Below are 111,994 nucleotides of genomic sequence, written 5' to 3' on the forward strand. Positions count from 1 at the left end.
TCGGACGGTTTCGCCGGCTTGTCGATCGCCTTGGGCTGCCTGAAATCCTCGGGCAGCAGCACATCGGCGGCCTCACTCGTTGCCGGAGCGACATTCACCGCCGGCGCCGTGGTCGCGGCTTCCTTGGCGGCGATGTCGGTGACCTCCTGCGCGAAGGACTGCGCCTCGGCAATCATGGTCTTGGCCGTCGCCCGCGCCCTGACGGACGACGAACTCGCGTCGTCGAATTGCTCGACGCGTGCCTCGAAATCCTCGATCAGCGGCTGCATGAGGCGCTGTGATGCCTCGGCGGCGCCCGAAAGCGCGCCCAGCCAGACGCCGAACGCATGATTGGCAAACCCAATGCCAAGCGCCGACATCGCCGCCGCGCCCGCGACAGGGTGCACGAAAAGGTTGATGGCGCTGGCCATCTCCTTCGGCATCATCCTGGTCAGGTCCTGGTTCATCTTCTCGATCTGGTCCAAATTGGGCATCAATGGGTAGGGTGTCGAATACGGCGCCATAGAGTTCTCCCGGTCGTTTCTTCGTTCGGCCCGCCCCGTTATTCCAGCATTCAAAAATCTACTATTCCGCCGCCACCATCACCGGTTCGGCCCGATGCGCGTTGCGCGAAAACTCGTCGATGCGCCGCTCCACCTCGCCGCGGAAGTGCCGCATCAGGCCCTGGATCGGCCATGCCGCCGCGTCGCCCAGCGCGCAGATCGTGTGGCCCTCTACCTGCTTGGTGACGTCGAGCAGCATGTCGATCTCGCGCTTCTGCGCCTCGCCGCGCACCAGCCGCTCCATCACCCGCCACATCCAGCCGGTGCCTTCGCGGCACGGCGTGCACTGGCCGCAGCTCTCATGCTTGTAGAAGTAGGACAGCCGCGCGATCGCCTTCACGATATCGGTCGACTTGTCCATGACGATGACGGCGGCCGTGCCCAGGCCGGATTTGAGGTCGCGCAGCGCGTCGAAATCCATCGGCGTGTCGATGATCTGCTCGGCCGGCACCAGCGGCACCGAGGCGCCGCCGGGAATGACTGCCAGCAGATTGTCCCAGCCGCCGCGAATGCCGCCGCAATGCGTCTCGATCAGCTCGCGGAACGGGATCGACATCGCCTCCTCGACGGTGCAGGGGTTGTTGACGTGGCCGGAGACGCAGAAAAGCTTGGTGCCGACATTGTTGGGCCGGCCGAAGGACGAGAACCAGGCAGCCCCACGGCGCAAGATGGTCGGCGCCACCGCGATCGATTCGACATTGTTGACCGTGGTCGGGCAGCCATAGAGGCCGACATTGGCCGGGAATGGCGGCTTCAGCCTGGGCTGGCCCTTCTTGCCTTCCAGGCTTTCCAGCAGCGCCGTCTCTTCGCCGCAGATATAGGCGCCGGCGCCGTGATGCATGTAGACGTCGAAATCATAGCCGGACGTGTTGCCCTTGCCGATCAGCTTGGCCTCATAGGCCTCGTCGATGGCGCGCTGCAGCGCCTCGCGCTCCCTGATGAACTCGCCGCGCACATAGATGTAGGCGGCGATCGCGCCCATGGCGAAGCCGGCGAGCAGCGCTCCTTCGACCAGCGTGTGCGGATCGTTGCGCAGGATGTCGCGGTCCTTGCAGGTGCCGGGCTCGGATTCATCGGCGTTGATGACGAGGTAGCTTGGCCTGCCATCGCTCTGCTTGGGCATGAACGACCATTTGAGGCCCGTCGGGAAGCCGGCGCCGCCGCGACCGCGCAGGCCGGACGCCTTCATCTCGTTGACGATCCATTCGCGGCCCTTGGCGACGATGCCGGGCGTGTTGTCCCAGGCGCCGCGCGCCATCGCGCCGGCCAGCGACTTGTCGAAGAGGCCGTAGATGTTGGTGAAGATGCGGTCTTTATCCTGAAGCATTTTTCGTCCCTCAGACCGGCTTCTTGCCGAAGACGCGGATGTATTCGGCAACGCCGCCCTTGGCGAGCGCCGTGGCCTGCTTGACCCAGTCGTCGCGCTCGATACGGCCCTGGAAGGAGAGATAGCCGTCCACCCACTCGCGCTCGGCCTTCTTCCAGGAAGCGACCTGCGCGAACGTGAAGATGCCCAGCGTATGCAGGACGCCCTCTATCTTCGGGCCGACGCCGGAGATCAGCTTGAGATCGTCCACCGCGGTCGGCCTGTCGATCCCGGCCGGGCGGTTCTTGTCTTCCAGCGACGGTTTCGCCGGCTTGGCGGCCGGCGCCTTGGCTTCCGGCGCCTTGAAGGCAGCGGCCGGTTCGGCCTTGGATCTGGGCCCATTGCGCTGCTTGGAGACCTTCTCGACTTCCGGCGCTGCCTTATTGGCATTGGCGGCCGAATGCAGCGGCGCCGAAACGCTCGCCGCCTTTTCCGCCGCCGGTGCCACCTTGGTCTTTGAGGGTGTCTTCAGCGCCGGGCTGGTCTCGAGCGCGTCGGTCTTCGGCTTGCTGGCTTTGGACGGCGCGACCGGAGCGGCAGCGGGCGCCGGAACGGGCGCGGCGATGATCGCGTCGGGTGCCGCCTTGGCGGCCTTGGCTGCTTCCCTGGCCTCGCGGTCGCGGGTCGACTTGAGGATCGCCTTTTCGCTTTTCAGCGTCGTCAGGCCGGAGGCCGGCTCCGAGCCGGTGCGGCCGTTCTGCGGCCCCGGCACCACCGAAGCGCCCTTGCCCGCATCATAGAGATCGATGATTTCGGCCAGCCGTTCCGGCGTCAGGTCCTCGAACGTATCCTTGAAGATCATCACCATCGGCGCGTTGACGCAGGCGCCTAGGCACTCGACCTCTTCCCACGACAAGGTGCCCTTGTCATTGGTGTGGAACTGGTCGTGATGGATTTTCGAGCGGCAGACATCCATCAGCGCTTCCGAGCCGCGCAGCATGCAGGGCGTGGTGCCGCAGACCTGGATGTGCGCGCGGATGCCAACGGGATTGAGCTGGTACTGCGTGTAGAAGGTCGCGACCTCGAGCCCGCGAATCCTGGGCATGCCGAGCATGTCTGAAATCGTCTCGATCGCCGCCTTGGTGACCCAGCCTTCCTGCTCCTGCGCCAGCATCAGCAGCGGAATGATCGCCGACTGCTCGCGGCCCTTCGGGTACTTCTTGATCCATTGCTTCGCCGCTGCCGCGTTCGCCCGGTTGAAGGCGAAGGATGCTGGCTGGACGCTGGCTTCTGCGAGACGGCGGACTGACATTTAGCGATCGACCTCACCAAACACGATGTCGAGGGAGCCAAGAACGGCGGTGACGTCGGCCAGCATGTGGCCGCGGCAGAGGAAATCCATGGCCTGAAGATGCGCGAAACCGGGCGCGCGCAGCTTGCAACGGTACGGTTTGTTGGTGCCGTCGGAAACGAGATAGACGCCGAACTCGCCCTTCGGCGCCTCGACGGCCGCATAGACCTCGCCGGCCGGCACGCGATAGCCCTCGGTGTAGAGCTTGAAGTGGTGGATCAGCGCTTCCATCGAGCGCTTCATCGCCTGACGCTTGGGCGGCACGACCTTGCCGTCGAGGTTCGACACTGGGCCGGTGCTTTCCTTGCCGAGCAAGAGATCGACGCATTGCCGCATGATCCTGGCCGACTGGCGCATTTCTTCCATGCGCACGAGGTAACGGTCGTAGCAGTCGCCGTTCTTGCCGATCGGAATGTCGAAATCCATTTCCGAATAGCATTCGTAGGGCTGCGACTTGCGCAGGTCCCAGGCCGCGCCGGAACCACGCACCATGACGCCCGAAAAACCCCAGGCCCAGGCATCGGCCAGCGAAACAGTACCGATATCGACATTGCGCTGCTTGAAGATGCGGTTGCCGGTCAGCAGTTTGTCGAGGTCATCGATCGATTTCAGGAACGGGTCGATCCACTTGCCGATGTCCTCGACCAGCTGGCGTGGCAGGTCCTGGTGGACACCGCCGGGGCGGAAATAGGCGGCATGCATGCGCGAACCGCTGGCGCGCTCATAGAACACCATCAGCTTCTCGCGCTCGACGAAGCCCCATAGCGGCGGGGTCAGCGCGCCGACGTCCATCGCCTGGGTCGTCACATTGAGGATGTGCGACATGATGCGGCCGATCTCGCAGTAGAGCACGCGGATCAGTTGGCCGCGCTTCGGCACCTCGATGCCGAGCAGGCGCTCGGCGGCCAGCGCGAAGGCGTGCTCCTGGTTCATCGGCGCGCAATAGTCGAGCCGGTCGAGATAAGGGATGGCCTGCAGATAGGTTTTTGCCTCGATCAGCTTTTCCGTGCCGCGGTGCAGCAGCCCGATATGCGGATCGACGCGATCGACGACCTCGCCATCGAGCTCCAGCACAAGGCGCAAAACGCCATGCGCCGCAGGGTGTTGCGGGCCGAAGTTGATGTTGAAATTGCGGACGGAGGTTTCAGCCATTCTGGCGCCTCAATTCGTCTTGGCTTTTTCATCGCCCGGCAGGACGTAATCCGTCCCTTCCCATGGCGAGAGAAAATCAAAATTGCGGAATTCCTGCTTGAGCTCGACCGGCTCGTAGATGACGCGCTTGGCTTCGTCGTCGTAACGCACTTCGACAAAACCGGTCAGCGGGAAATCCTTGCGCAGCGGGTGGCCTTCGAAACCGTAGTCGGTCAAAAGGCGACGCAGGTCGGGATGGCCCGAGAACAGCACGCCATAGAGGTCGTAGGTCTCGCGCTCGAACCAGTCGGCACCGGGATAAACGCCGGTGATCGAGGGCACCATCGTCTCCTCGTCGGCCTGCACCTTGACGCGGATGCGCACATTCTGTTTCGGCGACAACAAGTGATAGACGACGTCGAAGCGCTTGGCCCGCGACGGATAGTCGGCGCCGCAGACATCGATGATCGAGATGAACTGGCAGCGCGCATCGTCGCGCAGGAAGGTCACGACTTCGATGAGGTCGCGCGGCTCGACATGGATGGTCAGCTCGCCATAGGCGAGCACCGCGTCATTGACGCGACCAATCAGCCTTTCGCCGAGATAGGTCGACAGTTCGCTAAGGGATGCGGCCATGGATTTACCGTTCGATCGTGCCGGTGCGGCGGATTTTCTTCTGCAGGAGAAGAATGCCGTAGAGCAAAGCTTCGGCGCTCGGCGGGCAGCCGGGCACATAGATGTCGACCGGCACGACGCGGTCGCAGCCGCGCACCACCGAATAGGAATAGTGGTAGTAGCCGCCGCCATTGGCGCAGGAGCCCATCGAGATGACGTAGCGCGGCTCGGGCATCTGGTCGTAGACCTTGCGCAGCGCCGGCGCCATCTTGTTGGTCAGCGTGCCGGCGACGATCATGATGTCGGACTGGCGCGGCGACGCGCGCGGCGCGACACCGAAGCGCTCCGAGTCATAGCGCGGCATCGAGGTGTGGATCATCTCGACGGCGCAGCATGCCAGACCGAAGGTCATGAACATCAGCGAGCCGCTGCGCGCCCAGGTGATCAGCGCCTCGGTCGAGGTGACCAGGAACCCCTTGTCGGCGAGCTCATTGTTGATTTCGAGGAAGAAGGGATCGTCCTCCCCCACCGGCCGACCGGTGTTGGGATCGATGATGCCCTTCGGCTTCGGCGCGACGAGGGTGCCTGAACTGTCGTTCAATCCCATTCCAGCGCTCCTTTTTTCCATTCATAGGCAAAGCCGATGGTCAGCACTGCCAAAAACACCATCATCGACCAGAAACCGAGCATGCCGATCTTCGAGAAGGACACGGCCCAGGGAAACAGGAAGGCCACCTCCAGATCGAAGATGATGAACAGGATCGACACCAGGTAGAAGCGGATGTCGAATTTCATGCGGGCATCGTCGAACGAGTTGAAACCGCACTCGTAGGCGGAAAGCTTTTCGGGATCGGGATTGCGGTAGGCCACCAGGAACGGTGCGGCCAGCAGCGCCAGGCCGACGACCAGCGCCACGCCGATGAACAGGACGATGGGCAGGTACGAACTGAGAAGTGCGTTCATGCAGCGGCTTTCCGTTGGCGCCAATCCACTTTGATTACAGCACCGGACCTTAATGCGGAAGCGTGACAGATTAACCGCTGAACCGTTTTAAGGGGCCTATGCTGCAACGCGGCGAGGGTTAGCGCAGCACTTCCAGCGAAGCAAGTCAAACCTTGTTCAAAACGCCGACCTGGACGGCATATCCGGAGAAACTGGTCCGATCCGCTCCTGTTTGATTTCCTTCGCCTTCTACTCCACTTTTCTCTCCTGACAGGGTTGCCGCAAAAACCCTGCTAGCATGGGCTGGAATCACCCGCCGGACCTCGGTCGAAACGCCCTTAGAGTGACAGCTGCATGAAGGAAAAGATCTCGCTTGCCGCCGCCCGGCGTATTGCGCTCGCCGCACAGGGATTTCTCGATCCCCGCCCAAATGGCACACCCGATCGCCGCCACTTTGCCCGTGTGCTCTCCCGCACCGGCCTGCTGCAGATCGATTCCGTCAGCGCGGTGGTGCGCGCGCATTACATGCCGCACTATTCGCGGCTCGGCCCCTATCCGCTCGCGCTGCTCGACAATGCCGCGGTGACGCGCAAGCGCACGGTCTTCGAATACTGGGCGCATGAGGCCTCGTTCCTGCCGGTCGAGACCTACCCGCTGATGCGCTGGCGCATGCAACGCGCCGAGCAGGGCGACGAGATGTATCTGGGCCTGGCCAAATGGGGCCGCGAGCATGCCGCGTACATAGAAGAGATCTACCGCGAGGTCGTCGCGCGCGGCCCGATCGCGGCTTCGGCGCTGGAAGGCCAGAAAGGTTCGGGCGGCTGGTGGGGCTGGAGCCATGCCAAGCACGCCTTCGAATGGCTGTTCTGGGCCGGCCGCATCACCACGGCGCACCGCCGCGGCTTCGAGCGCTTCTATGATCTGCCCGAGCGCGTGCTGCCGCAGGCGATCCTCGATCTGCCGGTGCCGGCCGCCGAGGACGCGCACCGCGAATTGCTGCGCATTTCCGCCCGCGCCCACGGGGTGGCGACATCAGGCGATTTGCGCGACTATTTTCGGCTGTCGCCGGCCGACATGAAAGGCCGGCTGGAGGAACTGGTCGAGTTGGGTGAACTGCTGCCGGTGCGCGTCGAAGGCTGGGACAAGCCGGCCTACCTTCATAAGGACGCCCGCCTGCCCCGGAAGATCGAGGCCCGCGCCCTGCTGGCGCCGTTCGACCCGGTCGTCTTCGAGCGCTCGCGCTCGGAGCGGCTGTTCGATTTCCACTACCGCATCGAGATCTATACGCCCGCCGAGAAGCGCCAATACGGCTACTACGTCCTGCCTTTCCTGCTCGGCGACAGGATCGTCGCGCGTGTCGACCTCAAGGCCGACCGGCCAGCCAGCGTCCTGCGCGTCCACGCCGCCTACGCCGAGCCCAAGGCACCGCCCGAGACCGCCGCGCAGCTCTCCGAGGAACTGAAGCAGATGCAAGGCTGGCTCGGCCTTGAACGCATGGAAGTGACGCCTGCCGGCGATTTGGGCCTGGCGCTTGCCGACATCGCCATGTCGTAGCCGTGCGTTGACACCGCTGCCTGCAAAAGCCTAAATCCGCTCCAGACGGTCCCTTGCCCGCAACGGCAGGGGCTAAGAGGGAATGCGGTGAGAGGTGAAAAATCTCAAATCCGCGGCTGTCCCCGCAACTGTAAGCGACGAGCCAAGGCCGAAAGCCACTGGGATGTTCCCGGGAAGGCGGCACCCAAGGCGATAACCCGCGAGCCAGGAGACCTGCCGTCTGCGACAAAAGAATCCGATCGCCCGGCGGGTTTCCGGGCAAGGAGCCCGGTTTTTTGGACCAGAACGGCAGTTTTTCGGCTGGCACAGAGGACAATTCGTCCGCCGACGGCGAAGCCTTGGCCGGCGTCACGGTGATCGTCTGCGCCTCGTGCCGCGACGAGACTGGCTCCGACGCCCATCCCCGCGCCGGCGAACTCTTGGCTGACGACACACGCCGCGCCGCATCTGATGGAAACATCCGCATCCACACGGTCGAATGTCTCGGCAATTGCAAGCGCCGGCTGAGCGCCGCGATCCTGCGAAACGGCTGCTGGAGCTACGTCTTCGGCGACCTGACCGTGACCAGCGGCGCCGACCTCGTCGCCGGCGCCAAACTCTTCGCCACCTCGACGGACGGCCTCATTCCATGGCGCGACCGGCCTGCTTCCCTCAAGTGCGGCCTCGTTGCCCGCATTCCTCCCCTCGACCTGTTGAAGGACTGATCATGAGCGCTTCCGTCACCCGCGTCCCCTGTACCGTCGTCACCGGCTTCCTCGGCGCCGGCAAGACGACGCTGGTCCGCCATCTCCTGGAGAACGCCGGCGGCAAGCGCATTGCGATCATCGTCAACGAGTTCGGCGACATCGGCATCGACGGCGAGATTTTGAAGGGCTGCGGCATCGACACCTGCCCGGAGGAAAACATCGTCGAACTGGCCAATGGCTGCATCTGCTGCACCGTGGCCGACGATTTCGTGCCCGCGCTCGACCAGATCCTGTCGCTGACGCCGAAGGTCGATCACATCCTGATCGAGACTTCGGGCCTCGCCCTGCCCAAGCCGCTGGTCCAGGCGTTCCAGTGGCCGACGGTGAAGAGCCGCGTGACCGTCGACGGCGTGATCGCTGTGGTCGATGGTCCCGCACTGGCCGAAGGCCGTGTCGCCAACGACATGGACGCCTTGCAGGCGCAGCGTGCGCAAGATGACAGCCTCGATCATGACGACCCGGTCGAGGAACTGTTCGAGGACCAGATCGCCTGCGCCGACCTGATCATCCTGTCGAAAAGCGATCTGATGAACGCCGCCGGCTCGGCCCGCGCCAACGCCATCATCGGCGAACACTCCGCCCGTGCCGTGAAGATCGTGCCGACCTCGCATGGCGAGGTCGATCCCTCCGTGCTGCTCGGACTTGGTCTCGCCGTCGAGGACGACATCGAGAACCGCAAGTCGCATCATGACGGCGCCTTCGACCACGAGCATGACGACTTCGACACCTTCATCGTCGACATTCCCTCGATCGCCAATCCGGACGAACTGGCACAGCGCGTGGCCGCCGCCGCCGAACAGGAAAACGTGCTGCGCGTGAAAGGCTTCGTCGAGGTCGGCGGCAAGCCGATGCGGCTCTTGCTGCAGGCCGTCGGCCCGCGCGTCAATCATTACTACGACCGCGCCTGGACCGCCGAGGACGACCGCCGTTCGCGCCTGGTCGTCATCGGCCTCAAGGGGCTGAACCGCCCGGCAATCGAGCGTATACTCGCCGGCTGATTTCAGACACGGGCCGCGATGCATATCCTCACCACGACCTCCGCCTCGCTCGACGATCTCGCCGAGCCGGTCGATCTGCGGCAGACGCCGGCGGATATCGTGGCCCTGTCCTTCACCGACAGCGATCTCGCGGGACTGGCGGCCGCCTGGAAGGCGGATGCCGCCCGCCTGCCCTCGATGCGGCTGGCGGCCCTGCGCGACCTGCGCCACCCGATGTCCGTCGACCTCTGGATCGACAGCGTCGCCCGCCACGCCAAGATCATCCTGGTGCGTATCCTCGGCGGCTACGACTGGTGGCGCTATGGCTGCGACCAGCTGGCCTCGATCGCCCGCGAGCGCGGCATCAAGCTGGCGCTGCTGCCGGGCGAAAGCCATGACGAGGATATCAGGCTGATCGAAGCCTCGACGCTGCAGCGCCGGGAATTGGACGCGCTGCTCGGCTATTTCCGCGAGGGCGGCCCGGCCAATATGGGCGCGCTGGTGCAAAGGCTGGCCAGACTGGCTGGACAGAATGCGGCCGTTGTTGAGCCGGTGGCGGTGCCGAAGGCCGGCTACTACGAGCCAGGCCGCGGCGTCGTCCCCCTCCCCCTCGAGGGCGAGGGAAAGGTCGTGCCCATTCTCTTCTACCGCTCGATGCTTCTCGCCGCCGACGTCGCTCCGATCGACGCGCTTTTTGAAGCGCTGAGCGCGCGCGGCATGACGCCTGTCCCCATCTTCGTCTCCAGCCTCAAGGACCCGACATCCCTGGCCTTCGCGGAAACCGCGCTCGCCACGCTCAGACCCGCCGCCATCATCACCGCGACCGCCTTCGCCTCCGGCGCCGAGCCCGGCGTCGAAACCCTGTTCGACCGCGCCGGCGTGCCGGTCTTCCAGGTCATCGTCGCCACCACCCGCCGCGACATCTGGGAGAACAACCAGCGCGGCCTGGCGCCCGCCGACCTCGCAATGCATGTCGTCCTGCCAGAGTTGGACGGCCGCATCCTCGCCGGCGCGATTTCCTTCAAGGGCGAAAGCGATGTCGATCCCGCGCTTGGCCACCGCGCCTTCGCCAACCGGCCGGAACCGGATCGTGTCGCGCAGGTGGCTGACCGCGTGGCAGCCTTCATCAAGTTGCAGGACACGCCCCGCGCCGAACGCAAGCTGGCCATTCTGATCCCGGATTACCCAAGCGCTCCCGGCCGTACCGGCTATGCTGTCGGCCTCGACGTGCCGTCGAGCGTGTTGGCGATGCTGCATGACCTGAAGGAACAGGGCTATGCGGTTGAAGGGATCCCGCAATCGCCGCGCGAACTGCTGGATTTGCTGGAGCGGGGCGATGATGGGTTGGAGGTGGATGAGTATCTCGACCTGTCGCGAGACCTGCCTGTCGAGGCAATGACTGCTGTTGAGGCGGCGTGGGGGAAAGCGGAAGACAAGACAGGTTTGCGCGAGGCGCCCCCCTCTGTCCTGCCGGACATCAGGACAGAGGCCCCCCCCCCCCCCGCCAACCTTCACAAACGACCTCAGCAAGCTTCCCCTTCCGCGCCGCCGCCTTCGGCAACATTACGGTCGCCCTCGCCCCAGACCGCGGCCGCTCCGCCGATCGCCGCGCCGACTACCACGATCCAACGCTGCCGCCGCGCCACGCCCTGATCGCCTTCGGCCTGTGGCTGCGCGAATCGCTGGGTGTGCATGCCCTGATTCATGTCGGCGCTCATGGCACGCTGGAATGGCTGCCGGGCAAGACCGTTGCGCTGTCGCAAAGCTGCTTCCCCGAGATCGTCACCGGCGCCCTGCCCGTGATCTATCCCTTCATCGTCTCCAATCCCGGCGAGGCAGCACAAGCCAAGCGACGCATTGCCGCCGTGACCCTCGGCCATCTGCCGCCGCCGCTGACCGGCGCCGCGCTGGACGAGGATCAGCACAGGCTCGAACGCCTGGTCGACGAATACGCCCAAGCCGACGGCCTCGACCGCCGCCGCCGCGACCGCCTGGCCAAGCTGATCGTCGACACGGCGCAAAAGACCGGCCTCGCCGCAGAAGCCGGTGTCGCCGGGACCGACGCACCCGACGAGGCGCTGCGCCGCATCGATGCCTGGCTCTGCGACCTCAAGGACTTCGCCATCAAGGACGGGTTGCATATCTACGGCCGCGCGCCCGACGATGAGGCCGACGCCAAGCGCCGCCAAAGTGCCGAGGCTGAAAGGTCAGCGCTGGTTGCCGCGCTGGACGGCCGCCACGTCAAGGCCGGCCCGGCCGGCGCGCCGACGCGTGGCCGCTCCGACGTGCTGCCCACCGGCCGCAATCTGTTCACGTCGGATCCCCGCACCATGCCGACGCCGACCGCCTATGATCTGGGCAAGGCGGCGGCCGAAGAAGTGGTGCGCGGCTACCTGCAATCGCATGGCGACTGGCCGCGTTCGCTGGTCATCGATCTCTGGGGCTCGGCCTCGCTGCGCACCGGCGGCGAGGAGATCGCACAAGGCCTGGCGCTGATGGGTTGCCGGCCGCAATGGGATGCCGCCACCGGCCGCATCACCGGCATCGAAGTGCTGCCGCCGGCCACGCTCGGCCGCCCGCGCGTCGACGTCACCTGGCGCATATCGGGCCTGTTCCGTGACATGTTCCCGACCCAGATCGCGCTGATCGACGCCGCTGCCAACGCGGTCGCCGCCCGCGACGAGGATGATTCGGAAAACCCGCTCGCGGCCCGGACCCGAGCGGACGGCAGGATTAGCCCGCGCATTTTCGGCACCTCGCCCGGCACCTATGGCGCTGGCGTCGAGGATCTCCTGTCCAGCGGCGACTGGGCAGCGCGCGAAGAGATCGGCCGCGCCTATCTCGACGCCACCTCGCATGCCTATGGCGGCGCCGGCGGCGAAGGCATCTCGGCGCCGGGCGCGTTTGAAACCCGCATCGCCGAAGCCGATCTTCTGGTCCACACCGGCGACGACCCCGGCCGCGACATTCTCGAAGGCTCCGCCGACGTCGCCTTCATCGGCGGTTTTTCGGCCGCGCTTGCCGCCCTTGGCCGGAATGCCGATGTCATCGTGCTCGACACGACGGACGCGCAAAAGCCGAAGCCGCGGTCGGTCGGTGAGGCCGTATCTCGCGTGGTGCGCGCCCGCGCCGTCAATGCGCGCTTCATATCAGGCCAGATGCGGCACGGCCCGCGCGGCGCCTCCGAATTCGCCGAGACGGTCGACCGGCTGGTCGGCTTCGCCGAAACCACGCATGCCATTTCAGGCGCGCTGATCGAGGCCGTGCACGATGCCTATGTCGGCGACGCGGAAGTCCGCGCCTTTATCCTTCGGGAAAACCCGGCGGCCGCGAAAGTCATTGCCGAGCGTTTTCTCTCGGCGCGCCGGCGCGGCCTCTGGCATCCCTTGCGCAATTCCATCGACGACGATCTCGCCGCGCTGATTGCCGAGGCCGAAGCGCTGGGAGTGGCGGCATGAACGCCTTCTCACGTCGCGGCGCCTGTCCGGCCCTGTCGGCGCCGATGCAGACCGGCGATGGGCTGCTGGTGCGGCTCAACCCGGTTGCCGGAGGCCCATCTTCTGAAGGATTGTCGCCGAAGCTGTTGATCGGTCTGGCCGAATCCGCCCTGCGGCATGGCAACGGTGTCATGGAAGTGACAGCGCGTGGCAGCTTGCAGATACGTGGCTTGACGGAGGACAGCGCAACGCTGCTGGCAGCGGAAGTCGATGCGCTGGGCATTGCGGTGCGGACCGGCGTGCCGGTCGAGACGGGGCCGCTGGCGGGGATCGACCCGCAGGAGATCGCCGATCCGCAACCGCTGGCTGGGCGGGTCAGGGCGGCGATCGAGGATGCTGGGCTGACGCCAAGGCTGGGACCGAAAGTGTCTGTCGTGGTGGACGGCGGCGGGCAGCTGACGCTGGATGCGGTGACGGCCGATGCGCGGCTGAAGGCGGTGCGGAATGGTGCCGAGGTTCGGTGGCAGGTGTCTGTTGCGGGTGATGGACAGAATGCGAAGCTGCTCGCCACCGTAAGCGACGACGCCGCGCGCGACATTGCCGTTGCAGTGCTGAGGATGGTCGCAGAGAAAGGCCGCGAGGCTCACGCAAGAGACTTGTCGGAAAGGCAGTTGGTGTCTCTTGCGGATTGGCTATGCTTGCCAGGTTTGCGCGAGGCGCCCTCCTCTGTCCTGCCGGACATCTCCCCCTCGCGCAAACCTATCGGCCGTTTCCCATTAGCCGGCGACACTTTCACCCTCGGCATTGCACTCCCCTACGGCAGCATGCCTGCCGACAAAATCATCGTTCTCACCCAAAGCGCCGTCACCCTCGGCACCACCGAAATCCGCCTCGCCCCAGGCCGCGCGATGCTCTTCCTCGGCCAACCCTCGGACACCGATCCGTCTCTCCAAGCCACTGCCGCCAGCCTCGGCTTCGTCACCTCCCCCGCCGACCCGCGCACGCGCATCGCCGCCTGCCCCGGCACGCCGGCCTGCGCCTCCGGCCGCATCGCCACCCGTGACATCGCCGAGACGATCGCCGCCGAAAACGCCGACATCCTCGACTTCACCATGCACGTTTCCGGCTGCGCCAAGGGCTGCGCGCATCCCGGCCCGGCGGCGCTCACAATCGTCGGCGGCGAAAATGGAGCCGGACTTGTCGTGAACGCGACGGCAAAGGCTCTTCCTGCCGGCTACAGGCCGGGCTATGACGCCGCGCGCGGCATCGGTCGCGTCGCGGCGGTGATCCGCAGCGCACGATTTCAGGGCGAGACCGCCGCTGCTTGCCTGACAAGGCTCGGGCCGGCGGCCATCGCCGAGATTTACCGACAGGCCCAAACTAAAAAAACGGAAATGAGCATGGCCGCCTACGACTACATCCACGACGGCACGGCGATCTACGAGCGCTCCTTCGCCATCATCCGCGACGAGGCGGACCTTTCGCGCTTCTCCGAAGCTGAGGCCGATGTCGCCATCCGCATGATCCATGCCTGCGGCCAGGTCGAAGCATCGAGCCATTTCGTTTTCTCGCCTGACTTCGTCACCGCCGCGCGCAGCGCTCTTGCCGCCGCCGCGCCGATCTTCTGCGATGCGGAAATGGTTTCGCACGGTGTCACCCGCGCCCGGTTGCCGGCCGGCAACGAGGTGATCTGCACACTGCGCGACCCGCGCACGCACGACATTGCCAAAGCCATCGGCAACACCCGCTCCGCCGCCGCGATCGACCTGTGGGGCGAACGCATGGCCGGCTCCGTCGTCGCCATCGGCAATGCGCCGACCGCACTCTTCTATCTCCTGGAGAAACTACGCGACGGCGCACCGAAGCCGGCGGCCATCATCGGCATGCCCGTGGGCTTCGTCGGCGCCGCCGAATCGAAGGATGCGCTGGCCGAGAATTCCTACGGCGTGCCCTATGCCATCGTGCGCGGCAGGCTCGGCGGCAGCGCCATGACCGCCGCCGCGCTCAATTCCCTGGCGAGGCCCGGCCTGTGAACGCGCTTCCCAAAGGCAAGCTCGTTGGCGTCGGCACCGGTCCCGGCGACCCCGAACTGTTGACTCTGAAGGCCGCGCGGGCCCTGGCCGAAGCCGATGTCGTCGCCTATTTCGCCAAGCGCGGCAACAACAGCAATGCGCGGGCCATCGTCGAGGCGCGCTTCCGCCCGGATATGCTGGAACTGCCGCTGCTCTATCCCGTCACCACCGAGATCGACAAGGATCACGACGACTATCGCTCGCAGATTACCGGTTTCTACGAGGAGTCGGCGCAAAAGGTCGCCGAACATCTCGAAGCAGGCCGAATGGTTGCCGTCCTGTCCGAAGGCGACCCGCTGTTCTACGGCTCCTACATGCATCTGCATGTGCGTCTCGCCCATCGTTTCCCGACCGAGGTCATTCCCGGCGTCACCGCTATGTCCGGCTGCTGGTCGCAGACCGGTGTTCCGATCGTCCAGGGCGATGACGTGCTGACCGTGCTGCCCGGCACGATGAGCGAATTCGAGTTGACCCGTCGGCTGGCCGACACCGATGCCGCCGTCATCATGAAGGTCGGCCGCAATCTGCCCAAGATCAGGCGTGCGCTGGAAGCCACCGGCAAGCTGACCCGCGCCGTCTATGTCGAGCGCGGCACCATGGCCGGCAGCGTCTCGATGAAGCTCGCCGACAAACAGGACGACAAGGCGCCCTATTTCGCCATCATATTGGTCGCCGGCTGGTCCGGCCGGCCCGGGGCGTTGGGAGCGCAGGCATGAGCGGCCGTCTCACCGTCATCGGTCTCGGGCCCGGCAATGCCGACCAGGTCACCCCTGAAGCCAGCCGCGCCGTGGCCGAAGCGAAGTTCTTCTATGGCTACAAGCCCTATCTCGACCGGCTCGAACTGCGCCCGGACCAGGCTCGTGTCGCGTCCGACAACCGCGAGGAACTCGCCCGCTCCAAGGATGCCTTGATCAAGGCCGCCGAGGGCCACGACGTTGCCGTGGTTTCCGGTGGCGATCCCGGCGTCTTTGCCATGGCCGCGGCCGTCTGCGAGGCGATCGAGGCCGGCCCGGCCGAATGGCGCGCGGTCGATGTGGCCGTCGTGCCTGGCATCACCGCAATGCTCGCTGTCGCCGCCCGTATCGGCGCCCCGCTCGGTCATGATTTCTGCGCCATTTCGCTGTCCGACAATCTGAAGCCGTGGGACCTGATCGAGCTGCGCCTGCTGGCGGCGGCCGGCGCCGGCTTCGTCATCGCGCTCTACAACCCGATCAGCAAGGCGCGCCCCTGGCAGCTTGGCCGCGCCTTCGAGTGCCTGACCGCGATCCTGCCCGGAACCACGCCAGTCATTTTCGGCCGCGCCGCCGGCCGTCCGGACGAGCGCATCGAGGTTTATCTGCTGGCCGATGTCGACGCGCAAAAGGCCGACATGGCGACCTGCATCATCATCGGCTCGCCGGAAACCCGTATCATCAAGCGCGGCGACAAACCGGCGCTGGTCTACACGCCACGCTCGGCAGCGGGCTCGACGAAATGATCCACCATCGCGGCGAGCTCATCGACGGTTTGAGCCGAAGGCACCTCCGGCAGATCAGGCCTGCGGACCATGATCACCTCGATGCCAAGCGATCGCGCGGCGGCAATCTTGCCGTACGTGGCAGCGCCGCCGCTGTTCTTGGAGACGACCACGTCGATGCGATGCTTTTCGAGCAGCGTGCGTTCTTCCGCCTCGCCAAACGGCCCGCGCGCCAGCAGATAGGTCGCATCCGGCACGGCCAGCTGCGGCTCGACCGGATCGACGCTGCGAATGAGGTAGTGATGCCGGGGGGCTGCTTCGAAGGCAGCAACCTCTTGCCGGCCAAGCGCCAGGAAGACGCGCCGCGGCGCCGGGCCAAGCGCTCGCACGGCATCGCCTGTTGTATCGACCAGCGTCCAGCGGTCGCCTTCGACTGGCTCCCAGCCGGGGCGGAGCAAAGCAAGGATCGGCACACTGGTCAGCCGCGCGGCTTGCGCGGCATTGGCGGAGATTCGCGCCGCGTAAGGATGTGTGGCGTCGATCAGCAGATCGGTGCTGGTCTCCCGGAGATAGGCGGCCAGCCCCTCGGCGCCGCCAAAGCCTCCACTTCGCACGGGCACGCCTTGCGCGATCGGGGTTTCCGTGCGGCCGGCCAGCGACAGCGTGACCGAGGCGCGTACCGCCAGTTTGCCGGCCAGTTGCCGGGCTTCCGTGGTGCCGCCGAGGATCAGAATGCGGTGGGTCATCATGCCTGCTGAAAGTTCGCGCGGCGCCAGGCCGAAATGGCTGACGGTGATCGGCATCGGCGAGGACGGTTTAGCGGGTCTCGGCGACGAGGCCAAGCAGAGGATTGCCAAGGCCGAGATCATCTTCGGCGGCAAGCGGCATCTGGCGCTGGTCGAGTCCTTCGCCAAGGGCGAGCCACGGCCCTGGCCGGTGCCATTCGATGCCGGGATGGCCGATGTGCTGGCGCTTGCCGGCAGAAACGTCTGTGTGCTCGCTTCCGGCGATCCTTTTTTCCACGGCGTGGGCGCCACCCTCGCCCGCAAGGTCAAGCCGCGGGAGATGCATGTCATCCCCGCGCCGTCGGCGGTTTCGCTGGCCGCCGCCCGGCTTGGCTGGGCGCTGCAGGATATCGAGATCGTCTCGCTGCATGGCCGGCCATTCGACCTGATCCGGCCGTTGCTGCAGCCCAATGCGCGCATCCTGGCGCTGACATCTGATGCCGAAGCGCCTGATGCAATTGCCCGCCTGCTCACCGAACTCGATTTCGGCGCCTCGCGGTTGACGGTTCTTGAGGCGCTGGGCGGGCCAAAGGAGAACCAGCGCGCCGCCCGCGCGGATGCCTTCGACGTCGAAAACATCAATCCACTCAACGTGCTGGCGATCGAAATTGATTCGAACCCGCAAGCCCGCGTCTTGCCGCTCACGGTTGGTCTTGCCGACCACCTGTTCGACCATGACGGCCAGATCACCAAACGCGAAATCCGCGCCATCACCCTGTCGTCGCTGGCGCCGAGGCGCGGCGAATTGCTGTGGGACATCGGCGCCGGCTCGGGCTCCATCGGCATCGAATGGATGCTGGCGCACCCCTTGATGCGCACGATCGCCATCGAAGCCGATCCGACCCGCGCCGCCCGCATCCACCGCAACGCCACCGCCTGTGGCGTTCCCGGCCTTGTCGTGGTGGAAGGCAGCGCGCCCAAGGCGCTGGCCAGACTGGACACGCCGGACGCGATCTTCATCGGCGGCGGCGGCAGCGATACCGGCGTGTTGAACGCTGCCATCAAGGCGCTGCGTTCCGGCGGCCGGCTCGTCGCCAACGCTGTGACGCTGGAGATGGAAGCCTTGCTTCTCGCGCAGCACACAAAGCTCGGCGGCTATCTTACCCGGATAAACATCTCTCGCGCATCTCCGGTCGGCTCGATGCAGGCCTGGCGGCCGGCAATGCCGGTCACCCAATGGAGCTGGGTGAAGCCATGATGGTCGCAGGCATCGGCAGCCGCAAAGGCGTGAGCGCTGAAGACGTGCTTGCCGCGATTGAAACCGCTCTCGAAGCGCATGGGCTGGCCGTGACGGCGCTTTCCGCACTGGCAACTGCCGCACCGAAGAAGGATGAAGCGGCGATTGCGGCCGCCGGCCGCGCGTTGAACCTTCCGCTCATCATCGTCGATGACGCGGCCCTTCGTGGCGCCGCAGGGGACACGCTGAGCCACTCCGACCTGTCGCAAGCAGTCGCCGGCACGCCCTCGGTTTCCGAGGCATCCGCCCTTGCCGTGGCCGGCACCGGCGCAAAGCTGCTTGGCCCCCGCATCGTGCTCGGCCCGGTCACCTGCGCCATCGCCATCAGCGGAGACGCGCCATGACCGTTCATTTCATCGGCGCCGGTCCGGGTGCCGCCGACCTCATCACGCTGCGCGGCGCAAGGTTCCTGGCAAGCTGCCCGGTCTGCCTGCATGCCGGCTCGATCGTCGCGCCTGAATTGCTGCAGCATTGCGCGCCGGGAACGAAACTGATCGACACCGCGCCGATGTCGCTCGACGAGATCGAAGCGGCCTATGTCGAGGCACACAAATCGGGCCATGATGTCGCCCGCCTGCATTCCGGCGACCTGTCGGTGTGGAGCGCCGTTGCCGAACAGATCCGCCGGCTGGAAAAGCACGGAATCCCCTACACGCTGACGCCGGGCGTGCCCTCCTTCGCGGCCGCGGCCGCAGCACTTCGCCGCGAGCTGACCATTCCCGAAGTCGCGCAAAGCCTGGTGCTGACCCGCGTTTCCGGACGTGCTTCAAAAATGCCGCCGGGCGAAACGCTGGCCGGCTTCGGCCGCACCGGCGCGACGCTCGCCATTCATCTGGCCATCCACGCCATCGACCGCGTCGTCGCCGAATTGACGCCGCATTATGGCGGCGATTGTCCGGTGGCGATCGTCTTCCGCGCCTCCTGGCCGGACGAGCGGGTGCTGACCGGTACGCTGGAAACGATCGAGGCACGGCTTGCCGCCGATCCGATGGAGCGCACCGCGATCATCTTCGTCGGCCGCTCGCTGGCAGCGGAAGGTTTTGGCGAAAGTTCATTGTACGACGCCCATTACCAGCGGCGTTTTCGCGGACGGGACGGATTGTGAGCGGCAACACCAAAAACAACGGCGGCAACGCCACGCTCGAACGGGCCTTTTCGCGGCTGAATTTCAAGCCGCACCCGCTGGAGCCGGGCCATGTCTGGCTGGCCGGGGCCGGCCCCGGCGACCCCGGCTGCCTGACGCTGGAAGTGCTGGCGGCTTTGGCCGAAGCGGATGCGCTGGTCTACGACGCTCTGGTTTCACCTGACGTCGTCGCCGTTGCCGCAAGCGCCGAGCTGTTCTTTGCCGGCAAGCGCGGCGGCCAGCCCTCGATGAAGCAGGATGACATCACCGCTCTGCTGGTCCGGCTGGCGCGCGCAGGCCGCCGCGTTATCAGGCTCAAGGGCGGCGATCCCTATATTTTCGGCCGTGGCGGCGAAGAAGCCTTGGCACTCGCACGCGAAAACATCCCCTTCCGCGTGCTGCCGGGCCTGACATCCGGCCTCAGCGCGCTCGCCGCAACCGGCATCCCGGCCACCATGCGCGGCATCAACAAGGCTGTGATCCTGGCGACCGGCCACGCCGCCGGCACTGACGACGATATCGACTGGGCGGCGATCGCCCGCACCGGCCAGCCTGTCGTGGTCTATATGGGCATGGCCAATTTGCCTTTGATCGCGGCAGCTCTGCTCGATGGCGGGCTGGCGCCGTCGACGCCGGCGGCGGTGATCGTCGCCGCCACCACGCCGCAGGAGCGGACCGTCGTCGCCACGCTCGCCACAATCGCCGAGGAAGCAGCCGCCGCCGGGCTGACCTCGCCGGCGCTGATCGTCGTCGGCGGCATAGTCGCCATGCGCGCCGCATTGACGGGGCAGGCATGACCGCCCGCGCCATCATCATCGGCGCGCCGCGCTCCGGCTCGGGCAAGACTAGCGTCACCATCGGTATCTTGCGCGCGCTCGCCCGGCGCGGCCTGAAGGTGCGCGGCGCCAAATCCGGCCCCGACTATATCGACCCCGGCTTCCACACCGCCGCCACCGGCCTTTCCGGCGTCAATCTCGACAGCTGGGCGATGCCGCCGTCGCTGCTCAATGCGCTGGCCGCGCAACAGGCCGACGACACCGATTTCGTCATCCTCGAAAGCGCCATGGGCCTGTTCGACGGCATTCCGGCCGCGCCGGGGCGAACCGGCTCTGCCGCCGACCTTGCCCGGCTCTATGGCCTGCCGGTGCTGCTGGTCCTCGACGTGTCGGGCCAGTCGACCACGGCGGCCGCTGTCGCCAAGGGGTTCGCCACCTACGATCCGCATGTGCGCATGGCCGGCGTCGTGCTCAACCGGCTGGGCAGCGAACGCCATCGCAAGCTGTCCGGCGACGCCATCGAGGCGATCGGCCTGCCCGTTGTCGGCGCCATTTTACGCGACCCTACGCTGAACCTGCCCGAGCGCCATCTCGGCCTCGTCCAGGCCGGCGAGTATGATGATCTGATGGCGCATCTCGACCGGCTGGCCGACATGGCGGAGAAATCGCTCGACCTCGATGCCGTGATGAGGCTGGCGACGCCCCTCGCCCCGGCGGCCGGCGATTTTGGCGATGCGCTGCGGCCCCCCGGTCAACGTATCGCGCTTGCCGAGGATGCCGCCTTCACTTTCCTCTACCCGCATGTCGCAGCCTATTGGCGCAAGGCCGGCGCGGAGATCGTTCGGTTCTCGCCGCTTGCCGATGAGGCGCCCGACGATAGCTGCGATGTCTGCTGGCTGCCCGGCGGCTATCCCGAGCTTCACGCCGGCAAGCTTGCCGCCGCTGCGAATTTCCACACCGGAATGGCGCATTTCGCCGCGACCAGGCCCGTCCATGGCGAATGCGGCGGCTTCATGGTGCTTGGCGAAGCGCTGGAGGATGCTGCCCGCGAAACGCATCGCATGCTCGGCCTGCTCGGACACGCCACCAGCTTCGCCAAGCGAAAGATGAATCTCGGCTATCGCGAGGCGCGGCTGCGCGCCGATTGCCCGCTGGGGGTTCAAGGCGCGCTGATCCGGGGCCATGAATTCCACTATGCGCAGATGACGGCCACCGGCAATGACGAGCCTCTGGCCGACCTTGCCGACGGCCAGGGCAATCCGATCGGCGCTTCCGGCTACCGGCGTGGTCGTGTCAGCGGTACCTTCTTCCATGCGATAGCGAGGGCCAGCGCGTGAAGCTCCCGAATTTGACCCTTTCGCCCAGGCAAATCCTCGACGACATCGCGCTTTGCCTGGTCTTCTTCACCCGCCTGCCTTTGCCCGACCTCGACTTTCGCGGCCGCGGCCTTGCCGCCGCGATCTGGGCCGCACCGGTCACCGGCCTCGTCGTCGGCCTGATCGGCGCCATCGTCTTTGCCACAGCGGAACGATTCGGCCTTGCCATGGGGCCGGCGGCAGCACTTGCCCTCGTGGCAACCGTGATCACCACCGGATGTCTGCACGAGGATGGACTGTCCGACGTCGCCGACGGCTTTGGCGGCGGCAAGTCGCGCGGCCGCAAACTCGACATCATGCGCGACAGCCGCATCGGCGCCTATGGCGCCATGGCGCTGGCCCTGTCGCTGCTGATTCGCTGGAACGTGCTTTCGGAACTGGTGGATCCCACCCAGGCGCTCTTTGCCCTTGTTGCCGCGCACGCGGCATCGCGGGGCGTACTGGGCGCCTTCATGCATCTGTTGCCGCCGGCGCGCACCGACGGCCTCTCGGCCGGCGCCGGCACCGTCTCGCTTGAAACCGCGATCGCCGGCGCCGTGCTTGGCGCGATCCCGCTCCTCTTGCTCGGGGCCGGCGGCGCCATCGCCGCGCTGATCCTGCTCGGCCTGTTCTTTGCCGCCTTCCACGCCCTTTGCCTCAACCAGATCGGTGGCCAGACCGGCGACACGATCGGAGCCTTGCAGCAGGTCAGTGAAATCGCGGTGCTTCTCGTCGCCTCCGTTGCGCTTTCCTGATTCCCTTCGACTTGATTCCCTTCCGGAGACCTTGCCCCCATGCCTTTCAAATCCCTCGATGAATTGCGCGCCGCCTGCCTCGACCTGCCTGCCGGCAGCGATACAGCCGCCAAAGCCGTTGCCAGCCGCCAGGACACGCTGACGAAGCCGCAAGGCAGCCTCGGCCGGCTGGAAACCATCGCCGCCTGGCTGGCGCGCTGGCAGGGCCGTGACATGCCCAAGCTCGACCGGGTGAAAATCTTCGTCTTCGCCGGCAATCACGGCGTCACCGCTCAAGGCGTGTCGGCCTATCCCTCCGAGGTCACCGTGCAGATGGTGGCGAACTTCGCCGGCGGCGGTGCCGCCATCAACCAGCTTGCCCGCATCGCCGGCGCCGAGCTCGATGTCATCCCGCTCGACCTCGACCATCCCACCGGCGACTTCACCCAAGTGCCGGCAATGGACGAGAAGGCCTTTCTCGCCGCCGTCTCAGCGGGCTATGACGCCGTAACGAAAGACCTCGACCTGGTCTGCTTTGGTGAAATGGGCATCGGCAACACCACGCCGGCGGCCGCCATTTCGGCGGCGCTATTCGGCGGTGGGGCGGAAAAATGGACCGGGCGCGGCACCGGCGTCGACGACGCCGGCCTGAAGCGCAAAGTGGTCGCCATCGAAGCCGGCCTCAAGCGGCACGCCGCAGCCCTCGCCGATCCGCTGGGCATCGCCGCGGCACTCGGCGGGCGCGAACTCGCCGCCATCCTCGGCGCCACGCTGGCCGCCCGTCATTTGGGCATACCCGTGCTGCTCGATGGCTTCGTCTGTACGGCTGCCGCCGCCCCGCTGGCCAGGCTGCATCCGACTGGCCTCTCCCACACCATCGCGGCCCATGTTTCGGCCGAATCGGGCCATCGCAGCCTGCTCGAAGCACTCGGCCTGCCGCCGCTGCTCGATCTTGGCATGCGGCTCGGCGAAGGCTCCGGTGCCTGCCTGGCCGTCAACATCGTCCGCTCGGCGCTGGAGTGCCATGCGAGGATGGCAAGCTTTGCCGAGGCGGGGGTGTCGGAGAAGTAATCGCCGGCTCCGGTGCGGACAACGCCCAAGCACAGACGCCGGTGTGATCGGCATCTTCCTGCGGTTCGGATTCTGGAATAGATTTGGAGGATGAAAAAGCTTCATCCCGTTGCAGCTGCGGTGTCTATCGCCGTAGCGGTCGCTGCTGTGCTTCGTCACAGCGATATTCAAGTTATGGCCCGATCGACACTGCCATTTTCGTTGTTTTCCTGGTCTTCTTCTGGTGGCTCATCAGCGATTTCTCGGGCAGCAAAGGCGAAATTGATGCCAACGAAGCTGCAAGCGTGGAAGAGACCATCGGTTTTCGATTCGGCAGGTCTCTGAGCCGCATTTTTCGACGCGGTTAGATCGCCACGAGAACCAAGCACCGCCGCCGGTTAAAGGACCGCAGTCACGCGCATGGCCCGAGACGCGCCAAACGCATCTCGCTTTCAGGGTCTTTCCACCAAGTCTTCAAGGAATTTGGTGGGTGCGCACAGGATTGAACTGTGGACCCGCTGATTAAGAGTCAGCTGCTCTACCAACTGAGCTACGCACCCACTCGGCCGGCAAAAACCGGCGTTGGCGGGCATATAGCCGCCACCATCGGTCATGTCTAGCCCTGCCGGAATCATTTCCCGACAAATCGACAAACCCTTCCTGCGATCAGACGAACAGCCTGCCTTCCGCCACCTTGACCGCATGGCCGCCAATGCGCGCCGAGGCCAGTTTTCCGCCCTGCACGGTCAGTTCCAGGCGGATGCGCGACGGCCGGCCCATCTCCAGCCCCTGCTCGATCCACAGCTGCGAAATGCCATCCGTCGGAGCATCGAAATGCATGATGGCGCCGGCAAAGGCCGCCGCTGCCGAACCGGTCGCCGGATCTTCATAGGAAGGCGTGCCCGGCACGATCATGCGCACATGGAAGGCGCTTTCATGGTTCACCGTCTCGCGGCAATAGACATAGGGGCTGGCGAACGCCCATTCGCTCTTGCGCGGCGCCAGTTCCGACCAGGCCTGGTTGTCCAGCCGGATGCGGCCCGCCGCTTCGAGATTGGCGACCGGAATGGTCACATAGGGCACGCCCGCCGACCAGAAGGCAACGCGGTGATTCTCGAAGCCGATCTCATGCGGCGCCAGGCCGAGGGCGGCGCCGATCGCCTGCGGATCGGCCTCGAGCTTCAACGGCTCCGGCAATTTCGCCAGGTCGAATTCGGCGAAAGCGGCGCCGTCATGCCTGCTGATGGCGCAGCGTACCGGGCCGATGTTTTCCTCCAGCACGAAGATGCCGGCCCCGCTTTCGCCATCCAGGTCGGCCAGCGCGATTGCCGAACCAACTGTCGGGTGGCCGGCGAACGGCATTTCATAGTCCGGCGTGAAGATGCGGATGCGGTTTTTATGCTTGGGATTGTCCGGCGGCAGCACGAAGACTGTCTCGGACAGATTGAATTCGCGCGCGATGGCCTGCATCGCTACCGTGTCCAGACCTTTGCAATCCAACACCACGGCCAGCGGGTTGCCGGCCAGTCGCACGGTCGCAAACACATCGTAAAGCAAGTAGTTCCGGGTTTGCATTCCTGCCTCAATCCCAACATGGGCGAAATTTAATTTGATATTTGAACCGGTAACCCTGATCTGTGCACAGATAGGGACATTGCGCATCATAGGGGTCCGACGTGGACCAGATTGTCAATCTGCCAAAGACGGAATCGGATTCCGCCATCGCGACGGCGCTCGGGCTCGACAAGAAGGGGCGGAGCAAGACGCGCCGGCGTGGCTGGCTCTATGTGTTGCTGGCCCTGACCGTGCTCGCCGCCGGTCTTGGCCTCTATCAGTGGTATGCGGGCACGCCCGCCAGGATCGACTACACCACGGTGCCGGCCGCCAAGGCCGACCTTACCGTCCAGGTCTCGGCAACGGGCACGCTGCAGCCGCTCACCCAGGTCGATATTTCCAGCCAGCTCTCCGGCATCATCCGCTCGGTCTCTGTGAATGAGAACCAGCAGGTGAAGAAGGGCGACGTGCTGGCGGCCCTCGACACCACCAAGCTGCAGGTGCAGATCGAGCGCGCCGAGGCTTCCGCCAAGGGCGCGGCCGCCAATGTCGAGGACGCCACGGTGACGCTCGCCGAGAACGAGAGCGCGCTGGTGCGCGCGGCCGCCTTGACCAGGCGCGGCATGGCGACCGACCAGTCGCTGGAGGCGGCGACGGCGACGCGCGACCGCTCGAAGGCCGCGCTTGATAGCGCTCAGGCCAATCTCGCCATCGCCAATGCCGATCTGAAATCGCAGCAGACCGACCTTGCCAACAGCACCATCTATGCGCCGATCGACGGCATCGTGCTGACGCGCTCGGTCGACCCCGGCCAGACGGTCGCCTCCTCGCTGCAGGCGCCGGTGCTGTTCATCATCGCCGCCGATCTGCGGAACATGGAGCTGGTGGCGGCGGTCGACGAGGCCGATATCGGCGCCGTCAAGACTGGCCAGCATGCGCGCTTCACCGTCGACGCCTTCCCCGAGCGGCCGTTCGACGCCGAGATCCGCGACATCTCCTATGCCTCGGTCACGACGGACGGCGTCGTCACCTACAATGCGCGGCTCGAGGTCGACAACAACGAGTTGTTGCTGCGCCCCGGCATGACCGCCACGGTTTCGGTCGTCACAAGACAGGCCAAAGATGTGCTGACCGTGCCCGCCAGCGCCTTCCGCTATCGCCCGACGCAGCAAGCAGCACGCGCATGGAGCTTCAGCGACCTGTTCACCGGCCGCATGGGCCGTCCGGGCGGCAATCGCCAGCGCCAGGCCGCAACGGCCCCCACCGACGGTTCGCGCACGCTCTATGTGCTGGAGAACGGACGGCCGCGTGCGGTCAACGTCAAGATCGGCTCGACCGATGGCGAACTGACCGAGATCACGTCCGGCCTGGAGGAAGGCGCGCAGGTCATCACCGCCTCGCAGTTGCGGAGCTGAGGCCGTGGCCGCGGGCGCGCCTCTCATCACCTTCGACAAGGTCTGGAAGAGCTACGGCCAGGGCGAGGCCCGGGTGCACGCGCTGGCCGGCGTCGACCTTGCCATCCGGCGCGGCGAATTCGTCGCCATCATGGGCCCGTCCGGGTCGGGCAAATCGACGGCGATGAACATCATCGGCTGCCTCGACACGCCGACGGCCGGAACCTACTCCTTCTTGGGCGTCGACGCCGGCCGGCTCGACCGCAACCGCCGCGCCATGCTGCGTAACCTCTATGTCGGCTTCGTCTTCCAGGGCTACAATCTCCTGGCGCGCACCACGGCGGCGGAAAATGTCGAACTGCCGCTGATCTATCGCGGCGTGGCCAGCCGCGAGCGTCGCGACCTTGCCATGCAGGCGCTCGCCCAGGTCGGCCTGGTCGGCCGCGAGCATCACACGCCGGCCGAGCTCTCCGGCGGCCAGCAGCAGCGCGTGGCCATCGCGCGCGCCATCGTCACGCGGCCGATGCTGCTCGTCGCCGACGAGCCGACCGGCAATCTCGACACCGCCCGCACGCATGAGATCATGGAACTGCTGACAAAGCTCAACAAGGAGCTCGGCCTGACCGTCACCATGGTCACCCACGAGGCCGATGTCGCCGACTATGCCGAGCGCACCATCCGCTTCCTCGACGGCCATGTCGCCTCCGACGACGTGAACTTGGAAACGACTTAGCCATGACCCCGAAAAGTGGAATCCGGTTTTCGGCCAGGATCATGGCCAAACAGGAAGATAGAGCCCCATCCCGGCTCTTTCGGGGTGGGTCAGGCTCTATATCATGATCTGGGAAACCGTCCGCCTCTCGCTACGCTCGATCCGCCGCAACGTGCTGCGCTCCTTCCTGACGCTGCTCGGCATCGTCATCGGCGTCGCCGCCGTCATCGCCATGCTGACCATCGGCTCGGGCACGACGCAGAAGGTCAAGGCCGACATCTCCAAGCTCGGCAGCAATCTTCTGGTCGTCCGCGCCGGACGCCCGGCAGGCCCTGGCGGCCCGGGCGGGCTCGACCAAGTGGTGCGGCCGCTCGCCGAGAAGGACCTCGCGACGCTGGTCGCGCATTTGACCGGCGCGCGCGCCATTTCGCCGGCCTCGCAAAAGCAGGTTCGCGTCATCTTCGGCACCGAGAGCCTGACCTCGGGCGTCACCGGCACCGACAGCGCCTATCTCGATGCGCGCGACTGGAAACTGGTATCGGGCCGTCCGTTCAGCGATTCCGAAACCCGCTCGGGCACCGGCGTCTGCCTGATCGGCGAGACGGTGCGCCAGCAATTCTTCGGCGCAGGCGATCCCGAAGGCGAGATCATCCGCGTCAACCGCACCTCTTGCAAGATCATCGGCCTGCTCGAACCCAAGGGCTACACCGGCTTCGGCCAGGACCAGGACAATGTCGTCCTGATGCCGCTGCACGCCTATCAGCGCCGCATCGCCGGCAATCTTGACATCGACAACATCTACATCGCCGCCGACGACCGCACGCCGACCAGCGAGTTGCAGCCGCGCGTCGAGGACATTTTGCGCGATATCAGGCGCATCACGCCGGATCGCGAAAGCGATTTCGCCATCCGCGACATGACGCAGATCGCCGACGCCATGGCCAGCGCCACCACCACCATGACCGGCATGCTGGGCGCGGTCGCCGGCGTCAGCCTTCTGGTCGGCGGCATCGGCATCATGAACATCATGCTGGTCTCGGTCACCGAGCGCACGCGCGAGATCGGCATCAGGCTCGCCATCGGCGCGCACGAAAAGCACATCCTGATTCAATTCCTGGTCGAGGCGACGGTGCTGTCGCTGCTCGGCGGCATCATCGGCATCCTGATCGGCCTGGCGCTCGCCGGCCTGGCCTCAGCGACGCTGACCATCCCCTTCGCGCCGAGCCCGGCGGTCATCCTGCTCGCCGTCGGCTTCTCGGCGCTGATCGGCATGGTGTTCGGCTTCTTCCCGGCCCTGCGCGGTGCGCGCCTCGATCCGATCGACGCGCTGAGGCACGAGTAAAAGGCCGGGCCGGCTCCGCCACGACTGCGGCCATCCCCAACCTTGGACGCTCGCCTGCATCGACAGCCCTGTCGCCCGCTGGTCGACGATGCTAAGGCAAGACATCTCCGGGTGAGGGAACGACGCATGAGCAAGAAGACACGACTGATCGTGACGATGGTGATCATCGAGGCCGCCCTGGCAGGCATCTGGTGGTATCTCGCCCGCTTCGGCATGGCCAATCCCGATCGCGTCACCTCGGATTTCCAGGCAGTCGTCGGCCAGACCATGGGAATGGCCATGGGTGGGTTGCTGGGCATCGGCTTTATCTTGTTCCTCGTCGCGGCCCGCAACGACCGCAAGGCGGCGCAGGAGAAGACGCGCCCTTAATCCACGCCGGAAAAGTGCCACTCGATCAGCGGCTTCATATACGATGTCAGCCCGTCCGGCAGGTCGCCGGCATGGCGTATGACCACCGGCCCTTGGATCTCCGGATCGGTTTCGCTGGCGACGAAGGCTGAGATTCGCCGCGCGATCTCATCAGCCGGCGCCGGCGCGTGATAACGGCGGAAGATCACCGTGCCGCTGTTCGTCGACAAGGCGTGATAGCGCTCGCCGCGCTCAGCAGCCGACAGGTCGAGGCCGGTCTCCTCGCGCACCTCGCGGATCATGTTGAAGTCGACATCGACCAGCCCATCGCGGAAATCGACCGGCTCGAACGAACCGGCGGCGAAATAGACGCGGCCGGCATTGACCGTGTGACGTCCCATGCGGATCGCCACCAGCGCATTGTCGCCGGCCACCAGCATGGCATGGGCATAGGCATGCTCGGCTCCGGAATTCTCGCGCTGCTTCCGCCAGAGCATGAAGGTGGAGTAGTTGACCGCATGGCAGCGGCCGATCAGGCTGTTGTCACGCCAGGCAAGCTGCGACAGCAGCACCACCGTGCCGTCGAACAGCGCCGGATTGGCTGCTATCTCGCGCTGCCAGTTCTCGGCGATCGCCGCGGCATTATCCCTGGCGAAGGGATGCGGGCCGGGATCGAGCCGGACGTCGACGGCATCGACGGGCAGGATGACATTGCGCGGAAGATCGAAACTCATGCGTCTAAGCCCCAATGTCGCCTATCGAGCCCGATTATGCTTATCCAACCATGTCCAGCGTGATCGCCACCGGGCAATGGTCCGATGCTTTCGGCCGGTCCCAGCCGGCGCGCGGAAAGCGCTCGACTTCCTGGCCAGCCGGAAAGATCGTGCGCCAGGGCTGGCCATTGCGGATGATGTCGGGAACAGCGGTGGTGTTCTTCGCCGCCAGCCCCCTGGACAGCAGGATATAGTCGAGCTGGCAGAGATGCCGCTCCTCGGGTCCGCGCGTGTGATAGAAGGTCCAGCGGTTCATTTCCGGCCGACGCTCGATGACGTTCTCGCAGAAGCCGCCGGCGGTCAGCACGTCGATGCAGGACCGCGCCTCGTCGATCACCTCGAAATGGTAGCCGTCGACATCATCGCCGGCGATCTTCACGCGCTGGCGGTAATCGTTCATGTCGCCACAGATCGCCCAGCGCTTGTCGGCGGCATGGTCCTTGCCGAAACGCTCCTCGATGATCCGCCGCACCGCTTGCGCCTCGGCGATGCGCACCGGCATCGTCGCCTCGCGCCCGTCGAGCCCGTTGCGCGGCGAGCCCATCGACTTGAAATGCACGAGATAGAGCGTCAGCGGCACGCCGCCGACGGTGATGTCGACTTCCAGGCAGTCGCGCCGGAAGATGCGTTCATTGGCCTGGCTGCCGAGGGCCGCCAGTTCAGGCGTGTGCAGCCCGAACTGCTCGTAGGTGACGTAGGCATGGCTGGTCATGCGCACGAATTCGATCGGCTGTCCCTGCGCGGTCTCGTTGCGCATCATCACGGCGACATCGATGCCGCGCGAGTCATTGCCCGAGGTTGTGTATTTCTGCCGATAGCCCTGCCCCACCATCTTGAACAGATAGCCGTATTCGAAGGCCTTCAGCGCCTCGATATTGTCGACCTCCTGCATGCAGATGATGTCGGCCCGGGTGGCGGCGATCGCCAGCGCCGTCAGCTGGCGCGTGTCGTCGGACTGCGCGATGGCGCGGGCCTGCTCCAGCATCTTGTATTCGGCTTCGCTCTGTATATCGAACAGCGCCAGCGTCCGATCCTCGTTGAGCTGGTTGCGATAGCCGGAAAAGTCGAACCTGTTCATCAGGTTCTCGACATTGAAGGTGGCAAGGCGCAGCGACATGCCCTGACCTTTGCCTGCAAGAGCGCCGGAACACAAGATCGCAGGACCACAAGCCAAGATCGTTTGGACCTGACGGCATTCGCGCCATGGTTGACGGAACCTTTCCGTTCATCCGCCGTTCAGACGCAAAGATCCACAGTGGGCCCATTCCAGGGTAGGCGTGGGGCCTTTAGCTCTTGGAGAGTGTTATGAACTCGCTCTTTTCATCCACGGTAAAATCGGGGCTTGTCGCCCTGGGCGTCATATCAGGCATCACGGCGCCATCAGCTGCCGGACCGATCATGCAACCGGATCTGTCGCTTCCCACAAGCACGGCGGCGCCAACGGTCACGCCGGTTCGCGACGAGTGGGCGGGCGGCAATGACCGCCAATTCAACAACGACAATTGGAGATGGCGCCGGTCAGGTAACTGGAACGGTGGTCGGCACTGGAACGGTGGAGGCAACTGGAACGGCGATCGGCACTGGAACGGTGGAGGCAACTGGGACGGCGGCGACAATTGGCGCTGGCGCCATGGTCGCCGGCACTATCACGGCGGCTACAATGACGATGGCGCAGCCGCGATCCTTGGCCTTGGCCTCGGGCTTGGCCTCGGCAGCATGTACAACAATTACAACAACTACGACTACTATGCGCCGGCACCGCGCCGCTACTACCGCGCCGGGCGGCTTTCCAACGCCCATGTCCGGTGGTGCAATAACCGCTACCGGTCGTACCGCGCCTGGGACAACACGTTCCAGCCCTATGGCGGCCCGCGCCAGCAATGCTGGTCGCCCTATAGCTGAGCTGTAGGTCAGACCGAACAAGGTAAAATGAAAACGGCGCCGCGCGGCGCCGTTTTTTGTTTTGATCGGGAAGAACGGATTTCGCTCAGCTCTTGGCCTTGTCGACCAGCTTGTTCTTCGAAATCCCCCGCGTGCCCGCAGGGCGCAGCCCGAGGACGCGCAAAGGCAATAATGGGGATTTCGATCAGTTCTTGGCCTTGTCGACCAGCTTGTTCTTCGAAATCCACGGCATCATCGCGCGCAGCTTGGCGCCGACTTCCTCGATCTGGTGGCTGTCGTTCATGCGGCGGATGCCCTTGAAGCGAGACAGGCCGGCGCGGTATTCCTGCATCCATTCCGAGGTGAATTTGCCGGTCTGGATGTCCTTCAGCACGCGCTTCATCTCGGCCTTGGTCTCGGCGGTGATGATGCGTGGGCCGGAGACATACTCGCCCCATTCGGCGGTGTTCGAGATCGAGTAGTTCATGTTGGCGATGCCGCCTTCATAGATCAGGTCGACGATCAGCTTGACCTCGTGCAGGCACTCGAAATAGGCCATTTCGGGCGCGTAGCCGGCTTCCACCAGCGTCTCGAAGCCGGCGCGGATCAGTTCGACCAGGCCGCCGCACAGCACGACCTGCTCGCCGAACAGATCGGTCTCGCATTCCTCGCGGAAATTGGTCTCGATGATGCCCGAACGGCCGCCGCCGACGCCGCAGGCGTAGGACAGTGCCAGGTCGAGCGCATTGCCCGAGGCATCCTGGTTGACGGCGACCAGGCACGGCACGCCGCCGCCCTTCTGGTATTCGCCGCGCACCGTATGGCCCGGGCCCTTCGGCGCGATCATGACGACGTCGACGGTCGACTTCGGCTCGATCAGGCCGAAATGCACGTTGAGGCCGTGCGCGAAGGCGATCGCCGCGCCGTCGCGGATGTTCGGCGCGATCTCGTTCTTGTAGATGTCGGCCTGCAGCTCGTCGGGCGTCGCCATCATCATCAAGTCGGCCCATTTGGCGGCGTCCGCCACGCTCATCACCTTGAGCCCGTCGGCCTCGACCTTCTTGGCGGTCGCCGAGCCGGCCTTGAGGCCGATGGCGATTTCCTTGGCGCCGGAATCCTTGAGGTTGAGCGCATGCGCCCTGCCCTGGCTGCCATAGCCGATGATGGCGACCTTCTTGCCCTTGATCAGGTTGAGATCGGCATCACGATCGTAATAGACGCGCATTTTTACTTCCTTCCCGTTTCTTGAGATCAGAGGCCCTGCGGCCCGGTTTTTGCTCCGAAAAGAGCGAGAAACTGCTGCGTCGCCCGCACGGCATCGCCGCCGATCGTCGCCTCAGTCAATTCCAGCCGGTCGCCGAGCAGCAGACGGATCTGCACGTCGCGGGCGACCAGCCCGAAAAAGCTGCGGAATGCCGTCTCGGCATCCGCGAAATCGAGAAGCCCGGCCTGGCGCCCTGCCTCGAGCACCGGCTTCAGGCGCCTGGCCAGCGCGAAGCGGCCATTCTCCAGCACGACGGCGCCAAGGTTGTCCTTGCCAGAACCGGCATGGCCGACCGCCACCCGGTTGAGCGCGATCGAGGTGTCGCTGGAAATCACCTTCAGCCAGTCGGAAGCAAAACGCTCGAGGCTCGCCGTCAGCGAGGCAAGGTCGAGCCCCTTGCCGTCGACGGGCGCCACGCGCACCTTGGAGGCCTGCCACTGCACGGTCGCCGTCAACAGCCCGTCGCGGTCGCCGAACCATTTGTAGAGCGTTTCCTTGGAACAGCTGGCCCGCCGCGCCACCGCGGTCATGGTCAGCTGATCGCCCTCCTCGACCAACAGCCGCAACGCCGCGTCCAGAACGGCCTTCTGCCGCTCCGTCAGCGTCTCGCTGGTGTCGATCTCAGGCACGATGTGCAACACGCTCTTCCCTCGCGGACAGCCAAGCCAATCATCCTGGCAAGCCGTACCGTACGTTACGGTTCGGCATATTGCGCAATCCGGCCCGGCGCGCAAGGGGGCGGCGCGGAAAAAGATCGACGGCCGCGAGCGCCAACGCTTTCATTGAGGCATCGCGGCACAGCGGCCAAGATCAGTCGAGGACAGGCGGATCACGCAGCCGGCCAAGCAGCGTCGACATCATCTTCAGCTCATCCGCTGAAAGTTTGCCGCCAACCAGTTCGGCGATTGATCGTCCATAGACGGCCCACATCAGCCGGCGCGTCTCACGCCCCTTGGCCGTGATGCGGATCGTCTGCCCGCGACCATCGTCGGCCACCGGCAGCTTCTCGACCAACCCGTCCGCCTCTAGCCGGGCCAGCAGCCGCGAGATGTTGTACTGCGCAAACAAGGTGCGCTCGATCAGTTGAAACGGCCGCAGACCGCCCTCTCCCGCTTCGGCAAGCTCGTGCAGCACGTCGTACCAGGCAAGCGGCGGCAGGCCGCCCTCCTTCAGCGCGTCTTCGACGCTTTCCACAAGCTGGCGCGAAACCCGCATCAGGCGAGCCCAGGCCTTGATGGCTTCCGGCGAAGGCGTGGTTTTCTCGGTCATGGCCCACCCTAGACGATAGATGCAAATGCATCAAGCTTGACGGTAGATGCAATTGCATCTATATGCATGCAACTGCATCAACATCGGACCCAAATCCATGAACGCCCTCATTCTCGTCAGCCACCCTCTCTGCCCGTATGTCCAGCGTGCGGCGATCTCGCTGACCGAGAAAGGCGTGCCGTTCGAGCGCGTCGACATCGACCTCGCCGACAAGCCGGACTGGTTCATGGCCATCTCGCCGCTAGGCAAGGTGCCGCTGTTGCGCGTCCAGCGAAATGGCGACGAAACGACAATCTTCGAATCCGCCGTCATCCTCGAATTCCTCGAGGAGACGCAGGCCAAGCCCCTCCACCCGGCCGACCCCTACGCCCGTGCCCGGCACCGTGCCTGGATCGAATACGGTTCGGCCGTGCTGAACACCATCGGCCGGCTCTATTCGGCACCGACCGAGGCCGGTTTCCGTGCCGAGTCCCGCGCGCTGTCGGGGATGTTTGACCGCCTTGAGGCCGAACTGGCGGACGATGCCTTGCGGAGCGCGCCATGGTTCGCCGGCCACCGCTTTTCGCTGGTCGATGCGGTGTACGGCCCTGTCTTCAGATATCTCGACGCGTTCGACCGCATCGGCGATTTCGGCATCCTGGACGCCAAGCCGCACGTCCAGTCCTGGCGGAAGGCGCTGAATGATCGTCCGTCGATCAAGCACGCCGTCGCGCCGGACTATCCGCAGCGTCTGCATGCTTTCCTGCAAGCAAAGGGATCCTTCCTGTCGAGCCTCATCCGCCAAGGCGATCAAGCCGGACCTTTTGCTTTGGCACGATCGGCTTGAACGCACGGATCGCGAGCAAGCATGTGCTTCGAGTGGCCTCAGTTCTCGAACATGACAAAGGCGGCCCAGACCCGCGGATCCTGGGCGCCTGATATCTTGCCGTCGCGGGCATCGCGTCGGGTCTGGCGCAGCGCTTCCGGATAGGTTTGTCCCGCGGCAAGATGGCCGTAGAACCCTACCATGAAAGCAGCGGTTCCGGCGTCGTCCACGGGCCACAGCGTCAACAGCGAGCGTTTCGCGCCGGCAATGTCGATTGCCGTCGGCAGGCCGCGCAAACCGCCGACGAATGTCTCCTGGCCGCGAGCCGTCTCACAGGCGGACAGGACAAGCAGGTCGAGGCCCGACAAATCCCAGTTCATCAATTCCATGCCATAGAGCCGACCGTCATCGTCATCACGTTTCATCGACTGCCGGTCTCCCGACTGCGACAGCACGACCTGGCTCTGCCAAAGCGCGTTGACGGCGCCCACGCCGCCCTCTTTCTCATCACGGTAGGCGCCATGGGTGGCCAGATGCGCAATCGTCGCCTGCTCCATATCCTTGCGCAGCATCCGCTCGCTGGCCGCTGTGCCGGTGAGCATTTCGACCGAATAGTGATCGGCGCCCAGGATCGAGGCGATCGCGTCGACCTCCTTGCGGGTGCCCGGCAGCGGCTCCGCCCCTTTTTCCGAACCGCGCGCATAGTCCAACCCGCCGGCCAGCAAGGCTCTGCCCGTCTTGGGAAAACTCTGATCGACGCCGGCATTCAACAGCGATTCCGGCCGCGTCAGCACGCGCACCACGAAACGATCATCGAGCGACGCCCCCCTGCCGTCCTGCAGCAAGGGGAATGGCACCGAAAACAGTTTTCCGTCCGGCACCACGAAAAGCGTATCGGCGCCACCAAGCGACGGCTCCAACGGCGCGATCAGACCGGAATAAAGCCCGGTGAATGTGGCGTTCAGATCGATCAAGGTCACGGCGCCCCGTTCCTGCGCGGAGCGCGTCGACCTCAGCTTCGCGATGCGTGTTTCGCGGGCGGCCGGGATGAGCCGGCGGGGATCGCCGAGATCATAGAGAGACGGCTGCCGATCCTTGCGGGTGACGATCGCATAGAGGCGCTCGTCTTCCAGCGGATCGGCACTCTCCCGATCCGCCCGCCACTTGCGGGTGATGAAGTAGTCGATCAGCGCCTCGTTTGGCTTCAGCAGGGCGCCGGCCGACGGCAGCGGCTTGTCCACCACGCCCTGGCTGAAACTGTATTTGGCCATGACTCTGGCCGTGGCCTTTTGGTATGCCGCTTCAACCTGCTCCGGCTGCACTGCCCCAGGATCGTCGGAACTGTCACCGCTGGAGGCCGCCTCCTGATAGGCCAGGGACATCCGGATCCCGGCCTGGATCAAATACCGCGTCTCCGTATCGTTCGGATCGATCAAGCGGGACAGTCTGCGCAACAGATCGCGTTTCTCGTTTTCAAGCGTCGGCCAGCGGCGCACGGCTTCGGCAAACGCCGGCACCGCCGATGCATTGTCTTTTGCGAGGCGCGCATAGTCGTACAGCATGTCGTCGGCGAGGGCGCGGCTGGCCTCGGCCACGATTGGATTGCCGGCCGTGCTCACCTGGAACCAATTCCAACGCAGCATGTCTTCGTCGAGAGCCGCGAAATCGGCAGCCGCCTTCTCCGGGTTCGTCTTCGCCTTGAGATTTGCGATGGCCTGCCGCGCGGCAAAGGTCAGCGGGTGCACCACCCCGTACGTCGCTTCGGCGATGCTTTGGGCTCGCTCAAGCTGGCCCATGCCGTTTTCCCTGTCGCCCACTGCGACGAAATGCGCGGCGAGCAGGTTGGCGATCTTGATTGCCAGTATTTCGGGATAGTTCGGGTCGGTGGTCAGTTGTTGCAGCCTTGCCAGCGTCGGCTGATCGAGCGGCTGCGCGCTAGAGAGCGCCCTGGTATAGAGCAGCCAGGCATCGGCCTGTTCGACCAGATTGCCTTCCTGCTTGAGAACGACGGCAATGTCTCGATCCTGCTGGAAGTAGCGCAAGGCCTCGTCGTATTTGCCAAGGTCCAGATAGTCCTGTGCCGTGTTATTGGCGCTGACCAAAACGTTGAAGTGATCCGAGCCGTAGTAGCCGATCCGCTTCTCCAGCACGGCCAGATCGTATTGCAAGGCGCGTGTCGGAGCCCCCATCTGGCGCAGCATGTCGGCCAGATTGTTCTGCAGCTTCCAGATGAAACGATCATCGGTACCGGCTACCTGCGCCGCCAACTTCAGATTACGCTGTTCGATATTGATCGCCGACGCGATTTGACCGAATGCGGCGACCCCAGTCGCCAACACATCGTTGGCAAACAGGAGTTCCTGGGATTCCTTGCCGTGGTATTGGGCGTATAGATTGGTGGCTGTCGCGCACATGGAAACGAAGCCCTGATAGTCCTTCTCGGCCTGCTTCAGCATTGCGTAATTGAGATAAAAGTCGCCGCGCTTCTCGACATCCTGCTGCATCGCCCGGGTTTTCAGGCCTTCGGCAAAAATCGCTTCGGCGTAGTCGAGGATCTGGTTGTTGAGGAAAGTCGCGCCGGCGTTCGAGTAGCTCTCCACGGTGAAGTCGTAGAGGTCGCTTCTGGCGGCATCGAGCAGCGTTGCGCGCAATTGCGCATAACCTTCATCGAAGCGTCCTGCGTCCATCATCAGCTTGTAGGCCGCGTCAATGCGGGCTTTCAGCGCCACTTCGGTGTCAGCCGCCCCCTGCTGGCTGGCTTGGCCCGGCGCCTGGGCTTGCGCCTGCGATGAGGGAAACGCTACCGCCAGCATCACTAGGATAGATGCAACAACGCGCATCAGATGTTGCGATTCTCGCGTTCTGAACATGGCGTGCATGCGAACCGGCATGGGCGAAAAACTCTATGAAGAGGTCGTATCATGACCTGAATTTTGACCGAAGTCCCATCGCGCTTCCGTCAATCCTGCCCGCCTGAACGGGTCGATCACCGTGCCGGCGACCATCGAGGCAAGAAACTGCGGCGCCGGCGGAATTTTCGCGACGGTCGCCACCAGCCTGTCGCGGATGAAGGGCAGTGCCACCGAATCCGATTGGTAGAACGGCGTGAATGCCAGCGACAGCGCCTGGAAGACACGCACGTGCCAGCGCCGCGCCTTGGCATAGGCTTCGAGCGCTGCCTCGATGCTCTGCGTGCGCGCCAGCGCATGGCTGAGCGCCGCGGCATCGAGCAGCGCCATATTGGCCCCTTGCCCAAGCTGCGGGCTGGTCGAGTGCGCGGCGTCGCCGATAACGGCAAGCCTCCGCGCGACCGGCATCTTCATCGTGTGGTGGCCGTAGCGGGCCAGCGACAGCTGGTCGAAACTGTCGATCTGACTGGTGAACGCTTCGCTTTGCGGCCACAGCCGCACCACCCTTTCCTTCCAGGCGTCGATGCCGACAGCGCGCACCGCGTCGGCATCATCAGGCTTCAGGCTCCAGAAGAAGGCCGCCATCGTCTCGGCGCCCGGCTCCGGCCGGCCGATCGGCAGCACGCCGATCATCACGCTGGCCTTGTCGTAGCGCTGCGACAGCGCGTGCTCGTCAAAACCTTCGCCACGCCAGCCGAGCGATGCCCAGAACGCACCATAAGTCAGAGGGCGCGGCGCGCCCGCAGCGCCAACGCATTGCCGCAGTTTCGAGCGCGAACCGCTGGCGTCGACGACCAGATCGAAGGGCCCTGCCTTTGGCCCATTGCCTCGGACCAGCGTCGCCCGTTCGCCGGCTTCCACTGTCTCGATCTCGACGCCGGTCTCGATGGCGATGGCCTCGCGCCGAGTGGCGCGGAAGAGCACGCCGAACAGCGCCGCACGGTGCACGGCCAGGCCGAAACGGCGGCCGCGCTGGGCGTCGTAGCGAACGTCCAGCACGGTGCGACCGGTCGAGGCATCGGCGCCCTGCAGCCGGTCGATGCGGGCGCCGAGCGCCAGTATGTCGTCGAGCAGGCCGAGATCGGCCAGAACGGTCAAGCCGGTCGGCTGCAGGATCAACCCGGAGCCGACGGGCTTCGGCTCCTCGAAGCGCTCGAAGATGGTGACCCTGTGCCCTGCCCGCTTGAGATACAGCGCCACGGCCAGCCCTGCCGGACCGGCGCCTGCAATTGCAATGTCGTAGGAAATGCCGATGCCCCCAAGCCGAACTGGCCGGGACAATCCTTCAGCCGCCTGATGAAATCAAGTCGCGCCGCCGAACGCCGTCGCGCTGCTCAAGCCTGCGCTGCGTCGAAACCGGCGCGCGCCTCACGCACCGCATCGTGGTTGAGTTCGGCCCATTGGATCAGGTGATGCACGGCGCCGAACATCGAGCGTCCGAGGTCGGTGAGGCTGTATTCGACGCTGGGCGGCTTGGTCGGGAACACTTCGCGATGCACATAGCCGTCGCGCTGCAGGTCGTGGAGCGTCTGGGTCAGCATGCGCTGCGAGATGTCGGGCACCAGCCGCCGCAATTCGCCGAAGCGATACGGCTGTTCGGCGAGCGCCGCCATCAGCAACGAGCTCCATTTGCCATTGAGCCCCTGGATGACCTCGCGGACCGGACAATCGGCAAGGTTTCCGCCACCGGTCATGGCTTTGTAGACGTCGAGTTTGGACCTCAGATTGACGATCCGGCTGTCCATGGCTGGTTCCTTGCGTGTGCCTACCTCCCGAAAAACTGCCTTCTTTACGGCACCGGGTCAATTCCTATTTTAGTGCTGGTCTCTTTTTGAGACCATTAAGAGCACCCGCCATGCTGGCGCAAAATCAGGATCTCCCATGACCGAAACCCTTCTCGTCACCGGCGCTTCCGGCCAGCTCGGCCGCAGCGTCATCCGCTATCTCCTGGACACGCACAAAGTTCCGCCGGGAAAGATCATCGCCACCACCCGCAACCCGGAAAGCGTCGCCGATCTGGCGGCGCGTGGCGTCGTTGTCCAGGCCGCCGACTTCAACGATGCGACCTCGCTGGAAAACGCATTCAAGGGCGCCGACAGGGTGCTGATCATTTCGACCAGCGATCTCGATCTCAAAACCGGCAGGCGTCTGAAGCAGCATGAGGCGGCGGTGGCGGCTGCGAAGAAAGCAGGCGTTTCGCATCTGCTCTACACCTCGATGCCCAATCCGGAGCCGGTTTCGCCAGTGCTGTTTGCCGGCGACCACTACGGCACCGAGCAGGCGATCAAGGCCAGCGGTATCGCCTATACGATCTTCCGCAACGGCTGGTACCAGGAGAACCTGTTCATGGCACTGCCGAACGCCATTGCCTCGGGGCAGTGGTATACGTCCGCCGGCGACGGCCGCATCGCCCATGGTGCACGCGACGACATGGCCGCGGCCATCGCCGCTAGCCTCTCCTCCGGTTCGGCCGACAGCAAGACCTACACGCTAACCGGGCCGCAGGCCTATACGACAGCCGAAATCGCCGCCCTGGTGAGCGAAGTCACCGGCAAGCCGCTGAACGTCATTCAGCTGCCCGACGAGGCCCTGACCGAAGGCGTGAAGGCGGCCGGCGTCCCCGAGGAGTTCGCTCGCGTCATCGTGTCTTTCGACGCCAACACGCGGTCCGGCCGCATCGCCATGGCAACGGACGCGGTCGAAACGCTTTCCGGCAGGAAGCCGCGAACGCTGAAACAGTTCCTCGAAGCCAACAAGGCCGCACTGGCTGGTTGAAAGGTGCGCGGCGGGAGGTCTCCCTTCCGCCGCGCTACGTCTTGAGCAGGCCGAGCCGGATCAGACTCTCGCCGGTGGCGGCCAGCGCGTCTTCACGCGAGCGCGGCGCCCAGCCGAGCACATGTACCGCCTTGGCGTTGGTGGTATTCTTGACCTTGCCCAGTTTCGTCACCAGCTGCGCGGCTTCAGGGTTGAACAGTCCCACGATCCGCACCAGCCAATCGGGAAGTTCCCGGGTCTTGACGCGCGCCGCCGCCTCGCCGAGCCGCGTCTTCAAGGTCTGCGCGATTTCCCGCACAGTCATGAAATCACCCGATACCGCCAGGAAGCGCTTGCCTTCGGCGGTTGGATCGGCCATGGCGCGCACGTGCAGGTCAGCCACGTCGCGTGCGTCGACCACGCCGAAGGACAGGCGCGGCAGCCCCGGCATTGCACCGTTCATCATGCGCTGGACGAATTCGGTGGAGGTCGAATGGTCGGAGCCGAGCACAGGCCCGAAGATGCCGACCGGATTGACGACCGCCAATTCCAGCCCGCCGCCTTCGGCGGCAATGAAATCCCAGGCTGCGCGCTCGGCAAGCGTCTTCGACTTCACATAGGCGCTGACCTTGGCCGTCGGATCGGTCCAGCTTTCCTCGGTAAAGGGCCGGCCGTCGGGCGGCATCTTGCCGTTGCCGATGGTCGCGAAGGACGAGGTCAGCACGACCGTTTGACACCAGCGTCCCGCGCCGCCCGCAGCGCCCCCTCGCGAGCCGGGATGATCAGGTCATCCTCGTGCTTCGGCACGCCGGGTGGAAATGGCGAGGCGACATGCAGCGCATAATCACAGCCTGCGACCGCTTGCGGCCAGCCGGCGTCGATCATGAGGTCGGCGACGGCAAAGGACAGCCGACCGCCCGGTTCGGCACCGCCAGCCTTGAGCATGGCCAGAACATCGGTTTCACGCCTGGCGGAGCGCACTGTCGTGCGCACGCGGTAGCCCGCATCCAGCAGGGCAAGGACACAGTGGGCGCCGAGGAAGCCCGATCCGCCGGTGACAAGCACCACTTCACCGCTCATGCCCGCCTCCGCACCTTTTCAGGTAAAGGCGATCGAGCTCGTCAGATCGCCACCTGTGTGCCGATCTCTACCACGCGCCCGGTCGGGATCTGGAAATATTCGGTCGCGTCCGCCGCCGTGCGCGCCAGGCCGATGAAGAGGCGGTCCTGCCACACCGGCATGCCGGAATTGGGCGAGGCCTTGAGCGAGCGCCGCGACAGGAAGAACGACGTCGTCATGATGTCGAACTTCCAGCCCTGCTTGCGGCAGATTGCCAGCGCGCGCGGAATGTTGGGCTGTTCCATATAGCCGAAGGTCAGCGTCACCCGCATGAACAGCTCGTTGACCGTCTCCATCTTGACCCGGTCGCTGTCGGACACCACCGGCTGCGGCGCCGTCACCACCGAAAGGATGACGTTCTGCTCATGCAGCACCTTGTAGTGCTTGAGGCTGTGCATCAGCGCTGTCGGCGCGCTGAGCGGATCGCTGGTCAGGAACACCGCGGTGCCGGACACCAGCTGCGGCTTCTTCTTCAAGAGATTGCCGGCGAGGAAATCGAGCGGAATCTCGTTGCGGCGGGTCTTGTCGAACAGATAGCGGCTGCCGCGCACCCAGGTCCACATGGCCATGATGATCGCGAAAGCTACCGCCAGCGAGGCCCAGCCGCCCTCGAACACCTTGACGATGTTGGAGGCAAAGAAGCCGATGTCGATCAGGCCGAACAGCGCCGTCAGCGCAATTGCCGGCCAGAGATTCCACTTCCAGATGCGCGTCATGATGACGAAGAGCAGCGTGGTCGTCACCAGCATGTTGCCGGTGACCGATATGCCATAGGCCGAGGCCAGCCTGCTGGACTCGCCGAAGCCGACCACCAGCAGCATCACCGCCAGCGCCAGCAGAAGGTTAACGCGCGGCATGTAGATCTGGCCGGACTGTTTTTCCGAGGTGTGCAGGATTTCCAGGCGCGGCAGCATGTTGAGCTGCACCGCCTGCCTGGTCAGTGAGAAAGCGCCTGAAATCACCGCCTGGCTGGCGATCACCGTCGCCGCTGTTGCCAGCACGACCATCGGGATCAGGGTCCAGCCCTCGTTCATTTCGAAGAACGGATGGCCGACGACGCCGCCATTCGCCAGCACGAAAGCGCCCTGTCCGGCATAGTTGAGCAGCAGGCAAGGGAACACGATCGCCAGCCAGGCCAGCACGATCGGCTTGCGGCCGAAATGGCCGAGATCGGCGTAGAGCGCCTCGGCGCCGGTGACGGCGAGGAAGACCGCGCCGATCGTCACGAAGGAAACGTCGGGCGAATTGATCAGGAAGGCAACGATATAGTGCGGGCTGATCGCCCACAGGATTTCCGGGTCGGCGATGATGTGGTTAAGGCCGGAAAGGCCAATGGCCAGGAACCAGACCGCGGTGATCGGACCGAAGACCAGCCCCACGCCGCCGGTGCCGAAGCGCTGCACCGCGAACAGCATTGCGAGAATGACCAGCGTCAGCGGCACGACATAAGGCTGGAAAGCGGGCGTGACGACATTCATGCCCTCGACTGCCGACAACACCGAAATCGCTGGCGTGATGACGGCGTCGCCGAAAAACAGCGAGGCGCCGACGATGCCGATGCCGAGAATCAGTGCCGAGCGCTTCGGGAAACTGCCGCGCGCCAGCGCCATCAGCGACAGCACCCCACCCTCGCCGCGGTTGTCGGCGCGCAGCACGAACATGATGTATTTCACTGTCACCGTAATCGTCAGCGACCAGATGATCAGCGACAGCACGCCGAGAATATCGCCACGGTTGGCAACGTTGCCGCCGGACGAGGCATGCAGAGCTTCGCGTAACGCATAGATCGGGCTGGTGCCGATATCGCCATAGACAACGCCAAGCGCACCCAGCATCAGCACCTTCGTGCTGTGCTGCTCGATTTCGGGATGGCTCGATTGGTCGACGGGTTCTGCCTCACTACCAGCATTGGCAAGGGCCATATACGACACTCCGGTAAACGCGCGGTGCTCTACTCTTGCTGCGATGCAATATCAAGTACCGTCGCGTTATGGCTGCCATGCTTACCGCGCGAGGCTGCCGTCATTTCCACCCGCAAGCCCTGAGGAACCGGCCCACCGTGCCGGCCATGCCATACTCCAACGCGTCGGCTGTCAACCCATGTCCGATCGATACTTCGGCCAATGCCGGAATGCGCTTGGCCAGGGCCGGCAGATTGCCCACCGTCAGATCGTGCCCGGCATTGACCTGCAGACCGGCGGCGAGTGCAGCGTCGGCCGTTTTTCCCAATCGTTCCAGTTCCTTGGCGGCTTTTGCGGAATCGGAATGGTAACTGCCATAAGGGCCGGTATAGAGCTCGATCCGGTCGGCGCCGGTATCGCGCGCGGCTGTCATGCCGGCGGAATCGGCGTCGGAAAACAGCGAAACCCGGAAGCCGCCCTTCTTCAGGCGCCTGACGATAGGCGTCAGCAACGCCGCATCGGCGACGAAGTTCCAGCCATGGTCGGAGGTCGCCTGCGCCGGATCATCGGGAACCAGCGTCACCTGTTCGGGCTGATGCTTTTCCACAAGCGTCAGGAAATCCTCGCTCGGGTAGCCCTCGATGTTGAATTCCGCCTGCGGAAACTCATCGTCGATCAGCGCCCGGATCTCGGGCAGGTCGGAATGCCGCGTATGACGCTCGTCGGGACGCGGATGCACGGTCAGCCCATGCGCCCCGGCGGCAAGCGCAAGCCGGCCGATGCCGGTGACACTGGGCCATGGCAGGTCGCGCCGGTTGCGCAGCATGGCGATGGCGTTGAGGTTGACGGAAAGCTTTGCGGGCATGTCTGGTGTCCGTGAAATCAGGCGGTTAGCACGCGCCACACCTATCCATTCAGCCGCAGCGCGCTTGAGACTGGGCATCTATAGCGCCTTTGACGGGAACAGATAGGGGTTTCCGGTGTTCCAGAAGACGGACGCCGTTTTTGCGCAAGGAGGCCCATTCGTGAATTTCCTGCAATCCGTGCCGACGATCCGTCGCATCGACACCGATCGCGACGACCTGTTCGCCATCGACGTGGTCGGTCATGTCTCGGCGGCCGATGCGGAAAACCTGTTCGGTCTGCTGGAGGCGGCCTACGCGCTGCATCAGCGAATCGACGTGGCCGTGCGCATCGTCGATCACGACGGCGTCGACTGGACCGACATATCCGACGAGACCCTGAAGCAGGGCACCATCCATGCGCTGGAGCATATAGGTCGCTGCGCGGCGATCGGCACGCCGGACTGGACACCGGACGCGCGACACGCTTTGCCCGCATCGTCGCCCATCGAATTCAGGCATTTCAAGGCCGAGGACGAAGAAGAGGCCTGGGAATGGCTTGGGGTCCGGCGGGTCGGCGTACGAGAGAAGCCGGCGTCGTAACTCTATCGGACAATGGTCAATCGTTCGGCCGCGCGGGTGATCGCGGTATAGAGCCAGCGCTGGCGCGTTTCCTTGAAGGCCCAGCTTTCGTCGAACAGCACGATTTCGTTCCACTGCGAGCCCTGCGCCTTGTGCACGGTCAGCGCATAGCCATAGTCGAAATCATCAAAACGCTTCTTCTGCTGCCAGGGGATATCGGCGTCGGGATCCTCGAACGCCGCCTTGAGCAGCTTGATCTTGGCGACGCCGCGGTCCGGATCGTCCTCTTCCGGCGAAACCAGGAGGTTGATGCCGGGCTTCACTGTCTCGCGCGACGAGGTCATAACTTTCCACAGCGAGCCGTTGAGCAGGCCCTTGGCCGGGTCGTTGCGCAGGCAGACCAGCTTGTCGCCGGCCTGGGGATAGTCGGCGTTGAAGCCCTTGAGTTCGCGCAGGCGCTGATTGTAGCGGCGGCGCGTGCGATTGGTGCCGACCAGCACCTGGTCCGCCTTCAGCACCAGTTCCTGGGTGACGTCTTCCTTGCCGATCACCTGCGCCGTGCCATAGTCGCCGCGCATGAATTCGCGGCCTTCGCGCACGTCGAGCGCCAGCCGCAGGATCGGATTGTCGCGCGCCTGCCGGTGGATTTCGGTGAGCAGGACGTCGGGCTCGTGATCGGTGAAGAAGCCGCCGCCCGAGATCGGCGGCAACTGGCCGGGATCGCCCAGCACCAGGATCGGTGTGCCGAAACTCATCAGGTCGCGGCCGAGTTGCTCATCGACCATCGAACATTCGTCGATGACGACCAGTTTCGCACGCGAGATCGGGCTCTGCCGGTTGAGCGAAAAGGTCGGCGACATCGATGTCTTGCCGGTCACCTCGTCTTCCACCGATTCCTCGCCCTTGGGCCTGTAGATCAGCGAATGGATGGTGCGGGCGTTGACCGCCCCCTTGGAGCGCAGCACCTGGGCGGCCTTGCCGGTGAAGGCGGCGAACTGCACCTGACCGTCGACATGTTCGGCGAAATAGCGTGCCAGCGTCGTCTTGCCGGTGCCGGCATAGCCGAACAGCCTGAACAACTGCGGCTTGCCGGCCTGCAGCCAGCGGGCGACCGCTTGCAGCGCCTCATCCTGTTGGGGAGAAAATTCCATCTGATCGTGTGACCGGATTCGCAAGGGAAAGACAAGATAGGCGCCACCATCGATACAAACGGCGGCTAACTCCCACACGCAGACTATCAGGCGCAACCAAGAACGTAAAGGGAACAAACGTCGTTCCGCCCGTGATCATTGCGCGGCGTGCGGATCGTTCTCCAGCAGGATCGGCTTGCCGTGCGGCGTGGCATGAGCCGCGCGCCCCCAGGCCTGCGCCATCGCATCGACATCGGATTTGGCGGCCAGCCCCTTTGAGGCAAGCAGGCTTTCCAGCGCCGCGAGCCAATGTTCGTAATAGTCATGGCCGTCGCTTGCAGCGCCCGGCTTCTTGACCTCGGCGGACAGGGCCTCCGCCCATTCGCTCCACGAAAACAAGCCCTTGTCGTGCAGTGCCACCGTCATCGCAAAGGCTTCAGCCTGCCATGGTTCTGAAAATACCGGTTCGTCGAACGGCAAGGTGCCTTCATGCCGGCTCAAGATAGCTCTCCCAGGCATCGATCGAAACGGTCAGCGTCGGATCGGCGCCCTCGCCCCAGATCTCCTTACCTTCGAAAACCACCGTATAGACCCATTGCGGGTTTTCGCCTTGCCCATGCGCGTTGCTGTCGGGAAAGACGAAGCCCTCGCGCACCGCCTCGATCTTGCCTTGCCTGCCACGCGCATAGCGCGGCAGCCTTGTGTGGCCGGTCGGGTTGAAATTCTTCGCCCGCACGGCGTCGCCGGCCTTGAACCGCGCCGGCTCCGCCATCGGCCGGTTGCAGGGACCGCCCTTGGCCAGCACGGCAGGCACATTTTCCGCCTTCAGCACCCGTTTCGGGGTCGCCGCCGCATCGATCGCTTCGCCTGCCTCGAGATCGCGCTCGCTGACGAAACCATGGCGCTTGAGCAGCGTTTCCAGCGCCTTGATCCAGATCTGGTAATAGCTGGAGGAATAATAGTCGGCCGGATGCAGCGATTCCCGCGCATGCCGGCTCTCGTCGATGGTCCAGGCGCCCATGGCGCCGGCGCACAGCGTGACGCCGAGCGCCCGCCTCTCCCATTCGGCGTGGAAATAGGGCTCGTCCTTTTCGGGCGCGACCGGCCCGAACCCCATTTGTCCGCCGAGATCCTGCGGCCCGTTCATGCCGGCGCCCCCTCCGGTGCTTTGGCCAGCGCGGTGCCGATCATCGCATCGCGGCTCACCAGTGCGGCCAGCCGTTCCTCGCTCCAGCCTTCGGTACCCTTGGGGCGCATCGGCACGACGAGATAACGCAGTTCCGCCGTCGAATCCCAGACGCGTATCCTGGTGGTGGCCGACAGCGCCAGCCCGAATTCCTCGAGCACGCCGCGCGGATCGATCACCGCGCGCGACCGATAGGGCGGCGCCTTGTACCAGACCGGCGGCAAGCCAAGAACCGACCATGGATAGCAGGAGCACAGCGTGCAGACGACGAGGTTGTGCGTCTCCTCGGTGTTGAACACCGCCTGCATGTGCTCGCCCTGGCGGCCGGTATAGCTCAACGATTCGATCGCCGCCGTCGCATCGCGCTTGAGCCAATCCGCATAGGCAGGATCGCTCCAGGCCTTTGCCACCACCCTGGCGCCGTTGCGCGGGCCGATCTTGGTCTCGTAGGTATCGACGATGACGTCGATCGCCGCCGGATCGATCAGCCCCTTGCGGGTCAGGATGGTCTCCAGCGCCCGCACGCGGGCGGCAAAAGGATCGAGCTCGTTGTCGTGGTCATGATCATGGGACATGGCCGCAAATTACGGTCGCGAGCCGCCGGTCGCAAGCATGACGACTTGGGCCAGCGGAAATCAGCGCCTGCTGGCCGGCTATTCGGCCGCCGTCTTCTGCGGCTCGGCCGGGATGTCGTCGTTGATGCCGAACAGCGAGGGCTGTTCGGCATTCCCGACCGCGGGCAACTCGGCCTTGCGCTTCGGCATGAGCCCGGCGAGCCAGCCCGAGAAATTCTCCATGTAGACGTAGATCACCGGTGTCACGAACAGGGTGAGCGCTTGCGAGGCCAGCAGGCCGCCGACAACGGCAACGCCCAGCGGCTGGCGCAGTTCGGCGCTGGCGCCGGTACCGAGCGCGATCGGGAACGTGCCCATCAGCGCCGCAAGCGTCGTCATCATGATCGGCCTGAAACGCATCAGGCAGGCCTTGTGAATGGAGTCCTTGGCCGACATGCCCTCTCGTCGCAATTCAAGCGCGACGTCGACCATCATGATGCCGTTCTTCTTGACGATGCCGATCAGCATCAGAATGCCGATCACCGCGATAACCGACAGATCCATGCCGGCGAAGCGCAAGGCAACGACCGCGCCCAGCACCGCCGACGGCAGGCCGGTGAGGATGGTGAGCGGATGGATGAAGCTCTCATACAGGATGCCGAGCACGATATAGATCGTCAGGATGGCGCCGCCGATGAGCAGGCCCTGATTGGCAAGCGAATCCTGGAAGGTCTTGGCGGTGCCGGCGAAGGACGTCGAGATCGCCGTCGGCATGCCGATCTGCTCCTTCAGCGCGCTGATGCGAGCCGTGCTGTCGCCAAGCGCCACGCCTTGCGGCAGATTGTAGGAGATGGTCACGGCCGGAAGCTGGCCGAGCTGGTTGACCGTCAGGGCGCCCGCCGTGCGATCGACGCGGGCGAAGGCGCCAAGCGGAACCAGGCTGCCGCTTGCCGTCCGCATCTGGATGGCGAGCATCCGCTCGGGCGACCATTCGATCTTGGGATCGAGCTCGGTGATGACTTCGTAGCTGTCGGCCGAACCGAAGATCGTCGAAACCTGGTCGGTGCCGAAGCCGCCATAGAGGGCGGAGCGCAGCGTGTCGGTATCGATGCCAAGCTGGGCGGCCTTGTCGCGATCGACGACCAGCGATGCCTGCAGCGCATTGTTCTGCAGGTCGCTGGTGACGTCGGTGAAGGTCGCATGGTCGGCCGCCATTGCGTCATTCAGTTTCTGCGCCCAGATATCGGTCTGGACGGTATCGAGGCCTTGGACCACCAACTGGTAGGCGCTAGCGGACGACCGCGAACCCAATCTTAGGTTCTGCACTGGCTGCATGTAGGTTTCGATACCCGCCACGCCGGCCAGCTGCTTGCGCAGATCCGCCTGTACCTTCTCGATGTTGGGTCGCTGGCTCTTGTCCTTCAACTGCACATAGAGCTGGCCCTGGTTCAATGCATTGTTGCCGCTGCCTGCCGACCAGGCCACATGCGATACATAGGGCGAATGGGAAAAGACGCTTGCCACCTGGCCCTGCAGCTTTGCCATGGCGTCAAAGGAAATGTCCTGACGCGCGATGGTGGTCACCGAGATCTGGCCGATATCCTCTTGCGGGAAGAAGCCCTTTGGCGAAATCTCGATCAGCCATACCGACGCTGCCGCGGTGCCGATGAAGACGAGGAACACCAGGAAAGTCTGGCGCAGGCAAAAGCTCAGGACCCGGTCGTAGCCGCGCGTGACGAGGTCCCGCTTGTGGCCAGGGGCGTGTGCTTCGCGATCGGCCTTGGTGACCGACAAGAGCCGCGAGCACAGCATCGGCGTCAGCGTCAGCGACACGAACATCGATGCCAGGATGGCGACCGTCACGACCACGGCGAACTCGTTGAAGATGCGCCCGATGACACCGCCCATCAGAAGCACGGGGATGAACACGGCCACCAGCGAGATCGAGATCGAGATGATGGTGAAGCCGATTTCGCGCGCGCCCTTCAACGACGCGTCGAAGGCCGACAACCCATCCTCCTCCATGTGGCGGAAGATGTTTTCCAGCATGACGATGGCGTCGTCGACGACGAGGCCCACCGCCAGCGTCAGACCCATCAGCGATATGTTGTCGATGGAAAAGCCGAACAGGAACATCGCAGCCAGCGTGGCAATCAGCGAGATCGGCACCGCCACGGCCGGGATGATGGTCGCCGTCACCCGGCGCAGGAACACGAAGATCACCATCACCACCAGGGCGATGGTCAACAGCAGCGTGAACTGCACGTCGTCGACTGCCTGGCGGATCGAGGTCGAGCGGTCGTTGAGCAGCTTGATCTGGGCAGCGGCCGGCATCTGGTCCTGGAAGGACGGCAGCATCGCCTTGACCTTGTCCACGACGTCGACAGTGTTGGCATCGGGCTGGCGCTGCACGGCCATGATGATCGCGCGCGTGCCGTCATACCAGCTCGCCGTCGTCGTGGTCTGCACCGAATCGACGACGCGGGTCACCTCGCCCAGCCGCACCGGATGGCCGTTCTTAGTGGCGATGATGAGGTTGGAGAACCCCGCGGCGTCGGTCAGCTGGGTGTTTGCGGTGATGGTCAACTGCTGCTTGTTGTTCTGCAGCACGCCGAGCGGCGTATTGCTGTTGGCCGATGCGACCGCCGCCTGCAACTGGTCGATCGAGATGCCGCGCGCGGCAAGCGCTGTCGGATCGATCTGGATGCGCACGGCATATTTCTGCTGGCCGAAGATCGAGACCTGCGCCACGCCGTCGATGGTCGACAGCGACGGCGAGATGACGTTCTCGGCAAAGGCGTCGAGGTCGGTCAGCGGAACCGTGTCGCTAACCAGCGACATCAAAAGGATCGGCGCATCGGCCGGATTGACCTTGCGATAGCTGGGTGGCGACGTCATCTGCGGCGGCAGCGATTTTTGCGTTCGCGCGATCGCGGCCTGCACATCCGCCGCCGCTGCGTCGATATCCCTGTTGAGCACGAACTGGATCGCGATCGAGGTCTGGCCGAGCGAGTTCGTGGTCGAAATGGAATCAATGCCGGCGATGGTCGCGAACTGCTTGATCAGTGGCGTCGCCACCGATGTCGCCATGGTTTCCGGCGAGGCGCCAGGCAGCGAAGCCGAGACGTTGACCACCGGGAATTCGGCGCTGGGCAGTGCGGCCACCGGCAGGAATTTGTAGGCAAACAGTCCGCCCAGCACCAGGGCGAACGACATCAGGAGGGTGGCGACGGGCCTGCGAATACAGAATTCGGAGATCATCGGGCCGCCTCGCCGGCATTGGTTGCCTCAGCCACCTTGGGCGCTGCGGCCGCGGCGCCTTCGTGCACGGCGGCGCCATCCTTCAGCCTGGTCTGGCCTTCCGTGACCACTTTCTCGCCGGCTTTGAGGCCTTGGCTGATGGCACTGTTTTGGCCTTCTGTCAGCGCCACCTGGACCGGCCGCATCTCGACCGTGTTGTCCGGCTTAACCACATAGACGAACGGCCCCTTCTGGCTGGGCTGCACCGCAACGGTGGGAACGGAGGTCATCTGCGGCATCATGCCGGCGTCGAGCACGACATTCACATACTGGCCCGGCCACAGCGAAAGATCCGCGTTCGGTATGCTCGCCCGCGTGGCGATCGTGCCCGAGGCGGTATCGACGCTGGAATCGACGAAATCGAGCGTGCCCTTGCCGATCGGCGTCGGCTCGCCATCCTTGGTCAACGTCACCGCCCCTTGCTGCGGATCGGCAAGCGCCTTGTGCAGCAGCGCAAGGTTGCTTTCCGGCAAGTTGAAGTTGACCTGCAACGGGTCCATCTGGGTGATGGTTACCAGCGGCGTCGAGGTGCTGCTGTTGCCATTGCTGGTGGTCACCAGATCGCCGACGGCAACATTGACCGCACCCAGCCTGCCCGCGATCGGCGCCGCGATGGTGGCAAAGCCAAGCTGGACATTGTCCGCGTCGATCGTCGCCTTGTCGGCGTCGACAGTCGCGGCCGCCGCCTTCTGTGCGGCCACGGCCTGATCATAGGTCTGCTGCGTGCCGGCCTGCTTGGCGACAAGGTCCTTGGCGCGCTGAAAATCGGAATTCGAACTGGCAAGCAGCGCCTGGTCCTTGGCGAGCGTGGCCTGGTCCTTGGCGAGTTGCGCCTTGAGCGCCCGGTCGTCGAGCGAGAACAGGATGTCGCCCGCCTTCACCATCTGCCCGTCCTTGACGTCGATCGACACGATCTGGCTGGAGACCCGCGCGTTGATGCTGACCACGGCGGGCGAAGAGACGAAGCCGATGGCGTAGCGCCGGATCGGGAAGTCGGCCGTGGTCGCCGTCGCCGAAACGATCGAGGCCGAACGGACGCCGCCGCCGGCCCCCTGCTTGCCCCCGGCTGCCTGCTTGTTGGTTGCCGCCTTGTCCGACGCCGCGACCTGCTTTGCGCCGATGAGTTGCTCAATCTTGCCCAGCGTGTCCGGAGACAGATAGAGCCAGCCCGCGCCCGCACAGGCGACGACAAGCAATGAAACAATGACTTTTCCACGCATCGACAAAGGCCTCTCCGTCCGACACGCCGTAGTCTGGTGGTCGTATTCTAGCGCAATCCACGGCTCGTTGCCGCGATTTCGCCGAATAGATAGGACACGCATTTGTTGGAAAAGGGCCAAAACACGGCATTACGAAGATTTAATGTGCACTGCACAATCGGTAGGCAGGCCCGCTATCGCCGCGAGCCGAAGCCCGTCGAACCTTCGGGGAACCCTATTTCAGCATCGGCCAAAGCGTGGCCGCCAAGAGCACGCCCATGGCGATGTTGAACCATTTCAGCCGCACCGGATCCGATAGAAAGCCCCGCAGTGCCGTGCCGAATCCCGCCCAAACCGAAACGCTCGGCAGGTTGACGATGGTGAAGGCGATCGAGATCAACACCACTGACAGGAACGGGTGCTCGGCATTGGCATAGACAGCCATGGCGGTGATCGCCATCACCCAGGCTTTCGGATTGACCCACTGGAATGCGGCCGCATCGATGAAGCGCATGGGCCGCGCTTTCGTGTCACCCTTGCCGGTCAGCGAGCGCGACATGGCGATCTTCCAGGCGAGATAGAGCAGATAGGCGCCCCCGGCGATCTTCAATCCAGTGTGCAGCGCCGGAAACGCCGTCAACACAGCGCCAAGGCCAAGGCCGACGGCAAGCAGCAGCACCAGGAAGCCCATGCTGATGCCAAGCATGTGCGGAACGGTTCTGGTAATGCCGAAATTCACCCCCGATGCCAGCAGCATGAGGTTGTTAGGCCCCGGCGTGATCGAGGTTACGAAGGCATAGACGAGCAGTGCGAGGAATGCGTCGAATGACATGTTATCCCCCCCCCCCGATATGTCAGCATTATTGTCTCTATTTTGCTGGCCGCACAAAGGCCAGCGCCCGGCCACCGATCGAACCAGGCGTTGTAGCGACGGATTCCTTGCGCGGTGGCGTGTCTACATGCCCTGCGGGCCGCGGTTCATGGCCGCCACGCCGGTGCGGCAGATTTCGACCAGGCCAAGCGGCTTCATGATGGCGATGAACTGGTCGAGCTTGGACCCCTTGCCGGTGATCTCGAAGATGAAATGCTCGGTGTTGGCGTCGATGACGCTGGCGCGGAATGCGTCGGCCAGCCGCAGTGCCTCGACCCGGGCCTCGCCGGTGCCGGCAACCTTGACCAGCGCCAGTTCCCGCTCCAGCGGCCGCTCCTGTCCGAATTCGTGCGAGCGCACGGTGAGATCGACCACGCGGTGGACCGGCACGATGCGCTCGAGCTGATGCTTGATCTGCTCCAGCACATGCGGCGTGCCGCGCGTCACGATGGTGATGCGCGACAGGTGCTTTTCGTGCTCGGTCTCGGAAACGGTCAGGCTCTCGATGTTGTAGCCGCGTCCGGAGAACAGGCCGATGACCCGGGCGAGCACGCCCGGCTCGTTGTCGACCAGCACGGAGAGTGTGTGGTTCTCCGGCCGCTCCGTTTCCTTGGCGATGAAATAGGCGGAGCCGGTCGGTTGAAGGTGCTGTGCGTTCATGACATGGATCTCAAATTCTTGGTCTGATTGTTTGCTTGCGCACGGCTTCTTTCGACAAGCCCTGCCTTGGCCCGTCGATTACACCAGCTCCCTGCCCTTGGCGTCGATGGCATTGGCCACGGCCTCGTCGGTGGCCTCGTCCGGCAACAGCATCTCGTTGTGCGCCTTGCCCGACGGGATCATCGGGAAGCAGTTGGCGAGGTTCGCCACGCGGCAGTCGAACAGCACGGGCTTGCGGACCGAGATCATCTCGGTGATGGCGTCGTCCAGTTCGTCCGGCTTCTCGCAACGTATGCCATGGCCGCCATAGGCCTCCGCCAGCTTGACGAAGTCAGGCATCGCCTCGGTGTAGGAATGCGACAGCCGGTTGCCGTGCAAGAGCTGCTGCCATTGCCGCACCATGCCCATATACTGGTTGTTGAGGATGAAGATCTTGATCGGCGCCTTGTACTGCACCGCCGCGCTCATTTCCTGCATCGTCATCTGCACCGAGGCGTCGCCGGCAATGTCGATGACCAGCGCATCGGGATGCGCGATCTGCACGCCGAGCGCCGCCGGCAGGCCATAGCCCATCGTGCCCAAACCGCCTGACGTCATCCAGCGGTTCGGCTTTTCGAAATGATAATGCTGCGCCGCCCACATCTGGTGCTGGCCGACCTCGGTGGTGATGTAGGTGTCCTTGTCCTTGGTCAGTTCGTAGAGCCGCTGGATGGCGTATTGCGGCATGATCACGTCGTTGTTCATCTTGAAGGCGAGTGAATCGCGCGCGCGCCATTTGGCGATCTGCTCCCACCAGGGGTAGAGCGCCTTCTTGTCGGCCTTGGCGGTAGCCCGCCACAGCCGCACCATATCCTCCAGCACCCGGCCGACATCGCCGATGATCGGCACCTCGGTGTGCACGTTCTTGTTGATCGAGGACGGATCGATGTCGATGTGGATCTTCTTCGAGTGCGGCGAGAACGCATTGAGCCGGCCGGTGATGCGGTCGTCGAAGCGCGCGCCGATGCAGATCATCACGTCGCAGTCATGCATGGCCATGTTGGCCTCGTAGGTGCCATGCATGCCGAGCATGCCGACCCAGTTCTTTCCCGACGCCGGATAGGCGCCGAGCCCCATCAGCGTCGAGGTGATCGGGAAACCGGTGAGGTCGACCAGTTCGCGCAGCAAATGGCTCGCTTCCGGACCGGAATTGATCACACCGCCGCCCGAATAGATGATCGGCTTCTTGGCGGTGGCCATCAGTTCGACCGCGGCCTTGATCTTCTCCAGATCGCCCTGGACCTTGGGCTGGTAGCTGGTGCGCGGCGCGATCTGCGGCGGAACATAAAACCCCTTGGCGAACTGCACGTCCTTCGGGATGTCGACCACAACCGGACCGGGACGACCCGTGGTGGCGACGTGGAAAGCCTCATGGATGGTCGCGGCGAGCTCGTTGACGTCCTTCACCAGCCAGTTGTGCTTGGTGCAGGGCCGCGTAATGCCGACCGTATCGCATTCCTGAAACGCGTCGGAGCCGATGAGAGAGGTCGGCACCTGGCCCGTCAGGCAGACCAGCGGGATCGAATCCATCAGCGCATCCTGCAGCGGCGTCACAGCATTGGTGGCGCCGGGGCCTGATGTCACCAGCATGACGCCGGCCTTGCCGGTCGAGCGCGCATAGCCTTCGGCCGCGTGGCCGGCACCTTGCTCGTGCCGCACGAGAATGTGCTCGACCTCGTCCTGCTGGAAGATCTCGTCATAGATCGGGAGAACCGCGCCGCCGGGATAACCGAAGACATGCTTGACGCCATTGTCCTTCAGCGCCTGCACCACCATTTCGGCGCCCGTCATCTCGCGCCGCTCACTCTGTCCGTTGCTCATCGGTCTGGTCCCGTACTGTCGCCGCTTGGGCGTTGCCACTTGGGTGTTGTCGGTCGTTTAGTCGTGTTTCAGGCAATAAAAAAGGCCCCCGAGGGAGCCTGTGTGTTGCGCATGGGAGGTTTTCGCCCGGCGGTTACACCGCCTTGCCCACGCGCCTTCCTACGAGAATGAGTGCCTTTTTCATGGTCGCGGACACTACGGGCCGGCAAGGCGCCCTGTCAACGGCAAAAATCTCAACGGCAAAAATCGCGCCGGCGATCAAGGCGCTTTCCAATTCGACAAATGGCCCGTCACGATTTCGCGATGGGCGCCGCATCGTGCCGACACCGCCACCATCGCCCTTCGCAAGAGCGCTCCAATCCGGCTCGGAAACCGCTCTCTCCAGATAAGTCCTTGAAGCCACGCGAAACTATGGTGGGGCGTGACGAAGGCCGTCCTCTCTGCCGATACTTCATCGTCCGGCTTGCAAGTCGGGAGGAGCCACCATGACGGCCTGGATTTCACGGAGGAAAACTTATGCTCGACAAGGCCCCAAGCAAGAAACTGTCCGACCTGCTCGACCAATTCGGCGGAGCCCTCGCCGCCAATGACATCGACAGGGCTGTCGGTTGCTTCCAGGAGGATTGCTACTGGCGCGACCTCGTCACCTTCACCTGGAACATCAAGACCATGGAGGGCAAGGACCAGATCCGCGCCATGCTGAAGAGCCAGCTGTCGAAGACGAAGCCGTCACATTGGGCGCTCGCCAAGGGCGAGGACGCGACCGAGAGCGACGGGCTGATCGAGGGCTGGATCAGTTTCGAGACCGAAGTGGCGCGCGGCTTTGGCCACATCAGGCTGAAGGACGGCAAGATCTGGACGCTGCTGACCACCATGGTCGAATTGAAAGGCCACGAGGAACCGGCCGGCTTCGCGCGGCCGATGGGCGCCAAGCATGGCTCGGGCAAGAACCGTCCGACATGGAAGGAAGAACGTGAGAAGGAAGCCGCCGAGCTCGGCTTCAAGACGCAGCCCTATACGCTCATCATCGGCGGCGGCCAGGGCGGCATCGCGCTGGGCGCAAGGCTGCGGCAGCTCGGCGTACCGACCATCATCGTCGAGAAGAACGAGCGCGCCGGCGACAGCTGGCGCAAGCGCTACAAGTCGCTCTGCCTGCACGATCCGGTCTGGTACGACCATCTGCCCTATATCGATTTCCCGAAGAACTGGCCGGTCTTCTCACCCAAGGATAAGATCGGCGACTGGCTGGAAATGTACACCAAGGTGATGGAGCTGAACTACTGGTCGTCGACCGAGGCCAGGAGCGCCTCCTATGACGACGAGAAGAAGGAGTGGACCGTCGTCGTCCGCCGCGACGGCAAGGACATCACCTTGAAGCCCAAGCAATTGGTTCTGGCCACCGGACAGTCAGGCAAGGCCAATCTGCCAAAATTCAAGGGCATGGAGAGTTTCAAGGGCGATCAGCATCACTCCTCGAAGCACCCTGGCCCCGATGGCTATGCCGGGAAAAGAGCCGTTGTCATCGGCTCCAACAATTCCGCTCATGACATCGCGGCGGCCCTTTGGGAAGCCGGCGCCGACGTCACCATGGTGCAGCGCTCGAGCACCCATATCTGCAGATCCGACACGCTGATGGAGATCGGACTGGGTTCGCTCTATTCGGAGCAGGCGCTGCAGAATGGCATCACCACGGCCAAGGCCGATCTTATCTTTGCTTCGCTGCCCTACAAGATCCTGCACGAGTTCCAGATCCCGGCCTATGCCGAGATGAAGAAACGCGACGCGGCGTTCTACAAAGGGCTGGAGAAGGCCGGTTTCATGCTCGACTGGGGCGACGACGAATCCGGCCTGTTCATGAAGTACCTCAGGCGCGGCTCCGGCTATTACATCGACGTCGGCGCCTCCCAGCTGATCATCGATGGTTCAATCAAGCTCAAGAGCGGCGTCGACGTCGAAGAGATCAGGCAGCATTCGGTTGTGCTGAGTGACGGATCGGAACTGCCTGCGGACCTCATCGTCTACGCCACCGGCTACGGCTCGATGAACGGCTGGGCCGCCGATCTGATCTCGCGCGAAACCGCCGATAAGGTCGGCAAATGCTGGGGCCTCGGCTCCAACACCACCAAGGATCCAGGCCCTTGGGAAGGCGAATTGCGCAACATGTGGAAGCCGACGCAGCAGGAAGCGCTATGGTTCCACGGCGGCAATCTGCACCAGTCGCGCCATTATTCGCAGTTCCTGTCGTTGCAATTGAAAGCCCGGCATGCCGGCCTGCCGACGCCGGTCTATGGGCTGCAGGCAGTGCACCACAAGGGATAGAAGGCAACCTCGCAAGGCCTTTTGCCATCCCGCATCGGCGATCAGAAAAGGGTGACCCTGCGCGGCATGTCCGCCGCGCGGGGTTTTCGTGTCAGTCCCGCAAAGTCACGCCGGTCGCCTTGGCCCAGCGCTCGAGGATCTTGCGTTCGTCAGGCGTAGCCAGACGGTTGCCGAAACCGCGCACCTGCACCGCCCGATGCTGTGGATCGAGCTCGATCGTCAGCAAGCGTTCGATCTTGCCGAGCGCCTTGCGTCGGAGCGTCCAGATCGAGGCATATCCGGCAATGCATTTGGTCGCATAGGACGACACGCAGTGATGCATCGCCCTCGACTCGGCAACGAGATCCTCCGCCGTCTTCAACTGGCGGATAGAGAACCACTCGCCATGCGCCTTGGCTTCCTTGGGCGACGGATGCCATTCCCAGTCCTGCAGGCGCGAGCCGGCCCATGCATTGTTCTGCACCGGTGCGCAGGCGACGGGTTGAGCCCGCGCGACGGCACGCCGGCGCATCGCCTCGATGCGTTCGATCGCGGCAAGGTCGCGATGCCAATCCGACATCTGCCGGCTGAGCGAGGCGAGCGTGCGGCCCTTCAGGCTGTACGCCTTGTCACGCCGGTGCATGGCGGCGATATAGTCGCTGAGATCGTCGATCTCCTCCTTCGACGTTGGCTGCCCGCAGAAGAAGCGAGCCACCTCGCGCCAGAAGGCCAGATCGGCGCGCGGCGTGCGCGCGATCTTGGTGCGCGCCAGGCGAGCTGCCAGTCCGCAATCCTCGGTGTAGGAGCGAGCAATCGCGAACCAGAACGCCTCTTCGAAGGCAAAGTCGCCGGCCACGTTGAGGAAGCAATGCACCTCCTTGCGCGACAGCCACGCATTGGCGCCCGCCTTGTAGAGCGACCCACCACCTGCAACCGCGACGTACCAGGCAAGGCGAAGCGCGATCTCCTGGCCGTCCAGCCCCGATCGATCCAACCAGATGGCCTCGAGCGCGGCCGAAACCGGATAGCGCGCATAGAGATAGCGGGCAGCCGCCAGCCGCAGTCGCGCCGGGTCGCGCGTCTTCAGCTTTGGACGCCACAAAGCCCCGTCGCGGATCGCCATGCCGGCATGGCCTCGGCGTACCTCGTCGAGCGCCCGCTCGAAATCCGGAGCGGGGCGCGGCATGGCGCAAACCCGCCGCAGCGATGCTTGATATGCTTCAATGCGTTGGCGCTCGGCGTCCTGCCTGCGCTGGATCATGGACCTGGCCATGGCCGTTCTTCCCGATTGGAACCCTGTCAACCGCACGCAATTCCAGCGCCGGCACGGAATGTGTCGATCTGGATTGGCGTGACATCTGACAGGCCTCTCTGGGGATGACGGGTTGGAATGGGCGGGCTCTCTAGGCCCGCAGAAACTTTCGAGCAAGAGCCAATCTTTCAATATTTACAATGGCCTGAGTAAGTGTTGCAAAGGCGCATCTCAGGCCTTCAGGCAGCCGCCATCGTCGGCCGGGAGCATGTAGGCTCCCACCGTTTCATCGATCTCAGCGGCATCGATACAGCCGCGGACAACGACCGCGGCAACGCATCGCAGTTTGGCGGCCGTCAGATCGTCAGGAAATGGAATCCGCTGCGGTGCGAGTCAGCCCGTTCGACCGCCATGGAGGCGCGAAATGCGTGAACAAGCTCTCATCATGCCTCCTTCAACAGTGTGGTCGATACGGGTGCGGCAGATGAAAAAGGGCCGCATGTCGGGCGCGGCTAATACTCCGGAACCATCCCGACAGCAATATGGCGAACGTGGCCAGCGTCGGCCGGCCCGGTCGAAGCGACCGCGCCAAGCCGGCTTGGTTCGCCTTGGACAGGTCGTTCGGTGCCGGCGTCAGGCAAACGCTCGCGGCAGCTCTCCGGCCGGAATGCAGCTACCGCATTGTCACCGTCGAAGCAGAAACACATGGGTTGCCCCCTGCCTGATGGGTCGCGTCAGGCGTGATCGCTGAAATCGCGCACGACGCGCTGCAGCAACGGCACGTAATCGCGAAACGCTCGCGTCTTCATATTGGCGACCTTGCCGCCCTCGTCCCAGATACGGACCCGCACCGCCTCCTCGTGGAACGGGTTCTTGCGGAACTCGGCCACCTCGTCGGCGCTCATCGGTCCGCCCTGCAGCGACAGCGTATGGACCGAAGCCGGCGACAGTCTCGAGAAATAGGTCGGGTCGGTGGCGCAGAGATAGCGCTTGGCCGCGACATGCAGCCTCACGCATTCGACGATGATCGGCGGGAAGAACGGCGCCAGCACCTCGCCGCCGGCCTCGTCATGATGCTTGTCCTCGACATCGTCGGGCGAATAAGTGCCGAACTCGCTGGTGTAGTGGCCGATGTCGTGCAGCAGCGCCGCCGCCACCAGCACTTCGGGCGCACCATCCTGCTCCGCCAGCCAAGCCCGTTGCAGCATGTGCTCGGACATGGTGACGGGCTCGCCGAGATAGGATTCCGCGCCCCGGCGCTCGAAAATGTCGGCGATGAATTCGACGACATTGTCCGCGTTCAAATCCTGGCCGCTCATTCGGCGGCCTCCTTGAAGCTGTGCTCGATCGCCGCAAGCGTCGACAACAGGCCGTCCTTGTCGGCGTAGCAGCCCTGCAGCCAGCGCTTGCCGGTGCCCGAAAACGCCTTGCGGGCATGCATGACGCGCGTGTTGTCGACGATGAAGGCTTGGCCAGGCTGAAGCTTGAACGTCACTTCGAAGGCGGGATCCTCGATCAGCTCCGCGAACCGGCGATAGGCGGCATAGTAGGCGTCCATATCGGCGAACGGCACGTCGACGACAGGCGCCAGCGAACGGTTGTTGAAGCGGATGCAGATCAGCTCGCCATCCGGTCCGAGTTCGATCATCGGCCGCTTCGCCTGCAGCCGCACGCCGGACGAGCCGGCATATTCGAAGCGCGCCGGACAGGAACTCAGCAGCCGGAAGCCCTCAGGGTTTTCCGCCTGCAGCGCGGCCGCAACGGCAAAGCCGTCGACGACGCTGGACTCACCACCCTCCACCGTATTCTCGACACAGGCCAGGATCTGCAGCGTCGGAACCGGATCTCGATAGGGATTGTCGGTGTGCGCCTGGAGGCCGAGATTGGTGTAGGCGAGATTGTTCGGATTGACCTCGGCGCGCACTTCGAACCAGCGGCCGTAATTGGTCTCCCTGATATAGCCGAACAGGTCGGAGACCTTGCACAGCGCCCCGGACTCCGCCGGCAGTCCGTCCATCACCGCAAAGCCGTAGGTCCTCACCGCCGAAAGCCATTCGCGCAGGACGCTGCGGCCATGAAAGGCCGCCTTATAGCTGGCGCGCGGCACCGAATTCTGCATCGTCGCCTTGGTCCAGCGCTGGATGATATCGCCCGTCCAGCCGGGTTCGCGAAGCTCGTCGCGATCATAGGCGTTGGCTCTCAACCATTGAGCGGGAAAGCTGACCGTTTTTCCTTCCGGCACGAAGCTGATTTCCAGCGCGCCGCCCTTGATCCCGGCAGCCCCAATCCTCGTCTCGGCTGGAATGTCGAGGATGGTGATCAGGCGCTGGCCATTGCCGGCGCTGCGCGTCTTGTCGTCGAGCGCATTGTCGCGCAGCCACATGGCGTGAAAGCGGGTGCGCCTCCCACCCTGCCAGCCAAGTTCGATCGTTCTGCCTTCGTCGCCAATCAGCGCGTGGGTGAGCATGGATCCGTTCCTGTCCTCTACGCCCTGCGGCCCGGTCCGCAGGGTTTCGATTGCATGTTGGCCATAAGAAAGGCATAACTCAAATTATCATTTTTCGGTCAAAGGCCACAAATTTATAATGCCTCGGAAACCCATTCCCCCTCTCCCTCCCCTCGACTGGCTGCGCAGTTTCGAGGCCGCGGCGCGGCTGTCGAACTTCACGGCGGCCGCGGCCGAACTCGGCCTGACCCAGGCGGCCGTCAGCCAACATATCCGCCTTCTCGAGGAGCGGTTGAAGGCGCGCCTGTTCTCGCGGCTGGCGCGCGGCGTCGCGCTGTCGCCGGAGGGCGCCGCCTATCTGCCGCACATCCAGTCGGCCTTCGCCACCATCTCCAGCAGCACGACGGAACTGTTCGAGCCGCGCGCTGTCCAGACCGTCTCGATCCGGGTGCCGATCTCCTTCGCCTTGCTGATACTGGTCCCGGCGCTGCCCGATCTCGCCCAGGCGCTGCCGCGCATCCAGCTCGATCTGGTCACGATCCATCGGCCAACCGACTATGATTTGCCGGGCTCCGCGCTCGACATCCGTTTCGGCAACGGCTCCTTTCCCGGACGCGAGGCCGACAGGCTGACTGCCGAGCGGCTTGTGCCGGTGGCAAGTCCGACCCTCGCAGGTGGCGCCGACTGGACAGCTCTGCCGCTGCTTCTGGTCGCTGGCGCGCGCGAAATGTGGGCGGAATGGTTCACGGCTGCTGGACTGGCCGGCCACCCCCAGCGATCGCATCGCTTCGACAGTTTCGTCGCGGCGATGGAAGCGGCGAGCGCCGGCGCCGGCGTGCTGCTGGGGTCGCGGCCGCTTGTCGACGCAGCGCTCAGGAACAGGAGCCTGGTGCCGCTTTCCGATTTCGAGCTCTCCAGCAGCTCAGGTCATTTTCTGACCAGCGCATCGACCGCGCGCCTGACCAGTGCCGAACAGGAATTCCGCCAGTGGCTGCTGGGGCACCGGTCCAGAAAGGCCCCGGCGTGACCGGCACCGTCTGGCGCGATGTGGCGCCGACACGCTTCCAGCAAATCAGCGTGCCGGCCAACCCGCCATGCCGGCGTCAATCGAGACGGCGCACGCGGCGCCGCTTGCGCGCGGCCTTGATGGCGCTGATGCGCTCGGTGTCTTCTTCCCGGAGATGCCGTCCACGCTCGAGGATCTCGAGCGTGTATTCCTCATAGGTCAGGCCCAGCCGCTCGGCCTTGTCCATGCGCATCAGCATGACTTCACGGCTCGGCGCCTTCCATGCCTTGGCGTGCGCGGCCTGCCAGGCCAGGAAAATGTAGGGATCGCCCTTGCCCCAGGGCGGCCCCTTATACTCATCAAGAGGCGGCCCCCCGTTGTGGGAGCGCTTTGGCCGTCTCGCCATGATCTCAGCCCCTGACCAGCGCGACGAGATAGTCGGCGCCCGCCTCCAGGGCATGAAAGGTGCAGTCCGACGGCGCGCCGAGCGCCAGGCAGTCGCCGGGTTCGAGCTTGTGCACCATATCGCCCTCGGTGAATTCGAGCCGTCCGGAAATCAGCCAGATCTGCTGCTTGATGAAGGCGTAGGAAGCCGCCGGCAGACTGACCCTAGCGCCAGGCGGCAGATGCACCTTGATCAGTTCGAGCGGCATGTCGCCGGCAGGTGACAGATGCCGCCTGACATAGCCTGTATCGGGATCGCGCCACACCGGCTGATCGGCCTCGCGTAGCAACCCGCCGCCTTGCAATTCCGCGCGTGCGATGAGGGTAGACAGCGTCATGCCGAAAGCCGCCGCGATGCGCACCAGAAGGGCCGCCGTCGGACTGGTCATGCCGCGCTCGATCGTGCTCAGCATCGCCTTGGAAACACCGGACCGCTCGGCAAGCTCGGCAAGCGACCAGTCCCGCACGACCCTCTCGGCATGGATCCGCCTGCCGATGGTCGAAGAAATATCGTTCGCTATATCATCCATTCGTCCATCATAGCGAAAGACAAGGATTGGTGAAGAGCCATTTCGCGACAAATTTCGCCAGGCGCTTAATCCTCTCTACACCATCCGACCTCATCCGGCCTTAACCCCATTCCAGTAGGGTCTGATGTCAAGGGAAATGGGGATTGGCCTGTCCATGTATGTCGAACGCGAAGCTTCCGTCGGAGAACCGACATCGCAGGAGCGCCGCAACGCAGAGCAGAACGACCGGCGCATTCTGGGCAATGTCGTGCAATGCGACGGCGCGCGCGCCACGATCGCCGCCTATGCCGATGACGTCGACGGCGCGGTGACCGGCCTTTGGACGGTCGGCAAGATGATCTCCATCAATTTGGGCACGACGCGAACCGTTGGCCTGGTCTATGGCATCGGCAAGTCGGACCGCGCCTGGAGCAATGAAGGCCAGAACGCCATCGAGGTCAGCATCGAGCTGATCGGCGAAGTGCGCGATGGTGCCGAGCCCGGCGCCAAGCCGGTCTTCGACCGCGGCATCACCGCCTATCCGCATATCGGCGCGATCGCGCACCGCATCCGCAGCCGCGACCTGCAGGCCGTCTACGATCTCGCCGGCCGCCATTCCATCACCATCGGTTCGCTGTCGCAGGACGAGGCGATCGCCGCCAACATCGCCATCGACGACACGCTGGCGCGCCATTTCGCCATTGTCGGCACCACCGGCGTCGGCAAGTCCACCGCCGTCTCGCTGCTGCTGCGCAAATCGATTGCAGCGCGGCCTGATCTGCGCATCCTGATCCTCGACCCGCACAATGAATTCGCGGCGTCGCTGCCGGAATATTGCGTCAAGGTCGATTCCAAGACGCTCGACCTGCCGTTCTGGATGTTCAGGCTCGAGGAATTCGCCGAGGTGCTGTTTCGCGGCCGTGAAACGGTGCCGGAAGAGATCGACGCGCTGCGCGACCTCATTCCGCTGGCCAAGGGCCTCTACCGCAACCCGAATTCAGGCGCCTATATCAGGCGCGGCAACGATGCCCTGACCGCCGATACGCCGGTGCCTTACCGCATCGCCGATCTGCTCAAGCAGATCGACGAGCGCATGGGCATGCTCGAAAGCAAGAACGAGCGCCCGACGCTCAAATCGCTGAAGACGCGCATCGAATCGGCGTCCGCCGATCCGCGCTATCGCTTCATGTTCAGTTCGCGCCTGATCGAGGACACCATCCACGAGACGATCGGCAACATCTTCCGCGTGCCGCATCACGGCCGGCCGGTGACCTGCTTCGAGATGGCCGGCATGCCTTCCGAAGTGGTCAACTCCGTCTGTTCGGTGCTGGCGCGCCTGGCCTTCGACCTCGCTCTGTGGAGCGAGGGCAAGCTGCAGCTGCTGTTGCTGTGCGAGGAAGCGCATCGCTATATGCCGGCCGATCCGCGTCTCGGCTTCGCGCCGACCAGGCACGCGCTGTCGCGCATCGCCAAGGAAGGCCGCAAATATGGCTGCTATCTCGGCGTCGTCACCCAGCGTCCGGGCGAGCTTGACCCGACCATCCTGTCGCAGTGTTCGACCTTCTTCGCCATGCGGCTCGCCAACGAGCAGGACCAGGCGATCATCCGCTCGGCCATCGCCGACTCCTCCGCCTCCACGCTTGCCTTCCTGTCGTCCATGGGCCAGCGCGAGGCCATCGCGTTCGGCGAAGGCGTGGCGACGACCATGCGGCTGAAATTCGAGAAACTGCCAAGCCACTTGCTTCCCGGCACGGCCAAGCGCGAAGAGGCCGAGTCGCCAAGGGCCGGCGACGATGTCGACCTGGTGGCGATCGTCGAGCGGCTGCGCAACGTGCCGAAACCGACGCAGCAGGCTATGGCCTTCGCCGAAGTGGTCGATTCCGGCCGCCAGGCCGGCGACCCCGATTACCGCAAGCCGGCAACCGGCCGCGCGCAAGCGGACGACGATTTCGACATGCGCTACGGCCTGAAGCCCGCCACCTTCGGCCTGCGCCCCCAGAACGACTGAGCCTGCAACTCTCTGACGAAGAACGGCACCAGCTTCTAAGGGCTCGACATCGTCGAACCGGCGGGTAAATCCCGAAAGGGAATTCATCAGGCCGGATTGAATGGCGCGGTTTTCGAGAAGCCGGAGCGGAGCGGACACTCAGTCCGTGAGCACCGGAAGTCGAGAAAGCCGCGTCAGGCAACCGGCCTCATGAATTCTTCTTCGGGTTTTTAGGCGCAGACGCGGTTGCGGCCCTGCCTCTTCGCCTCATAGAGCTGGCGGTCGGCGCGGCGGTAGAACTCCTCGGCCGTTTCCTTGCGGTCCCAGACGGCAAGGCCGACGCTGGTGGTGATCTTGAGCCGGACGTTGCCCGAAAGGATCGACATGTTGGCTACCGCCTTGCGGATGCGCTCGGCGAACTTGGCCAGCAACTCCGCCTCCATGTTGGGCGTGACCACGGCAAACTCCTCGCCGCCCAGCCGTGCCACCACGTCGTGGAAACGTGTCATGTCCTTGAGGCAACTGGCGACGGCCCTGAGGACCTCGTCGCCGACATCGTGGCCGTGCGTGTCGTTGACCTGCTTGAAATGGTCGAGATCGAGGATCATCAGCCCGACCGGCTTTTCGATGCGGCGGAACTCCTCGAGATATTCCTTAAGCGCATCGTCGAAATAGCGTCGGTTCTGCATGCCGGTCAGGCTGTCCGTCAGCGCGGCGTGCTCGAGCGTTTCGGAGCGAGCGCTGAGCGAAACCGTCATGGCGCGCAGCTTGCCTTCTTCCGTCGCCTGTTTGCGGATCAGCGGATAGATGAAGAAGATGCCGAAAAACAGCGCGGTCGCAAGCAGCACCCCGGTCGCGAACAACAGCTTGTTGAGGTAGATGACCTTGTCCAGGCCCGACTGCGTATGGAGTTCCGTGGCGAAGGATTGCAAGAGCCCATAGGCGTGCAGCGTCACCAGGCCAGCGGCCAGGATCACGAAAATAAAGACGAAAAAAGCGGATTCCGCCTTATGGAAACGCATCTGCTCCCCAATGGAAAAGTGCCCATCGACCTTATGGCACGGACCGCCTTACGGAGCGTTAATCCCGGCAACTTCGGCGCGAACCCTTCCGTCATGGTCGACTTTTTAAGTTGCATTAGCAACAAGTGTTTGGATCGTGGTTTCGAGATTGTCACCGGGGCGCAATCTCTGCCATTCCGGCCCCAGCTGGTGGCGAAACCAGGTCGCCTGCCGCTTGGCGTATTGTCGGGTTGCAATCTTGGCGCGCTCGATTGCTTCGGCAAAGCTCAACTCTCCAGCCATCGCCGCCTGCAGGTCGCGAACGCCGATCGCCTTCATTGCCGGCAGATCCGGATCAAGGCGAAGGGCCGCAAGCTGCCTGACTTCCTCCAGCGCGCCCTTGTCCAGCATCTGGTCGAAGCGCCTCTCGATGCGATCGACCAGCGCGGCCCGATCCGGCTCGATGACCAGGAAACGCGCCGTCTGCCTGTCGATGAGCGGCCCGCCGCGCTCGGCCTGCCATTCCAGGATCGATCGGCCGGAGGCGTCGAGCACTTCGAGCGCCCGCACGATGCGCTGGCTGTCACTTGGCTTGAGCTGCATGGCGGCTCTCGAATCCTCGCGCAGCAGCAGGCCGTGCAGCTTGACCGCGCCTTGCTCCTTCAGCTCGTAGCGCCAGCGGTCGCGGATGCGCGGCGGAATGTCAGGCATTTCCGAAATACCCTCGGCCAGCGCGCGAAAATAGAGGCCGGTGCCGCCGACGAAGACCGGCCGCCGCGACAGTTCGCCATCGTCGATGAGTTTCATCACGTCGCGCAGCCACGCGCCCGTCGAATAGGCGGTCGCGGGATGGACGTGGCCGTAGAGAAAATGCGGCACGCGTGCGAGGTCGGCCGGCTCCGGGCGGGCGGTCAGCACGTCGAGCACCGAATAGCCTTGCATGGAATCGGTGTTGACGATGACGCCGCCTGCGCGTTCGGCCAGGTCGAGCGCCAATGCCGACTTGCCGCTGGCGGTCGGCCCGGCTATCAGGATCGCGTTCTTCACGCGACCTTCGCCCGCATCCGTGCCGGAATCCTCTATGCCGCTCATTGCCACGCTTGTTTCCCGTCCCGCTGACCGCGCAGTATCGCCGTCGCTTGCGAATATGGCCTCGCGGTCGGTGGGCGCAAGCACTGTCGTCTGGCTGGCCGAAGGCATTGCCTGCGATCTAGCCCTGCCGCAAGCGGCCGACACCGCCAATACCACAGCTGCCCTGCGTGCCGCATTGGCCGCGGAACCGGTCGACGTGATTGTCCAACAGGCCGAAACGCGCCGCAAGAAAATCCTCATCGCCGACATGGATTCGACCATGATCGACCAGGAGTGCATCGACGAGTTGGCCGACGAGATCGGCCTCAAGGAGCACGTCGCGGCGATCACCGCGCGATCGATGAACGGCGAGATCGCCTTCGAGCCGGCCCTGCGCGAACGCGTCGCGCTGTTGAAGGGGCTCGAAGCCGCCATCGTCGACCGCATCGTCGCCAATCGGCTGACATTGGCCTCGGGCGGCCGCACGCTGGTGCAGACCATGCTTGCTAATGGCGCCTGGGCGGCGCTCGTCTCGGGCGGCTTCGAAGTGTTCACGACCCGCATCGCGGCCATGCTCGGCTTTCAGGAGAACCGCGCCAACCGCCTGCTCGAACAGGATGGGCGCTTTACTGGCCTGGTCGGCGAGCCGATCCTCGGCCGCGCTGCCAAGGCCGACGCGCTGCTCGAAATATCCGCACGCCTTGGCCTGACGCCAGCCGACGCCATCGCCGTCGGCGATGGCGCCAACGACCTCGACATGATCCGCCTCGCCGGCACCGGCGTCGCGCTGCATGCCAAGCCGACCGTGGCGGCGCAGGCCAAGGTTCGCATCGACCATGGCGACCTCACCGCATTGCTCTATCTGCAGGGCTATCGCCAGGAAGAGTTCGTCCAATGAAACCCATGCGCACCGAACGCCTCATCCTGCGCAATTGGGAAGAGCGTGACCGCGAGCTCTTCCATCGCATCAATTCCGACGAGCGCGTCATGGAATTCTTCCCGTTCCGTCGTGACCGTGCCGCCGCGGACGCCAAGATGGACGAGGTCCGCGCATGGATCGATGACGACGGCTATGGCTTCGCCGCGGCCGAGATTGCCGCCACGGGCGAGTGCATCGGTTTTGTCGGCCTGTCTGGAACAGAGGATATCGACGTCCTGCCCGCCGGCACCATCGAGATCGGCTGGCGGCTGGCGCCCGAATTCTGGGGCAAGGGCTATGTCACCGAGGCGTCGCAAGCCTGGCTGGCTTACGGTTTCGAAACATTGGCCGTCGAAGAGATCGTCTCCTTCGCGGTCGCGGGAAACCACCGCTCGACCGCCGTCATGAAACGCCTCGGCATGACAGCCGATCCGGCGGCCGACTTCGACCATCCCGGCATTCCCGACAGCCATCCAAAGCTCAAGCGGCATGTGCTCTACAGGCTTTCACGCGAGGACTGGCAGGCAAGAAAAAAGGCGGCCGGTTAGAGCAATTCCAGGAAAAGTGCGAAGCGGTTTTCCCGGGAAAAGCGCATAGCGCTTTCCCTTGGGAATTGCTTCAAAACAAAAGCATAGAGCATTTCACCGTTTCCGTGTGAAATGCTCTATCCGCCTTTTTGAAAATCACCGGATTGAAATCTCAATCCATCCGGATCGTCACGAAGCGCAACTCGCCGGTCTTCGACGCCAGCATCAGGAGCGCGTTCTTGCGGCCCTGCTCCTTCAGCGCGCCGATCCGGTCCATGACGTCCTTGGGCGTGGCGACCGATTCCTGCGCGATCTCGGTAATCACCTCGCCCGGCTGTATGCCGCGTTCGGCGGCGGCCGAATCCTTGGCCACGTCGGTGATGACGACGCCGGAGACATCGGCGGCGATGCTGAACTTCTTGCGCGTCTCGTCATTGAGTTCGCCGACGGTCATGCCGAGCACCGAGGCGGTCGAAACGGCCGGAGCCTTGTTGCCCTTGTCCTGGTCGGTGTTGCCGTTCTCGCCGCTGGCAAGCTTCTCGCCATCCTCGAGCCGGCCAAGCGTCACCTTCACCGTCTGCTCGACGCCCTTGCGCACGATCAGCACGTCGACGGCCTTGCCGACGGGGCTTTCGGCGACGACGCGCGGCAGGTCGCGCATTTCATGGATGTCCTTGCCGTCGAACTTGATGATGACGTCACCGGCCTGGATGGTGCCGTTGTCGACCGGGCCGCCTTTGATGACGCCGGCGACCAGCGCGCCCTTGGCGGTCGCCATGCCGAGGCTTTCGGCGATGTCGTCCGTCACCGGCTGGATGCGCACGCCGAGCCACCCGCGCCGCGTCTCGCCAAACTGGCGCAACTGGTCGACGACGCCCGCGGCAAGCTGCGAGGGAATGGAGAAGCCGATGCCGATCGAGCCACCGGACGGCGAAATGATCGCGGTGTTGATGCCGATGACTTCGCCGGCGCTGTTGAACAGCGGTCCGCCCGAATTGCCGCGATTGATCGCCGCGTCGGTCTGGATGAAATCGTCATAGGGACCGGAATTGATGTCGCGGTTGCGCGCCGACACGATGCCGACCGTCACCGTGCCGCCGAGGCCGAACGGATTGCCGACAGCCATCACCCAGTCGCCGACGCGCATCTTGGTGGAATCGCCGAACTTCACCGCGGTCAGCTTGTGGCCTTTCGGATCGACCTTCAGCACCGCGACGTCGGTCTTGGTGTCGGTACCGACCAGCGTCGCCTTCAGCGTCACGCCATCGGAGAAGTTGACCTCGATGTCGTCGGCGTCGGCGATCACGTGATTGTTGGTGACGACGATGCCTTGCTCGGCGTCGATGACGAAACCGGATCCCAGCGACTGCACTTTCTGCGCGCTATTGTCCTTGTCGCCGCCGCGGTTCTTGAAGAAATCGTCGAAGAAATCCTGGAACGGCGAGCCCTCGGGAAGCTGCGGCATCGGCACCGCGCCTGGCCCCTCCGTGCCCTTCACCGTCTGCGAAGTCGAGATGTTGACCACCGCGCCGAGCACGCCCTGCGCCAGGTCAGCCACCGAAGCAGGCCCATCGGCCGCGAAGGTCGGCGCCACGAAGGACGGGACGGCGACGGTGCCGACGAGCAGCGCTGCCGTGCCGGCGATCAAGGTCCGCCGCGCCGCGCGCAAAAGGAGTGTGGATGTCATCGAGAAGCCTCCCGGTCTTTCTGAAAGAGAAAGCGCAACGGCGAAAACACCGCGTTGCGCTATGTTGGCAAAAAATACGGCACGTTTGCGGCTACGACTATCGGCAGAGGATTAATCCTCCGTTTTGCCGCGGACGAATAACGGCCATCTCATCCGCCCCGCACCAGCCAGACGATGCCGACACCGATGGCGATCGCGACCAGCCCGGCGATCCGCAATGCGTTCTCCGGCATCGACAGCACCTCGCCGGCGAGCTTCCGCGCGAAGCCGGGAAAGCCGCCATAGACCAGGCCCTCTATGACGAGGACCAGGCCTATCGCCGCGAAAAAGTCCTGCACCCGCTATTTCTGGCCGGTGCTGGGTTGTGTCGTCGGCGCGGCGGGCGCCGTTGCCGGTGCCGCGGGTGCCGCCGGTTTCGCCGGCCCTTCCTTGCTATCGGGATCGCGGAAGTAGCGGAAGAACTCCGAACTCGGCGACAGCACCATGGTCGTCCCGGTGTTGTCCAGCGCCGTGCCGTAGGCATTCATCGACCGGTAGAAGTCGAAGAAGGCCGGGTCGCGCTTGTAGGCGTCCGCGAAGGTAGCGCTGCGCTGGGCTTCGCCCTCGCCGCGCAGGATCTCGGATTCCTTCTGCGCTTCGGCAACGATCTCGACCACTTCACGATCGGCGCGCGCCGTAATGCGCTGTGCCGCCTCATTGCCGCGTGCCCTGAGCCGGGCGGCCTCGGCCAGACGTTCCGCCTTCATGCGATCGTAGGTCTGCTGTGAAACCTCGGCCGTGAGGTCGGTGCGGCGGATGCGGACATCCTCGATCTGCAGGCCGAGCGAGGTGGCGTCGGGCCGGAGTTGATCGCGCACCTCACGCATCATCACGGCACGCTGTTCCGAGAGTGCCGCCTCGAAGTCGCGCAGGCCGTAGACGCGGCGCAAGGCAGCGTCGAGACGCGTCCTCAGCCGCGCCTCGGCCAATTCGATCTGACCGGACACGGCGGCACGGAAGACGCGCGGATCCGAGATGCGATAGGCGATGAAGGCATCGACCTCATAGAACTTGCCGCCCGACACCTGGACGCGGATGTTGTCGAGGTCGAAGCGCAGCACCCTGTTCTCGATCAGTTGCACCGTATCGGCGTCGAAGAACGAGAACGGCGCCTTGAAATAGATGCCGGGCTCGGTCTTGACGTCGACGATCTCGCCGAACCTCAACACCAGCGCCTGCTGGCGCGCATTGACCACGAAGACCGAGGAATAGATCAGGAAAAGCACGACCGCCGCGATGACGACGAAAATGGGAAGACGGTTGGCCATCACTGTGTACCTCCCGTGTTCGCGGCAGGCGCGGCCGGAGCCGGCGGTTTCGCCTGCAATGCCGGCAACGGCAGATAGGGCACGACACCTTGTCCGTTGCCCTGCTCGACGATGACCTTGCTCGAGTCCTTCAGAACCCTCTCCATGGTTTCCAGATAGAGACGCTTGCGGGTTACATCCGGCGCCTTGGCGTACTCGTCATAGACCGAGATGAAGCGCTGGGCCTCACCTTCGGCTTCCTGCACCACACGGTTCTTGTAGGCGGCCGCGTCTTCGCGGATCTGTGCCGCCTGGCCGCGCGCCTGGCCGAGCTTCTGGTTGGAATACTGGTTGGCCTGCTCGACGAACTTGTCCTCGTCCTGCTCGGCACGCTGCACCTCGTCGAACGCATCGGCCACTTCGCGTGGCGGCGCTGCATCCTCGATCGATACGGCGTTGACGTTGAGACCGGCCTTGTAGCCGTCCAGCGTCGACTGGATGATTTCGCGCACCGACGCCGCTATGCCCTGGCGGTCGTCGCGGAAGATATCCTGTGCCGGCCGGCGGCCGACGGCTTCGCGCATGGCGCTTTCGGCAACCTGCCGCAGCATGCCGTCCGGATCCGAGACGTCGAACAGATAGGCCCGGGGATCGGAGACCTGGTAGGCCACCGAAAACTGCACGTTGACGATGTTCTGGTCGCCCGACAGCATCAGGCCGTTGCCGCTGGTATTGCCGCCGCCAATGTCGACGAGCTGCTCGGAAATCTTGGCCGTCTCGACGGTTTCAAGCGGCCACCAATGGAAATGCAGGCCAGGTTGTGAGAGTTCGGGCTTCGGCTTGCCGAAACGCAATTCGACGGCGACCTCGTCGGGCTGCACCGTATAGACCGCCTGGAATGCCCACAGAACGACCAGCACCGCGGCAATCAGCCCGAACACTGCCGGACTGGCGCCACCGCCGCCGGGCAGAGCGCGCCGCAGCCGGTCCTGGCCGCGGCGGATAATGTCTTCGAGGTCCGGGGGCGAGCCCTGTGGGCCGCTTGGCCCCTTGGGCCCCTGCCCCCAGGGCCCCTGATTGTTACCGCCGCCGCCCCACGGGCCGCCGCCTCCGCCACTCTTGTCGTTCCAGGGCATGAACGTCCTTTCGCTTGGAATTCCCTCAAGCGCCGGAGTTACGGCGCAAATCCAGTGTTGTTCTTCTATAGGGACGCCACAGCACGCTTTCAACGCGATGCGCCGCCGACATCATCCGTTTTGGGCCGGTAGCGACCCTTTGTCGTCCTTCAATGCACTTTTTTTGTCTATCAAAGTATCGGGCGGCGGCGCTCATAAACCGAATAGCGTGTTGCGTGGCTGTCCTTTTCCCCGGCCGGAACCCCCTGCGAACTGACCACGCGCCATGTCTCGGCGTCGATCGGCGGGAAATGCGCGTCGCCGTCGACGGCGGCCAGCACATGGGTGACGTGCAGCCTGTCGGCCAGCGGCAGCGCCTGGGCATAGATCTGACCGCCGCCGATCACGCAGGCCTCGTCGATGCCGGCCATGCAGCGCGCGCGCACCGTTGCCAGCTGAATCGCGGCCTCCAGCGTATGCGCCACCTCGACGCCCTCGGCGCGCCAGCTCTTGTCGCGGGTGACGACGATGTTGAGCCGGCCCGGCAGCGGACGGCCTATGCCTTCATAGGTTTTGCGGCCCATGATGATGGGCTTGCCCATCGTGTCGGCCTTGAAGCGCTTGAGATCGGTGGAGAGCCGCCATGGCAGTCCGCCATCCCGCCCGATCACGCCGTTCTCGGCAATGGCGACGTAGATTGCCACATGCATCAGTTCGCGTCCCCGCCATTGCTGTCCGACGGTTCGAGCAGCAGGATATCGATGTCGTGCTCTGGGTAAAAATCGTTCGCGGTCATCTCGAAACTCGTCGGCCCGACCTTTTTGACATTGTCGCCGCAAAACGAGACCAAGTCTTTCGGATTGCCCTTGTCGACGGTCAGCTTGAACTTACCGATGGTGCCCGCCGCCCAGTTGCCGCCGGTGGTCAGTATATAGGCGATGCGGCTTTCATAATATTTGGGATAGCCTTCCGGATTGTCCTTCGCCGCCTTGCGCACCGCGTTCTCGAACGTGTCGTCCATGCAGTAGCGGGTCTTGTATGTCGCATATTGCCCCTGGAACTGGCCGTCATAGAAGAAGCTGACCGACGACGTGCCGCCGACGCTCGGCTTGTAGCGATGGGAAACGTGAACGTCCTTGTTGGCCGGAAAGGTCGAGCGCCACCAGTAGGTCGAGCGCAATTGCCAGAACGGCGCATAGGAGGATTTCATGCCGCTGCCGTCATCGGCGGTGTCCTCGATGATGATGCCGCGGTTGACCCAGTCCTCGGCCACCGCTTGCGGCAGCTTCGCCAATGCCGCCTTGGCCGCATCGCCGAACGGGTTGAACGGCACATTCTGCGCCTTGAGATCGGCACCGATGTCGATGCCGAGCGCGAACACCTTCTGCTCGAGTTGAGGCTTTGCCGCGACACCATCAATCGTCACCTCGAAGCCGAGGAAATTGTCGCTTTGGTTTTCGGGGATGGCCGGCATTTCTTCGGGGTCGCCCGAAATATCGGGCATCGGGAAGGCGACGATCGCGTCGACATCCTTGTCGGTGTTGTTGTGAAAGACGTAGTCGACCGTGACCTTGTCGGGCGAGATGAAGAGATCCTCGCTTTGCATCGCGACCGCATCGCTGCGCGACAGGATCAAGCCGCCTGTGCCAAGCTCGGCAACCGAATCGTTGGCCAATGCGGGTGCCGCCGAAAGCGCCAGCGCCGCAGTCAGAACATATCGCAACATCGAAGCCCCCTCGGCAAGAATGCCCCGACGACCCTAGCCGTTTCAATGCGGCGTTTCAAAGCCCTTCCACTTGCGTGACTACGCCACACCGGCCTGGACATGCCAGCGGTCTGGACTAACAGCTTCCGATCGGGCAGGAGTTCGGCCCATGCGCAAGCTTCTCGTCATCGGCATCGGCGCCGGCAACCCCGACCACATGACGGTTCAGGCCATATCAGGCTTGAACCGTGCCGATGTGCTGTTCATCCCCGACAAGGGCGCCAAGAAGAACGACCTTGCCGAATTGCGGCGCGAGATCTGCGACCGCTTCGTCAGCAACCCGAAATCGCGCCGCGTCGAATTCGGCGTGCCGGTCCGCGCCGAACCGACGTCTTCCTACCGCTCGACTGTCGACGACTGGCACGAAGCCATCGCTGCCATCTACGAAGCCCTGATCCGCGACGAGATCGCCGAGGATGGCTGCGGCGCCTTCCTGATCTGGGGCGATCCTTCGCTCTACGACAGCGCGCTGCGCATCCTCGAACGCGTGCGCCTGAGGAACAATGTCGCCTTCGAACTGGAAGTCATCCCCGGCATCACCGCCATCCAGGCGCTTGCCGCCAGCCACAAAATGGCACTGAACCGCATCGGCGATTCGTTCCTGGTCACCACCGGCCGCAGGCTGACCGAAGAAGGTCTGGCCAGCAATGCCGGCAGCACAGTCGTCATGCTGGACGGCAAATGCGCCTTCAACACAGTCGCCGACCCGGATGTCATCATCCATTGGGGCGCCTATCTCGGCACGCCGGACGAGATCATCGTCTCCGGTCGCCTCGGCGATGTCGGCGCCGAGATCGAAAAGGTCCGCGAGCAAGCCCGCCGGCAAAAGGGCTGGATCATGGACACCTATCTGCTGCGCAAGCCGGAAGAATAGGCAGTAGGCAGTGAAATTCTAACTTAGACGCGCGTTAAGGCAGATTTGGAAACGAAAATCTCCGACGGCGAAAAGTTGGGCCGCAATCCCTACTGCCCTACTGCCCTACCGCCCCCGCCTCTCAGCCCGCATCGATCTCCGCCTGCAGCGCATCCATATGCGTCGCCGCTGCCGCAGTGGCCGCACGTTCGATGGCGCGGAAACGGCTGACCACCGCCAGGCCAATGGCCGTCAGCTGCGCGCCGCCGCCCTTGCGGCCTCCGGTCTGCGCGGCGACCAGCGGCTTGCCGAACACCCGGTTCATGTCCTCCACCAGATCCCAGGCGTGCTTGTAGGACATCTCCATGCCGCGCGCGGCGGCCGAGATCGAGCCGAAGGTGGCGATCTGCTCCAGAAGCTCGATCTTGCCCGGACCGATCCGCCCGTCGGGATCGAGATTTATCCGCAAGCTCAGCGATGGCATCTTTGCTCCTCCGCGGTCGCCAGGACTCCGGCCGAAGCCACTTCAGCGATACCGTTATTCCAAATCAATATAGCGGCGAACGCCGCTTCTGTCAGCCATCGACCTCGAGCGGCAGGCCGGCGCCGGTGTTGGCCCGGTCGAAACTCACTGTCTTGACCACGGCGAAAACCTTGCCGCCGAGCCGCAATTCCAGCGCCTGCCGCGACTGTTCGGTGATGCGGGCGAGCACCGTTGCGCCACTGCAATCGATGTCGACCTCGACCGCCGGCCCTTCGCCCGGGCGGATCGCAACGATCGTGCCAGGCAGGATGTTGAGCGCACTGAGGCCTGTCGGCTTCTCCGCGGCGATCATAACATCACGGGCCCGGATCCGGACACGCACGGGAGCCCCGGCTTTCATCGCCAGACGCGGCACGCGGATCTCTCCGGCGGCCGAGACGAGCACGGTCATGCCGAAAATCTCGTCGTGGCGCAGCACCTTGGTGTCCAGCACCGCACCGCCCTCGCCGCGCTCTTCCGCCGGCAGCAGGTCGAGCCTTTGCATCACCGCATCGGTCGGACCGCTGGCAACAACCTTGCCTTGCGCCAGCATCACCACGTCGCTGGCCAGCCGCGCCACCTCGGCGACCGAATGGCTGACATAGACGATCGGGATCTTCGTCTCATCGCGCAGCCGTTCGATATAGGGCAGGATCTCGGCCTTGCGCGCCTCGTCGAGCGAGGCCAGCGGCTCGTCCATGAGCAACAGCCTGGGGCTGGCGAGCAGCGCCCGGCCGATCGCCACGCGCTGCTTCTCGCCGCCCGAGAGCTTCACCGGGCGCCTGTTGAGCAGCGGGCCGATGCCGAGCAGGTCGACGACGGCATCCATGTCGGCGTAGCGCTCCTTGGCCGGCGTGAACCAGCGGCCGTAACGCAGATTGCCGGCCACGCTCATATGTGGAAACAGGCGCGCGTCCTGGAACACCATGCCGATACGGCGCCTGTGCTTCGGCACGAAAATGCCGGCATCGGTGTCGACCAGTGCACGACCCTCCACCTCGATGCGGCCCTTGTCGGGCCGGATCAGCCCGGCGATCATGTTGATGAGCGTGGTCTTGCCGGAGCCTGACGGCCCAAACAGCGCGGTGAGCCGCCCGGCGCTCTCGAAGCGTGCCTCGATGGCGAAATCGCCGAGCCGGTGGCCGATGTCGACGCGGACGCTCATTCGATGTCCATTTGCCGCCCGACCCGCCGCGCCAGCACTTCCGAGGCGACCAAAGCCGCCATCGAGATGACGACCGAGATCAATGTCAGCCGCAATGCCCCCTCATCGCCGCCCGGCACCTGGGTGAAAGTGTAGATCGCCGAGGGCAGCGTCTGCGTTTCGTTGGGGATGTTGGAGACGAAGGTGATGGTCGCGCCGAACTCGCCCATCGCCTTGGCGAAGGCCAGGATGGCGCCCGCGATCAGCCCGGGCAGGATCAGCGGCAGCGTGATGGTGGCGAACACCCACAAAGGATTGGCGCCAAGCGTTCCCGCGGCCGCCTCCATCTTGCGGTCCACCGCTTCGATCGACAGCCGGATTGCCCGCACCATCAGGGGAAAGCCCATGACACCGCAGGCCAGCGCCGCACCCGTCCAGCGAAACGAGAAGACGATGCCGAAATGCTCGGCCAGGAAGGCGCCGGCCGGGCCGCGCTTGCCAAACGTCAAAAGCAGGAGATAGCCGGTCACGACAGGCGGCAGGATCAGCGGCAGATGAACCACGCCGTTGAGCAGAGTCTTGCCCCAGAATTGTCCGCGGGCAAGCAGCAGCGCGATGGCTATGCCCGGCGGCAGGCTGGCGAGCATCGCCACGGTCGCCACCTTGATGGACAGCCGGACCGCATTCCATTCGTCGGGAGTGAGGTCCAGCAGCCAGGTCATATCGCGCTATCAGGCCCTGTTCAGTTGCTCGGCGTGAGCACGGTAAAACCTTGTTCCTTGAAGAGCGCGCCGGCCTTGGCGGACTGCAGGCATTTCAGGAAAGCCGTCGTATCCTTGTCCTTCGAATCGGCGGTCTGGGCAACCGGGTAGATGATCGGCGGATGCGAATCCTCCGGGAAGGTGCCGATCACCTTGACGCCCTTGTCGGCATGCGCGTCGGTGGCATAGACGATGCCGAGAGCGGCCTCGCCTGTCGAAACCAGCTTGAGTGCGGCGCGCACATTCTCGGCCTGCGCCACCTTGCCCTCGACCGAGGACCAGACGCCGAGCGATTCCAGTGCCGCCTTGCCGTACTTGCCGGCCGGCACCGCCTTGATGTCGCCCATGGCGAGCCTGCCGTCGCCGACCAGCTTGGCGAGGTCGAAACCCTTATCGATCTTGGCCTCGACCTTCGAATCATTCGGCGCCACCAGCACGATCTCGTTGCCGAGCAGCTTCACCTCGGTGTCTGGCTTGGTCAGCTTCTTGTCGGAAAGATATTTCATCCAGTCGAGATCGGCCGAGATGAAGACGTCGGCCGGCGCCCCGCCCTCGATCTGCTTGGCCAGTGCCGAGCTTGCCGCATAGGAGACAGTCGCGGCCTCACCGACATCGGCCTCGCAGGCCTTGTTCACCGCATCGAGCGCGTCCTTGAGGCTGGCTGCGGCAAACACCACGACCTTGTCTTGCGCATGTGCTGCCGGCACCGCAGCCATCAACGTCGCCGCAAGACCGCCGATGGCGATCGCCCTCAACCCGAAACCTTTGCGCGTCATCGAAAACTCTCCCTGGTTTGAAATCCGTGCGGCGCGAGGCCTGTCGATCGATATATCCGCATGAATATAACAAGGGAAGGCCCGACGGCTTGCGAAAACGCCATGCCCCGTCGATTGTTCTGGCAAGACGAGCGGCAAACCCTGATGCATGTTGCCCAAAAGCGACCTCGGTTTTGCGAGAACGGCATGCATAAAAGCAATGGAGAGCCCGATGAAGGTCAGCGCCCGCAATGTGCTCAAGGGGACGATCACCGAAATCGTCAAGGGGGCCACCACTTCGCATGTCAGGATCGACATTGGCGGCGGCGCCGTCGTCACCGCCTCGATCACCAACGAGGCGGTCGCCGATCTCAAGCTCGAAAAGGGCAAGCCGGCCTATGCCGTGGTCAAGGCCTCGGACGTGATGGTCGGCATCGACTGACGGGGGTCGAGCTCAAGGCATGTTGAGCTCCAGATGAGGTCGGCATCACCTGAATATCGAGATCCCTCAGACGGCGATCGGCGCCTTGATCGAGGCATCGGCCACGTAGTTTTCCAGGCGGAAATCCTCGAAGCGAAAGGCGAACAGGTCCTTCACCTCCGGATTGATCCACATTGTCGGCAGCGCCCTCGGCGTGCGCCGCAATTGCTCGCGCGCCTGTTCGAAATGGTTCGAATAGAGATGCGCGTCGCCCAGTGTGTGGACGAAATCGCCCGGCTTCAGCCCGGTCACTTGCGCCACCATCAGCGTCAGCAGCGCGTAGGACGCGATGTTGAACGGCACGCCGAGGAAGATGTCGGCCGAACGCTGGTAGAGCTGGCAGGACAGCCGGCCCTCGGACACGTAGAACTGGAACAGGCAGTGGCAGGGCGGCAGCGCCATCGCCTCCACTTCGGCCGGATTCCACGCCGAAACGATCAGCCGGCGCGATTGAGGATTGCGGCGTATCTCCTTGAGAAGGCCCGCGATCTGGTCGATCGAGCCGCCATGGCCGTCCGGCCAGGAACGCCACTGCTTGCCGTAAACGGGGCCAAGGTCGCCATTCTCGTCGGCCCATTCGTCCCAGATGGTGACGCCGTGGTCGGTCAGGTATTTGATGTTGGTGTCGCCGGCCAGGAACCACAGGAGCTCATGGATGATCGACTTCAGGTGCAACTTCTTGGTCGTGGTGACCGGAAAGCCGCGCGCCAGGTCGAAACGCATCTGGTAGCCGAAGACGGAGCGCGTGCCGGTGCCGGTGCGGTCGGCGCGATCGGCGCCATTGTCCAGCACGTGCTGCAAGAGGTCGAGATATTGGCGCATCGGTTCCAGCTCGATTCGAGTGTGCGCATATTATAGCGACCAGTCCGGCGGTCGAACACAGCAAAACGGCGCTAATCGGACCTGCGCATTGCGTGAGCGGGGAGAAAGTGGCTGGCCGCAACGCCGGCGCCGGCCTTCGCAAATTGACGCGCGATCGTCAGAGCGCGCCGAGTTTGCCCAGATCCTTGGCCACCAGGTAGTAAAAGGTCACGCGGCTCTTGGTGTTGTCGGCGTGCATCGCCTTGCAGGTCTTCTCGATCGAGGCGTCGGCCTTGGCCCCGTCGCTGACGCCGAGCTTTTTGGCCACCCAGCTCTCCTTGACGCGCTCGAGCTCCTTCGGGTCGGTGCAGGATACCAGCGAGGAATCGCGGTTCCTCAGCGCAATGCCCAGATGCTTGACGATCTTTTCGACCGCGTCGGAGCTGGCGCCCGCGTCGTATTTCTTCACATCCGCAAGATAGTCGGCCATCAAAAATTCCCCTCGTCGGCGCCACGGATCCGATCGATGAGGGCTGTGGCGCGCTTCGCAACTTGTGCGCTAGGTCGGTAACTCCTCACCGCTCGCAAAGCTTCCGTTGAGACCGCGCCCAAGTCAACCCTTGCCGTCGCGATTTGACACAGGGACAAAGCCTCACTCCGGCCTTTCATTTCCGGCGAACGCCCCCTATATTCGATTTGTCGGCTTGACCGACTATGGCGATAAATGGGCGATGAAATAAGCCGTTCGGACCCGGGGGCGGTACCCGGCGCCTCCACCAAAAGCCGCTGTTGACGACAGAGCGGTTTTTGCTGGGGGCGAAATAGGATCGACGAAGGTGTAAAGATCGTACTTTTGCCCGGCATTGTACCACCGTCATCGGGCTAAACTTATAGTTGCCAACGACAACTATGCGGAAGCACGTCTCGCTGCTTAATGCAGTGCGATAGCTTCAAATCAAGCCCTAGGGGTTCGCACTTCTAGGCGGGGTTCGGAGGTACCTGGCAACAGAAACCTCCACTTCTTCCCCTGACTCAATCCACGTCACGCGCAACGGCCACCTTTTGCCGTCCGGACTTCGTACGGCCCATTTGCCGCGAAGCCGCATCGCGTGCCTCTTTCTCCATGGACAGGAATGCAAAACGATTCCGATCGATTCTTCGTGCTGACCGGTGGCCCGGGCTCCGGCAAGACCACTTTGATCGAAGCCCTGCGCGGGGCGGGCTTTGCGACTTCAGTCGAAGCCGGGCGCGGCATCATCCGCGACCAGTCCTCGATAGGCGGAACCGCCCTGCCCTGGAGCGACCGCGCGCTGTTCGCCGAACTCATGCTGTCGTGGGAAATGCGCTCATATCGGAACGCGGTCGAACAGAAGGGACCGGTCTTCTTCGATCGCGGCTTGCCGGACACGCTCGGCTATCTCAGGCTGAGCGGCCTGCCCGTGGCAGAACACATCAGCACCGCCATCAAGCGCTTCCGCTACAATCCGCGCGTGTTCATCGCCCCGCCCTGGCCTGGCATTTTCATGCAGGATCAAGAGCGCAAGCAGACATCAGACGAGGCCGAGCGCACTTACCATGCGCTGGCCGGCGTCTATGTGGAGCTGGGTTACGAGCTGGTTCCGCTGCCCCTGGCGCCAGTCGAGACACGGTTGCGTTTCGTATTGGCCGAGGCAGGGCTGAAATGAAAAGGCCGGGGGAACCCGGCCTTTTCGTGCGCTTGCGAGCAATGCCTATTCCGCCGGCGCTTCGACCGCCTCGCGCGAGCGGCCGAGCGTGACCTTTGCCAGCGTGAAGGAAATCACCGCGCAGAGCGTGATGCCGGCGACCATCGGCAGCGGCGTGCCGTCGAAGAACACGCCGGCGACGCCCATGGCGAGCGCGCCGATGGCGAAGTGCAGCGTGCCCATCAGTGCCGAGGCCGTTCCGGCGATCTCGCCATGTTCTTCCATGGCCAGCACCGAGGTGGTCGGGATGACCAGGCCGAGGAAGCCGTAGCCGACGAACAGCAGGGCCGCCATCACGTCGAGCCGGTCGACGCCCGTCGCCATGATCGCCAGCAGCACCACCATCGTCGAGGCGTAGCCGGTGACCGCGACGCGCACCACGCGCCGCAGCCCGAAACGCTCGGCCAGCAGGCCCGTCAGCTGCGACATGCCGATGAAGGCCACCGCGTTGATCGAGAAGAACACGCTGTAGACCGAAGGCGACAGCCCGTAATGGTCGATCAGGATGAAGGACGAGCTCGACAGGTAGACGAAGAAGCTCGCAATGCCGAAGCCGGCGATCGCCACCAGGCCGAGGAAGTTGCGGTCGCCCATCAGGAAGCGATAGCCGGCAAGCGCGGTGCCGAAGGAAGAACCGACGCGCTCCGCCGCCGGCCGCGTTTCCTTAAGCGAGGTCGCGAGCAGGATGGTGGCAAGGGCTGCCGCAGCGGTCACCGTCCAGAACACGGCGCGCCAGCCGAAATTCTCGATGATCTGGCTGCCGGTCAGCGGCGCCAGGATCGGCGACACCGAAAACACCAGCATCAGCAACGACATCAGCTTGGCCGCCTCATTGCCGGTGTGCAGGTCGCGCACGATGGCGCGCGGCACGGCCATGCCGGCGCTGGCGCCAAGGCCCTGCAGGAAGCGGAAGGCGATCAGCCACTCGATGGTCGGCGCCATTGCCGAACCGATGCCGCCGACCATGAACAGCGCAAGACCGCCATAGAGCGGCAGCTTGCGGCCGACCATGTCGGAGATCGGCCCGACGACGATCTGGCCGAACCCCATCGACAGGAAGAAGATCAGCAGGCTCATCTGCACGGCGGCGGTGCCGGCGTGCAGATCCGCGCCGATCGACGGCAAAGCGGGAAGATACATGTCGATCGCGAAGGGGCCGATGGCGGACAACAGGCCGAGCACGACCGCGATGCGGAGGAATTTGGGACTCATGATATTGGCTTCTTTCGAAATCTGGTTGCCACCGCCAGGCGACGTCTGACCTAGGACGTTCCATCCCGTGAGGTTCCGACACTCCAGCAGCGAATCTTGTCGTCTCCCGGCGCGAAATCTCTTTATCGCATGTCCACAAATTTAGACAGCCTTGTCTAAATCGTCAATCACCTCTATATAGATTTTCATGAGAGCCAGCGTTTCTCCTGACACTTTCCCGCCACGCGGCCATGAGGCCAAGCGCCTGTCGATCGTCGACGCCGCCGCCGGCGTGTTCTGCCGCGAAGGCTTCGCCGGCGCCAATATCGACCTGATCGCGGCGGAGGCCGGCGTCTCGCGGCAGACCGTCTACAATCACCATGGCGACAAGGAAAAGCTCTTCATGGCCGTGGTGCGCGACCTCACGGATCGCTGCAATGTCGGCATCTTCGCCACCATTGCCACCTTCCCTGACCAGCCCGGCGATCTCGAAGCGGATTTGATCGGCTTTGCCGTGCGCCTGAATCAGAACTGCATCTGCAACCGCGACGGAAAATTCCTGCGCAAGCTGATCCAGACCGAAGGCGAACGCTACCCCGAACTGTTTGCCGAATGGCGCGAACAGGGTCCGGGCACGACGTGGCCGGCAATCGCCGCCCGCTTCGCCCGCCTCGCCTATGGCGGTTACCTCACCATCGATGACCCCGACGTCGCGGCGCGCCAGTTCTTCGGCCTGGTCAATGCCGAACTGCAGACCACCTTCATGCTCGGCGGCACGCCGCGTGAGGACGAAGTGGTGCAATCGGCGACGAATGGCGTGCGCACCTTCCTGCGCGCTTTTGGCAGACGCCCTTCCCCGGGCAACGTCAAAAAGCACACTGCGCTGGCTAATGCATAACATTTGCGGTTGCCGCAAAGCCGCCTTGCCGATCAAATCGTTGGCAATAGTCCTCGCTTCGACGCGACGGTGGGCTATATCAGGTTTACGCCGCGCTCAAGCTTGATTACAGCTATGCGGACGATTCAACGGAACCCGACCACCACATGGCCGACGACCACATCCGCTACGACATTCTGGCCCAGGAGGCGTTGCGCGGCGTCATGCGCAAGGTCCTGGCCGAGGTCGCACGCACCGGCCTCCCCGGCAACCATCATTTCTTCATCACCTTCCTGACCGGCGCGCCCGGCGTGCGCGTGTCGTCGCGCCTGCGCGAGCGCTATCCCGAGCAGATGACCATCGTCATCCAGTTCCAGTACTGGGACCTCAAGGTGACCGACACCGGCTTCGAGGTTGGCCTGTCCTTCTCCGACGTGCCGGAGAAACTTGAAATCCCGTTCTCGGCCGTGCGTGGCTTCTATGATCCCTCGGTGAATTTCGAGCTCGAGTTCGACGTCAAGACCGATGCGCAGCCTGAAGAGGAACCGGCCCAGCCGGCGTCCGAGCCGCTGACCATCGTTTCCGAGAAGAAGCCGAAGGCCGAGAAGAAGGCTGCAGCCGAGCCGGAGAAGAAGCCCGCCGCAACCGAGGCCGGCGCCAAGGGCGCCGAAGTGGTTTCGCTCGACGCCTTCCGCAAGAAATAGCTTCGCGGTCCGCGCCATGGCCGACATCGTCAATCTCCGCCAGGCTCGCAAGCAGAAGGCGCGGGACGAGAAAGCGCGCGTCGCCGAACAGAACCGGGCCCTGCATGGCCGTTCCAAGGCGGACAAGCAACGCGACCGGCTGAATGCCGACAAGGCCGAAAAATTTGTCGCCGGCCATCGCCTCGACCCGTCCGGCAAGCACAAGCAGTGAGTCTCCGGCAGTGAGTCTCCGGCCGTGAGCGTCGTCGAAAAGCGTTCGGTGACCATTCGCGGCCATCGCACCAGCTATTCCCTCGAAAAGCCCTTCTATGACGACCTCGTCGCCATCGCGGCGGCGAGAAAGCTGACGCTGGCCGCACTCGTCGCCGAAGTCGATGAGACGCGGCCCCGCGACACCAACCTGTCCTCGGCGCTGCGGCTTCATGTCCTGGAATGGGCGAAGCGCGGAGCTGGCTTGGGCTAGACGCCTTCGACCGCGTCCGCCTTTCTCCCGCGCCTGGTGCCGAAGCCAAGCAAGGTCGAACGGTCGCGTTCCTCGGCCTGTTTCCTCGACCGCACGCGCATCAGGTCCTTCCAGCCGACATAGCCGATCAGTTGCAGGCTTTCGCGGGTCACGACCGGTAGATGCGAGACATTGGCCATCAACAGCTTGTCGGAGAGGCCTTCCAGATATTCGTCGGGATAGGCAAGCGTCACCTTGCTTCCAGCAAGCAGGTCGCCGAGCGTCGTCGTCCTGTGCTTGCCGGCACGGCGCCAGCGCAGGATCGCCGGCGGATCGATGAGGCCGAGCACCCGCCTGTTCTCGTCGATGACCGGGAAGCTCGGATGCCGGGTTTGCGGCGCGGTCAGGAACGCCGCCGCGCCATGCAGCGTCATCGTCGCCGGCACGCTCTCGACCTGCGCCGTCATCACCTCGCGCACCCTGGTCAGCGCGAACGGGTCGACGCGGTATTCGCGCACGAGGTGGTGCCCGCGCCTGGCGATCTTCTCGGTCAGGATCGACCGTTTCATCAGGAGCACGGTGACGGCGTGCGCCGCGGCACAAGCCGCGATCAGCGGCACCAGCACATGCGTGTTGCCAGTCAGTTCCACGGCAAAGAACGTCGCCGTCAGCGGCGCCCGCATCGTGCCGCCCATGGTCGCCGACATCGCCAGCAGGGCCCAGAAGCCCGGATCCGCCGCGGGCAGGATGCCGGCGAGCACCGCCCCCATTGCGCCACCCATGATCAGCAGTGGCGCCAGCACGCCCCCTGATGTTCCCGAACCGAGCGCCACCGACCAGATGATGGCCTTGACCACCAGCAGCAGCAGCGCGGCGGCCGCGAGCGTGCGGCCATCCAGCATGTCGGCGATGTTGTCGTAGCCGACGCCGAGCGCCCGCGGCTCGATCAGCCCGCCAATGCCGACCACCAGGCCGCCGATCATCGGCCACCACATCCAGTGGATGGGCAGTTTCTGGAAGGCGTCCTCGCAGGCATAGACCATCTGGGTGAGCAGCCCCGACAGCAGGCCGGCGCAGATGCCGACCAGAACCCAGCCGCCAAGCCCGGTGAACGAGACCGCCATGCCGCCCTGAAACGGAAAGATCGGCCCAGGCAAATGCAGCACGGTGCGCTCGACCTCGGCAATGATCGCGGCAACCGCCACGGGAATGAAGGAGCGCGGCGTCCATTCGAACAGCAGCAGTTCCACCGCCAGCATGATGGCCGCGATCGGCGTGCCGAACACGGTGGTCATGCCCGCTGCCGCGCCCGCCACCAGTAGCGTCTTGCGTTCATTGTCGGTGACCGGCAGCATCTGCGCGATCAGCGAGCCGATCGCGCCGCCGGTCATGATGATTGGGCCTTCGGCGCCGAACGGCCCGCCTGAGCCGATCGAGATCGCCGACGACAACGGCTTCAGGATCGCAACCTTGGCATCGAGTTTCGAGCGCCCGAGCAGGATCGCCTCGATCGCTTCGGGAATGCCATGGCCACGGATCTTCTCGCTGCCGTAGCGCGCCATCAGCCCGATGATCAGGGCGCCGATGACCGGCACCACCACCGCTGCAAGCCCAAGCGGCGTATCCTGCAATTTCAGATCGGCGAACGTGAACTGGCCAAAATAGGCAATGTTGGTGGCAAGCCGGATCAGTTTCAAAAGCACGATGCCGGCGAACAGCCCAGCCGTGGCGACCACCACGGCGATGGTAGCGATGGTCAGCACCCGCGCATCGGTGGTGAAATCCCTGAGATGGTTGTTTTCGGAGAGCTTCATGGCGGGCTTTCTGGCGACGGCCGGATCTCGAATACGCGGCACGGCGAAGACGCCGGCCGGCTGTGTCGGCTCGCTATGTATCGTAACACGATATAAATTCAAGCTGGTTCTCCATCAAAACCGTTTGAGCCTTTGGCCGGAATGGAACAAATGTCGGGAATGACGCAGCCCAGGAAATCTCGCCCCACCATCGAATTGGCCGACTACCAGCGGCTGTCGGAGTTTCGCTATCTGATCCGCCGCTTCCTCGAATTCAGCCAGCTGCAGGCCGAAGACGCCGGGCTGACGCCGCGCCAGCATCAGGCCTTGCTGGCGATCAAGGGTTATCCGGGCGGCGGACCGATGACGGTCGGCGATCTGGCGGAGCGCCTGCGCATCCGCCATCACAGCGCCGTCGAGCTGGTCAACCGCCTGAGTGAAGCCGGCATGGTCGTGCGCGATCAGGACAAGGACGACCATCGCCGCGTGCTGCTGCGGCTGACCGAACGCGCCGACGATCGCCTGGCCGAACTGTCGGCGGCGCATCTCGACGAGCTTTCGCGCATCGAGCCCATGCTGAGGCGTCTGCTCGATCAGGGCCGCGAGTGACGCTTCGGCATCCTGCGCTGAATGGCGCTTTTTATTTTTCGGGTGCCCGCATCTTTTGGCTTCCCGGCATCGTCTAGGCGATGAGAGGGCCAAAGGGCGCGCAAGGCAATCGAGAGGAAGACCAGCGATGAAACGCCATCTGATACGCTACAAGATGAAGCCCGAACGAGCCGATGAGAACGAGCGGCTGATCCAGGCCGTTTTCCAGGAATTACGCGACAAATCGCCGGACGGCGTCCGCTACCTCACGTTGCGCGCCGCCGATGGGACATTCATCCATCTGGTCGAAACGCAAACCGATGCGCATTCTGATAGCATCACCGGCCTGGCCACATTCAAGGCTTTTCAAAGCGGCTTCGGGGATCGCTGCAGCGAATCTCCGCAACGCGACGAGATGGCCGTGATAGGCAGCTACCGGATGCTGGATGCCTGATCGAGGCAGACGAGGCGCAGAACGGAGGCTCATGAACATTCCCATTCCCGGCGGGCAGCGTGGGCTCTTCGAGCGCCTGTTTGGGGAATTGCGCCCCAAGCTGCACCGCTACTGTGCTCGCATGACGGGCTCGGTCTTCGATGGCGAGGATGTGTTGCAGGAGGCGCTGGCCAAGGCGATCGAGGCCTTGCCCGGTGCCGGCCCGATCGCCAATCCGGAAGGCTGGCTGTTTCGCATAGCCCACAATACGGCGCTCGATTTCCTGCGCCGCCGCACCCGCGAACAGGCCTATTCCGACGAGGATTTGGACATGATCGTCGACCCGGCGAATCCCACCATCGATCGCCAGGCCGCTTCTGCGGGGCTGCATACCTTCATGCGCCTTCCCGTCACGCAGCGAAGCAGCGTCATCATGATGGACGTTCTGGGCTACTCCCTGCAGGAGATCAGCGCCACGCTCGATACCAGCATCCCCGCGGTCAAGGCCGCGCTGCATCGCGGCCGCGACCGGCTGCGCCAGATTGCGCACGAGCCCGACGACCGCCCTCTCCCGAGACTGAGCGCTGCCGAACGTCAGTTGCTCAACGCCTATATCGATCGCTTCAATGCCCGTGATTTCGACGCGGTGCGCGATATGCTGGCTGAAGAGGTGCGGCTGGAACTGGTGGCCAGGGCACGGCTCAACGGCAGCAAGGAAGTCGGCACCTATTTCGGCAACTATTCCAAGGTGCAGGATTGGCATCTCGTACCCGGCTTCGTTGAAGACAGGCCGGCAATCCTCGTCCGCAATCCCAACGACCCGACGGCGCGACCCGCCTATTTCATCCTGCTGGCCTGGCAGGATGGCAGGCTTGCCGCCATCCGCGATTTCCGCCACGCCCGCTATGTCGCTGACAGTGCCGAGATGCTCGTTCTCTGACACGATTTCGGGACGGGAAGGCTCGCCCTACTGCCCTACTGCAACGACTTCAACAAATTATCGATCGTAAACGGATTGGACTTCGGCTTGGCTGGCGGCGGGTTGTCGTTGGCTTGCGGCAACGGCGCAGGCTCGACCTTGGGCGCCTGTTCGGCTGCCTTGCGTTCGGCTTCCAGCCTGGCCTTTTCCTGCGTGGCGATGCGCATCGCCTCTTCCGCCTTCTGGCGCTCCTGCTCGGCCTGCGCCTTGGCATCCGCTTCAGCCTGCGCCTGGGCGTCAGCCTCCGCTTTCGCCTTGGCATCGGCCTCGGCTTTCAGCCGCGCCGCCTCTTCCTGCTGGCGCAGTTCCTCGGCGGCCTTGTCGCGCGCGTCCTGCAGTGCCGCATAGTAGCGCACTTCGCGCCGCAGGCGTTGCTTCTCCAGCAACGCCGCCTGCATCGCCTCGACGCGCTGCTGCTCCTTCTCCAGCGCGCGCTGGGTCAGGAACTGCGCCAAAGGCTCGCTGTCGAACTGCCGTTTGACGGCGCCGAACGGCCCCTCGGCGGTGAAATTGACGACCGGCTCGGAGCCGACCAGCGCCTCATCGCCGGGCCGATAGGTAATGGCGCCCTTGGCGGAAACCGTGCTGGTATTGAGATCGGCCGTGACATCGGCGGACAAGGTCGCCTTCGGGTTTTCGAGGCTGATCGGCGGTGCCCTCAGCGTGCCGCCGGCGATCGTGAAGGCGATGTCGGCATTCCCGGCGGGGAAATTGCCATCGGCGGCGATCCCGGGCGCGAAATCAGCGGTCTTGGCCGCATCGATGTCGCGCCCGATCGCGTCCGCCTTGGCCAGCAGAGCGTTGAACGCGTCGGGATTGACGCCCGCCACCTGCAAACCCCTGAGCGTCGCCGTGCCGGAACCCGAGAGGGCGGCGATCATCGCATCGACCGACTTGCCGCTGGTCGACAGCGTCGTCGAGAAATCGCCGACGCCGCCAATGCCGGTATCTGGCAATACGGTTGCCAGATCGGCGCCCGCCAGCTTCATCTGGCCGGTGAAAAGCCCGGTGCCCTCATTGTTCTTCAACTCGAACAGTCCAGTCAGCGCCCCACCAAGAAATTTTGCCTTCAGGTCCGAAACGCGGATGCCTTCCTGGTCGAGCTTCAGCGAAAAAGCGGCGTCATAGGCGGTGGCGAACGGTCCGGCGGCAAGCGCCGCCGTCGTCAGGTCGAGAGCGGCGGTAAACGGCAGGCTGGACTTCTGGCTGAAGGGTGCTGCCGGCCAGGAGCCGCCCTTCTCGCTCGCGCTTTTGTCGGCGCCATTCTTCTCGACAAGGAAAGCGGAATCGCCGAACAGCGCCACGGCCATCGGATCGAGATCGAGCTCGTCGAGTGCCAGCGCGCCCGCCAGATGTGGCACGCCGTCCTTGGCGTCGATGTTGACGTCGCCGGACACCGCCGCCTCGTTGATCGCGCCGCTGACATTGTCCAGCACGAGCAGCCCATTGCCATAGTCGCCCTGCGCCGAAAGCGATGTCGACATGCCTGCCCCCATGCCCGGCAGGCCGATGCCCGACGTCATCAGCCACGGTTCGATGTCGGCCGCATCCAGATTGATCTTGCCCTTGGCGGCAGGCCCTTGCGGCGTGTCGGCAACGGTTCCCTCGAAGCTGGCCTTGAAGTCATTGCCGGCAAGGCTGAAAGTCGTCGCCAGCCCGCCGCCCAATGTGCCTTTGGCCTGGATGTCGGTCGTTGCCTCGCCCAGCATGCCGAGCGGCAGCGCCGGCAGGCCGTAAAGCGCCAGCAGCGCCGTCGCATCCGGGTTTTTGGCGTTGAAGGTCAATGTCACCGGCGCCTCGAGAAGCTTGTCCGGCGCGCCCTTCCCCGACAGCGAAGCCGAAAAGGCCGAGCCGCCGGCGTTGCCCTGTCCGCTCACCGCCAGGCCCGTCGTGCCATCGCCATTGTCGGCGGCACTTGCCACGAGGTCGACGCGTGCGTCCTGGAACAGGTCGGGATAGGCGGCAGCGCGGCTCGCCAGCCCCTTCAGCACCGCATTGTCGGGATAATGCTGCGCGGCGACGTCGATCAGCGGCTTGAGGTCCACCGCGACAACCGATGCGTCGAGCTTGCCGGTCGGGCTCGCCGGGAAATCCTTGATCCGGCCGGTGGCGCTTATCGAGGCGCCGGCCAATCCGCCGACCGACAGCCGGTCGACTTCGAGCAAGCCGTCACGCAGCCTGAGCGCGGTATCCACCGTATCGGCGGTCAGCCCGCCGGCGCTGACGGGCCCGGCCTTGATCTGGAAATCGAGATCGCGGTCGGCAAAGCGGTTGGCGCCCTTGTCGCTGACGAAGATCGAGGCGAAGGCCGCCAGCCCGTCGACGTCGAGCTCACCGCCTTCGAGCCGCATCAGAACCGATGGCCTGGCTTCGTCAGGCTGGCTGGAATCGATGCGGCCGGAGAATTTCGCCTTGCCCAGGATCAGCTCGAGATCGCTGAAGGCCTGGCGTTTTTCCGTCAGGTCGACCTTGGCCTTGAAGCCGGCCGCGGGCAGACGGCGGATCGCCTCGTCCACATCTTTCGACAGCCAGGCGGCAAAACCGGATGGCTGCGCCACGGCCAGCAGCAGCGAGCCGGTGAAGCCGAAATGGCCCTCGACGCTGAGCATGCCGTCGGCTTCCAGCGTGGTGCGTCCGGGCAAGGTCGCGGCCAGCGATTTGACCGACCAGCCGCCCTCGGCCGGCTCGGCGGACAGATGCACGTCACGCACGGTGGTGTCGCCGGCCACCACAGCCGGCAGCTTCACCTCGACGGTGCCGGGGATGGTCGGCTTCGGCAGAGCGATCAGCGCCTGCTCGAGCCCGGCGATGCGCTGGTCGAGCGTCAGGCCGGCGCCGGCTTCTGCGCCCACCGCCTCGTCGAACTGCACCTGCGCGCCATTGGCCTCGATGGCGAAATTAGGCTTCTGGCCGAGATCGACAGAAGCCTTGCCTTCGGCGGTGTAGGGATTGTCCAGTGGCCCGGTTTCGAAACGGAATTCATCGACGGCAAGCTTCTGGTGGTCCAGCGAGAACTTGCCGTTCAGGCGAAAGCCCGGATCGGGCTTGCCGGCGCTGACCTTCACCGTCTCGCCACCAGTGCCGCGCAATTGAGCTGAATTCTTATCGGCGCTGGAGATCTTGAACTGGCCGGAATAAACGGCGGCACCATTGGCGATGCCGGCATTGCCGTCGGTTTCGATGACCAGCGGATAGGCGTCGGGATCGGCCTTCAGCCGCAGCCGCATCTGGCCGTTGCCTTCGGCCTTGCCGGTCGATGCCGCGACAGTGGTGCGCAATCCGTCGAGCCGCAACGTGCCGTCCATGCGCCACGGGCCGGCCAGAGACTTGGCCGAAATGGTCGAATTGATCTCGGAAAAGATATGGCTGCGTCCACCGGCGGCATGGCGCAGTTCGATCTGCCCTTCCGTCACCGTCAGCTTCTCGATCGAGATCTGGTTGAGGTCGAAGGGCGAGGACGGCCGCATCGCCCAGTCGACGGTGCCGTCATTGGCAATATCGATGGTCGCCTTCGGGTGCACCAGCCGCATGTCGAAGATCAGCACCTCGCCGCGCAGGAATGGCGCCAGTTCGGCATCCATCGAAAACGTCTCGACGGTCATGGCCGGCTGGCCATTGGGGCCGCCGGCAACGGCAACGTTGGAGAAGGTCACCGACGGGAACGGCAACAGCCTAGCCGTGGCTTCGCCCTGCACGGTCACCTTGCGGCCAAGGATGGCGCTTGCCTCACGCTCGAACTGGGCGCGGTAGCCGGTCCAGTCGACAAAATACGGGACCACCAGCGCCGCGCACAGCACCAGCACGAACAGGCCACCGAAGATCACGAACAGGCGTGCGAGCATCAGCTCCGAACAGGTTGATTGAAATTCTGCCGCACTCTACCCGCATCCGCGTGTCGATAAAGAGGCAATTCATCCAGTATTGCGTCATCCCAGGCGATCTGAAACAAATCCGCCAAAAGCGGAGACTTTTCAGATGTCAGGCAAGAACTGGGACCGCGTACCGATCGACGCGCAGAGCGTCGATGCGCCGCTTTCGCAATCGGCGATTTTTCTTGTCGTCACCGTCGCCGGCGAACAGCCAGCCCTGGCCAAGGTCTGTTCCGTGCTGGGCGAGCTTGACGATCTGGTCAAGACTGTCGGTTTCCGCGATCTTGGCGGCCGCCTGTCGTGCATTGCCGGCATCGGCCGCGATCTCTGGGATCGGCTCAGCCCCCGCCGGCGGCCGCAGGAACTGAAACCGTTCGCGCCGATCAAGGGCGCGGTCCATTCGGCGCCATCCACACCGGGCGACCTTCTGTTCCATATCCGGGCCGAACGGCCCGACATGTGCTTCGAGTTCGAGCGTATCCTGCTCGACCGGCTTGGCCCTGATGTCACCGTCGTCGATGAAGTGACCGGCTTTCGCTATTTCGATGCCCGCGACCTGCTCGGTTTCATCGACGGCACTGCCAACCCGACCGGCCTCGACCTGCCGGCCTCGGCGCTGATCGGCGACGAGGATGGCGACTTTGCCGGCGGCTCCTATGTGGTCGTCCAGAAATACCTGCACGACATGCAGGCCTGGGCGCGCATTCCGACGCCTGAGCAGGAGGCGATCATCGGCCGCACCAAGATCGACAACATCGAGATCGACGATGACGAAGCCCCGCGCAAATCGCACAAATCGCTGGCCACGATCGAGGATGCCGAAGGCAACGAATACGACATATTGCGCGACAACATGCCGTTCGGCCGGCCCGGGCAGAATGAGTTCGGCACCTACTTCATCGGCTATTCCAGGTATCTCTGGGTCACCGAAAAGATGCTGCAGCGCATGTATGTCGGCGATCCGCCGGGCGCCTACGACCGCCTGCTCGATGTCTCGACACCGCAGACCGGCACGACATTCTTCGCGCCGACCCGCCCGATGCTGCAGGCCCTTGTCGAGGGCGTGCGGCAGCAGCTTCCCGCAGCACGGTAAAGCGGCTGCCGACAGGCCTTGTCGCAGGGATCAGCGTGCGTCGCGCTTGGCTTGCGCCACCTTGCCTGCCTTGCGCTGCCGGCCCAGTTCCGCCGGCCGGACCAGCTTCGGCGCCCGCTCGTTGGCGACGGCCCGCATGCCCTTGTGAGCCGTGCGTGAATTGTGCGCGGGACCGTCCGCCGGCGCACTTTGCTTCATCGCCAGCGCCTTGCGTGCGTTCCCGACCAGTGAAACGCGGGCCGCCAGTTGGCGCCGCCGTTCGGCCTCGCCATTGAGCCGCCGCATCGCCATCGCCAGCACCGCCAGCTTGACCTGCGAGCCGCCATCGGCCTTTGAAGCGGCAGCGCCCTTCGGCGCGCCCTTGCCGCGTATTTCACGGCGGCGGCGATGTGCTTCGGCCTGCGCCTTGTCGCGCCGCCCGCGAAGCAGCTTGACCAGTCCGGAAAGGTCGACGTCGGAAAGCTCCTGCACCACCGGATGATGCGACTTCTCCACCAGTTCCTTCTCATCGGCACTCAGTGCGCGCGCTTCTTCCTTGCGTGAAATGGCCATGACAGTTCTCCTCCGCTGGCAACGCCTGTCTTGTCAGACCTGCCGCGCAAGGAGCCTCGACCCGAATGACGGCGCGGTCAAGACGACGCTTTTGTCCTGACGCGTTCGGGTTGTCTTCACTAGGCCGGGCTTAAATATCACGCATGACGAGCTTGCGAGACCTCCGCCTAGAGAGGTCAGGGGCCCTCTCCGGCGGCCTCCATCAGCGCAGTCAAGACCGCTCCCTTGCGAAGGCTTGTCGAGAAACTCTTGGCGATGAACTCCAGCGTCGAATCTTGGAACGTCAAGATGAAATGCCGATAGTCTGAAAACAGTTCGGCTGTATGGGACGAATGAACCCGATTTGCCTTTTCCAGGGAGGCTATCCACGACGAGTTGCAGACCTCAAATGCCTCGTAGGCCCGCAAGCCCGACTGATAGAGACGATGGCCACTGACGGCCTCGTCATTCGGCGGGCCGAACTGAAATGCCAGGTAAGGCTCTGCCGCCAGGATGGCGACTGACGGGTTGCATGTCAGCGGCGAAACCGAGCGCGGTTTCGTGCCATCGAAAGATGTTTCTGGAGCATTGGCGAGGTAGGCGACGAGCAACCTGCCTTCATCTGCAAACACATGAGGCAGCGGCGCGCCTGCGGACAACAGCGGCACCTCGATCGGCAGCAAGGTCTCGGCAATCGACATCTAGTGGTCGCCGCCCGGCAATATCTTGCCAGGATTCATGATGTTTTGCGGGTCCAGCGCCAGCTTGATGGTGCGCATGATGTCGACGCCGTGACCGAGCTCGCTGCGCATGAAACCGATCTTGCCCTGACCGATGCCGTGCTCGCCGGTGCAGGTGCCGTCCATGGCGATCGCCCGCATGTTGAGCCGCGCGACGAATTTTTCCGACAGCGCGATCTCCTTCGGATCGTCGACGTCCATCAGCACCAGCACGTGGAAATTGCCGTCGCCGGCATGGCCGACGATCGGCGCGATCAGGCCCATCTCGGCGATATCGGCCTCGGTCTCGGTGACGCATTCGGCAAAGCGCGAGATCGGCACGCAGACGTCGGTCGACAGCCCCTTGGCGCCCGGCCGCAGCGTCAGCGAGGCCCAGTAGGCATCGTGCCTGGCCTTCCACAGTTTGGTGCGTTCCTCGGCGACGCTGGTCCACAGGAACGGCCCGCCGCCATTTTCCTCGGCGATCATGCCGAAGGTCTCGGCCTGTTCGGCAACGCCGGCATCGCTGCCATGGAACTCGACGAACAGGCACGGGCTCTCGGGATAGTCGAGCTTCGAATAATTCTTCATCGCGCGCATCTGCAGCGCATTGACCAGTTCGATGCGCGCCACCGGAATGCCCATCTGGATCGTGGCGATGACGGCGTTGCAGGCCGCCTCGACGCTCGGGAACGGGCAGACGCCGCCGGAGATCGCCTGCGGAATGCCTTGCAGCTTCAGTGTCAGCGAGGTGATGATGCCGAGCGTGCCTTCCGAGCCGACAAGCAGCCGCGTCAGATCGTAGCCGGCCGAGCTCTTTTTCGCCCGCTTGCCGGTCGTCACCGTCTCGCCATCGGCCATGACGGCAGTCAGCGACAGCACGTTCTCGCGCATCGTGCCGTAGCGCACCGCATTGGTGCCGGACGCCCGCGTCGCCGCCATGCCACCGAGCGAGGCATTGGCGCCGGGATCGATCGGAAAGAACAGGCCGGTGTCGCGCAGATGCCGGTTGAGGTCCTCGCGCGTCACGCCGGGTTCGACTGTGCAGTCGAGATCCTGCGGATTGACCGCGAGGATGCGGTTCATCCGCGACGTGTCGATCGAAATGCCACCGCCCGGTGCGTTGGTGTGGCCTTCCAGCGAGGAGCCGACGCCAAAGGCGATGACCGGCACACGATGCGCGGCACAGGCGCGCACGATTTCCTGCACCTCGGCGGCCGTCTCCGGGAAAGCGACACCATCGGGCGCCTGCGTCGGAATATACGTAGTGGTGTGCGCGTGTTGCGAGCGGATGGCCTGGCCGGTCTGAAAACGCTCGCCGAACTGCTGCTTGAGGATGCCGAGCACCGCCGCGATGCCTTCCTCGTTGCGTTCGACCGGATTGAGGTCGCTCAGAGCCATGAATTCCTCCGCGAATGGACCAGCGCCCACGCTTGTTATGCAGCTATGGATGCCTAAAGCAAAGTGTGTAGCGGTTTTCCGTCCGGAATCGCGCCAGAACAAAAAAGTCTTCGCAGCCACAATTTGTCCAGCACCAGAACAAGGAAGTTTCGATGTCCATCCCTGCCCCCTTCGTCTCCAGGCCCATGGACATCGAGAAGGACTGGATCGACTACAACGGCCATCTCAACATGGCCTATTACAACGTGCTGTTCGACCGCTGCTCGGACGAGGCCTTCGAGGCGATGGGCATGGGGCTGGACTATGTGAAGGGGCGCCGTCTCACCATCTACACCGCCGAGGTCCATGTCTGCTACGTCCAGGAACTGCATCTCGACCACAAGGTCCAGGTGTCCTTCCAACTCATCGACCATGACGAGAAACGGCTCCGCGCCTACCAGGAAATCCGCCATATCGATGGCTGGCTCGCCGCCACCTCCGAGACACTGTCGCTGCATGTCGACATGTCGGGGCCGAAGGTCGCGCCCTTCCCCGCCGATGTGATGGCCAAGGTCGAAGCCATGCGCGCCGCCCATTCCGTGCTGCCGATGCCGGAGCGTGCCGGCCGCTCGATCGGCATCAAACGCAAATAGGGCGAAGCCGACACCGCTCCGAACAGAGTGACGGGACCTCAAAGCCACACCGGCAATCCAAAATCGCGGAACCCCCAAATCGGCCGGCCCCAATGCTTGAAGCCGCCCGGCACCCGCATTAACCTTACCGAGGTTTTAACGGGAACAAGCCAATTGAGCCGTTGAACGACTCAGCGGAGCGGTCGAAAACGATCCGCATCGAGTTGCGATACGGACGGCGGGGCGAAGCCGGTTCGAGGGACGTGCATGAAAACCGACATCAAGATCGAGGTGGACAGGCTGGCCGCTGATCCGCGCATCACGGACTATGATTTCTGGCGTTCGCTCAAGAACGTCGACAACGAGATCTTCCACATCGCCAACAACAATGAGCCGATCCCGTTCGACATGATTCGCTGGCGCAGCATCCTGAAGCGCGCCCGCTTGAAGCGCGGCCACGCATAGGCCGGCGAGACGGCTCGCGAAAACACCGGGCAACCAATCAAACCTTTACGGCGACCGCTTCACCGCCGCCAGCGGCGAGCGCGCCACCACCGGTGACGACTGGATGATGGCTGTATTCGTCATTGCATAGGGAATGATGCGGTCGATCACCCGTTCGAGTTCGGCCACCGAGCCGACATGCGCGAGCGCGATGAAGCAATCCTCGCCGGTCACGCGGTCGCATTGCGCGATCTCCGGCGTTTCACGGATGATCTCGGCCACGACGGACAATTGCCCCGGCACCGGCCGGATGCGCAGCCATGCCGACAGCTTCAGGCCCAGCGCGGCGGGATTGATCTTGACGCAATAGGCCTCGATCACGCCGTTTTCCTGCAGCCGCTTGATGCGCTCGGCGACACTCGGCGCCGACAGGCCGACCGAGCGCGCCAGTTCCGCCGTGCTGGCGCGCGCGTCCTTTTCCAGCAGCCGCAGGATCTTCATGTCGGCCGCGTCGAGATCGACATTTTCAGTTCGAAGGCGTTTCACGGATAAATCCTTGCTTTCGACAGAGATATGATCAGATAGGTCGATCGTCATCCATGTAGGTTGCGGAAAATGCCTGCGATACTGATCCGATGGACGATCAAGCGCAAGCTCCCACGGCAGGCCCTGTGCTTGCCCCCGCCTCCACCGGCTCTGGCCTTGGCCTGGCAACAAAATTGCCGCCGCATGTCTGGTTCGGCGTCAGCGCCATCTTCCACTATCTCGGCCCGGCCTTCGCCGTGCTGCTCTTCCCCCATGTCGGCGTGCTCGGCATAGCGTGGCTGCGCATCGCCACCGCCGCACTGATCTTCGCGCCGCTGACGCGCCCGTGGCGAAGCTTTGCCCGCGCCGATCCCCGGACGCGGCAGCTGTTGCTGGCCTTCGGCGCTTGCCTCTCGGTGATGAACTGCTCCTTCTACCTGGCCCTCGACCGCTTGCCGATCTCGCTGGTTGCGGCAATCGAATTCGTCGGCACTATCGGCGTCGCGCTGGTCGGTCTCAGGAGCCTGCGCAATCTCGCCGCCCTTGCCGTGGCCGTCACCGGCACCTTGCTCCTGATCGACGTCAGATGGTCCATCGATCCCGTCGGCCTGTTCTGGGCCTTCCTCAACGGCGCGCTCTTCGTCGGCTACATTGTGCTCGGCCACCGCGTCGCCCGTTCCGGCGCCGGCGACGGCATTGCCGGCCTGGGTGCCGCCATGGCGGTCGCATTCGTCGTCGTGCTGCCGATCGGTTTCCGCGACGCGCTGCCAGCCTTTTTCTCGCCGCCGCTGCTCATCGCCGCCATCGGCGTCGGCATCTGCTCCTCGGTCATTCCCTACATCTGCGACCAGCTTGCCATGTCGCGATTGCCGCGCTCGAGTTTCGCGCTGATGCTGTCGCTGCTGCCGGTCACCGCGACGTTGATCGGCGTCATTGTGTTGCGCCAGATTCCAAGCCTTGGCGATTGCCTGGGGATCGCGCTGGTCGTCGCCGGCGTTGCCTTCCACAAGCCGGCGAGCACCGATTAGGCAAACCGCCTACGCCAGTTTCTGCTTCAGGAAGGCGATCGTCCTGCCCCAGGCGAGATCGGCCGCTTTCTTGTCGTAGCGCGCCGCCGACGTATCGTTGTTGAAGGCATGGTTGGCGCCTTCATAGACATAGACCGTGTATTCGACATGCGCGGCATCGAGCGCCTTCTTGAACGCATCGATGCCGGCATTGGTGCGATCGTCCAGCCCGGCATAGTGCAGCAGCAGTGCGGCCTTGATCTTCGAGGCATCGGCGGCATTCGGCTGCATGCCGTAATAGGCGACGCTGGCGGCGAGGCCGGGCGCGTTGACGGCCAGCATGTTGGCCGTGCCGCCACCCCAGCAGAAGCCGATGGCGCCGACCTTGCCGTTGCCGTCCTTGTCGGCCTTGAGGAAGGCGACGGTCGCCACGCCGTTGGCGACGGTCTGCGTCGGATCGAGTTTGGTGAACATGTCGCGCGCCTTGTCCTCGTCATCAGGCGTGCCGCCAAGCGGCGACAGGAAATCCGGCGCCAGCGCCACGAACCCCTCCAGCGCCACGCGCCGGGCGACGTCGCGTATGTGCGGGTTGAGCCCCCGGTTTTCGTGGATGACGATGACCGTGCCGAGCTTGCCGGCCTGGTTTGCCGGCTTGACCAGATAGCCCTTTATCTCGCCGCCGCTGCCGGGATAGCTGATGTCCTCGCCTTTCACGCGGGCATCGTTTTCGGCAACGATCGCCGCCTGGGCGGAATTCGCCGCCAGCATCGGCGCGATCGCGGCCGCTGCCGCACCCGATCCTGCAAGCCTGGTCAGCTGTTCCATGAAGCGGCGGCGATCGAGCGTCAGATGCGTGTATTCGTCATAGGCATCGATCATCGCCTGCGTGATGACAGGTTTGTCGGCGATGGTGGATCTGGTCACGGGGGCGCTCCTCGACTTTGGTGTCCTTGCGTTCGCAAGATAGGGGCGAGGCCCGCATCGTCCAGTCACGGCTCGGTGACGCTTCCGTTCCCTGCAAGCTGCGGCAACCATCATCACAATTTTGTCATCGGCGACAAATCTTGATGGCGCTGCCACAATAGTGGGGGAAACTGACTATCCGGCTGATCCATGACATGGCCGCGATCCTGAAGGGCCTGAAAGGAAAGCTGATGACCATGACCTCGCCGATCTTGGCAACCGCCTTCATGCTTGCCGCAGCCGCCATTCCAGCGATGCCCGCAACCATTGCGGCGGCGAACCGGAAGTCCATGGTCAAGGTCCCCAGCCGCCAGCGCCATCCGGCAAACACGAAAACCCAGGGTTGAGGTGAAGTTATGGACGTACAGGATATCGTGAACACCGTCTCGCAGAAGGCCGGTCTTGACCAGGCAACGACCGAAAAAGTCGTCGGCACCATTTTCTCGGTGCTCGAGCACGAGGCGGAAGGCACCAGCGCCTCATCCTTCTTCGCCAAGATTCCCGGCGCCGATGCGCTGGCGCAGAAATATGACGTCATGGCCGCGGCTCCTGCCGGTGGCGGTGGCGGCTTCCTGTCCTCGCTGCAAGGCGCGCTTGGCGGGGTTCTCGGCGAAAAGGCGGGCGCGCTGGTCAACGGCCTCGCCGCGCTGAAGGCATCCGGCCTCGATCTGGCGCAGATCCAGAAGGCCGGCGAGACGTTGGTCCAGCAGGCCGAAGCCGCCGCCGGCCCCGATTTGACCAACCAGGTGCTGGGCTCGGTGCCCAGCCTGAAGAGCCATCTCGGGCTCGGCTAGAGCATTCCAGGAAAAGTGTGAAGCGGTTTTCCCGGGAAAAGCGCGTAGCGCTTTGCCTTGGGAATTGCGTCAAGACAAAGGGTTAGAGCAGTTCGCCGTTTCCATGAAACGGTGAACTGATCTAGCGCCGCGAGCGCTTTCGGCTGGCGCGGCCCAGCTACTTCGGCAGCGCGTACGCCATCACATAATCCCCGGGCTTGGTGCCGACCGAGCCGTGGCCGCCGGCGACGATGACCACGAACTGGCGCCCGTCGGCGACCGTGTAGGTCATCGGCGTCGACTGGCCGCCTGCAGGCAATCGGGCCCGCCAGAGCTGCTTGCCTGAGGTCAGGTCATAGGCGCGCAGATAGTCATCGACCGCCGCGCCCAGGAAGGCGACGCCGCCGGCGGTGATCATCGGCCCGCCAATGCCGGGCACGCCGACCTTCAGCGGCAGCGGCAATGGCGTCATGTCGTAGACGGTGCCGTTGCGGTGCTTGTAGTTGATCGTGCCGGTCCTGAGGTCGACGCCGGCGACGTAACCCCAGGGCGGCGCCTGGCAAGGGATGCCGAGCGGCGACAGGAACGGTCCCATCACCACCGCATAGGGCGCGCCCTCATTGCGGTTCAGCCCCTGTTCGCTGCCCTTGGTGTTGTCACCCGCCGGCGACACGTCCGCGCGGGGAATGAGTCTGGACGTAAACGCCAAGTAGGTCGGCATGCCGAACATCACCTGCCGCACCGGATCGACCGCCACCCCGCCCCAGTTGAAGGTGCCGAAATTGCCGGGATAGACCAGCGATCCCTGCAGCGAGGGCGGCGTATAGCGGCCTTCATAGCGCAATTTGTGGAATTCGATGCGGCAGGCCAGTTGGTCGAACATGGTGATGCCCCACATATCGGCATCGGTCAGCGGCTTCGGGTTGAAGGAGAGATCGGAGACCGGCTGCGTCGGCGACGTGTGGTCGCCCTCGATGGCACCGCCGGGCGCCGGCGCTTCCTTGACCGCGATCACCGGTTCGCCGGTGCGCCGGTCAAGCACATAGAGGTCGCCCTGCTTGGTCGGCCCGACCAGCGCCGGCACGACCGAGCCGTCGGCCTTGGTGATGTCGATCAGGCTCGGCTGCGCCGGCACGTCCATGTCCCAGAGATCGTGGTGCACGGTCTGCCGCACCCATTTCAACTGCCCGGTGTTGAGGTCGAGCGCGGTGATCGAGGAGGAGAATTTCTCGACATTGGCGCTGCGTCCGGCGCCGAGCTGGTCCGGTGTCTGGTTGCCGAGCGGCACGTAGAGCAGGCCGAGCTTCTCGTCGGCACTTGGCGTCGACCACATGTTGGGCGAGTTGGCGGTGTATGTCTGGCCGGCCGGCAGCGGCGTCGTCTGGTCCGGATTGCCGGAATCCCAGTTCCAGATCAGTTTGCCGGTGCTCGCATCATAGGCGCGGATGACGCCGGACGGTTCCTGCGTCGAATAATTGTCGTTGACCGCGCCGCCGACAATGATCTTGCCGCCTGATATCAGCGGCGCCGAGGTCGAGTAGTAATAGCCCGACTTCGGGTTTGGCATTCCGGTCAACAGGTTGAGCGTGCCGCCCTCGGCGAAGGCGGGGCAGACCTGCCCGCTGGCGGCATCGAGCGCGATCAGCCGCGCATCCGAGGTCGGCAGGTAGACGCGGGCAGCACAAGGCTGGCCGGCGGCGCCGGTGGCATCGGCATAGTAGGATACGCCGCGGCAGGTCTGGTGCTGGCGGTCCTTGTCGAGCTTGATCTTGGGATCGTAGCGCCATTTTTCCTTGCCGGTCGCGGCGTCCACCGCGATGGCGAAATTGTGCGGCGTGCAAATGTAGAGCGTGTCGCCGATCTTGAGTGGCGTCACCTGATAGGTGGTCTCGCCGATGTCGTCAGGCCCCTTCACGTCGCCGGTGCGGTAGGTCCAGGCCGGCTGCAGATTGGCGACATTGTCCGGCGTGATCTGGTCGAGCGGCGAATAGCGCTGGCCGAACTGCGTGCGCCCATAGAAATGCCATTCGCCCGCCGGCACGTCATTGCCCAGATTGGCGTTGGGAATCACCTTGTCGGTATCGAGCGCACCGGCAATGTCCTTCGGGTCCGTCGTCATCGAATAGCCGGCCACCGCCAGCGATGCCAGCACGGCAAGGATCAGCGGCGCGCGACCGTCGGGCCCGGCAAGGCCCCGCCTTGCCCAAGGCGTCAGCAGCCACAGCGCCACCAGCACGATGATGCCGCCGCGCGGGCCGAGTTCCCACCAGTCGAAACCGATTTCCCAGACCGCCCAGGCCAGCGTGCCAATCACGATCGCCGCATAGAGCCAGAGCGCCGTGGACCGGCGTCGGTAAAGCAGCCAGGCGGCGATCAGGAAGGCGAGGCCGACGACGATGTAGTACCAACTGCCCCCCAGCGACGCCAGCCAGATGCCACCGCCACCAAGCGCCAGACCGAGGAGAAAGAGAACGAGAGAGGTGATGGTGACAGCCAAGATGATACTCCTTCGACTGTTGCGCGCTCGCGCGGCCATGGGCAACCCGGTGCACCGCTCCCGCCCTGCGCACAGCTTTCTCCCGCCTGCCCCGCCTGTCAAGCTGCCCACACGCCAAGGTGGCAATCCATCTTGCCTGCGTCAGGGTTTTCCCGCAGTCTCCATGGATCGTCTTTCCCGTGGAGCAAGCAAAATGCCGTCACTCGTTCCGCCGCTGACGCGCATGGCGCTGATGCTCTACTGCCTCGTCCCGCTCTTTGCCGGCACTGTGGCCGCGCCGGCGCAGACAATCAGGGAGATCAACAAGGCGAACGGCTTTCACGAGATGCTGATGGGCATTGGCCCGGGTTTCACCGCGGCCGTGAAATCGGCGCCGGGAACGCCGCCGCAAAAGGTCCTGGACGCCCTTGCCGCCGCCATGGAAGGTGCCTTTGACCCGGAGAAGATGGAAGCGGCGATCGAAGCCCGGATGGCGGACAGGCTCAGTGCCAAGGACCTGTCCGAACTGGCCTCGTTTTATGCTTCACCCCTGGGCAAACAGGTCACCGCGCTCGAGATCCAGGCTTCGTCGCCGCAAGCAAGGGAGGCCAAGAAGATCGAGGGCGCCAAAATCCTCGGCGAGCTTCCATCCAGGGATCCGGCCAGGTTCGCATTGTACAGGAAGATGATGGACGATATCAGCGCCGTCGACACCGGAGAAGCCGTCGCCTTGAACATGGGCTACGCCATGCTTTCCGAAATGCTGGGCGCGGCCGGAAAGCCCCTGCCCGACGACCAGGTAATGGCCCTGCTGCGCAAGCAAACCGAAGGGCTTCGCCGTGACATCGACAGCGAGGCCATGGAATCTGCAGCCTATGTCTACCGGGATATGTCCATGGCCGACCTGAAGCTCTATGGTGCCTTCCTGGCCTCACCCGCCGGCAGGCGCTACTACGACCAGATGCAGGTCGCTTTGGGCGCGGTAATGACGGACGAGGCGCGCTCCTTCGGCCATCGATTCTTCGTCGCCCTTGGTTACCGCAAGGCGTGAGCCGCCGGATAAGCCACTTTTACCCGGAACAAAACGTAGACAGTTCTGGTCTTTCCCTGCCGAATCACTACATTCGGGGGGAAGATGTCCGGCTTTTCCGAAGACATGCCCTTTTTCGATGAACCCAATGCGCGGCCGACGGCCCCGTCGGGCATTGCCGCGCGCGCCATGGCTGCCCGCGGCGGCCAGAGCAGTGCGCCCGATTATCTCAAGGGGCTGAATCCGGAACAAAGACTGGCGGTGGAAACCACCGAAGGCCCGGTTCTGGTGCTGGCCGGCGCCGGCACCGGCAAGACGCGTGTGCTCACCACCCGCATCGCCCACATCCTTGCCACCGGCAAGGCCTTCCCGTCGCAGATCCTCGCCGTGACCTTCACCAACAAGGCCGCGCGCGAGATGAAGCAGCGCATCGGCATCCTGATCGGCGAAGGCAATGTCGAGGGCATGCCCTGGCTCGGCACCTTCCATTCGATCGGCGTGAAGCTGTTGCGCCGTCATGCCGAACTCGCCGGCCTGCGTTCCGACTTCACCATCCTCGACACCGACGACGTCGTGCGGCTGATCAAGCAGCTGATCCAGGCCGAGGGCCTCGACGACAAGCGCTGGCCGGCCAAGCAGTTCGCCCAGATGATCGACGGCTGGAAGAACAAGGGGCAAGGTCCGGCCGATATCGCCGAGGGCGACGCGCGCAGCTTCGCCAACGGCAAGGGCCGCGAGCTCTACAAGGCCTATCAGGAGCGGCTGCAGACGCTGAACGCCTGCGACTTCGGCGACCTGCTCTGCCACCCCATCCGCATCTTCCGCGCCAATCCGGACGTGCTGAAGGACTATCACCGGCGCTTCAAATACATCCTCGTCGACGAGTACCAGGACACCAACACCGCCCAGTACATGTGGCTGCGCCTGCTGGCACAACGGCCGGACGCCGGGCGTTCGACGACGTCAACGGATCCGCGATCGGCCGAAGGCCGCAAGCCCGACCGGGTGTCGGCCGGCCAGGCCGCCCCCGCGGAGGCCAGCGAGCGGAGCTCGCGTGCGGCCGTGAGCGAAAACAAAGTCAACATCTGCTGCGTCGGCGACGACGACCAGTCCATCTATGGCTGGCGCGGCGCCGAGGTCGACAACATCCTGCGCTTCGACAAGGATTTCCCGGGCGCCACCATCATCAGGCTGGAGCGCAACTACCGCTCGACCGCGCACATCCTTGGCGCGGCTTCGCATCTCATCGCCCACAATGAAGGCCGCTTCGGCAAGACGCTGTTCACCGACCGCAACGACCCCGAGGATGGCAAGGTCAATGTCCACGCCGCCTGGGATTCCGAGGAGGAAGCCCGCGCCATCGGCGAGACCATCGAGGCCTATCAGCGCCAGAAGCACAATCTCAACGACATGGCGATCCTGGTGCGCGCGTCCTTCCAGATGCGCGCCTTCGAGGACCGCTTCATCACGCTCGGCCTCAACTACCGCGTCATCGGCGGCCCGCGCTTCTACGAGCGCATGGAAATCCGCGACGCGCTGGCCTTCTTCCGCGTCGTCGCCAACAGCGGCGACGACCTCGCCTTCGAGCGCATCGTGAATGTGCCCAAGCGCGGGCTGGGCGAAGCCACCATCCGCCAGATCCACGACACGGCGCGTGCGCTTCGCATTCCAATGCTTGAGGCCGCCGGCAATCTCGCCGAGAGCGACGAGCTGAAGCCGAAACCGCGCGCCGCGTTGCGCGAAGTGGCCGCCAATTTCGAACGCTGGCAGAAGGCGCTGGAAACCAAGCCGCACACCGAGCTCGCCGAGACCATTCTCGAGGAGAGCGGCTACACCGATATGTGGAAGAACGACCGTTCGGCCGAAGCGCCGGGCCGGCTGGAGAACCTCAAGGAACTGATCCGCTCGATGGAGGAGTACGAGTCGCTGCGCTCCTTCCTCGAACATGTGGCGCTGGTGATGGATGCCGAGCAGAATGCCGGGCAGGACGCCGTCTCCATCATGACGCTGCATTCTGCCAAGGGCCTCGAATTCGAGACGGTCTTCCTGCCCGGTTGGGAAGAAGGCCTGTTCCCGCACCAGCGCGCGCTCGATGAAGGCGGCCGCTCCGGGCTGGAGGAAGAGCGCCGGCTGGCCTATGTCGGTCTCACCCGGGCCAAGAAGAACCTGCATATCTGGTTCGTCTCCAACCGCCTGATCCACGGGCTCTGGCAATCGACCATCCCGTCGCGCTTCCTCGAGGAGCTGCCGGAATCCCATGTCGAGATCGCCGAAAGCGGCAATTCCTATGGCGGCTACGGCAATCCCTATGGCGGCGGCTCCTTCGCCTCCGGCCGTGGCGGTGGGCGGCAGAACCCCTACGGCGCCTCGCGTTTCGACAGTGTCGGCGCCAACACCGAAAAATCCGGCGCCTTCTCCAACACCTATTCGACGCCCGGCTGGCAGCGCGCGCAGGCCAACCGCACGGAAGCAACCGACCGCAACTGGGGCACGCGCTCCGGCCACCAGGTCGAGCGCATCGGCTATGGTGAGACCGACTCGGGCTACGGCGCCGGCCGCACCAGCGTAAAGGGCCGCACCATCGACGGCGAACTGGTCGCCAAATCCGTCGCCGACAAGCCGTCGCCCTTCAGCGTCGGTGACCGCGTCTTCCACCAGAAATTCGGCAACGGCAACATCTCGGCCATCGAAGGCAACAAACTGACCATCGACTTCGACAAGGCCGGCCAGAAACGCGTGCTCGACGGGTTCGTCGCGGCGGTGTGAGCTGCCCTTCCGAGCAGCTCTCGCGCCGTTCCAACAACGGCAGTGCTTCCCTCACCGATACCGTGCCTGGTTCCACTTATGCCCGAGCAGCGACAGGATGATGATCAGCCCGTTGAAGAACTGCACGTAGAAGCCGCTCAGGCCTGCCGCCACCACGCCGGTCTGGATGAACGACACGGTGACCGCGCCGATGGCGCCGCCAACGACCGTGCCGATGCCGCCCCAGGTTGGCGTGCCGCCGACGAACACCGAGGCCAGCACCGGCAGGAGATAGCCGTCGCCGGCCGTCGGCCACCAGGTGAAGTTGATCATCACCGAAAACGTGCCGGCGATCGCAGCCCCTATGCCGACGAAGACGAACACCTTCACCCGCACGCGCTTGACGTCGATGCCCATCTGCTGGGCGCTGTCGGGATTGTCGCCGACCACCCTCACCTGTGCACCGAAGCGATGCCTGTTATAGAGCATTGCCGACAGCACGACGAAGGCGATGGCCCAGAAGATCTGCACCGGAACGCCGTAGATCTGGCTGGAGAAGATCTTGTAGGCCCAGCTGTTGCTGAGGCTGGTCAACGACATCGACTTGCCTTCGTTGATGATCTGGATCAGGCCGCGCAGCAGGAAATTCATGCCGAGCGTGGCGATCAGCGACGACAGCCCGCCATAGACGACCAGCGAGCCGACGAGGAAACCGAGCAGCATGCCCGTCACGAGTGCGGCCGCAATGCCGAGGAACGGGTCGTAGCCGGCCTGCACCACCAGGGCGAAAACCCAGGCGGCAAACCCCATCGTCGCCGGAAACGACAGGTCGATCTCGCCGCAGGTGACGACGAAGACCAGCGGCACCACCACGAACAGCGCCACGGGCAGCGTCGTCAGCACCGAACTGTAGAGATACCAGGTGGTGAACACGGTCGGGTTGGCGACCATGAACACCGCCATCATGACGATGAACACGGCGAGCGTGCCGAGCGAGGCGCGGTTGTCGAGGACGAAGCCGCGAAGCCAGTGGTCGGATGGATGTTTCCACTCCTGGCGGGCGGACCCGGCATGAGGGCGCAGAGGGCTTTCGAGATCGGGTTCCATGGTCTTGCTCATCGCGCCTGCTGCTCCGCTTCGCCGGCCGCGCGCAGCCCAGGCAATCCGCCGGGATGCGCGACGTCCTCCATGAAATTGATCAACTCTTCCGCCGACTTGACCGCGCTGCGGTCGGCGGTCAGCGCCACCTTGCCGCGATCGAGCACCACGAAGCGGTCGGCAATGTCGAAGACATGATGGATGTTGTGGCCGATGAACAGGATCGAGCGTCCGCTCGCCCGCACCTGGCGCACGAAGTGGAACACCTTGGCGGTCTCGGTCAGCGACAGCGCCGTGGTCGGCTCGTCGAGGATGATCAGCTCGGCCTGCTTGTAGATGGCGCGCGCGATCGCCACGCCCTGGCGTTCGCCGCCCGACAGCTGGCCGACGATCGAGTGCGGCGTGAACACTTTCGAGGTGAAGCCGATCTCGCGCATCAGCCGGCTCGCCTCCTCGATCTCCTTGTTGACCTTCAGCCAGCCCATGAAGCCGGTCAGTTCGCGGCCCATGAAGATGTTGCGCACGATGGTCTGCTGCACGGCCAGCGCCCGGTCCTGGAACACCGTCTCGATGCCGGCGTCGCGCGAGCGCGCCGCGCTCCAGCCGCTCACCGGCTTGTCACGCACGAGGATGTCGCCGGTGGTCGGCCTGACCACGCCGGACAGGATCTTGATCAGCGTCGACTTGCCGGCGCCATTGTCGCCGATGAGGCCGACGACCTCGCCGCGGTCGACGCTGAGATTGACGCCGCCCAGCGCATAGACCTGACCGTAGGATTTCGTGATATCGCGCAGTTCGATGATGCGTTCGGCCATCGGATCCTCGCTTTCATTGACGCATGCCGGCCCTTTGCCGACGGTCCTGGCCGCCCGGGCCCACCCCGGCCGGCAGCCTTGGGAGGTCAGCGCAGCGCCTGCTTGGCGAGCTCTGAGACGATCTCGTAGTTCTGCGGCGTGACGAAGCCGGCACCGGTGTCGACATTCATCGGCGCCAGCCCCAGCACCACTTGCTGGCAGAGGCTGAGGATCGGCAGATAGCCCTGCATGAACGGCTGCTGGTCGGCCGTCAGCTGCACCCAGCCGCCCTTGAAGCCCTCGACGATCTGCGGGCTGGTGTCGAAGCCGAAATTGAAGATATCGCCGGGCTTGCGCCCCGCGGCCTGCATGTAGGTCGGCACATTGCCCAGCATCTGCCCGCCGGGGTAACCGACCGCCTTGACGTTGGGATTGTTGAGCAAGGCCGCGGTGATCACCGGGATCGCAAGATTCGGATCGGCGGCCCACTCGGTTACGGAATTGATTTGCACGACGTCGACGCCGGCCTCCTTCAATGCGGCGACGGTCCCACGCTCGCGTGCGCCCCGGCTCTCATTGTCGAAGGGGCCGATCATGATCGCCTTGTCACCGGACTTCAGCCCGGCCAGCTTGAACGCCTCGGCGCCGAGCGCGCGGCCCTGCTGCTCCTGCTGCGCGCCGACATAGCCGCCGCCGAACGCCGCCGTCACCTTCGGCACCGGCACGTTCTGGTACATCATCTTGATGCCGTCCTTATGCGCCTGCTCGGCCAGCGGCATGATCGCGTCTTCGCCTGGATGGCCCATCATGGCGATGCCGTTGGGCTTGACCGCGACCGCCTCGCGCAATTGCTGCACCATCTTTTCGACGTCCCAGCCGGAGAAGATGTAGTCGACCTTGGGGCCGAGATCGGCCGCCGCCTGCTTGGCGCCATTATAGACGATGGTGCCGAAAGCGTCGCCCTCGGCGCCGCCGACGAAGAAGCGGATATGGACATCCTTGCACCACTGGGCGTCGAGCGCCCGTGCCGGCAAGGTCGAGATTGCGGCGCAAAGCGCCGTGGCGGCGGCCACGACGGTCGTGCGCAGAAGTGTCGTTCTGATCGCGATGCTCATGCACTTGTCCTCCCATTGTTTCCCTCGTCAGCCGAGGGGCTGTTGACGATTGTTTCGCCACTTACGAACCGGCTCCTCCCGCCGGCCGGGTCCTCACGTCGGATTTTGCAGGTAGCTGGCGCCTCCCCGGCATTGCTTGAGATAATCCAGCGCGCGGACCTGGCCTGACATCTCGAGATCGCCGCGATAGACCGGATCGTGCCAGCCCTCTATGTCGATGGCGCCCTTGTAGCCAGCCAGCCGCAATTCGCTGATCACCCGCGTCCAGTCGCTGTCGCCGAAGCCGGGCGTGCGCATCTGTACGAAGGGCAGCCGGCCGAACACCCCGTGCTCGCGGATGACGTCCCAGCGCACGGTGGCGTCCTTGCCATGGACATGGAAGATGCGTGGCGCCCATTTGCGGATCTGCGGGATCGGATCGATCAGATAGACGAGCTGGTGGCAGGGTTCCCATTCGAGCCCGAGAGCGTCGTCCGGCACTTCGTTGAACATCAGCTCCCAGGCGTCCGGATTGTGGGCGATGTTCCAGTCGCCGGCCGCCCAATTGCCGTCCATGGCACAGTTCTCGAAGGCGATGCGCACGCCCTTGTCGGCGGCGCGCTTGGCCAGTGGCCCCCACACTTCGCGAAAGCGCGGCAGGCTGTCCGTCAGCTTCTTGCCGCGGATGCGCCCGGTGAAGCCGCTGACCATCGAAGCGCCGAACAGATGCGCATTGTCGATGACCGTCTCCCAGGCCGCGAGCACGCCGCGATCGACCTCGCCGCTTTCCAGCGGATTGCCGAAGACGCCGATGGACGAGACCGTGACATCGGCATCGCCGATCGCGTCGCGGATTTCGCCGGCAAGGCGTGGAAGGTCCTTGCCGCCCAGCGTCTGCCAGAAGAAGGGCTGGATGCTCTCGAAGCCGAGCGGCAGGATCTGCTTGATATACGCCGCCGGGTCGTCGAGGTTGGCCCGCACCATGGTGCCGATCCTGATGTCGAGAAGCGGGTTTGGCATCATGGTGTTCCCTGTGAAATCGCCACGCGGCGTCCGGTTTCGGCGCTCTCGATGGCGCTGAAAACCATGGCCAGGCTTTTGATGTTGTCGGTGCCGCGCGTCTCCGGCTCGGTGCCGGTCTCGATGGCGTGCATGAAATCCCTGATGATGCCGAGATGACCGCCGACGCGGTCGGCTGGATCGAGCGGCGGGACCTCGATCGGCTGGGTCTTGGCGAACAGCCCATCGCGGCCCGTCGCGACCACCTCCGCCGTCAAGAGGTCATGGCCATCCCAGATGAGGCTGCCGCGCTCGGCGACGATGCGCCAGCTGCCTTCCCAGCTGGTGCGGAAGCCGTCGGCGCACCAGGAACCGGCATAGGTGAAGACCTTGCCGCCGCCGAGATCGAAGACAGCACTTGCCGACGAGCCCTGCCGGTACCAGGAATTGGCCGGCTCCCATTCGTGGCAGTAGACGCCGGCCGGCTCGCCGCCGGCCATATAGCGGGCGGCGTCGAAGGTGTGGATGGCCATGTCGAGCAGCAAGACATGCGCCATCTCCTCGCGAAAGCCGCCGAAATGCGGCGCGACGAAGAAATCGGCATGGATGCTGGTCGCCGCGCCAATGGCGCCGGAGTCCAGGAAGCGGCGGATGCGCCTGACATTGGCGACGTAGCGGCGGTTCTGCACGACGGCATGGATGCGCCCGGCCCGGCGGGCCGCCTCGACGATGGCGCGCGCGTTTTCAGGACTGTCGGCCAGCGGCTTCTCGGTCAAGAGATGGCAATTATGGGCGAAGGCCGAAAGCGCGACTTCGCGCCGGGCGGCGGGAACCACGACATCGAACACCGCGTCGGGCCCGGTCTGGTCGAGCACCGCGTCGAGGCTGGTGCCGATGACAATGCCGGTGAGGTCGTATTCGTGCGCCCTCGCCTTCGCCCGCTCGGCGTCGAGGTCGACAAGGCCGACAATGGCAAGCCCATCGATCTGCCTCGCGGCATCGAGCCATTGCCTGCTCATCGCGCCGCAGCCGACGAGGACGACATTCATCATCCGGCGTTCC

Annotated in this window: 106 protein-coding genes, 1 tRNA gene, 1 other RNA gene, 3 pseudogenes and 1 riboswitch (1 of these 112 cut by a window edge); of the genes and pseudogenes, 48 read left to right on the forward strand and 63 right to left on the reverse strand. The window is 64.3% G+C overall.

From position 1 onward, the window contains the following. The 7 genes from FJV80_RS05410 to FJV80_RS05440 all read right to left on the reverse strand — a co-directional run. Positions 1-503, reverse strand: partial view of an NADH-ubiquinone dehydrogenase gene (locus tag FJV80_RS05410; RefSeq protein WP_142875750.1) — the 5' portion only. Its footprint begins 193 nt before the window's first position; 503 of the gene's 696 nt are visible here — the first part of the coding sequence; its start codon is at positions 501-503; the stop codon falls past the left edge of the window. 61 nt (positions 504-564) lie between these two features. Next, positions 565-1,869: an NADH-quinone oxidoreductase subunit NuoF gene (nuoF, locus tag FJV80_RS05415; RefSeq protein WP_095773023.1), complete on the reverse strand. Its 1,305-nt coding sequence runs from the start codon at positions 1,867-1,869 to the stop codon at positions 565-567. A 10-nt stretch (positions 1,870-1,879) separates the two neighbouring features. Further along, positions 1,880-3,160 (reverse strand): NADH-quinone oxidoreductase subunit E, encoded by a 1,281-nt coding sequence (locus FJV80_RS05420; RefSeq protein ID WP_142875751.1) that lies wholly within the window; start codon positions 3,158-3,160, stop codon positions 1,880-1,882. After that, positions 3,161-4,351, reverse strand: a complete 1,191-nt coding sequence (locus FJV80_RS05425; RefSeq protein ID WP_095790877.1) for an NADH-quinone oxidoreductase subunit D — start codon at positions 4,349-4,351, stop codon at positions 3,161-3,163. It abuts the gene before it with no gap. Positions 4,352-4,360: 9 nt separating this feature from the next. Continuing rightward, on the reverse strand, positions 4,361-4,966 hold the full coding sequence (locus tag FJV80_RS05430) for an NADH-quinone oxidoreductase subunit C (protein ID WP_095773026.1): 606 nt from the start codon (positions 4,964-4,966) through the stop codon (positions 4,361-4,363). Positions 4,967-4,970: 4 nt separating this feature from the next. Next, positions 4,971-5,552, reverse strand: a complete 582-nt coding sequence (locus FJV80_RS05435; RefSeq protein ID WP_015317338.1) for an NADH-quinone oxidoreductase subunit B — start codon at positions 5,550-5,552, stop codon at positions 4,971-4,973. Beyond that, complete coding sequence (locus tag FJV80_RS05440) at positions 5,543-5,908, reverse strand: NADH-quinone oxidoreductase subunit A (protein ID WP_010910112.1); 366 nt, start codon at positions 5,906-5,908, stop codon at positions 5,543-5,545. The genes FJV80_RS05435 and FJV80_RS05440 overlap by 10 nt, the downstream gene beginning before the upstream one ends. 333 nt (positions 5,909-6,241) lie before the next feature. Here FJV80_RS05440 and FJV80_RS05445 point away from each other — a divergent pair, with 333 nt between their 5' ends. The 8 genes and pseudogenes from FJV80_RS05445 (at position 6,242) to FJV80_RS05480 (ending at position 16,150) form a co-directional block, all read left to right on the forward strand. Then, entirely contained in the window at positions 6,242-7,441 is a 1,200-nt protein-coding gene (locus FJV80_RS05445) for a winged helix-turn-helix domain-containing protein (protein WP_142875753.1), read from the forward strand. 29 nt (positions 7,442-7,470) lie between these two features. After that, a riboswitch (cobalamin riboswitch) is annotated at positions 7,471-7,677 on the forward strand. A gap of 39 nt (positions 7,678-7,716) precedes the next feature. Then, positions 7,717-8,145: a DUF1636 family protein gene (locus tag FJV80_RS05450; RefSeq protein ID WP_142875754.1), complete on the forward strand. Its 429-nt coding sequence runs from the start codon at positions 7,717-7,719 to the stop codon at positions 8,143-8,145. 2 nt (positions 8,146-8,147) lie between these two features. Next, positions 8,148-9,185, forward strand: coding sequence for a cobalamin biosynthesis protein CobW (gene cobW / locus FJV80_RS05455; RefSeq protein ID WP_142875755.1), 1,038 nt, complete (start codon positions 8,148-8,150; stop codon positions 9,183-9,185). Positions 9,186-9,203: 18 nt separating this feature from the next. Next, positions 9,204-12,622, forward strand: a pseudogene (gene cobN / locus FJV80_RS05460) (cobaltochelatase subunit CobN). Beyond that, positions 12,619-13,995, forward strand: a pseudogene (gene cobG, locus FJV80_RS05465) (precorrin-3B synthase); the annotation flags it as partial. The pseudogenes cobN and cobG, both read left to right, overlap by 4 nt. Before the next feature lie 6 nt (positions 13,996-14,001). Then, positions 14,002-14,634 carry a precorrin-8X methylmutase gene (locus FJV80_RS05470; RefSeq protein WP_095790871.1) on the forward strand — a complete coding sequence of 211 codons (633 nt, stop codon included), beginning with the start codon at positions 14,002-14,004 and terminating at the stop codon, positions 14,632-14,634. Beyond that, complete coding sequence (locus FJV80_RS05475; RefSeq protein ID WP_142875756.1) at positions 14,631-15,389, forward strand: precorrin-2 C(20)-methyltransferase; 759 nt, start codon at positions 14,631-14,633, stop codon at positions 15,387-15,389. The genes FJV80_RS05470 and FJV80_RS05475 overlap by 4 nt, the downstream gene beginning before the upstream one ends. Beyond that, the gene (locus FJV80_RS05480; protein ID WP_095787367.1) at positions 15,386-16,150 is read left to right on the forward strand and encodes a precorrin-3B C(17)-methyltransferase; all 765 of its coding nucleotides are present in this window, start codon (positions 15,386-15,388) and stop codon (positions 16,148-16,150) included. The genes FJV80_RS05475 and FJV80_RS05480 overlap by 4 nt, the downstream gene beginning before the upstream one ends. On the opposite strand, the gene FJV80_RS05485 is transcribed toward FJV80_RS05480, so the two are convergent. After that, entirely contained in the window at positions 16,114-16,875 is a 762-nt protein-coding gene (locus FJV80_RS05485) for a cobalt-precorrin-6A reductase (RefSeq protein WP_142875757.1), read from the reverse strand. The genes FJV80_RS05480 and FJV80_RS05485 overlap by 37 nt on opposite strands. A gap of 1 nt (position 16,876) precedes the next feature. Here FJV80_RS05485 and cbiE point away from each other — a divergent pair, with 1 nt between their 5' ends. The 8 genes from cbiE to FJV80_RS05525 all read left to right on the forward strand — a co-directional run bounded on the left by cbiE (position 16,877) and on the right by FJV80_RS05525 (position 23,534). Beyond that, entirely contained in the window at positions 16,877-18,112 is a 1,236-nt protein-coding gene (cbiE, locus tag FJV80_RS05490) for a precorrin-6y C5,15-methyltransferase (decarboxylating) subunit CbiE (RefSeq protein ID WP_142875758.1), read from the forward strand. Next, positions 18,109-18,495 (forward strand): cobalamin biosynthesis protein, encoded by a 387-nt coding sequence (locus FJV80_RS05495; RefSeq protein ID WP_142875759.1) that lies wholly within the window; start codon positions 18,109-18,111, stop codon positions 18,493-18,495. Before cbiE ends, FJV80_RS05495 begins: the two co-directional genes overlap by 4 nt. Next, a complete protein-coding gene (gene cobM / locus FJV80_RS05500; protein WP_095787366.1) occupies positions 18,492-19,256 on the forward strand; it encodes a precorrin-4 C(11)-methyltransferase in 765 nt (254 codons plus the stop codon). The genes FJV80_RS05495 and cobM overlap by 4 nt, the downstream gene beginning before the upstream one ends. After that, positions 19,253-20,071 (forward strand): uroporphyrinogen-III C-methyltransferase, encoded by an 819-nt coding sequence (cobA, locus tag FJV80_RS05505; RefSeq protein ID WP_095773034.1) that lies wholly within the window; start codon positions 19,253-19,255, stop codon positions 20,069-20,071. The genes cobM and cobA overlap by 4 nt, the downstream gene beginning before the upstream one ends. Continuing rightward, positions 20,068-21,387: a cobyrinate a,c-diamide synthase gene (locus FJV80_RS05510; RefSeq protein ID WP_142875760.1), complete on the forward strand. Its 1,320-nt coding sequence runs from the start codon at positions 20,068-20,070 to the stop codon at positions 21,385-21,387. The genes cobA and FJV80_RS05510 overlap by 4 nt, the downstream gene beginning before the upstream one ends. Further along, the gene (gene cobS / locus FJV80_RS05515) at positions 21,384-22,160 is read left to right on the forward strand and encodes an adenosylcobinamide-GDP ribazoletransferase (RefSeq protein ID WP_142875761.1); all 777 of its coding nucleotides are present in this window, start codon (positions 21,384-21,386) and stop codon (positions 22,158-22,160) included. Before FJV80_RS05510 ends, cobS begins: the two co-directional genes overlap by 4 nt. A 39-nt stretch (positions 22,161-22,199) precedes the next feature. Beyond that, positions 22,200-23,210, forward strand: coding sequence for a nicotinate-nucleotide--dimethylbenzimidazole phosphoribosyltransferase (cobT, locus tag FJV80_RS05520; protein ID WP_142875762.1), 1,011 nt, complete (start codon positions 22,200-22,202; stop codon positions 23,208-23,210). Positions 23,211-23,300: 90 nt separating this feature from the next. Further along, positions 23,301-23,534 carry a hypothetical protein gene (locus FJV80_RS05525; RefSeq protein ID WP_142875763.1) on the forward strand — a complete coding sequence of 78 codons (234 nt, stop codon included), beginning with the start codon at positions 23,301-23,303 and terminating at the stop codon, positions 23,532-23,534. A 139-nt stretch (positions 23,535-23,673) separates the two neighbouring features. Here FJV80_RS05525 and FJV80_RS05530 read toward each other — a convergent pair. Both FJV80_RS05530 and FJV80_RS05535 read right to left on the reverse strand, forming a co-directional pair. Beyond that, positions 23,674-23,749, reverse strand: a tRNA-Lys gene (locus tag FJV80_RS05530). Between the two features lie 106 nt (positions 23,750-23,855). Continuing rightward, positions 23,856-24,764 carry a PhzF family phenazine biosynthesis protein gene (locus FJV80_RS05535; RefSeq protein WP_142875764.1) on the reverse strand — a complete coding sequence of 303 codons (909 nt, stop codon included), beginning with the start codon at positions 24,762-24,764 and terminating at the stop codon, positions 23,856-23,858. Between the two features lie 101 nt (positions 24,765-24,865). On the opposite strand from FJV80_RS05535, the gene FJV80_RS05540 reads away from it, so the two are divergent. From FJV80_RS05540 to FJV80_RS05555, 4 genes are all read left to right on the forward strand, one after another. Beyond that, the gene (locus FJV80_RS05540) at positions 24,866-26,158 is read left to right on the forward strand and encodes an efflux RND transporter periplasmic adaptor subunit (RefSeq protein ID WP_142875765.1); all 1,293 of its coding nucleotides are present in this window, start codon (positions 24,866-24,868) and stop codon (positions 26,156-26,158) included. Between the two features lie 4 nt (positions 26,159-26,162). Beyond that, a complete protein-coding gene (locus tag FJV80_RS05545; protein ID WP_095773041.1) occupies positions 26,163-26,870 on the forward strand; it encodes an ABC transporter ATP-binding protein in 708 nt (235 codons plus the stop codon). 103 nt (positions 26,871-26,973) lie between these two features. Continuing rightward, the gene (locus tag FJV80_RS05550) at positions 26,974-28,191 is read left to right on the forward strand and encodes an ABC transporter permease (protein ID WP_142875767.1); all 1,218 of its coding nucleotides are present in this window, start codon (positions 26,974-26,976) and stop codon (positions 28,189-28,191) included. A 126-nt stretch (positions 28,192-28,317) separates the two neighbouring features. Next, the gene (locus FJV80_RS05555; protein WP_095773043.1) at positions 28,318-28,560 is read left to right on the forward strand and encodes a hypothetical protein; all 243 of its coding nucleotides are present in this window, start codon (positions 28,318-28,320) and stop codon (positions 28,558-28,560) included. Here the strand turns inward: FJV80_RS05555 and FJV80_RS05560 are convergent. Continuing rightward, on the reverse strand, positions 28,557-29,273 hold the full coding sequence (locus FJV80_RS05560; protein ID WP_142875769.1) for a hypothetical protein: 717 nt from the start codon (positions 29,271-29,273) through the stop codon (positions 28,557-28,559). The two genes, FJV80_RS05555 and FJV80_RS05560, sit on opposite strands and share 4 nt — an antisense overlap. 40 nt (positions 29,274-29,313) lie before the next feature. After that, entirely contained in the window at positions 29,314-30,429 is a 1,116-nt protein-coding gene (locus FJV80_RS05565; protein ID WP_095787359.1) for an endonuclease/exonuclease/phosphatase family protein, read from the reverse strand. Positions 30,430-30,617: 188 nt separating this feature from the next. Between FJV80_RS05565 and FJV80_RS05570 the strand changes: the two genes are divergently transcribed. Next, a complete protein-coding gene (locus FJV80_RS05570) occupies positions 30,618-31,214 on the forward strand; it encodes a BA14K family protein (protein ID WP_142875770.1) in 597 nt (198 codons plus the stop codon). Positions 31,215-31,398: 184 nt separating this feature from the next. Here the strand turns inward: FJV80_RS05570 and ilvC are convergent, their stop codons facing one another. The 3 genes from ilvC to FJV80_RS05590 all read right to left on the reverse strand — a co-directional run bounded on the left by ilvC (position 31,399) and on the right by FJV80_RS05590 (position 33,726). Continuing rightward, the gene (gene ilvC, locus FJV80_RS05580; RefSeq protein WP_010910140.1) at positions 31,399-32,418 is read right to left on the reverse strand and encodes a ketol-acid reductoisomerase; all 1,020 of its coding nucleotides are present in this window, start codon (positions 32,416-32,418) and stop codon (positions 31,399-31,401) included. 26 nt (positions 32,419-32,444) lie between these two features. Next, complete coding sequence (locus FJV80_RS05585; protein ID WP_142875774.1) at positions 32,445-33,098, reverse strand: TetR/AcrR family transcriptional regulator; 654 nt, start codon at positions 33,096-33,098, stop codon at positions 32,445-32,447. Between the two features lie 169 nt (positions 33,099-33,267). After that, on the reverse strand, positions 33,268-33,726 hold the full coding sequence (locus tag FJV80_RS05590) for a MarR family winged helix-turn-helix transcriptional regulator (protein WP_142875776.1): 459 nt from the start codon (positions 33,724-33,726) through the stop codon (positions 33,268-33,270). A 97-nt stretch (positions 33,727-33,823) separates the two neighbouring features. On the opposite strand from FJV80_RS05590, the gene FJV80_RS05595 reads away from it, so the two are divergent. Continuing rightward, on the forward strand, positions 33,824-34,552 hold the full coding sequence (locus FJV80_RS05595) for a glutathione S-transferase family protein (protein ID WP_095787562.1): 729 nt from the start codon (positions 33,824-33,826) through the stop codon (positions 34,550-34,552). Positions 34,553-34,590: 38 nt separating this feature from the next. On the opposite strand, the gene FJV80_RS05600 is transcribed toward FJV80_RS05595, so the two are convergent. The 3 genes from FJV80_RS05600 to FJV80_RS05610 form a co-directional block, all read right to left on the reverse strand. Next, positions 34,591-37,371 (reverse strand): CHAT domain-containing tetratricopeptide repeat protein, encoded by a 2,781-nt coding sequence (locus FJV80_RS05600; protein WP_185975139.1) that lies wholly within the window; start codon positions 37,369-37,371, stop codon positions 34,591-34,593. 63 nt (positions 37,372-37,434) lie between these two features. Then, on the reverse strand, positions 37,435-38,721 hold the full coding sequence (locus tag FJV80_RS05605; protein ID WP_142875780.1) for an NAD(P)/FAD-dependent oxidoreductase: 1,287 nt from the start codon (positions 38,719-38,721) through the stop codon (positions 37,435-37,437). Between the two features lie 53 nt (positions 38,722-38,774). After that, a complete protein-coding gene (locus FJV80_RS05610; protein ID WP_142875782.1) occupies positions 38,775-39,185 on the reverse strand; it encodes a helix-turn-helix domain-containing protein in 411 nt (136 codons plus the stop codon). Positions 39,186-39,321: 136 nt separating this feature from the next. Between FJV80_RS05610 and FJV80_RS05615 the strand changes: the two genes are divergently transcribed. Further along, complete coding sequence (locus FJV80_RS05615; protein WP_142875784.1) at positions 39,322-40,215, forward strand: SDR family oxidoreductase; 894 nt, start codon at positions 39,322-39,324, stop codon at positions 40,213-40,215. Between the two features lie 34 nt (positions 40,216-40,249). Here the strand turns inward: FJV80_RS05615 and FJV80_RS05620 are convergent. The 3 genes and pseudogenes from FJV80_RS05620 to FJV80_RS05630 all read right to left on the reverse strand — a co-directional run bounded on the left by FJV80_RS05620 (position 40,250) and on the right by FJV80_RS05630 (position 44,079). Further along, a pseudogene (locus FJV80_RS05620) lies at positions 40,250-41,274 on the reverse strand (aldehyde reductase). A gap of 41 nt (positions 41,275-41,315) precedes the next feature. Continuing rightward, on the reverse strand, positions 41,316-43,235 hold the full coding sequence (locus FJV80_RS05625; RefSeq protein WP_095773054.1) for a potassium transporter Kup: 1,920 nt from the start codon (positions 43,233-43,235) through the stop codon (positions 41,316-41,318). A gap of 100 nt (positions 43,236-43,335) precedes the next feature. Next, on the reverse strand, positions 43,336-44,079 hold the full coding sequence (locus tag FJV80_RS05630) for a pyridoxine 5'-phosphate synthase (RefSeq protein ID WP_142875785.1): 744 nt from the start codon (positions 44,077-44,079) through the stop codon (positions 43,336-43,338). 160 nt (positions 44,080-44,239) lie between these two features. Here FJV80_RS05630 and FJV80_RS05635 point away from each other — a divergent pair, with 160 nt between their 5' ends. Next, positions 44,240-44,659, forward strand: coding sequence for an STAS/SEC14 domain-containing protein (locus tag FJV80_RS05635; protein WP_095773056.1), 420 nt, complete (start codon positions 44,240-44,242; stop codon positions 44,657-44,659). Between the two features lie 2 nt (positions 44,660-44,661). Here FJV80_RS05635 and FJV80_RS05640 read toward each other — a convergent pair whose 3' ends face one another. From FJV80_RS05640 to FJV80_RS05680, 9 genes are all read right to left on the reverse strand, one after another. After that, a complete protein-coding gene (locus tag FJV80_RS05640) occupies positions 44,662-45,789 on the reverse strand; it encodes an ATP-dependent RecD-like DNA helicase (protein WP_142875787.1) in 1,128 nt (375 codons plus the stop codon). Positions 45,790-45,924: 135 nt separating this feature from the next. Further along, on the reverse strand, positions 45,925-46,269 hold the full coding sequence (locus FJV80_RS05645) for a nitrile hydratase accessory protein (RefSeq protein ID WP_142875788.1): 345 nt from the start codon (positions 46,267-46,269) through the stop codon (positions 45,925-45,927). Beyond that, positions 46,256-46,915 carry a nitrile hydratase subunit beta gene (gene nthB, locus FJV80_RS05650; RefSeq protein WP_142875790.1) on the reverse strand — a complete coding sequence of 220 codons (660 nt, stop codon included), beginning with the start codon at positions 46,913-46,915 and terminating at the stop codon, positions 46,256-46,258. Before nthB ends, FJV80_RS05645 begins: the two co-directional genes overlap by 14 nt. Beyond that, complete coding sequence (gene nthA, locus FJV80_RS05655) at positions 46,912-47,529, reverse strand: nitrile hydratase subunit alpha (RefSeq protein ID WP_142875792.1); 618 nt, start codon at positions 47,527-47,529, stop codon at positions 46,912-46,914. Before nthA ends, nthB begins: the two co-directional genes overlap by 4 nt. A gap of 78 nt (positions 47,530-47,607) precedes the next feature. Beyond that, positions 47,608-50,769 carry an efflux RND transporter permease subunit gene (locus FJV80_RS05660; protein ID WP_142875793.1) on the reverse strand — a complete coding sequence of 1,054 codons (3,162 nt, stop codon included), beginning with the start codon at positions 50,767-50,769 and terminating at the stop codon, positions 47,608-47,610. Continuing rightward, positions 50,766-52,028 carry an efflux RND transporter periplasmic adaptor subunit gene (locus tag FJV80_RS05665; protein WP_142875795.1) on the reverse strand — a complete coding sequence of 421 codons (1,263 nt, stop codon included), beginning with the start codon at positions 52,026-52,028 and terminating at the stop codon, positions 50,766-50,768. Before FJV80_RS05665 ends, FJV80_RS05660 begins: the two co-directional genes overlap by 4 nt. Before the next feature lie 214 nt (positions 52,029-52,242). After that, positions 52,243-52,839 carry a LysE family translocator gene (locus FJV80_RS05670; protein ID WP_142875797.1) on the reverse strand — a complete coding sequence of 199 codons (597 nt, stop codon included), beginning with the start codon at positions 52,837-52,839 and terminating at the stop codon, positions 52,243-52,245. A 123-nt stretch (positions 52,840-52,962) separates the two neighbouring features. Continuing rightward, a complete protein-coding gene (ilvN, locus tag FJV80_RS05675; RefSeq protein ID WP_013894763.1) occupies positions 52,963-53,538 on the reverse strand; it encodes an acetolactate synthase small subunit in 576 nt (191 codons plus the stop codon). Between the two features lie 78 nt (positions 53,539-53,616). After that, positions 53,617-55,398 (reverse strand): acetolactate synthase 3 large subunit, encoded by a 1,782-nt coding sequence (locus FJV80_RS05680; protein ID WP_095787806.1) that lies wholly within the window; start codon positions 55,396-55,398, stop codon positions 53,617-53,619. Positions 55,399-55,914: 516 nt separating this feature from the next. Here FJV80_RS05680 and FJV80_RS05685 point away from each other — a divergent pair. After that, entirely contained in the window at positions 55,915-57,717 is a 1,803-nt protein-coding gene (locus FJV80_RS05685; protein ID WP_142875799.1) for an NAD(P)/FAD-dependent oxidoreductase, read from the forward strand. A gap of 91 nt (positions 57,718-57,808) precedes the next feature. Here FJV80_RS05685 and FJV80_RS05690 read toward each other — a convergent pair whose 3' ends face one another. The 3 genes from FJV80_RS05690 to FJV80_RS05700 form a co-directional block, all read right to left on the reverse strand. After that, entirely contained in the window at positions 57,809-58,969 is a 1,161-nt protein-coding gene (locus FJV80_RS05690; protein WP_095790852.1) for a PcfJ domain-containing protein, read from the reverse strand. Positions 58,970-59,682: 713 nt separating this feature from the next. Then, positions 59,683-60,267: an HD domain-containing protein gene (locus tag FJV80_RS05695; protein WP_142875801.1), complete on the reverse strand. Its 585-nt coding sequence runs from the start codon at positions 60,265-60,267 to the stop codon at positions 59,683-59,685. Continuing rightward, complete coding sequence (locus FJV80_RS05700; protein WP_142875803.1) at positions 60,264-61,415, reverse strand: gamma-butyrobetaine dioxygenase; 1,152 nt, start codon at positions 61,413-61,415, stop codon at positions 60,264-60,266. Before FJV80_RS05700 ends, FJV80_RS05695 begins: the two co-directional genes overlap by 4 nt. A gap of 118 nt (positions 61,416-61,533) precedes the next feature. Between FJV80_RS05700 and FJV80_RS05705 the strand changes: the two genes are divergently transcribed. After that, positions 61,534-62,421, forward strand: a complete 888-nt coding sequence (locus FJV80_RS05705; protein ID WP_095773068.1) for a LysR substrate-binding domain-containing protein — start codon at positions 61,534-61,536, stop codon at positions 62,419-62,421. 76 nt (positions 62,422-62,497) lie between these two features. On the opposite strand, the gene FJV80_RS05710 is transcribed toward FJV80_RS05705, so the two are convergent. Then, on the reverse strand, positions 62,498-62,806 hold the full coding sequence (locus tag FJV80_RS05710; protein WP_095773069.1) for a hypothetical protein: 309 nt from the start codon (positions 62,804-62,806) through the stop codon (positions 62,498-62,500). Positions 62,807-62,810: 4 nt separating this feature from the next. After that, positions 62,811-63,374, reverse strand: a complete 564-nt coding sequence (locus tag FJV80_RS05715) for an XRE family transcriptional regulator (RefSeq protein WP_142875804.1) — start codon at positions 63,372-63,374, stop codon at positions 62,811-62,813. Between the two features lie 154 nt (positions 63,375-63,528). On the opposite strand from FJV80_RS05715, the gene FJV80_RS05720 reads away from it, so the two are divergent. Next, complete coding sequence (locus FJV80_RS05720) at positions 63,529-65,361, forward strand: ATP-binding protein (RefSeq protein WP_142875806.1); 1,833 nt, start codon at positions 63,529-63,531, stop codon at positions 65,359-65,361. 209 nt (positions 65,362-65,570) lie between these two features. Here FJV80_RS05720 and FJV80_RS05725 read toward each other — a convergent pair whose 3' ends face one another. After that, complete coding sequence (locus FJV80_RS05725; RefSeq protein ID WP_095787796.1) at positions 65,571-66,362, reverse strand: GGDEF domain-containing protein; 792 nt, start codon at positions 66,360-66,362, stop codon at positions 65,571-65,573. A 105-nt stretch (positions 66,363-66,467) separates the two neighbouring features. Continuing rightward, positions 66,468-67,433, reverse strand: coding sequence for a tRNA (adenosine(37)-N6)-dimethylallyltransferase MiaA (miaA, locus tag FJV80_RS05730; protein WP_142875807.1), 966 nt, complete (start codon positions 67,431-67,433; stop codon positions 66,468-66,470). On the opposite strand from miaA, the gene serB reads away from it, so the two are divergent. Continuing rightward, positions 67,423-68,310 (forward strand): phosphoserine phosphatase SerB, encoded by an 888-nt coding sequence (gene serB / locus FJV80_RS05735; protein ID WP_142875809.1) that lies wholly within the window; start codon positions 67,423-67,425, stop codon positions 68,308-68,310. The two genes, miaA and serB, sit on opposite strands and share 11 nt — an antisense overlap. Beyond that, a complete protein-coding gene (locus FJV80_RS05740; RefSeq protein ID WP_142875811.1) occupies positions 68,307-68,879 on the forward strand; it encodes a GNAT family N-acetyltransferase in 573 nt (190 codons plus the stop codon). The genes serB and FJV80_RS05740 overlap by 4 nt, the downstream gene beginning before the upstream one ends. A 151-nt stretch (positions 68,880-69,030) precedes the next feature. Here the strand turns inward: FJV80_RS05740 and FJV80_RS05745 are convergent, their stop codons facing one another. From FJV80_RS05745 to FJV80_RS05770, 6 genes are all read right to left on the reverse strand, one after another. Continuing rightward, positions 69,031-70,545 carry a DegQ family serine endoprotease gene (locus FJV80_RS05745; protein ID WP_142875812.1) on the reverse strand — a complete coding sequence of 505 codons (1,515 nt, stop codon included), beginning with the start codon at positions 70,543-70,545 and terminating at the stop codon, positions 69,031-69,033. 149 nt (positions 70,546-70,694) lie between these two features. Further along, a complete protein-coding gene (locus FJV80_RS05750; RefSeq protein ID WP_056573074.1) occupies positions 70,695-70,883 on the reverse strand; it encodes a DUF2065 domain-containing protein in 189 nt (62 codons plus the stop codon). 3 nt (positions 70,884-70,886) lie between these two features. After that, on the reverse strand, positions 70,887-71,852 hold the full coding sequence (locus tag FJV80_RS05755; protein ID WP_095773077.1) for a protease modulator HflC: 966 nt from the start codon (positions 71,850-71,852) through the stop codon (positions 70,887-70,889). Continuing rightward, the gene (gene hflK, locus FJV80_RS05760; protein ID WP_095790842.1) at positions 71,852-72,967 is read right to left on the reverse strand and encodes an FtsH protease activity modulator HflK; all 1,116 of its coding nucleotides are present in this window, start codon (positions 72,965-72,967) and stop codon (positions 71,852-71,854) included. The genes FJV80_RS05755 and hflK overlap by 1 nt, the downstream gene beginning before the upstream one ends. A gap of 170 nt (positions 72,968-73,137) precedes the next feature. Next, entirely contained in the window at positions 73,138-73,656 is a 519-nt protein-coding gene (locus FJV80_RS05765) for a dihydrofolate reductase (protein ID WP_095774005.1), read from the reverse strand. After that, positions 73,656-74,672 (reverse strand): DUF4424 domain-containing protein, encoded by a 1,017-nt coding sequence (locus FJV80_RS05770; protein WP_095790841.1) that lies wholly within the window; start codon positions 74,670-74,672, stop codon positions 73,656-73,658. The genes FJV80_RS05765 and FJV80_RS05770 overlap by 1 nt, the downstream gene beginning before the upstream one ends. A 148-nt stretch (positions 74,673-74,820) precedes the next feature. Here FJV80_RS05770 and cobF point away from each other — a divergent pair, with 148 nt between their 5' ends. Next, a complete protein-coding gene (gene cobF, locus FJV80_RS05775) occupies positions 74,821-75,585 on the forward strand; it encodes a precorrin-6A synthase (deacetylating) (RefSeq protein ID WP_095790840.1) in 765 nt (254 codons plus the stop codon). Between the two features lie 121 nt (positions 75,586-75,706). On the opposite strand, the gene FJV80_RS05780 is transcribed toward cobF, so the two are convergent. The 4 genes from FJV80_RS05780 to modA all read right to left on the reverse strand — a co-directional run bounded on the left by FJV80_RS05780 (position 75,707) and on the right by modA (position 78,768). Further along, a complete protein-coding gene (locus FJV80_RS05780) occupies positions 75,707-76,048 on the reverse strand; it encodes a winged helix-turn-helix domain-containing protein (RefSeq protein WP_010910183.1) in 342 nt (113 codons plus the stop codon). A 91-nt stretch (positions 76,049-76,139) separates the two neighbouring features. Next, complete coding sequence (modC, locus tag FJV80_RS05785; protein WP_142875814.1) at positions 76,140-77,252, reverse strand: molybdenum ABC transporter ATP-binding protein; 1,113 nt, start codon at positions 77,250-77,252, stop codon at positions 76,140-76,142. Further along, positions 77,249-77,953 carry a molybdate ABC transporter permease subunit gene (gene modB, locus FJV80_RS05790; protein WP_142875816.1) on the reverse strand — a complete coding sequence of 235 codons (705 nt, stop codon included), beginning with the start codon at positions 77,951-77,953 and terminating at the stop codon, positions 77,249-77,251. The genes modC and modB overlap by 4 nt, the downstream gene beginning before the upstream one ends. A 20-nt stretch (positions 77,954-77,973) precedes the next feature. After that, positions 77,974-78,768, reverse strand: coding sequence for a molybdate ABC transporter substrate-binding protein (gene modA / locus FJV80_RS05795; RefSeq protein ID WP_142875818.1), 795 nt, complete (start codon positions 78,766-78,768; stop codon positions 77,974-77,976). A 211-nt stretch (positions 78,769-78,979) separates the two neighbouring features. Here modA and FJV80_RS05800 point away from each other — a divergent pair, with 211 nt between their 5' ends. Then, complete coding sequence (locus FJV80_RS05800; protein ID WP_095774042.1) at positions 78,980-79,189, forward strand: molybdopterin-binding protein; 210 nt, start codon at positions 78,980-78,982, stop codon at positions 79,187-79,189. Positions 79,190-79,255: 66 nt separating this feature from the next. On the opposite strand, the gene FJV80_RS05805 is transcribed toward FJV80_RS05800, so the two are convergent. Together FJV80_RS05805 and FJV80_RS05810 are read right to left on the reverse strand one after the other, a co-directional pair. Beyond that, positions 79,256-80,050, reverse strand: a complete 795-nt coding sequence (locus FJV80_RS05805; protein WP_095773998.1) for a thymidylate synthase — start codon at positions 80,048-80,050, stop codon at positions 79,256-79,258. Positions 80,051-80,207: 157 nt separating this feature from the next. Next, on the reverse strand, positions 80,208-80,519 hold the full coding sequence (locus tag FJV80_RS05810; RefSeq protein WP_095773997.1) for a DUF2853 family protein: 312 nt from the start codon (positions 80,517-80,519) through the stop codon (positions 80,208-80,210). Positions 80,520-80,688: 169 nt separating this feature from the next. Between FJV80_RS05810 and ssrA the strand changes: the two genes are divergently transcribed. Next, positions 80,689-81,049: a transfer-messenger RNA gene (gene ssrA, locus FJV80_RS05815) on the forward strand. Between the two features lie 113 nt (positions 81,050-81,162). Next, the gene (locus FJV80_RS05820; protein WP_142875819.1) at positions 81,163-81,714 is read left to right on the forward strand and encodes an AAA family ATPase; all 552 of its coding nucleotides are present in this window, start codon (positions 81,163-81,165) and stop codon (positions 81,712-81,714) included. 45 nt (positions 81,715-81,759) lie between these two features. Here the strand turns inward: FJV80_RS05820 and FJV80_RS05825 are convergent, their stop codons facing one another. After that, positions 81,760-82,965, reverse strand: coding sequence for a multidrug effflux MFS transporter (locus tag FJV80_RS05825; protein ID WP_142875822.1), 1,206 nt, complete (start codon positions 82,963-82,965; stop codon positions 81,760-81,762). A 187-nt stretch (positions 82,966-83,152) separates the two neighbouring features. Here FJV80_RS05825 and FJV80_RS05830 point away from each other — a divergent pair, with 187 nt between their 5' ends. From FJV80_RS05830 to FJV80_RS05845, 4 genes are all read left to right on the forward strand, one after another. Then, complete coding sequence (locus FJV80_RS05830) at positions 83,153-83,842, forward strand: TetR/AcrR family transcriptional regulator (protein ID WP_142875824.1); 690 nt, start codon at positions 83,153-83,155, stop codon at positions 83,840-83,842. Positions 83,843-83,988: 146 nt separating this feature from the next. Further along, positions 83,989-84,525, forward strand: coding sequence for an SspB family protein (locus FJV80_RS05835; RefSeq protein WP_010910193.1), 537 nt, complete (start codon positions 83,989-83,991; stop codon positions 84,523-84,525). Between the two features lie 16 nt (positions 84,526-84,541). Further along, positions 84,542-84,736 (forward strand): DUF4169 family protein, encoded by a 195-nt coding sequence (locus FJV80_RS05840; protein ID WP_142875826.1) that lies wholly within the window; start codon positions 84,542-84,544, stop codon positions 84,734-84,736. Between the two features lie 24 nt (positions 84,737-84,760). Beyond that, positions 84,761-84,988 carry a ribbon-helix-helix domain-containing protein gene (locus FJV80_RS05845; protein WP_140889442.1) on the forward strand — a complete coding sequence of 76 codons (228 nt, stop codon included), beginning with the start codon at positions 84,761-84,763 and terminating at the stop codon, positions 84,986-84,988. Here FJV80_RS05845 and FJV80_RS05850 read toward each other — a convergent pair. Further along, positions 84,985-86,781, reverse strand: coding sequence for a chloride channel protein (locus tag FJV80_RS05850; RefSeq protein ID WP_142875828.1), 1,797 nt, complete (start codon positions 86,779-86,781; stop codon positions 84,985-84,987). The genes FJV80_RS05845 and FJV80_RS05850 overlap by 4 nt on opposite strands. Positions 86,782-86,931: 150 nt before the next feature. Between FJV80_RS05850 and FJV80_RS05855 the strand changes: the two genes are divergently transcribed. From FJV80_RS05855 to FJV80_RS05865, 3 genes are all read left to right on the forward strand, one after another. Then, the gene (locus FJV80_RS05855) at positions 86,932-87,369 is read left to right on the forward strand and encodes a helix-turn-helix domain-containing protein (protein WP_095774041.1); all 438 of its coding nucleotides are present in this window, start codon (positions 86,932-86,934) and stop codon (positions 87,367-87,369) included. Between the two features lie 127 nt (positions 87,370-87,496). After that, entirely contained in the window at positions 87,497-87,802 is a 306-nt protein-coding gene (locus tag FJV80_RS05860; RefSeq protein ID WP_142875830.1) for a hypothetical protein, read from the forward strand. 31 nt (positions 87,803-87,833) lie between these two features. Next, positions 87,834-88,721: an RNA polymerase sigma factor gene (locus FJV80_RS05865; protein WP_142875832.1), complete on the forward strand. Its 888-nt coding sequence runs from the start codon at positions 87,834-87,836 to the stop codon at positions 88,719-88,721. A gap of 35 nt (positions 88,722-88,756) precedes the next feature. On the opposite strand, the gene FJV80_RS05870 is transcribed toward FJV80_RS05865, so the two are convergent. Beyond that, the gene (locus FJV80_RS05870; RefSeq protein WP_142875834.1) at positions 88,757-92,602 is read right to left on the reverse strand and encodes an AsmA family protein; all 3,846 of its coding nucleotides are present in this window, start codon (positions 92,600-92,602) and stop codon (positions 88,757-88,759) included. A gap of 133 nt (positions 92,603-92,735) precedes the next feature. Here FJV80_RS05870 and FJV80_RS05875 point away from each other — a divergent pair, with 133 nt between their 5' ends. Continuing rightward, positions 92,736-93,722 carry a Dyp-type peroxidase gene (locus FJV80_RS05875; protein WP_142875836.1) on the forward strand — a complete coding sequence of 329 codons (987 nt, stop codon included), beginning with the start codon at positions 92,736-92,738 and terminating at the stop codon, positions 93,720-93,722. Positions 93,723-93,752: 30 nt separating this feature from the next. Here the strand turns inward: FJV80_RS05875 and FJV80_RS05880 are convergent, their stop codons facing one another. From FJV80_RS05880 to FJV80_RS05890, 3 genes are all read right to left on the reverse strand, one after another. Continuing rightward, entirely contained in the window at positions 93,753-94,274 is a 522-nt protein-coding gene (locus FJV80_RS05880; RefSeq protein WP_095787779.1) for a hypothetical protein, read from the reverse strand. A gap of 176 nt (positions 94,275-94,450) precedes the next feature. After that, entirely contained in the window at positions 94,451-94,954 is a 504-nt protein-coding gene (locus tag FJV80_RS05885) for a hypothetical protein (RefSeq protein ID WP_142875837.1), read from the reverse strand. After that, complete coding sequence (locus FJV80_RS05890) at positions 94,955-96,373, reverse strand: FAD-linked oxidase C-terminal domain-containing protein (protein WP_142875839.1); 1,419 nt, start codon at positions 96,371-96,373, stop codon at positions 94,955-94,957. A 152-nt stretch (positions 96,374-96,525) separates the two neighbouring features. Between FJV80_RS05890 and FJV80_RS05895 the strand changes: the two genes are divergently transcribed. After that, on the forward strand, positions 96,526-97,005 hold the full coding sequence (locus FJV80_RS05895) for a thioesterase family protein (RefSeq protein WP_142875841.1): 480 nt from the start codon (positions 96,526-96,528) through the stop codon (positions 97,003-97,005). Positions 97,006-97,251: 246 nt separating this feature from the next. Beyond that, positions 97,252-97,449, forward strand: a complete 198-nt coding sequence (locus tag FJV80_RS05900) for a hypothetical protein (RefSeq protein WP_010910205.1) — start codon at positions 97,252-97,254, stop codon at positions 97,447-97,449. Between the two features lie 45 nt (positions 97,450-97,494). Here the strand turns inward: FJV80_RS05900 and FJV80_RS05905 are convergent, their stop codons facing one another. Then, positions 97,495-97,974, reverse strand: coding sequence for an Lrp/AsnC family transcriptional regulator (locus FJV80_RS05905; protein WP_142875843.1), 480 nt, complete (start codon positions 97,972-97,974; stop codon positions 97,495-97,497). Positions 97,975-98,063: 89 nt separating this feature from the next. On the opposite strand from FJV80_RS05905, the gene FJV80_RS05910 reads away from it, so the two are divergent. Beyond that, positions 98,064-98,981, forward strand: a complete 918-nt coding sequence (locus FJV80_RS05910) for a DMT family transporter (protein WP_142875844.1) — start codon at positions 98,064-98,066, stop codon at positions 98,979-98,981. A gap of 9 nt (positions 98,982-98,990) precedes the next feature. Here the strand turns inward: FJV80_RS05910 and FJV80_RS05915 are convergent, their stop codons facing one another. Next, complete coding sequence (locus tag FJV80_RS05915) at positions 98,991-99,839, reverse strand: dienelactone hydrolase family protein (RefSeq protein WP_142875920.1); 849 nt, start codon at positions 99,837-99,839, stop codon at positions 98,991-98,993. A 239-nt stretch (positions 99,840-100,078) separates the two neighbouring features. On the opposite strand from FJV80_RS05915, the gene FJV80_RS05920 reads away from it, so the two are divergent. Beyond that, positions 100,079-100,270, forward strand: a complete 192-nt coding sequence (locus tag FJV80_RS05920) for a hypothetical protein (protein WP_142875846.1) — start codon at positions 100,079-100,081, stop codon at positions 100,268-100,270. Between the two features lie 9 nt (positions 100,271-100,279). Continuing rightward, positions 100,280-100,717: a hypothetical protein gene (locus tag FJV80_RS05925; RefSeq protein ID WP_056573171.1), complete on the forward strand. Its 438-nt coding sequence runs from the start codon at positions 100,280-100,282 to the stop codon at positions 100,715-100,717. Positions 100,718-100,874: 157 nt separating this feature from the next. Here FJV80_RS05925 and FJV80_RS05930 read toward each other — a convergent pair whose 3' ends face one another. Continuing rightward, on the reverse strand, positions 100,875-103,193 hold the full coding sequence (locus FJV80_RS05930) for a glucose/quinate/shikimate family membrane-bound PQQ-dependent dehydrogenase (RefSeq protein WP_142875848.1): 2,319 nt from the start codon (positions 103,191-103,193) through the stop codon (positions 100,875-100,877). A 223-nt stretch (positions 103,194-103,416) separates the two neighbouring features. Here FJV80_RS05930 and FJV80_RS05935 point away from each other — a divergent pair, with 223 nt between their 5' ends. Both FJV80_RS05935 and FJV80_RS05940 read left to right on the forward strand, forming a co-directional pair. Beyond that, positions 103,417-104,223 (forward strand): DUF2059 domain-containing protein, encoded by an 807-nt coding sequence (locus tag FJV80_RS05935; protein WP_246688907.1) that lies wholly within the window; start codon positions 103,417-103,419, stop codon positions 104,221-104,223. A gap of 84 nt (positions 104,224-104,307) precedes the next feature. After that, positions 104,308-106,968, forward strand: a complete 2,661-nt coding sequence (locus FJV80_RS05940) for a UvrD-helicase domain-containing protein (protein WP_142875850.1) — start codon at positions 104,308-104,310, stop codon at positions 106,966-106,968. Between the two features lie 51 nt (positions 106,969-107,019). Here FJV80_RS05940 and FJV80_RS05945 read toward each other — a convergent pair whose 3' ends face one another. From FJV80_RS05945 to FJV80_RS05965, 5 genes are all read right to left on the reverse strand, one after another. Further along, entirely contained in the window at positions 107,020-108,066 is a 1,047-nt protein-coding gene (locus tag FJV80_RS05945) for an ABC transporter permease (protein ID WP_095787769.1), read from the reverse strand. Further along, the gene (locus tag FJV80_RS05950; RefSeq protein ID WP_142875852.1) at positions 108,063-108,860 is read right to left on the reverse strand and encodes an ATP-binding cassette domain-containing protein; all 798 of its coding nucleotides are present in this window, start codon (positions 108,858-108,860) and stop codon (positions 108,063-108,065) included. Before FJV80_RS05950 ends, FJV80_RS05945 begins: the two co-directional genes overlap by 4 nt. 86 nt (positions 108,861-108,946) lie before the next feature. Further along, on the reverse strand, positions 108,947-109,954 hold the full coding sequence (locus FJV80_RS05955; RefSeq protein ID WP_095773975.1) for a substrate-binding domain-containing protein: 1,008 nt from the start codon (positions 109,952-109,954) through the stop codon (positions 108,947-108,949). Between the two features lie 93 nt (positions 109,955-110,047). Next, positions 110,048-110,956: a sugar phosphate isomerase/epimerase gene (locus FJV80_RS05960; protein ID WP_142875854.1), complete on the reverse strand. Its 909-nt coding sequence runs from the start codon at positions 110,954-110,956 to the stop codon at positions 110,048-110,050. Beyond that, positions 110,953-111,984 carry a Gfo/Idh/MocA family oxidoreductase gene (locus FJV80_RS05965; RefSeq protein WP_142875856.1) on the reverse strand — a complete coding sequence of 344 codons (1,032 nt, stop codon included), beginning with the start codon at positions 111,982-111,984 and terminating at the stop codon, positions 110,953-110,955. The genes FJV80_RS05960 and FJV80_RS05965 overlap by 4 nt, the downstream gene beginning before the upstream one ends. Positions 111,985-111,994 lie beyond the last annotated feature (10 nt).

The organism is Mesorhizobium sp. WSM4310 (assembly GCF_007003935.1).
Lineage (GTDB): Bacteria > Pseudomonadota > Alphaproteobacteria > Rhizobiales > Rhizobiaceae > Mesorhizobium.

Bases quoted from the DNA above. Each gene is read 5' to 3' on its own strand.
- nuoF (WP_095773023.1), bottom strand. From the start codon at position 1,869: ATGCTTCAGGATAAAGACCGCATCTTCACCAACATCTACGGCCTCTTC.
- FJV80_RS05420 (WP_142875751.1), bottom strand. From the start codon at position 3,160: ATGTCAGTCCGCCGTCTCGCAGAAGCCAGCGTCCAGCCAGCATCCTTC.
- FJV80_RS05425 (WP_095790877.1), bottom strand. From the start codon at position 4,351: ATGGCTGAAACCTCCGTCCGCAATTTCAACATCAACTTCGGCCCGCAA.
- FJV80_RS05430 (WP_095773026.1), bottom strand. From the start codon at position 4,966: ATGGCCGCATCCCTTAGCGAACTGTCGACCTATCTCGGCGAAAGGCTG.
- FJV80_RS05435 (WP_015317338.1), bottom strand. From the start codon at position 5,552: ATGGGATTGAACGACAGTTCAGGCACCCTCGTCGCGCCGAAGCCGAAG.
- FJV80_RS05440 (WP_010910112.1), bottom strand. From the start codon at position 5,908: ATGAACGCACTTCTCAGTTCGTACCTGCCCATCGTCCTGTTCATCGGC.
- FJV80_RS05445 (WP_142875753.1), top strand. From the start codon at position 6,242: ATGAAGGAAAAGATCTCGCTTGCCGCCGCCCGGCGTATTGCGCTCGCC.
- cobW (WP_142875755.1), top strand. From the start codon at position 8,148: ATGAGCGCTTCCGTCACCCGCGTCCCCTGTACCGTCGTCACCGGCTTC.
- FJV80_RS05470 (WP_095790871.1), top strand. From the start codon at position 14,002: ATGGCCGCCTACGACTACATCCACGACGGCACGGCGATCTACGAGCGC.
- FJV80_RS05480 (WP_095787367.1), top strand. From the start codon at position 15,386: ATGAGCGGCCGTCTCACCGTCATCGGTCTCGGGCCCGGCAATGCCGAC.
- FJV80_RS05485 (WP_142875757.1), bottom strand. From the start codon at position 16,875: ATGACCCACCGCATTCTGATCCTCGGCGGCACCACGGAAGCCCGGCAA.
- cbiE (WP_142875758.1), top strand. From the start codon at position 16,877: ATGCCTGCTGAAAGTTCGCGCGGCGCCAGGCCGAAATGGCTGACGGTG.
- FJV80_RS05495 (WP_142875759.1), top strand. From the start codon at position 18,109: ATGATGGTCGCAGGCATCGGCAGCCGCAAAGGCGTGAGCGCTGAAGAC.
- cobM (WP_095787366.1), top strand. From the start codon at position 18,492: ATGACCGTTCATTTCATCGGCGCCGGTCCGGGTGCCGCCGACCTCATC.
- FJV80_RS05510 (WP_142875760.1), top strand. From the start codon at position 20,068: ATGACCGCCCGCGCCATCATCATCGGCGCGCCGCGCTCCGGCTCGGGC.
- cobT (WP_142875762.1), top strand. From the start codon at position 22,200: ATGCCTTTCAAATCCCTCGATGAATTGCGCGCCGCCTGCCTCGACCTG.
- FJV80_RS05525 (WP_142875763.1), top strand. From the start codon at position 23,301: ATGAAAAAGCTTCATCCCGTTGCAGCTGCGGTGTCTATCGCCGTAGCG.
- FJV80_RS05535 (WP_142875764.1), bottom strand. From the start codon at position 24,764: ATGCAAACCCGGAACTACTTGCTTTACGATGTGTTTGCGACCGTGCGA.
- FJV80_RS05550 (WP_142875767.1), top strand. From the start codon at position 26,974: ATGATCTGGGAAACCGTCCGCCTCTCGCTACGCTCGATCCGCCGCAAC.
- FJV80_RS05555 (WP_095773043.1), top strand. From the start codon at position 28,318: ATGAGCAAGAAGACACGACTGATCGTGACGATGGTGATCATCGAGGCC.
- FJV80_RS05560 (WP_142875769.1), bottom strand. From the start codon at position 29,273: ATGAGTTTCGATCTTCCGCGCAATGTCATCCTGCCCGTCGATGCCGTC.
- FJV80_RS05565 (WP_095787359.1), bottom strand. From the start codon at position 30,429: ATGTCGCTGCGCCTTGCCACCTTCAATGTCGAGAACCTGATGAACAGG.
- FJV80_RS05570 (WP_142875770.1), top strand. From the start codon at position 30,618: ATGAACTCGCTCTTTTCATCCACGGTAAAATCGGGGCTTGTCGCCCTG.
- ilvC (WP_010910140.1), bottom strand. From the start codon at position 32,418: ATGCGCGTCTATTACGATCGTGATGCCGATCTCAACCTGATCAAGGGC.
- FJV80_RS05590 (WP_142875776.1), bottom strand. From the start codon at position 33,726: ATGACCGAGAAAACCACGCCTTCGCCGGAAGCCATCAAGGCCTGGGCT.
- FJV80_RS05595 (WP_095787562.1), top strand. From the start codon at position 33,824: ATGAACGCCCTCATTCTCGTCAGCCACCCTCTCTGCCCGTATGTCCAG.
- FJV80_RS05600 (WP_185975139.1), bottom strand. From the start codon at position 37,371: ATGCGCGTTGTTGCATCTATCCTAGTGATGCTGGCGGTAGCGTTTCCC.
- FJV80_RS05610 (WP_142875782.1), bottom strand. From the start codon at position 39,185: ATGGACAGCCGGATCGTCAATCTGAGGTCCAAACTCGACGTCTACAAA.
- FJV80_RS05615 (WP_142875784.1), top strand. From the start codon at position 39,322: ATGACCGAAACCCTTCTCGTCACCGGCGCTTCCGGCCAGCTCGGCCGC.
- FJV80_RS05625 (WP_095773054.1), bottom strand. From the start codon at position 43,235: ATGGCCCTTGCCAATGCTGGTAGTGAGGCAGAACCCGTCGACCAATCG.
- FJV80_RS05630 (WP_142875785.1), bottom strand. From the start codon at position 44,079: ATGCCCGCAAAGCTTTCCGTCAACCTCAACGCCATCGCCATGCTGCGC.
- FJV80_RS05640 (WP_142875787.1), bottom strand. From the start codon at position 45,789: ATGGAATTTTCTCCCCAACAGGATGAGGCGCTGCAAGCGGTCGCCCGC.
- nthB (WP_142875790.1), bottom strand. From the start codon at position 46,915: ATGAACGGGCCGCAGGATCTCGGCGGACAAATGGGGTTCGGGCCGGTC.
- nthA (WP_142875792.1), bottom strand. From the start codon at position 47,529: ATGTCCCATGATCATGACCACGACAACGAGCTCGATCCTTTTGCCGCC.
- FJV80_RS05660 (WP_142875793.1), bottom strand. From the start codon at position 50,769: ATGATCTCCGAATTCTGTATTCGCAGGCCCGTCGCCACCCTCCTGATG.
- FJV80_RS05665 (WP_142875795.1), bottom strand. From the start codon at position 52,028: ATGCGTGGAAAAGTCATTGTTTCATTGCTTGTCGTCGCCTGTGCGGGC.
- FJV80_RS05670 (WP_142875797.1), bottom strand. From the start codon at position 52,839: ATGTCATTCGACGCATTCCTCGCACTGCTCGTCTATGCCTTCGTAACC.
- ilvN (WP_013894763.1), bottom strand. From the start codon at position 53,538: ATGAACGCACAGCACCTTCAACCGACCGGCTCCGCCTATTTCATCGCC.
- FJV80_RS05680 (WP_095787806.1), bottom strand. From the start codon at position 55,398: ATGAGCAACGGACAGAGTGAGCGGCGCGAGATGACGGGCGCCGAAATG.
- FJV80_RS05685 (WP_142875799.1), top strand. From the start codon at position 55,915: ATGCTCGACAAGGCCCCAAGCAAGAAACTGTCCGACCTGCTCGACCAA.
- FJV80_RS05690 (WP_095790852.1), bottom strand. From the start codon at position 58,969: ATGGCCAGGTCCATGATCCAGCGCAGGCAGGACGCCGAGCGCCAACGC.
- FJV80_RS05695 (WP_142875801.1), bottom strand. From the start codon at position 60,267: ATGAGCGGCCAGGATTTGAACGCGGACAATGTCGTCGAATTCATCGCC.
- FJV80_RS05700 (WP_142875803.1), bottom strand. From the start codon at position 61,415: ATGCTCACCCACGCGCTGATTGGCGACGAAGGCAGAACGATCGAACTT.
- FJV80_RS05705 (WP_095773068.1), top strand. From the start codon at position 61,534: ATGCCTCGGAAACCCATTCCCCCTCTCCCTCCCCTCGACTGGCTGCGC.
- FJV80_RS05710 (WP_095773069.1), bottom strand. From the start codon at position 62,806: ATGGCGAGACGGCCAAAGCGCTCCCACAACGGGGGGCCGCCTCTTGAT.
- FJV80_RS05715 (WP_142875804.1), bottom strand. From the start codon at position 63,374: ATGGATGATATAGCGAACGATATTTCTTCGACCATCGGCAGGCGGATC.
- FJV80_RS05720 (WP_142875806.1), top strand. From the start codon at position 63,529: ATGTATGTCGAACGCGAAGCTTCCGTCGGAGAACCGACATCGCAGGAG.
- FJV80_RS05725 (WP_095787796.1), bottom strand. From the start codon at position 66,362: ATGCGTTTCCATAAGGCGGAATCCGCTTTTTTCGTCTTTATTTTCGTG.
- serB (WP_142875809.1), top strand. From the start codon at position 67,423: ATGCCGCTCATTGCCACGCTTGTTTCCCGTCCCGCTGACCGCGCAGTA.
- miaA (WP_142875807.1), bottom strand. From the start codon at position 67,433: ATGAGCGGCATAGAGGATTCCGGCACGGATGCGGGCGAAGGTCGCGTG.
- FJV80_RS05740 (WP_142875811.1), top strand. From the start codon at position 68,307: ATGAAACCCATGCGCACCGAACGCCTCATCCTGCGCAATTGGGAAGAG.
- FJV80_RS05745 (WP_142875812.1), bottom strand. From the start codon at position 70,545: ATGACATCCACACTCCTTTTGCGCGCGGCGCGGCGGACCTTGATCGCC.
- FJV80_RS05755 (WP_095773077.1), bottom strand. From the start codon at position 71,852: ATGGCCAACCGTCTTCCCATTTTCGTCGTCATCGCGGCGGTCGTGCTT.
- hflK (WP_095790842.1), bottom strand. From the start codon at position 72,967: ATGCCCTGGAACGACAAGAGTGGCGGAGGCGGCGGCCCGTGGGGCGGC.
- FJV80_RS05765 (WP_095774005.1), bottom strand. From the start codon at position 73,656: ATGCATGTGGCAATCTACGTCGCCATTGCCGAGAACGGCGTGATCGGG.
- FJV80_RS05770 (WP_095790841.1), bottom strand. From the start codon at position 74,672: ATGTTGCGATATGTTCTGACTGCGGCGCTGGCGCTTTCGGCGGCACCC.
- cobF (WP_095790840.1), top strand. From the start codon at position 74,821: ATGCGCAAGCTTCTCGTCATCGGCATCGGCGCCGGCAACCCCGACCAC.
- FJV80_RS05780 (WP_010910183.1), bottom strand. From the start codon at position 76,048: ATGCCATCGCTGAGCTTGCGGATAAATCTCGATCCCGACGGGCGGATC.
- modC (WP_142875814.1), bottom strand. From the start codon at position 77,252: ATGAGCGTCCGCGTCGACATCGGCCACCGGCTCGGCGATTTCGCCATC.
- modB (WP_142875816.1), bottom strand. From the start codon at position 77,953: ATGACCTGGCTGCTGGACCTCACTCCCGACGAATGGAATGCGGTCCGG.
- modA (WP_142875818.1), bottom strand. From the start codon at position 78,768: ATGACGCGCAAAGGTTTCGGGTTGAGGGCGATCGCCATCGGCGGTCTT.
- FJV80_RS05800 (WP_095774042.1), top strand. From the start codon at position 78,980: ATGAAGGTCAGCGCCCGCAATGTGCTCAAGGGGACGATCACCGAAATC.
- FJV80_RS05805 (WP_095773998.1), bottom strand. From the start codon at position 80,050: ATGCGCCAATATCTCGACCTCTTGCAGCACGTGCTGGACAATGGCGCC.
- FJV80_RS05810 (WP_095773997.1), bottom strand. From the start codon at position 80,519: ATGGCCGACTATCTTGCGGATGTGAAGAAATACGACGCGGGCGCCAGC.
- FJV80_RS05820 (WP_142875819.1), top strand. From the start codon at position 81,163: ATGCAAAACGATTCCGATCGATTCTTCGTGCTGACCGGTGGCCCGGGC.
- FJV80_RS05825 (WP_142875822.1), bottom strand. From the start codon at position 82,965: ATGAGTCCCAAATTCCTCCGCATCGCGGTCGTGCTCGGCCTGTTGTCC.
- FJV80_RS05830 (WP_142875824.1), top strand. From the start codon at position 83,153: ATGAGAGCCAGCGTTTCTCCTGACACTTTCCCGCCACGCGGCCATGAG.
- FJV80_RS05835 (WP_010910193.1), top strand. From the start codon at position 83,989: ATGGCCGACGACCACATCCGCTACGACATTCTGGCCCAGGAGGCGTTG.
- FJV80_RS05840 (WP_142875826.1), top strand. From the start codon at position 84,542: ATGGCCGACATCGTCAATCTCCGCCAGGCTCGCAAGCAGAAGGCGCGG.
- FJV80_RS05850 (WP_142875828.1), bottom strand. From the start codon at position 86,781: ATGAAGCTCTCCGAAAACAACCATCTCAGGGATTTCACCACCGATGCG.
- FJV80_RS05855 (WP_095774041.1), top strand. From the start codon at position 86,932: ATGTCGGGAATGACGCAGCCCAGGAAATCTCGCCCCACCATCGAATTG.
- FJV80_RS05860 (WP_142875830.1), top strand. From the start codon at position 87,497: ATGAAACGCCATCTGATACGCTACAAGATGAAGCCCGAACGAGCCGAT.
- FJV80_RS05865 (WP_142875832.1), top strand. From the start codon at position 87,834: ATGAACATTCCCATTCCCGGCGGGCAGCGTGGGCTCTTCGAGCGCCTG.
- FJV80_RS05870 (WP_142875834.1), bottom strand. From the start codon at position 92,602: ATGCTCGCACGCCTGTTCGTGATCTTCGGTGGCCTGTTCGTGCTGGTG.
- FJV80_RS05875 (WP_142875836.1), top strand. From the start codon at position 92,736: ATGTCAGGCAAGAACTGGGACCGCGTACCGATCGACGCGCAGAGCGTC.
- FJV80_RS05880 (WP_095787779.1), bottom strand. From the start codon at position 94,274: ATGGCCATTTCACGCAAGGAAGAAGCGCGCGCACTGAGTGCCGATGAG.
- FJV80_RS05885 (WP_142875837.1), bottom strand. From the start codon at position 94,954: ATGTCGATTGCCGAGACCTTGCTGCCGATCGAGGTGCCGCTGTTGTCC.
- FJV80_RS05890 (WP_142875839.1), bottom strand. From the start codon at position 96,373: ATGGCTCTGAGCGACCTCAATCCGGTCGAACGCAACGAGGAAGGCATC.
- FJV80_RS05895 (WP_142875841.1), top strand. From the start codon at position 96,526: ATGTCCATCCCTGCCCCCTTCGTCTCCAGGCCCATGGACATCGAGAAG.
- FJV80_RS05900 (WP_010910205.1), top strand. From the start codon at position 97,252: ATGAAAACCGACATCAAGATCGAGGTGGACAGGCTGGCCGCTGATCCG.
- FJV80_RS05910 (WP_142875844.1), top strand. From the start codon at position 98,064: ATGGACGATCAAGCGCAAGCTCCCACGGCAGGCCCTGTGCTTGCCCCC.
- FJV80_RS05915 (WP_142875920.1), bottom strand. From the start codon at position 99,839: ATGATCGATGCCTATGACGAATACACGCATCTGACGCTCGATCGCCGC.
- FJV80_RS05920 (WP_142875846.1), top strand. From the start codon at position 100,079: ATGGCCGCGATCCTGAAGGGCCTGAAAGGAAAGCTGATGACCATGACC.
- FJV80_RS05925 (WP_056573171.1), top strand. From the start codon at position 100,280: ATGGACGTACAGGATATCGTGAACACCGTCTCGCAGAAGGCCGGTCTT.
- FJV80_RS05935 (WP_246688907.1), top strand. From the start codon at position 103,417: ATGGCGCTGATGCTCTACTGCCTCGTCCCGCTCTTTGCCGGCACTGTG.
- FJV80_RS05940 (WP_142875850.1), top strand. From the start codon at position 104,308: ATGTCCGGCTTTTCCGAAGACATGCCCTTTTTCGATGAACCCAATGCG.
- FJV80_RS05945 (WP_095787769.1), bottom strand. From the start codon at position 108,066: ATGAGCAAGACCATGGAACCCGATCTCGAAAGCCCTCTGCGCCCTCAT.
- FJV80_RS05950 (WP_142875852.1), bottom strand. From the start codon at position 108,860: ATGGCCGAACGCATCATCGAACTGCGCGATATCACGAAATCCTACGGT.
- FJV80_RS05955 (WP_095773975.1), bottom strand. From the start codon at position 109,954: ATGAGCATCGCGATCAGAACGACACTTCTGCGCACGACCGTCGTGGCC.
- FJV80_RS05960 (WP_142875854.1), bottom strand. From the start codon at position 110,956: ATGATGCCAAACCCGCTTCTCGACATCAGGATCGGCACCATGGTGCGG.
- FJV80_RS05965 (WP_142875856.1), bottom strand. From the start codon at position 111,984: ATGATGAATGTCGTCCTCGTCGGCTGCGGCGCGATGAGCAGGCAATGG.